Source organism: Microbacterium sp. NPDC058269, from assembly GCF_042881445.1.
GTDB lineage: Bacteria > Actinomycetota > Actinomycetes > Actinomycetales > Microbacteriaceae > Microbacterium.
The window spans coordinates 1-113,795 of the sequence record NZ_JBHVXT010000003.1 but is presented as its reverse complement, the minus strand read 5'-3'; the positions used below and the strand labels follow the sequence as shown (position 1 = coordinate 113,795).

Genomic DNA, 113,795 nt, shown 5'->3' with positions numbered 1-113,795 from the left:
AGGCCGACCAGCTCGAATCGACGAGGGTTGGCACGGATCACATCCAGTGCCTGGGTGCCGATGGAGCCGGTGGAGCCGAGGACGATGACGCGACGCATACCGCCAGCCTAGGTCACGCCCACGGCCTCCCTGCGGTCACTGCTGCGGCTGGACCGGGGTCGTCGCGAGGATGTCGACGACGAACACGAGGCTCTCCTTCTGGAGTTCGTGCCCCTCGCTCGCGCCGTAGCCGTCGGACGGCGGCATCACGACGACGACCTGCGAGCCGACCCGCTGGCCCTCGAGGGCCTTCTGGAAGCCAGCGACGACGCCGGTGGTCTGGAACTGCGCCGGAGCGGCCTCACGGCTCCAGCTGGAGTCGAACTCCTTGCCGTCGGACCACTTGACGCCCAGGTACTGCACGACCACGAGGTCGCCCGAAGCGACAGTCGCGCCGTCGCCCTGCTTGAGGACCGCGACCTTGGTCTCGGTCGGCGCGTCGCCGTCGGGGATCGTCACGGTCGGCGCGCCCTTGTCGTCGAGCTTGACGGTCGGCATACCCGGCGTCGGGTCGACCGGCGTACCCGTCGCCACCTCGGGCAGCTGCTCGACGGCTTCGGCGTAGACGACCACGTTGTTGGCCCCCTCGCCGAGGACCTGGCCCGGGAGCGTGAGCACGATCCGCGAGCCGACAGGCTTGCACTCGAGTGCGGCGACGAAGAGCGACGACTGGTTCGTGTCGAGCAACACGGGCAGCACTCCGCCCTCACCACGGGCCGAAGAATCGAGCACCTGATTGTTCGTCGCATCGACGATCTGGTACTCCACCGATACGAGGTCACTCACCACGACGTCATCCCCGTCTCCCTCGGAGATGACGGTCCTCTCCACACCGGCGAACGGAGCATCGGCGGGAACCGTCACTTTGGTGTCCGCGCCTTCGCCCTCCACGACGACGGAGTCGGACGTGTCTCCCGACTTCGCGTCCAGCTGGCACGCGCTCGACGCCGTCGGCGAAGGGGTGCCGGAACTCTCCGGGGCACCGCCACCAGCACAACCAGCCAGCAGGAGAGTCGCCGCGGCGACGGTGGACAGGACGATGAGCGGACGCTTGCGCACAGTGGGACCTCGGGATCGCAGGGCAGGAAACTCCATCCTGCCTCATACCCCTTTGCCCGCGCTGGGAGGCGCGTCGGAAGTCTTCATTCCCACGGTGGCATGGATCCGGGAGTAACCTGCTCTGATGACCTCTGAGCAGTCCGTCGAGCCCGAATCCTCGTCAGAAGAGGAATCCTCGTCAGAAGAGACTGCGAAGCCTCGTCATGCCGGATTCGCCTACACGCTCGGCCGCAGCCTCATCACGCCGCTCGCGCGTCTCGTCTATCGCCCCCGGATCGAGGGGCGGGAGAACGTGCCGCTGAGCGGTCCGGTCATCTTCGCGAGCAATCACCTGTCGTTCATCGACTCGATCGCGATCCCTGTCGCTGCTCCTCGCCCTGTGCACTTCCTCGCGAAGTCGACGTATTTCGAGGGCACCGGCTTCAAGGGCTGGATGAGCAAGACGTTCTTCGAGTCCATCGGCGCGATTCCGGTGCGGCGCGGCGCGGGCCAGGCCGCCTTGGATGCCCTCGACCTGCAGCGCCAGCTGCTCGATGAGGGCCTCGCCGTCGCGCTCTATCCCGAGGGCACCCGTTCGACCGATGGCCGCCTCTACAAGGGCCGCACGGGCGTCGCGTTCCTCGCGCTGCAGACGGGGGCTCCCGTGGTTCCCGTCGGCCTCATCGCCACGGACAAGGTGATGCCCGTGGGCGCGAAGGTGCCGACCCTCAAGGAGCGCATCACGGTGCGTTTCGGCGAACCGCTCGATCTGTCCCCGCACGGTCCGGCAACGAGCGGACGCGCGCGACGTCTCGCCACGGATCAGATCATGGCCGCGATCCACGGCCTCTCCGGTCAGGAACTTGCCGGAGCCTACAACGAGGCCCCGGCGCAGGGAGCCATCGAGAAGATCAAGCAGGCCCTCCCCCACGAGCGTCGCTGACACCCGAGCCTTTCCCGCTCAGGCGAGGGCGCTGACCGTCGCCTGATGATGCACGGGGAAATTCATCGAGTTCGCGATGAAGCACCACTGGTTCGCCTGCGCGTGGGCGCGTTCTGCGGCGTCGATCATCGAGGCCTCGGCGACCACGACTTCAGGGCGCAGCGTCACCTCGACGAACGCACCACCGCCCCCGCCGTCTTCTCGCATCATTCCGGTCGCCTGGTCGCGGTAGGACACGACGACGACGCCGGCGGTGACGCACGCATGCAGATACGACAGGAGGTGACACTCGGAGAGGGAGGCGAGCAGGAGGTCTTCGGGGTTCCACCGCGAGGGATCGCCCCGGAAGGGCTTGTCCGAGGAGGCGAGGAGATCGGGCTTGCCGGCGACCTCGATCGTCACGTCTCGGCGGTAGTCCCGGTACCCGGTGGTTCCGGTACCCGTGTTGCCGGTCCACGTCGAAGTGAGCGCATAGTGGTGTTCGCCGAGAGTGCGAGAGGTCGTCTCTGCCATGCCATCAGTCTGTCAGGCTCCTCTGACACGACGCGAGCCGCCGCGCACCCCGGGCTAGAGTTGACGGGTGCTGGAGACTCTCACCGTTCAGGATTCCGTGGAACTCGCCGTCGTCGAGCGGAGCGGATTCGTCGAATCCCGCCACGCCGGCGCGGCCGTCGTGCTCTCCCCCGACGGCGAGATCGTAGCCCGTCACGGCAACGCCGATGCGCTGATCCTGCCGCGTTCCAGCCTCAAGCCGCTGCAGGCCATCGCGTGCATCACCGCCGGCGCGATCCTCGAGGGTGAGCAGCTGGCGCTTTCGACAGCGAGCCACGTCGGAACCGACCGGCACGCATCGGTGGTGCGCGACATCCTCACCGAAGGAGGGCTCACGGAGGACGACCTGGGCTGCCCTGCGTCGTGGCCGAGCGACTCCGCGACCCGTGACGAGCTCGTGCGCGAGCACGGTGAACCGACGCGCGTACGCATGAACTGCTCGGGCAAGCACGCCGCGATGCTGCGCGCCTGTGTGGCGACGGGATGGCCGACCGCGGGTTACCTCGATCCGGCCCACCCGCTGCAGCAGCACATTCGCGACGTCATCGAGCGCCTCACGGGCGAGAAGATCGCGCACACCGCGATCGACGGATGCGGTGCGCCGGTCCATGCGATGACGCTGACCGGCTTGGCGCGAGCGATCCATCGCATCGGGACGGCGTCCGACCGCTCTCCCTTCGCGCTTCACCGCGTCGCCGGCTCGCTGGTCCGTGCGGTGCGCGAGAACCCCTGGACGATCGAGGGCCCTGGACGCCCCGACACGATCGCGACGGAGAAGCTCGGCGTGTTCACCAAATACGGAGCAGAAGGCGTCATGGTGATGGTCGCCCCGAACGGCACGACCGTGGCGATGAAGATGCTCGACGGCGCCACCCGTGCCTCCACGATCGTGGCTGCCACGCTTCTCGCGCGCGCGGGAGGCCTGAGCGACGCCGACGTGGCGTCACTCGCCGGTGCTCTCCCGCTCACTGTGCTCGGCGGCGGGGTGGACGTCGGCGCCATCCGTCCGGGAGCGGGCATCTGACGTCCCGACGCGGGCGTCTGGCTTTCGCGGGCGATGCTCCATCTCGATGAGACACTCATCGAGGTGACAACTCGAACAGGCGCACGCGACGCGGTGAACCCGCGCCGATCACCGACCATGCTCGGCCTGCGTGCGGGCGGGCGTATGGGGGAATCTCGCGTGCGCCGACGAGTTGTCGGAGATCGGCGGGACGCTCGCAGCGAATGAGTACCTCACCGGTCGATCTCACCCGCTGCCACAAGGACCAGTTCCGCTGCCATGTCTCTGCATCGGCCACCACGATGCACCGCTTTGCGGGTACCCCCGGTTCTGTGCCTGCGGCCACCACCTCGCACTCGGGATGGGCGTCACGCATTCTGGCGATGACCTCCTCGGCCCCGGCGCTGACGACGGCCGTGACAGCGCACGAGGGCACCCATGCCACTTCCGACGGGCCTGCGGACCGGCGGGCCCCACTCTCCTCGACCCAGGCGAGCTGGACCTCCTGATCGCCGATCCTGGCGCGCCCCGGAGCGCGGTCGCGCACGAAACCGGAAGCTTCGCCCCCTGCCGCCAGATGCTCCAGCTTCGTCGACATACGCAGCAGCACCCGGCACGGCAGTAGATCGAGCACCCGCCCCAGCGATCCGCTGGCCCGCGCCGCGGTCAGAGCGAATGTCGTACCCTCCGCGGCGCGAAGAACCTGCTCCCACCGTTGGACGAGCTGCTGGCTGTACTCCGACGGCAATCCGGCCAGCAGCGCATCCATGTCATCGCTCAGGACGACAGCAGGAGGGCGCTCACTGCCATCCGCCCAGGCAGCGAGAAGGTCCCATGCGGCCTCGGGGTCACGCGGCACCCAGACGGCATCGTCCCGCTGCGATGCCACCGCTCTCAGCACCGACGTCCGACCGGAGCCTGGAGCGCCGAGCACCACGACGCCACGGTCTTCGCCGCATCGCAGCAGGACCGGCGGCTGTGCCTGATGGCCGGGGTCGTCCGCGCGGCCGAGGACGACCGCGTCAGGCGCCGCCTCGGCGTCGTCGACGAGCTCGGCTATCGGGAGAACGGCAGGAAGGGCGGGCAGCCATGGGCTGGGAGGCTGATTCGCTGCCGCCCACCGCATTCCGACATCTCGCAGATCGGCGGGCGAGGTCAAGGCGATCCGCAAGGCGACGGGCTCATGATCGGCCGGCCTCCGCACCAGCCCGAGCCCACGGGATCCGGGGTCTCCCCTCAGCGCGGCTGCGGCATCCGTGCCGATCATGAGCCTGCTGTCTGCGGCGTCGCCCACACGGAGGCTGATGCGGAGGGGGCAGTTCGCAGCCAACGCGTCTCTGACGACGCCGGCGGCACGCTGCGTACCGAGAATCAGATGCATGCCGAGCGCACGGCCGCGGGCCGCGATGTCGGTGAACACCGCGCCCAGGTCGGGGTGTTCGGCCAACAGAGCGGCGAACTCGTCGACGACGATGACGAGACGTGGCATCGCGACGTCGCGCACATCGCGAGCCCCCGCAGCGGCCAACACGGCTTCCCGCCGTCGCAGTTCTGCGGAGAGACTGGAGACACCCCGTCGGGCCCCCTCTTCATCGAGGTCGGTGATGACGGCAGCCACCTGACGCAGGGCACGCAGCGGCTCGAACGCCGTACCGCCTTTGAAGTCGGCGAGCACGAACGTCACCCGGTCGGGTCCGTTCGTCGACGCGATGGCGGTCACCCAGCTGACGAGCAACTCGCTCTTGCCCGTCCCCGTCATCCCGGTCACGAGCGCGTGCGGGCCGTCGGCGACGATATCGACCGTGATGCTCCCGCGCTCACCACGACCGAGTGTCACCGCCAGACCCTCCACGCCCTGAGGTTGCTCCAGTTCGCCGAGCGACACCGCTTCCGGGAGCGCATCGACGTCGTCACCGCGCTGGGCGAGCTCGGTCCCCACCACTTCGGCCTGTGCACGCGACAAGCACTCGACGACGAGTGCGGTCGTACCCGCCGGGGTACGCAGGGTCCCCTGCTGCGGTTCAATGATGTCGACGACCGTCGCTATGCCCTCCGGCACCTCTTCGCCGACGGAGGCCATCCAGATCATCGCATCTGCTTCGGGCCGTCCGCCCCCCGTCGAACCGAGCCCTACCCGGAATCCACCACGACGGACCCTCTGCACATGGGGAAGACCCGCCAATCCGTATGCAGCGAGATCGGCACCGCCCGGATCAGCGCCGACAAGCGACAGCTGCGCGGCACCGAAGCGCAGACACAGCTGCATGATCAGAGCCCTCGCGGCCGCCTCGGTCAGAGGCCGCGCACCTCTGAGGCAGATCCCTCCGCCGATCGGCACGACGATCGGCGCATCCTCGACGACGCGGCACCGTTCGTCGAAGCTCCGGCCACGTGCATCCTCTCCCCCGCTGCAGCGGACCTCGCTCGTCGCACGGCCGGCACCGACGACGACGGGCGTCGTCTCATCGAGCCGTCGGGCGGCACGAAGCGGCGGCTGTGCGATACAGGTCGCGGTGTCGGGTCGTCGCTGCCACAGCGCAGCGCGTTCATCGTGGTGGCGGCGGACGAGCTCTGCCTCTGCTGCGGCCCACGCCACTTCCATCTGCTGCTCCCCCCGTCGACGTTCTCTCCGCCGAGCGCGCGCCGAGTCCACCAGCGAGGCCGCGATCATCAGCGGACCCAACGCAGCGAAGCAGAGCGCGAGGAAGGATCCGGTGACCAACCACAGCACTACTCCCGCGGCGATCGGCACGATGGCCGCTACGAACGGCAGCGGCGGGCGCCGCGACGAGGCGGGCGCCGTCGGAAGTACGATCGGGAGGGAGTCCATGCCTCCAGTGGATCGCACCGCGATCGACTGCTCGGCGCCGTCCACAGCGCGAGATCGTTATTCGGCGGGATTCCCACTTGGGGAGGACGAGTCGTCCTCCGCCGTCACCTGAACGATGATGAGCGTCACGTTGTCCCGGCCACCGTTCTCCAACGCTGCCGCGAGCATCGCGTCGACAGCGGCCCCCGGGTCTTCGTGTTCCCGAAGGAAGTGCTGGATCCCGTAATCGGTGAGTTCTTTGGTGAGGCCGTCCGAGCAGATGACGAATCGGTCACCCGGGCGCACGTCGATGGAGACGTAGTCAGGGGCCGTGAGCTCGCTCGCCCCCACCGCGCGGGTGATCACGTTGCTGTAGGGATGCCCTTCGGCCTCCTCCGGGCTGAGCTTGCCCGCCGTGATCAGTTCCTGCACGACGGAGTGATCGGTCGTGATCTGCACCAGTCGATCGTCGCGGAGAAGATACACCCGGGAATCGCCGATGTTCAGAGCAATCCAGTGCGATTCGTCGCCATCGCTGTCGAAGTACACACCCGTGAGCGTCGTGCCGGTGCCCTCGTCGGTCGTCTCCGGGTGATCCGCGATGTCTCCGACAGCCAGTTCGAGCGCATTCTCGATCGACGGACGATCGACCTTCCCCGACGAGACGACCGCCTGCAGCCGCGTGACGGTGCTCTGGCTGGCGATCTCACCGCCGGCATGACCGCCCATCCCATCGGCCACGATGAACAGCGGATAGTCGGCCAGGAAGGCGTCCTGGTTCGTCTCGCGGCGTCGGCCCTGATCGGTGATCCCGGACCAGGAAAGCAGCAGCGGGCGCTGCGCAACCGTGACTCGGTGCGTCTTCGTCTCAGCCACGTGCTGCCTCCGGTGGGCCTGCGGCAGGTCGGACGGTCGCAGGATACTCACAACACATCGTAGTAGAAGTCACGCGCACCGCGATCACACCGGGGCACCCGGATCCGCCGGAAGCGGAAACAGGGCATCGATGATGGCGAGCTCCTCGGCGTCGGGGCGCCACGCATCCCCTGCCTCCGCATTGGCCACGACCTGCTCTGCCGATGTCGCGCCGGCGATCACGCTGGAGACCGCCGAGTGCGACAGCAACCATCCGAATGAGGCCTGGAGCATCGAGATGCTGCGTTCGTCGCAGAAGCCACGGAACGCATCGAGCGCATCCCACGGCGCGTTCTCCCAGACATGGCGACGCGCCGACATGATGCGACTCGCCGCCGGGCCGCCGTCGCGGGTGAACTTCCCCGTGAGCAGTCCGTTGTGTAGAGGGAAGTACGGGAGCAAGCCGAGCTGATACCGCTCCACCGCCGGCAGCACCTCCCGCTCCGCAGCGCGTGCGAGCAAGGAATAGTGGTTCTGCGCAGAGACGAATCTGCCGGTCGACCGCGTCTTCGTCGTGAACTCCGCTTCGGCGATCTGCCACCCCGTGAAGTTCGAGTGACCGTAGTAGCGGATCTTCCCGTCGCGCACGAGTTCATCGAGTGCATCGGTCGTCTCTTCGATCGGCGTCTCGGGATCGGGCAGGTGCAGTTGATAAAGGTCGATCCAGTCGGTGCGCAGCCGCCGCAGAGACTCCTCCAACGCTCGTCGGATGTAGCGGCGCGAGCCACGTGCAGCGGGGAACGCGTAGCCCATGTCGCGCTCCTGACCGAACTTCGTCGCGAGCACGACGCGGTCACGACGACCTTCGAGGGCTTCCCCCATCAGCGTCTCGCTCGCTCCGGCCACCGCCCCATACATATCGGCGGTGTCGAAGAAGGTGATGCCGCTGGCGAGAGCCGCGTCGATCACCACGCGCGTGCCGGCGAGACTCTCGGTGGCGGTGCCCGCACGTCCGAAGTTGTTGCAACCGAGACCGGTGGAGGAGACGAGAAGACCGGAGGCGCCCACGCGGCGCTGGGACAAGACCATGTCCACCACGTTAGCGGCCACCGCGTATCGACGACCAGCCGGAACAGCACAGGGCCCCCGACCGGAGTCGGGGGCCCTGTGTCAGACGATCACGCCGGGGGCTGCGTCGGATCGGTCGGCGGTGCCGGCGGAGCTGCAGGCGGTGCCGGCGGAGCTGCAGGCGGTGCCGGCGGAGCTGCAGGCGGAGCGGTCGGCGGCGCCGGCGGGGTCGTGGGCGGTGCTGCCGGAGGTGCGGGCGGCGTGGTCGGAGGCACCGGAGGAACAGGAGCTCCCGTTGCCGGCGCTGCAGGTCCGGCAGGCGGCGCGTAGCCGGGCTGAGCCGGAGGGGCGTAGCCGGGTTGTGCGGGTGGAGCGTAGCCCTGGGGCGCCGGCGGTGCATAGCCCTGGGGCGCGCCGTATCCGGCCTGAGGCGCTGCGGCCGATGCCTGAGCGGGAACGCCGTCCCAGACCGTGCGGTCGCCGAGCAGGCCGTTGGCTGCCCAGGAGGCGGGCTGGATCGCCGGATTCCACCGCGACTTGTCGAATGCGTTGATGCCGAGCCACACCGGCGGCAGGAAGAAGTACAGAACGACCCAGACCGCATCCTTCTGCAGCTTCAGTCCGACGCGCCACGCGGCGATCAGATCGACGACGCGGCCGGCGATGCCGACGAGCGGGAGGATAAGGAACCACCCGAGGAACGGGATGATCGAGCCGACGATACCGGCACCGATCAGGTAGAGAACGAGCCAAGGGCTCAGGTCACCGAGCTTGTAGAAGATCATGGTGCTGTAGACGGGCACCCAGGCGCGCCACTTGCCCTGCACTCCCGCCTTCTCGAAGATCTTCATGTAGAACCACGAGTAGAGCGCGTAGATGGCGAGTGGCAGGATCGTGTAGACCAGGATCAACGCGACCAACGCGCCGCCTGACAGGCCGCCATAGCCGTAGTAGTCGTCCATAGTTCCCTCCAGAAAATTCATGATGCGGCATCATGCGCTGAACACACTAGCGCGTCACGGGGTTTCCCCGCAGATCTCTTCGCCATCGGGCGCGTCCACGTCACCACCATCCGCGGACGAAGCGGAGCTCGTCACGCGCAAGCCGAGTCACTCCTCGACGACCAGCTCCAGAACGCCGGGCTGTGCACCGTCGCGGAGGAAGATCCCCCGCTTCTGCGCCCACGCCCGAAGGCCGCGGAGCGAGCTGACACGCGGCCGGTCCTCGGCGATCGCCCGCACGAGCAGGCCCTTCGACTTCTTGTTGAAGTGGTTGAGGGCCCTTCCGTGGGCAGTCACCACCCGGACGTACGCGGAGGAGACGGAACCGGGCACGGGCCCGAGCGCGACGTAGGCCTCGCTGCGCAGGTCCAGGACGAACGACGGAGCGGCCTCGGTGATCGCGGCGGACGTTGCTTCGGCCCAGTGCCGGCGAAGGGCCGGAAGTCCGGGGAGTGAGGTGCCCGCAGCGAGGCGGTAGACGGGAACGGCGTCAAGGGCACCGACAGGACCCAGCGGAGCGCTGTGGATCCACACGTGCTCTCCCAGCCACCGCCGGGAGACCGCGGAGAGGGAACGCGCATCGAGCGCGTCGAACAGCACACCCGTGTACCGGTCGATCGCGGGCATGGTGGGAGCCGATCGAAGCGCCCTGTTGTGCGCGATGTCCCCCCTCTGACGCTCGCTCAGCTTGAGCACGCGTCGTGCGGCCTCTTCATCGGCGGCGAGGTCGATCAGCGCCTCGAGGACCGCCGACCGCCGTTCGTTGAGCGACGGAAGCACCAGCGAGTCGAGATCGAGAGGGGAACCGTCGCCACCCTCGTGTTTGGTCTCCGACGGAGGGAGCAGGATCTTCATGAAACCTCGGTGGATACAGACGCGTCCGCCTCGGAACCCGTGCGGGTGCCGAGGCGGACGCGTGAAACAGGTACTGCTAGGCGATGAGAGCCGCGTTGCCGGCAACGATCGTCAGGGTGTCGCCCTCCATGGAGAGGAACCCGTCCTGCGCGTTGGCCAGCACCTTGGTGCCATCCGACTGGGTGATGCGAACCTGGCCCTCGGCGAGGATGGCCAGCACCGGCTCGTGGCCGGTCATGAAGCCGATCTCACCCTCGACGGTCTTGGCGACCACGAGGCTCGCCTCTCCCGTCCAGACCTCCGCATCAGCGGAGACGAGGCTGACATGCAGCGCCATGGTCAGCCGTTCTCCTTCTGGATCTTCGCCCACTGCTCTTCGACGTCGGAGATGCCACCGACGTTGAAGAAGGCCTGCTCGGCCACGTGGTCGAAGTCACCGCGGGTGATCGCATCGAACGACTCGATGGTCTCCTTCAGCGGGACGGTCGAACCCTCGACGCCCGTGAACTTCTTCGCCATGTACGTGTTCTGCGAGAGGAACTGCTGGATACGACGTGCACGCGACACGACGATCTTGTCTTCCTCGGACAGCTCATCGACACCGAGGATGGCGATGATCTCCTGCAGTTCCTTGTTCTTCTGGAGAATCTGCTTGACCGTCGTGGCGACGCGGTAGTGGTCCTCGCCCAAGTAGCGGGGATCCATGATGCGCGACGTCGAGGTCAGCGGGTCGATGGCGGGGTACAGACCCTTCGAGGCGATCTCACGAGAGAGCTCGGTCGTCGCGTCGAGGTGGGCGAACGTGGTCGCCGGGGCCGGGTCGGTGTAGTCATCGGCCGGCACGTAGATCGCCTGCAGCGAGGTGATCGAGTGGCCGCGCGTCGAGGTGATGCGCTCCTGGAGCACACCCATCTCGTCGGCGAGGTTCGGCTGGTAACCCACGGCGGAGGGCATGCGCCCGAGCAGCGTGGAGACCTCGGAACCGGCCTGCGTGAAGCGGAAGATGTTGTCGATGAAGAGCAGCACGTCCTGCTTCTGCACGTCACGGAAGTACTCCGCCATCGTCAGAGCCGACAGGGCGACGCGCAGACGCGTTCCCGGCGGCTCATCCATCTGGCCGAACACCAGGGCGGTCTTGTCGAAGACGCCCGCCTCTTCCATCTCGTGGATGAGGTCGTTGCCCTCACGGGTGCGCTCACCGACACCGGCGAACACCGACACACCACCGTGGTCCTGGGCGACGCGCTGGATCATCTCCTGGATGAGGACGGTCTTGCCGACACCGGCACCACCGAACAGACCGATCTTTCCGCCCAGCACGTACGGCGTGAGGAGGTCGATCGACTTGATGCCGGTCTCGAACATCTGAGTCTTGGACTCGAGCTGGTCGAAGTTCGGCGCCTTGCGGTGGATCGGCCAGCGCTCGGTGACCTCGATGGTCTCGCCGGGCTCGAGGTTGAGCACCTCGCCGATGACGTTGAACACCTTGCCCTTGGTCACGTCGCCGACGGGGACCGAGATGGCCTCACCGGTGTCGCGGACCTCCTGACCGCGGACGATGCCGTCGGTCGGGTTCAGGGCGATGGCGCGGACGAGGTCGTCGCCGAGGTGCTGAGCGACCTCGAGCGTGATCTCGGTGGACTCTTCGCCCATCGCGATCGTGGTCTTCAGCGCGTTGTAGATGTCGGGGATCGAGTCATGAGGGAACTCGATGTCGACAACCGGACCGTTGACGCGTGCGACGCGCCCGACGACCGCGGTCGCCGGCTGGTCAGCCGGAGCGGTGAGGGTCATTTTCGTCTCTTTCCTGATGGTCTATTTGCTCGAGAGGGCGTCGGCGCCGCCGACGATCTCGGCGATCTGCTGCGTGATCTCCGCCTGGCGCGCGTTGTTGCGCAGACGGGTGTAGTCGGTGATGAGCTTGTCGGCGTTGTCGCTGGCCGACTTCATCGCCTTCTGCGTCGCCGCCTGCTTTGCGGCAGACGACTGCAGGAGAGCGTTGAAGACGCGGCTCTGGATGTACACCGGCAGGATCGCGTCGAGAACTGTCTCGGCGTCCGGCTCGAACTCGTACAGCGGGTAAACGGTGTTACCGGCCTCCGACTCATCGGCTTCCGTGATCTCCAGCGGGAGCAGACGCACGGATTCGGGCGACTGCGTCATCATGCTGACGAAACGGTTGTACACGAGGTGGATCTCGTCGACGCCGCCGTCCTGTCCCCCGCGGGAGAAGGACTCGAGCAGCGTGGCGGATATCTCCTCCGCGGTGTGGAACGACGGGGTGTCGGTGTCGCCGGTCCACTCCGCAGCGGCAGCGAGGCGTCGGAACTGGAAGTATCCGACGGCCTTGCGACCGATGAGGTAGAAGACCGGCTCCTTGCCCTGCTCACGCAGGAGTTCCGCCACCTCGAGACCCTCACGGAGGATCTGCGAGTTGAAGGCTCCGGCGAGACCACGGTCCGAGGAGAAGATCACGACCGCGGAGCGGGTGATGTTCTCGGACTCGCGGGTCAGCGGGTGATCCACGTTCGAGTGCGTCGCGACGGCCGACACGGCCCTCGTCACGGCTCGCGCGAAGGGTGTGGACGCCTTGACGCGTGCCATCGCCTTCTGAATGCGCGAAGCCGCGATGAGTTCCATCGCCTTCGTGATCTTCTTGGTCGTCTGAGCAGAAGAGATCTTCTGCTTGTAGACCCTGAGTTGAGCGCCCATATGTCAGTACCTCACGCGGTTACGCGCGACGACCCTTGACGATCTTCTCCTGGTTGACGTCCTCCGCCTCGGCTGCAGCGTGCTCCTCGTGACCCGGGGCGCCGATGGCGTGTCCCTTGCCACCCTGGAACTCCAGGATGAAGGCATCCGTCTGCTTCCCGAGCTCTTCGACCGTGGCGTCATCGAGGACGTTGGTGTCGCGGAGCGTCTCGAGAACCTTGGTGTTGCGACGCAGGTAGTCCAGGAGCTCGCGCTCGAAGCGCAGGACATCCGAGACCTCGATCGTGTCGAGCTTGCCGTTGGTGCCGGCCCAGATCGAGACGACCTGCTCCTCGACGGGGTACGGCGAGTACTGCGGCTGCTTGAGCAGCTCAGTCAGACGCGCACCACGGGAGAGCTGACGACGCGAAGCCGCGTCGAGGTCGGACGCGAACATCGCGAACGCCTCGAGGGAGCGGTACTGCGCCAGCTCAAGCTTCAGCGTTCCGGAGACCTTCTTGATCGACTTGACCTGAGCGTCACCACCGACTCGGGAGACGGAGATACCCACGTCGACCGCGGGACGCTGGTTGGCGTTGAAGAGATCGGACTGCAGGAAGATCTGGCCGTCGGTGATCGAGATGACGTTGGTCGGGATGTATGCCGAGACGTCGTTCGCCTTGGTCTCGATGATCGGGAGACCCGTCATGGAACCGGCGCCGAGTTCGTCGGACAGCTTCGCGCAACGCTCGAGCAGACGAGAGTGCAGGTAGAAGACGTCACCCGGGTATGCCTCGCGGCCCGGCGGGCGGCGCAGGAGGAGGGACACGGCGCGGTAGGCCTCAGCCTGCTTCGACAGGTCGTCGAAGATGATGAGGACGTGCTTGCCGCCGTACATCCAGTGCTGTCCGATGGCCGAACCCGTGTAAGGAGCCAGGTACTTGAAGCCGGCGGGGTCGGAAGCGGGAGCGGCCACGATCGTGGTGTACTCCAGGGCGCCTGCCTCTTCGAGCGCGCCCTTCACCGAAGCGATGGTCGAGCCCTTCTGTCCGATGGCGACGTAGATGCAACGCACCTGCTTGTTGACGTCGCCCGACTCCCAGTTGGCCTTCTGGTTGATGATCGTGTCGATCGCGATGGCCGTCTTGCCGGTCTGGCGGTCGCCGATGATCAGCTGACGCTGGCCACGGCCGACGGGGATCATCGCGTCGATGGCCTTGATGCCGGTCTGCATCGGCTCGTGCACCGACTTGCGCTGCATGACGCCGGGCGCCTGGAGCTCGAGGGCACGGACGCTCTCGGTCTCGATCGCGCCGAGTCCGTCGATCGGGTTGCCGAGCGGGTCGACCACGCGGCCGAGGTAGCCGTCGCCGACCGGAACGGAGAGGACCTCACCGGTGCGGGTGACTTCCTGACCGGCCTCGACACCGGTGAACTCGCCGAGGACGACGACACCGATCTCGTGCTCGTTCAGGCTCTGTGCGAGACCCTTGGTGCCGTCGGCGAAGATGACGAGCTCGTTCGCCATGACGCCGGGCAGTCCCTCGACGTGCGCGATGCCGTCTGCGGCGTCGATGACGGTTCCGACCTCGGTCGCCCCGGCCCCGGAGGGCTCGTATGCTGCGGCGAAGTCCTTCAGCGCGTCACGGATGACGTCGGGGCTGATCGATAGTTCTGCCATTGTCTTCCCTTTGTATCTGGGTGCGCGGTTCCCCGCGCGAAGTCGTGTTAGCCCGCGAGCTTCTGGCGAAGGTCGGCGAGTCGTGCGGAGATGCTGCCGTCGATGACGTCATCGGCGACCTGCACGCGCAGACCTCCGACGACGGCAGGGTCGATGACGACGTTGAGCGATACCTGGCCGTCATAGCGACGCGAGAGCGAGTCGCTGAGACGGGCGCGCTGCGCGTCTGTGAGGTCGGCAGCGGTGTACACCGTGGCGACCACTCGTCCGCGCTGGCTCGAGACGACGCTCATCGCCCGGTTCAGCAGGCGACGCACTCGTCGCCCGCGCGGCTCGCGCACGAGCGACGTGATGATCAGCGTCGTCGCAGCGCTGGTGGAGCCTTCGGCCAGGAGACGCTCGACGAGCGCACTCTTGGCGTCTTCTCCGCCGACGCGGCTGCCCAGAGCGAGTTCGAGTTCGGGATTGGCCGCGATCACCCGGGAGAAGCCGAAGAGCTCCCCCTCGATGTCCGTGTCCGTCTCGGCGATCGCTGCGGCGCGGATCGCGAGCTCCTCGATACCCTCGACGAGCTCGCCCGCGTTGGACCAGCGCTCGGCGACGACGGTCTTCAGGACGCCCTGGGCGCCTGCGGAGAACCCGCCGAACACCGCGGCGACGACGTTCTGTCGTGCCGCGGCGGGAGCGGAAGGATCAGCAAGCGCGCCGCTCAGCTGGGACGACGCGCTCACGGCATGCGCGGCGGCGAACAGCTCCCGCGCAGTGTCGAGAGTGACGTCCTTCGCTGCGGCAAGCGTCTTGATGGATGCCGCGAGTGCCTGAGTGGTCGCGCTGCCCATTACTGAGCCGCCTTCTCGGATGCCTCGAGCTCGGCGAGGAAGCGATCGACGACTGCCGTCGCACGTGCGTCGTCGGAAAGCGTCTCGCCGACCACGCCACCGGCGAGATCGATCGCGAGCGTTCCGACCTCGCTGCGCAGCGAGACGAGAGCGGTCTGACGCTCGGCCTCGATCTGCGTGTGCGCGGTGGCGGTGATGCGTGCAGCCTCGGTGGATGCGGCATCCTTCGCCTCGGCGACGATCTTCTTGCCGTCCTCGCGGGCGGCCTCACGGATCTCGCCGGCCTCGGTACGCGCCTCAGCGAGCTGACGCGTGTACTCCTCGAGTGCCGCCTCCGCCTGCTTCTGCGCCTCGTCGGCCTTGGCGATGTTGCCCTCGATGGCGGCGGACCGCTCGTCGAGCATCTTCGTCAGTCGGGGAAGGGCGACCTTCCAGACGACGATCAGGATGACGATGAACCACAGGCCCGACCAGATGATGTCGTACCAGGCAGGGATGAGGGGGTTCTTCGGTTCCCCCTCAGCTGCGAGGTTCGTGACAAGAGCGTTCAGCATCCTGTCTCCTTCTGAAGTCGGTGAGAATTACGCGGGGAACGGGATGAATGCGACGGCGATGCCGACGAATGCAAGCGCCTCGGTGAAGGCGATACCGATCCACATGAGGACCTGGAGACGACCGGCCAGCTCGGGCTGACGGGCAACGCCCTCGATGGTCTTGCCGACGACGATGCCGACGCCGATGGCCGGGCCGATGGCTGCGAGGCCGTAGCCGACCGCTCCGATGTGACCGTTGATTTCAGCGAGAACCGTAGTAGCGTCCACGGGTTTTTCCTTTCGTTGGGTGGGTGGGCTGTTGCCCGCCCGCTCAGTGCTCTTCTGCGACCGCGAGCTGGATGTAGACCGCGGTGAGGACGGTGAAGACGTATGCCTGGAGGACGGCGACCAGAATCTCGAAGAGAGTGAAGGCGCCGCCGAAGGCGAGGGTTCCGACACCGAGCGCGGCCCAGCCGCCGCCTGCGGTGAAGAAGAAGAACTGGGTCGCGGAGAACGCGAGGACCAGGATCATGTGCCCCACGACGAGGTTCATGAGAAGACGCAGCGTCAGCGTGACGGGGCGCAGGATGAACGTCGAGATGAGCTCGATGATCGCGACGATCGGCATCGCGGCGGCCGGCACACCCTGCGGGAACAGGGAGTTCTTGAAGAACTTGAAGCCGTGTCGCTTCATACCCGCATAGATGAAGGTCACGTAGCTGACCACGGCGAGCGTGAGCGGCACCGCGACGATCGCCGTTCCCGGCATGTTCAGGAACGGGATAATGCCCGTGATGTTCATGAACAGGACCATGAAGAAGATCGTGGTCAGGATCGGCAGGAAGCGATTGCCGTCCTTGCGCCCGAGCATGTCGTGGGCGATGTTGGTCCGGACGAAGCCGAGCCCCATCTCCACCAGGCTCTGGAAGCGTCCGGGAACGACCTTCATGCGGCGGGTGCCGAGCCAGAGGATCAGGACCACGGCGATCACCGCGAGCAACTGGATCAGGTGGATCCGGTTGACGGGGACTGGGCCTACGTAGAAGAGGATCTCCGGAAAGAAATCGTCGATCGAAGGGCCGTGGAACTCGCCGTCGGAGGCGAGTCGGGGGGTCAGGGTCGCAGCAAGATTAAACAGCGCGGGCTCCAGCTTCGGGGCACCGGTCTAAACCGGGGCGACGATGGTCGGTGTGCAATCAGCGCAAGCGCTCGCGGGCGAGCGGCGGGCACGTGTCAACAGTATCAGAATCTGAGGGTCTCCTAAGACCGCTCGCCGCCCTCGACGGGCCCGTCCTCGATGTGATTCGCCGCGCCGGGAGCGCGATCCTCGGGCACCTCGGTCGGCAGGGTCGTGTCGCTGACGTTGGGCAGCCTCATGCTCGTCAGTACGATCACGTCGATCGCGAGCGACATCAGCACGCCCGCGACGATCGAGAGGAAGAACACCATCGGCTGCAGCCAGGGCTGTCCGGCGAGCAGGATCATCGCGACGACGAACAGTCCGAGCTTGAGCAGCCAGCCGCCGAGGACGATCGCGAAGAACAGCTGCACGTAGATCGGGTCGCCGTACCAGCGGTTCGCGATCAGGATGCTGATACCGGTGATCGCCAGGAACACGGCGGCAAGGAGAACCCCCAGCAGTCCGCTGACGAGCCCCTCCCCCTGGGCCACGAGGTAGCCGATGCCACCGGCGATGATCGCGAGCACGACGGTGGCGATCGCCGACCAGATGAGGGTGCGACGCAGGATCGGCGTGCTGGAAACGGGGCTCGGGCTCATCAGGACTCCACGGGTGTCGGATCGGGTTCGGCGCCCGCTGCGCTCTTCCTGCTGCGGGTGGGACTCAGCGTGACGACGAGGCAGGCGGCGATGCCCACGACCCCGAAGCCGACACCCGGCAGGTACTGGCCGGGCCAGTCCTCCCGTGCACCGACGTACATCAGCAAGACGGCGAGCGAGACGACGGCCGTCCAGGCGTAGAAGATGAGCACGGCGTCGCGGTCGCGGTGACCGAGATCGAGCATGCGGTGATGCAGGTGCTTCCGATCGGGCGAGAACGGCGAGCGGCCGGCGCTCATCCGCCGGAGCACCGCGAGTCCGAAGTCGAGCAGCGGCAGCAGGACGACCAGCAGCGGCAGCAGGATGGGCAGGAACGCTCCGACCAGCTGGGAGCGTCCGAGACGCTCGGGGTCGAGAGCGGACGGATCCATCTGCCCGGTGATCGCGATCGCCGACGTGGCCATCAGCAGACCGATCACCAGTGCACCCGAATCCCCCATGAAGATCTTCGCCGGGCTCCAGTTCAACGGCAGGAAGCCGAGGCAGGCGCCGATGAGCACTGCGGCGATGAAGGTCGAGAGGTTGAAGTAGCTGGACGCGCCGGAGTCACGCGTGAAGATGTAGGAGTAGGCGAAGAACACGCCGTTCGAGATGAGGCACACACCGGCGACGAGCCCGTCGAGTCCGTCGATGAAGTTCACCGCGTTCATCACGATGACGATCGCGAACATCGTGATCGTGATGCTCAGCCAGCTCGACACCACGATGAGGTCACCGAACGGCAGGGACAGGATCTGCAGTCCCCCACCGACCGTGATGACGCCGGCAGCGAGGAACTGCGCGCCGAGCTTGATCATCCAGTCGATGTCCCAGAGGTCGTCGACGACCCCGATGATCGCGATCAGCAAAGACGCGCCGAGGATCGACCACATGGTCTGCGGCGGGATCCAGATGCTCTGGAAGAAGGGGTTCACCGCGGAGAAACCAAACGCCGCGGCGATGGCGAGGAAGATCGCGACGCCACCCAGCCGAGGCTTGGGAGTGGTATGCACGTCGCGGTCGCGGATGGCGGGGTAGAGCTTGAACCGGAGGCTCAGCTTCCACACCGCCCAGGTCAGTGCGAACGTGATCGCGGCGGTGAGGATGACCGTGAAGAGGTACTGCTTCACGAATCCCCGTCCTGCTCCTGCGCGTGTTCGTGCGAGTGTTCGGGCTCGGCCTGCTCCTCGGGCTCGAGGAGATCGCCGAGCACCTCCTGCAGCTGTTCCCGGGTCACCGCGCCGTCGCGGAGGATGCGCACCGTCCCCGGTTCGGAGTCCGCACCGCGGCGCACCAGCGAGGTGGCATCCACGATGGTGGACGCGATGCCGTCCTTGCTCAGGCCGTCTGCGAGATAGACCGCGACGCTGTCGCCCAGCATCTTCTCGGCGTCGTACGCCGAGATGGCCGCGGCTTCGCCCGTGAGGTTCGCGCTGGAGACGGCCAGCGGACCGGTCTCCGCGAGCAGTTCGAGGGCGACCCGGCCCTCCGGCATGCGCACCGCGACCGTGCCGAGAGTCTCTCCCAGATCCCACACCAGCGACGGCTGCGCCGGCAGCACGATCGTCAATCCACCGGGCCAGAATGCCTCGACGAGGCGCTCGACCGGCTCCGGAACGGACTCGGCCAGGGCGGTGAGCGTCTCCTTCGTGCCGATCAGCACGGGCGGCGGCTGATCCCGCCCGCGCCCCTTCGCATCGAGGAGGCGCTGGACGGCGGCCGGGGAGAAGGCATCGGCGGCGACGCCGTACACCGTGTCTGTGGGGATGACGATGAGGTCGCCACGGCCGATCGCCTGGCGCGCGTGGCGCATGCCGGCGAGGAGCTGCGACTCGTCGCTGCAGTCGAAGATGGTTGACATGACGGTTCGATTCTATGCGGCGTGGCCGGTGAGCACGCTCGGAGGTTGCTGATCAGGGTCGGAGCGCGGTGGTGGTGCGATCCCGGAGCGTCAGGTCGCGGTGCGTCGCCGGTGCGCGCCAGCCGTCGACCGTGAGGAGGTCCCTGATCGACTCGCCCTGCAGTTCGCCGTGCTCGATGACGAGGAGACCACCGGGGCGCAGCAGCCGCAAGGCCCGTGAGCTGAGCACACGCACGATGTCGAGACCGTCCTCTCCCCCGTACAGCGCCATGGCCGGATCGAACAGCCGCACCTCCGGATCGCGGGGAATGGCGGCATCGGGCACATACGGTGGATTCGAGATGACCACGGAGGCCGTGCCGTCGAGCTCCGGGAAGGCTTCCCCCAGGTCGGACAGCACCAGCGTGAGGTTCTCGACTCCTGCGACGTTGCGGCTCGCCCAGGCGTGCGCGTCCTCGGAGAGCTCGGCGGCGAAGATGCGCGCGTGCGGCACCTCGGTGGCCATCGCGAGGGCGATCGCCCCGCTGCCGGTGCCGAGGTCGATGCCGACCGGTGCGGACTCCGGGGAGCTCAGCAGGGCGTCGATCGCGTACTGCACGACGGTCTCCGTCTCCGGACGGGGTACGAAGACGCCGGGGCCGACGGCGAGCTCGAGGTGACGGAACGGCGCGGTTCCGGTGATGTGCTGCAGCGGCTCCCTGGCTGCACGACGCGTCACGGCCTCATCGAGCGCCGACACCGCTGCGTCATCGATGCCGTCGCCACGGACGATCGCCGCCTGCACCTCGCCGCGTCGTCGTCCGAGGATGTGGCCGGCGAGAAGCTCTGCGTCGACCAGAGGGTCGGGCACTCCGACATCGGCCAGACGCTGGGCCGCCGTGCGGACGACCGCAGCGAGAGAGGTGTCAGACATGCCTTCCAGCGTAGAGTGCGAGCGGCCGTCACAAAGGCCTCCCCATAGGACCCCTCCCCTAGGCTGGTCCGCAGCGACCCCGCACAGGAAGGTTCATCATGCCCGGCATCCACTCCGACATCACGACCGCGTTCGGCAACACACCGCTCGTCCGCCTGAACCGGGTGACCGAGGGACTGAGTGCGACCGTCCTCGCCAAGCTCGAGTACTACAACCCCGCCTCGAGCGTGAAGGATCGCATCGGGATCGCCATGGTCAACGCCGCCGAGGCGTCGGGTGAGCTGAAGCCGGGTGGGACGATCGTCGAGTCGACGAGCGGCAACACCGGTATCGCCCTCGCGATGGTCGGCGCCGCGCGCGGGTACCGGGTGATCCTCACGATGCCCGCCTCCATGTCGAAGGAGCGCCGGGTGCTGCTGAAGGCGTTCGGTGCGGAGATCATCCTCACCGACCCCACCAAGGGCATGAGCGGTGCGATCGAGGAGACCAAGCGCATCGTCGCCGACACCCCTGGGGCGATCTGGATCCGGCAGTTCGAGAACGCGGCGAACCCCCAGATCCACCGCGAGACCACGGCGCAGGAGATCCTCCGCGACACCGACGGCGCCGTCGACATCCTCGTGGCCGGCGTCGGCACCGGAGGGACCGTCACGGGAACCGGTCAGGCCCTCAAGGCCGCGAAGCCCGGCGTGCAGGTGATCGCCGTCGAGCCGAAGGACTCCCCCGTCCTGACCGAAGGACACCCCGGCCCGCACAAGATCCAGGGCATCGGCCCGAACTTCGTCCCCGACGTGCTCGACCGCGAGGTGCTCGACGAGATCCTCACCGCCGAGTTCGACGAGTCCATCCGCGTCGCGCGCGAGCTCGCGGCCAAGGAGGGCCTGCTCGTCGGCATGTCGTCCGGTGCGGCCGTCGCCGCCGCTCTGAAGGTCGCGGCCCGCCCCGAGAACGCCGGCAAGACGATCGTCGTCATCATCCCCGACACCGGTGAGCGCTACCTCTCCACCGCGCTGTTCGAGGACCTGCGCGAAAGCTGAGACCGTCGATGGGCATGATCGGGCGAATGCGCGAGGACATCGCGGCAGCCCGCCTCCGGGACCCGGCCGCGCGCAGCGCCGTCGAGGTCGCTCTGCTGTACCCCGGACTGCACGCCATCTGGGCCCATCGCGTCTCTCACGCGCTCTGGCGGCGCCGGCTGCGACTGCTGGCGCGCGCCGGCTCCCAGGCGTCGCGCTGGCTGACCGGGATCGAGATCCACCCCGGAGCGAGGATCGGCCGACGTTTCTTCATCGACCATGGAATGGGTGTCGTGATCGGCGAGACCGCCGTGGTGGGCGATGACGTTATGCTCTATCACGGCGTCACGCTCGGCGGACGCACCCGGACATCCGGCAAGCGGCACCCTACGCTCGGGGACGGTGTCGCCGTCGGCGCGGGCGCGAAGATCCTCGGTCCCGTGACGATCGGGGCAGGCTCCGTGGTCGGCGCGAATGCGGTGGTCACGCGCGATGCGCCGGCCGACAGTGTTCTCGTCGGCGTGCCGGCGAAGCCGCGTCATCGCACAGTCGGCGAGGACACCAGGGCCCTGCTCACGGCGCCGGACTACTACGCGATCTGAGCGCCCGCGGGGCGTGCGCTCTAGCGGCGTTCGGCCTTCACCGCCTCGACCTTCTTGCGCAGGAAGATCAGCGGCAGCAGGACGCTGCCGAGTGCCGTGATGAGCCAGACGATGACGGATCCCAGCAGCCAACCTGTCAGATCGGTGATCCGCAGCCCGCCGATCGGGAGCAGCACGACGATGATGAGCGAGATCAGCGTGGAGAAGATCCCGATGCCGCCCATCAGCACCGGCGCGTAGCGATTGGCGATCTTCCCGACCCAGGGCGAGAGAACGCTCTGCAGGATCGCGAAGATCAGGATGCAGATGACGAAGCCCCACCACTTGTCCCACTCGATCGTGAAGCCGTCGAGCAGGAGGTCAGCGGCGATCAGGCCGAGACCGGCGGACACCAGGTAGAGCAGGCCGCGGAAGAGGAATGTGATCACGGGCCGAGCATAGCGCTCTGCTCGCGCGGTGGTGGAGAACGGCATCCGCGCTCCCCACCCTCGCCTCTCACTGCGCGACGAAGAACGGGACCGCCCCGGTCAGGATGCCGACTCCGAGCATGACCAGCGAGACGATCGTCGCGCGCCAGAGCACCTTGCGGTGGTGGTCGCCCAGGTTCACGCTCGCCAGTGACACGAGCAGCAGGATCGCCGGCACCAGCGGGCTCTGCAGATGCACGGGCTGGCCGATGATCGATGCCCTCGCCATCTCCACGGGATCGATGCCGAAGTTCGCCGCGCTCTGGGCGAGAACCGGGAGGATGCCGAAGTAGAACGCGTCGTTCGACATGAAGAACGTGAACGGGATCGACAGGACCCCGGTGATCGGTGCCAGGAACGGGCCGAGCGCCGGCGGGAGCACGTTGGTGATCCAGGTCGCCATCGCATCGACCATCCCGGTGCCGGTGAGCACGCCCACCAGGACTCCGGCCGCGATCACCATGGAGACCACGCCCACGATGCTCGGGGCGTGCGCGACGATCTCCGAGGCCTGCTCCTTGATGCCGCGGAAGTTGATGACGAGCGCGAGCCCGGCTCCCACCATGAACACGTACGGCAGCGGGAGGATGTCGAGCACCAGCAGCACCATCACCGCGACGGTGAGCACGAGGTTGACCCAGATGAGCTTCGGTCGAAGCGTCGGCCGGGCGGGATCCAGCATGGTGTCGGCCATGGCCGTGTCGGAGGGATCGACGCTCGCCGCGGATACCGGAGCGTGGCTGCCGGCGACGACCACCAGATTGCCGGTGCGCAGCGACGCACGCGCGCCCGGTTTCGGCTCCGCCCCGCGGAAGATCCTGGGCACCGTCGAGAGCGTTCCTCCGTCGGCACCGACGAGCAGGCCCTCGGAGTCCAGACGCCCCAGTCGACGGCGCTCCTGCAGGCCCAGGATCCACGCGAAGCCGAGAGTCACGACGATTCCGGCCCCGAGCGCGGGAAGCATCGGAACGAAGATGTCCGTCGGCTGCAGTCCCAGGGCGGTGGCGGCACGCACGGTCGGGCCGCCCCACGGCACGATGTTCAGCGTGCCGTTCATGAGTCCGGCGACGCAGGTGAGCACCACGGGGCTCATCCCCAGACGGAGATAGATGGGGAGCATCGCCGAGGTCGTGATGATGAAGGTCGTCGAACCGTCACCGTCGAGGGACACGGCTCCGGCGAGGATCGCGGTGCCGAGCACGACCTTGGCCGGGTCGTCTCCGAGCAGGCGTGTGATCAGACGGATGAGCGGATCGAACAGACCCACGTCGATCATGATGCCGAAGAACATGATCGCGAACATCAGCAGCGCCGCGGTCGGCGCCATCGCCCCGATCGAGTCGAGGATCATGTCCCCCAGGCCGAGGCCCGCCCCCGCGAAGAGCCCGAACGCGGTCGGGACGAGGATCAGGGCCACCATGGGCGTGAGGCGCTTGGTCATGATCAGCGTCATGAACGCGAGCACCATCGTGAATCCGAGGAGCACCAGCACCCACTCGGGCGGCACGAACGCCACGTCGTAGGTCGGCGCCTCTTCGGCGGCCGCGAACAGGCCGGTGAGTGCGTCGGGCATGCGTTGACTCCTTCGTCGTGGCTCCGTCGGCGGCGACGGATCCCGATGAGACTAGGCAATCCGCGACCGTCGGGTGCGGTATCCCGCATTCCCCGACGTTGTGCGCGTAGCGTGGGTTCTGCGCATATTGCGCGGGAGCAGTACAGGAGAAGCACGGTGCCGAGGACGATGTCGACCAGACCGCGGTTCGCCACACGCGCCCTGCTCCTGCACCTCGCCACGGTGACCCTCGTCGTCGCTCTCTGCACGGGTGTGTACCTGCTCCTCGCCGTCCAGCAGCTGCGCGCCGAGGCCGAGTCGACCGCGCTGGGCATCGCCCGCACGCTGGCGGAGGATCCGCAGGTTCGCGCGGAGGTCACACGTATCTCCCTCGCGGAAGGCCCGCCCGACGCCGTCGATCTGCGCGACGGCGATCTGCAGCGCATCGCGTCCGACGTCACATCCCGCACCGGAGCGCTGTTCGTCGTGCTCACCGATGACAACGGCATCCGTCTCGCGCATCCCACACCATCTCGCATCGGCGAGGAGGTCAGCACACCGTACGAAGAGGTGCTCGCCGGGGCCGAGGTGGTCGACTGGCAGACCGGCACACTCGGCGAATCCGCACGGGCGAAGGTTCCCGTCCGCGATGAGGCCGGGACACCGGTGGGCGAGGTCAGCGTCGGGTTCGAGCGTGCCGGCGTCTTCGACGACCTTCCGCCTCTGCTGGCCATGATCGGGGGTACAGCGGCGGGTGCGCTCGCCCTGGCCGGATTGGCGTTCCTCCTTCTCCGCCGGCGCTGGGAGCGTCTGACGCTGGGGGTCCAGCCGGAAGAGCTCGTGGCCCTCGTGCAGAACCAGACGGCCGTGCTGAACGGAGTGGACGACGGTGTCATCGCCATCGACACCCGAGGAGTGGTGCGCGTGAGCAATGCCGCCGCCGATCGCCTCCTCGGACTCGATGCCCCTGTCGGGCGCTCCATCCACGAACTCGGCCTGGCCACCGCAGTCCTGGATGCCGCGACCGGGGCGCGCGCTCGCTCGAGCGCCATCGTCGGAGACCGGATGCTGTACCTCGACTCACGCCCCGTGGTGCGCGAGGGCCGAGCGCTCGGCGATGTGCTGATCGTGCGCGACCGCACGGATCTCGTCGCCCTGACGGAGCGTCTGGAGACGGTCAGGACGATGACGGCGGCCCTGCGCGTGCAGAGGCACGAGTTCGCCAATCGCATGCACGTGGCCGCCGGACTCATCGACGCGGGCCGAGTGAGCGACGCTCGCGCATTCCTGGGCGAGCTCGTGGAGCGGGGGCCGGTGGCGTTCCCCGTCGTGGGACTGGACCTCCTCGGCGATCCCTTCCTGCACTCGTTCCTCGGCGCCAAGGGTGTGGAGGCCGGAGAGCGCGGGGTCGCCCTCCGGGTCGCGGACGACACCCACCTGATCGGTACGGTGAGCGAGGCCGAAGACGTCGCCGCGGTGCTCGGGAACCTCCTCGACAACGCCGTCACGGCCGCGGTCTCGGGCGAGCGGACGCCGCGCTGGGTCGAGGTGGCCGTGCTGGACGACGGCGAGGCCCTGGTGTTCACCGTCACCGACTCGGGGCCCGGCCTCGGCGACGTCGACCCGTTCTCACCGAAACCGAGGAATCAGAGCGCAGACAAGGTGCACGGACACGGGATCGGGCTCCCCCTGTCCACGGAGATCGCCCGTCGAAGTGGCGGCGATCTCTGGGTCATCGATCCCGGCGGAGACGACCATGGCGCGGTGTTCGCCGCCCGCATCGGCGGAGCCGTCGACCGGACATTCCACGACGAGAAGGAGAACACATGACCGAGCCCCTTCGCGTGCTCATCCTCGACGACGACTTCCGGGTCGCACAGTTGCACCAGGGGATCGTCGAGGAGCACCCCGGCTTCACCGTGACCGAGACCGTGCGGTCACTCGCCGAGGCCCGAGACAGCCTGCGCTCGTCTCCCCCCGACCTCCTCATCGCCGACGTCTTCCTCCCCGACGGAGACGGCATCTCGCTCGTACGGGAATCGGGGATCGACGCGATCCTCATCTCCGCAGCCGACGACGCCCCCACGGTGCGCCGGGCGCTGCGGTCGGGAGCCGTGGGCTACCTCATGAAGCCGTTCGAGCGACGAGCGCTGTCGAGTCTCCTCGACCGCTGCATCCGCTACCGCAACCTGCTCAGCGGCGACCGCGCGCTCCGCCAGGAGGACGTGGACCGCGCTCTGGCGATCCTGCACGGTGCGGGCGAGCCGGTGTCGGTCTCCCGCTCCGCGACGGAGCAGCTCGTGCTCGCCGCCCTCGGCGACGGCGAGGCTTCGGCTGCCGAGATCGGCGAACGTGTCGGGATATCCCGCGCCACCGCACAACGTCATCTCGCGGCGCTGACCGCCAGAACGGTCGTCGAGGTGCGCCTCAACTACGGCACGACGGGACGCCCCGAGCATCGATATGCCGCACGTACCTGATCCGATGCGGTGACCGCAGGTCAGGACTCGGAGCCGACTGCCGCGAGCCGCGCTTCCTCGTCGGCGGTGATGGCGCTCTCGATCAACGGGTCGAGCGCTCCGTCCATGACCTGGTCGAGGTTGTAGGCCTTGAAGCCGGTGCGGTGATCCGCGATCCGGTTCTCGGGAAAGTTGTAGGTGCGGATACGCTCCGACCGGTCCATACCTCGGATCTGCGACCGACGGGCGTCGGATGCCGCAGCGTCGAGCTCTTCCTGCTGCCGCGCGAGCAGACGGGCGCGCAGCACGCGCATGCCGGCCTCGCGGTTCTGCAGCTGGGACTTCTCGTTCTGCATCGAGACGACGATACCGGTCGGCACATGCGTGATGCGCACAGCGGAGTCCGTCGTGTTGACGGACTGACCGCCGGGACCGGAGGACCGGAAGACGTCGATCTTGAGGTCGTTCTGGTCGATGTGGATCTCCTCAGGCTCGTCGACCTCGGGGAAGACGAGCACTCCGGTGGTCGACGTGTGGATGCGACCCTGCGACTCGGTCGCCGGCACACGCTGCACGCGATGCACTCCGCCCTCGTACTTCAGGTGCGCCCAGACGCCCTGCGCGGGATCGGTGGACGACCCCTTGATCGCGACCTGGACGTCTTTGTAGCCGCCGAGGTCGGACTCGTTGCGCTCGAGCAGTTCGGTCTTCCAGCCCTTGGAGGCCGCGTACTGGATGTACATGCGCAGCAGGTCGGCGGCGAACAGCGCGGACTCCGCACCACCCTCCCCCGCCTTGATCTCCATGATCACGTCGCGGGCGTCGTCCGGATCGCGCGGGATCAGCAGGCGCCGCAGACGCTCCTGAGAGGCCTGCAACTCCTCCTCCATCGCCGGGATCTCCGCGGCGATGGACTCGTCCTCTCGGGCGAACTCGCGAGCAGTCTCCAGGTCGTCGGTCGCAGCGACCCAGGCCTCGTACGCGGCGACGATACGCGACAACTCGGCGTAGCGGCGGTTGACGCGCTTGGCCCGGGCGGCGTCGGCGTGCACCGCCGGGTCGGAGAGTTCCTCCTGCACCCGGCGATGCTCGTCGATCAGAGTCTGGACGGACTCGAACACGGCTCAGCCGCTCAGCGGATGTTGTTGTCGTGCCCGTGCGCGCCCGAGGGGAGCGTCGGGATCGACTTCTGCATCTGCACGAGGAACTCGACGTTCGAGTTGGTCTCCTTGAGCTTGCCGAGCACGACCTCGAGGGCCTGCTGCTGGTCGAGGCCGGCGAGGGCGCGACGCAGCTTCCACGTGATCTTGACCTCGTCGGCCGAGAGCAGCATCTCCTCGCGGCGGGTGCTGGACGCGTTCACGTCGACCGCCGGGAAGATGCGCTTGTCGGCGAGGGCGCGGGACAGGCGAAGCTCGCTGTTTCCGGTGCCCTTGAACTCCTCGAAGATGACCTCGTCCATCTTGGAACCGGTCTCGACCAGCGCCGTGGCGAGGATCGTGAGGGATCCGCCGTTCTCGATGTTGCGTGCTGCACCGAAGAAGCGCTTGGGCGGGTACAGCGCCGAAGCGTCGACACCGCCGCTGAGCACACGACCGGATGCCGGAGCCGCCAGGTTGTAGGCACGGCCGAGGCGGGTGATCGAGTCGAGGAGCACGACGACGTCGCGGCCGAGCTCGACCAGGCGCTTCGCGCGCTCGATGGCGAGTTCGGCGACGGTGGTGTGGTCTTCCGCCGGACGGTCGAACGTCGAGGCGATGACCTCGCCCTTGACCGAGCGCTCCATGTCGGTGACCTCTTCGGGGCGCTCGTCGACGAGCACGACCATGAGGTGGACCTCGGGATTGTTCTGGGCGATCGCGTTGGCGATCTGCTGCAGGACGATGGTCTTGCCGGCCTTGGGCGGCGCGACGATCAGGCCGCGCTGACCCTTGCCGACCGGGGCGACCAGGTCGATGATGCGCTGGGTCAGCTTCTCGGGAGCCGTCTCCATGCGCAGGCGCTCCTGCGGATACAGCGGGGTGAGCTTGCCGAACTCCACACGGGTGGCGGCGTCGTCGATCGAGAGGCCGTTGATCGAGTCGACCTTGACCAGGGCGTTGTACTTCTGGCGCCCCTGCTGCTCGCCCTCGCGCGGCTGCTTGATCGAGCCGACGACCGCGTCGCCCTTGCGCAGGTTGTACTTCTTCACCTGACCGAGCGACACGTACACGTCGCTGGGGCCGGCGAGGTAGCCGGTCGTGCGGACGAACGCGTAGTTGTCGAGCACGTCGAGGATGCCGGCGATCGGGATCAGGACGTCGTCCTCGCCGATCTCGGTGTCGAACTCGTCGGTCGGGACTCCGCTGCGGCGCTTGTTGCGCTGACGGTTGCGGTTGTTGCCACCGGCCTGGTCGTCGTCGGCGGCGGCGGGCTGAGCCTGCTGCTCCTGCGCGGCGCCGTTCTGGCCACGTCCGCGGTTGCGGCTGCGGCTGCGGTTGCGACCGCGACCGCCCTGCTCCTCGCCGCCTTCGGAGGAGTCCGAGTCGCCGTTCTGCGAGGTCTCGGCGGGCGACGAGTCGGAGGCGGACTCCGCTGACTGCTCGGCCGCGGGCGCCTCGGCGTCGGCTGCGGGCTTCTGGGCACCGCGGCGTCCACGCCCGGTCGTCTTGGGTGCGGCCTCGGCGGGCGCCTCGGCGGGCGCGGCGTCTGCGGCAGGCGCTTCCGCTGCGGCGGTGTCGGCGGCAGGAGCCTCGGCGTCCGCCTTCTTCGCACGGCTGCGACTCGGGCGCTTCGCCTTCGGCGCGGCCTCGGTCGCCTCTGCTGCGGGGGATGCGGTCTCGGACGCAGCCGCTTCCGGCGCGGCATCCGACTTCGCAGCCTTCTCGGCCTTCGCCGCTTCGGCCTTCTCGGCCTTCGCAGCCGCGGTGGCGGTGCTGGCCCGACGCGGTGCGCGCTTGCGCGCCGGTGCGGACTCGGTCGTCGACTCCGCAGATGCCGCAGGTGCTTCCGCAGTGGGCGTCGACTGGTCGTTCTGGGTCTCGGAGAGGTTCTCCACGAGTACTCCCTTATATGTCATGGGGAATGAGCGTTGAACGCACACAACGGGTGCTGCGCGCGATCGCACGGGCTGACGCTCGGCGCCAGCCAGCCTCGGCAGGCGGCTCTGGAATGAGCTCTGCCACAGGGGTTTGCGTGCGGGTCTTGCAAGATTTGCAATGGGGCCAGATTCACGTAGTTACGTGGAGCCCTCCGCTCGAGTCCCCACTGTACCACCACGGACGTCGACTGCGAGCAGGAGCGCCTCCCACGGGGTGTCGGTGACCCGATCGGCCAGTTCGACCGCATCCTGGCGGCTTCCCGGTCCGTCGGCGAGCACAAGCACGCTGGGGCCCGCACCGGAGACGACGGCGGCGAAGCCCGCGGCACGCAGTGCCTGCACCAGGCGCTGCGTCTCGGGCATAGCCCCGGCGCGGTAGTCCTGGTGAAGGCGATCGGCGGTCGCATCCAGGAGCAGTTCGGGGCTCTGCATCAGAGCGGCGATCAGCAGCGCGGAGCGCGAGACGTTGAACACGGCGTCTGCGGTGGACACCTGCGGGGGCTGCAGCGACCGTGCCTGCGACGTCGACATCGTGTAGGCGGGGACCAGCACCAGTGGGGAGACGCCGCGGTGCACCAGGAGCTTCTTGTGCTGCGGACCGCGCTCCGACATCCACGCGATGGTCAGGCCGCCGAACAGTGCCGGGGCCACGTTGTCCGGGTGCCCTTCGAGCTCAGTCGCGAGGCGGAGGAGGTCCGTGTCGTCGATCTCGACGTCACCCGCGAGCAGGCCCTTCGCGGCAAGCACTCCTGCGGCCACGGCGGCACCGGACGAGCCGAGGCCCCGGCCGTGCGGCACGGCGTTCTCGGCCACGATGCGCAGCCCGGGAACCGGACGCCCGGCGTCGGCGAACACGTACGCGATCGTGCGGACGATCAGGTTCGACTCGTCACGTGGGATCTCGGTCGCGCCGGACCCCGTCACCTCGATCTCGAGCTGCCCCGCGGGCAGAGCCGTCACCTCGAGGGTGTCGTAGATGCTGAGAGCAAGGCCCAGCGTGTCGAAGCCCGGGCCGAGGTTCGCGCTGGTCGCGGGGACGCGCACCTCGACGGTGCGCCCCTCGACAGCGTCGCCCTCGGCGGGCGCGAGGGCTGCCGCCATCGTCACTCGCCTTCCACCCGGAGCACCGAGACCACGCGGGCGACGACCTCGCTGTCGGCGAGAGCATCGACGGTGGCGCTGAGCGCCTGCTCGGTCGCGCGGTGCGTGCCGATGATCAGGCGGGCCGTCGGCTCGTCCTCACCCTCGACGGTCTGCACGACCGTCGCGACCGAGACGTCGCCATCGCTGAGGATGCCCGCGACGGTGGCGAGCACGCCGGGCGCATCCGCGACCTCGAGCGTGATCTGGTAGCGGGTGGTGACGTGGCCGATCGGCACGACGGGAAGGTTCGCGCGGGTGGACTCCCCCACCCCGACACCGCCGGCGATGTGGCGGCGGGCGGCGGAGACGACGTCGCCGAGCACGGCGGATGCGGTCTGCACGCCACCGGCGCCCGCGCCGTAGAACATCAGCGATCCGGCGGCCTCTGCCTCGACGAACACCGCGTTGTTCGCACCGTGCACGGAGGCGAGGGGGTGAGTGGTAGGAACCAGTGCCGGGTATACCCGCACCGAGATCGACTCGGCGCCGTTCGCCTCGATGCGCTCGCACACGGCGAGCAGCTTGATCACGAAGCCCGCGGCGCGTGCCTCTTCGATCATGGACGCGGTGATCGAGGTGATGCCCTCGCGGTAGACGGCCTCGAGCGGGACCGCCGTGTGGAACGCGAGGCTCGCGAGGATCGCCGCCTTCTGCGCCGCGTCGTAACCCTCGACGTCTGCGGTCGGGTCGGCTTCGGCGTAGCCCAGGCGCTGCGCGTCGGCGAGCACATCGGCGAAGTCGGCGCCCTCGGTGTCCATCCGGTCGAGGATGTAGTTCGTGGTGCCGTTCACGATGCCCATGATGCGCACGACGCGGTCGCCGGCGAGCGAGTCGCGCAGCGGGCGGATGATCGGGATGGCCCCGGCGGCTGCGGCCTCGTAGTACACGGAGGCGCCGACGCGGTCTGCCGCCTCGAAGAGCTCGGGCCCGTGCGTCGCCAGCAGCGCCTTGTTGGCGGTGACGACGTCTGCCCCGGAGCCGATCGCCTGCAGGATGCTCGTGCGCGCCGGCTCGATGCCGCCGATGAGCTCGATCACGATGTCGGCGCCCAGGATCAGGGACTCGGCGTCGGTGGTGAAGAGCTCCTTGGGCAGGTCGACGTCACGCGGTGCGTCGACGTCGCGCACGGCGATGCCGGCGAGCTCCAGTTCGGCACCGGCACGGTCGGCGAGCTCGTCGCCGTGGCGGAGCAGGAGCGCGGCCACCTGAGAGCCGACTGCTCCGGCACCCAGCAGTGCCACGCGAAGTCGTCGGTAGTCAGTCATGGTTACTCCTTCGGAGGTAGGTCATTGGTCTCCCTCGGGGGCATTCGCCCCGTCGATACCCGCGTCGCGGGCCAGCACGTCGTCGATGGTCTCGCCACGGACGATGACCGTCGAGCGTCCACCGCGCACAGCGACGACCGGCGGACGCGGAACATGGTTGTAGTTGCTCGACAGCGAGACGCAGTACGCCCCGGTCGCCGGCACCGCGAGCAGATCGCCCGGTACGAGGTCTTCGGGCAGGTACTCGTGGTCGACGACGATGTCTCCGGACTCGCAGTGCTTTCCGACCACCCGGCTGAGACGGGGTGCGCCTCCGCCGACGCGGGATGCGAGTCGCGCGGAGTACTGCGCGCCGTACAGAGCGGGGCGCGCGTTGTCGCTCATGCCGCCGTCGACGCTGATGTAGCGGCGCAGGGCTCCGGAATCGATCGTCACGTCCTTGGTGGTGCCGACCTCGTAGATCGTGACGCCGGCCGTGCCCACGATGGCGCGGCCCGGCTCGAACGACAGGGCGGGAACGGGAATGCCCCGGGCGGCGCAGTCCGCCGCCACCGCCGTGATGATCGCGCCGGCGAGGTCTTCGATCGGAGTCGGATCGTCGACCCGCGTGTAGGCGATACCGAAACCGCCACCGAGGTTGAGCTGCGGCACCGGGCCGCCCTCGAGCAGCGACGCATGGAGGTCGAGCACGCGCGAGGCCGACTCCCGGAAGCCCGCGACCCCGAAGATCTGCGAGCCGATGTGGCAGTGCAGGCCGGCGAACACCAGGCCGGGGATCTCACGGATGCGTGCCACCGCCTTCGCTGCCTCGGGAAGAGGGAACCCGAACTTCTGGTCCTCGTGAGCGGTGGCGAGGAAGTCGTGGGTCTCCGCGTGCACTCCGCTGACCACGCGCACCAGCACGCGCTGCGTGCCTCCCGTACGGGCGGTGATGGCCGCGAGACGTTCGATCTCGATGGCGCTGTCGACGATGATCGTGCCGACGCCCACCTCGACCGCCCGCTCCAACTCGGCGACAGACTTGTTGTTGCCGTGGAATCCGATGGAGGCAGGAGCGACTCCGGCGGCGAGGGCGACGGCGAGCTCTCCCCCGGTGCACACGTCGACACGCAGCCCCTCGTCGACCACCCAGCGCGCGACCGTCGTGCACAGGAACGCCTTGCCCGCGTAGTACACCTGCGCGGTGGTGCCGTTCTCGGCCGCAGCCCTGTCGAACGCCAGACGGAACCGACGCGCACGACCGCGCACCTCGTCCTCGTCGAGCACGAGCAGCGGGGTGCCGTACGTGCGTGCAAGCGTGGTGGCGCTGACGCCGGCGATGTCGAGAGCACCATCGGCGTCGCGCACCGCAGAGGCGGGCCAGACGCCGTCGACGAGATCGTTCGCGTCTTCGGGGACGGCGAGCCATTCCGGAGCGAGCGAATCGGCAGGGAGAAGCACTGATCACCAATCGTGGGAAGGATCTCGGGCAGGGCGCGCACATCGAGGTTGACCCGATTCTAGGGCACCGACCCCGTCACCCTGGTCACGGTGACGCGCGGCGTCAAGCCCCTGCGGTCGACCGTCGTCGCCTCTTAGGGTGGGGGCGTGACGAACAGCGAAACACGAACCGACTCCCCCGCGCAGCCGGGGTTCATCGCGCGCATCACCGCGCCTGTGATCGCCTGGGCACTCGCACGACGCCCGGTGCGCGCCGCGCTGCTCTACACGGAGCGGCGCGGACCGATGCTCGCCGACAGCGTCACGTACCGCGCACTCTTCAGCGTGTTCGCCGGAGTGCTGCTGGGCTTCTCGATCGCTGCGCTGTGGCTCGCCGGGAATCCCGTGGCCTGGCAGGCGATCATCGATGCGGTGCAGGCGGCGGTGCCCGGCCTCATCGGCGAGGACGGTGTGATCAAGACCAAGGATCTCCGAGCTCCGGCCTCGCTGTCGATCGCAGGCATCATCTCCCTCGTCGCCCTCGTGGGCTCCGCCCTCGGCGCCATCGGCTCCCTGCGCGCGGCCGTGCGCGTGCTCGCAGGGACCCTGCAGGATGACATCCTCTGGATCTGGGTCATCCTGCGCAACCTGGCTCTCGCGGTCGGCATCGGTCTCGCCTTCGTCGCCTCGGCCTTCCTCACGTTCGCCGGCCAGCTCGGCATCACCTGGATCGCCGGGCTCCTCGGCCTTCCCGAAGACTCTCCCGCGGCCGCGTGGACGGTGCGGCTGGTGTCGCTCGTGGTCGTCTTCGCTCTCGATACGGTGATCATCATCGGCGTGTTCCGTCTTCTCTCCGGTGTCCGCCCGTCCGCGCGGTCGCTGTGGTCCGGCGCGCTGCTGGGTGCGCTCGGCCTCTTGGCGCTGCAGGAGCTGTCGGGTCTCTTCGTGGGCGGCGCCACGAGCAACCCGCTCCTGGCGTCCTTCGCCTCACTGCTCGCTCTGCTGATCTGGCTGAACTTCTCGGCTCAGGTGATGCTCTTCGCGTGCGCCTACATCGTGACCGCCGAGGAGGAGAACGCTGATCGCGTGCACGCGCGGTTCGCGGCGACCACGTTCCCGCAGCGGCGACTGCAGCGCGCGGAGGTCGAAGTGCAGATCGCGACGACCGAGCTCCGCGCGGCGCAGAAGGCGGCGGCACCCGACACGTCTTCCTGACGGCGCCGCCCTCGTTGTGACCAGATCGGATAGATTGGTCATAACGAGAGGCGCCATGGATCCCCGACGCACGAACTTCAACCTTCCCCACGCCACGGTGTCGGCTCTGGAGTGGCGACCCGTATCCGAGTCCGGGCGGCCCGTCCTGCTTCTGCACGGCGGTGGAGCCGACGATGCCGAGCTCTCCTGGAGCGCCGTCGGACCTGCTCTCGCCGCGGCGGGACACCGGGTGATCGCGCCCGACCACCCGGGTTTCGGACGCAGCGCCCGGGCGGGCTGGCCCCTCACACAGGAGCGGCTCGTCCGGCATGTGGGCGAACTCGTCGACGGGATCGGACTCGACGACTACGCGGTCGCCGGGCTCTCTCTCGGCGGCGGCATGACGGTGGGACATCTCCTGGACCAGCCGGGCCGCGCGCGATCCGCCGTACTGCTCGGATGCTACGGCCTGATGCCCCGCCTGGCCGACGGCTTCTCCGGCCGGGTCACCCAGCTCGGCACTTTCTTCCTGCTGCGCTCAGGGCTGCTCGCCGCGATGACCCGCTCGTACGCACGCAACACCTCCGCGATGGAACGAGGGCTCCGGGAGCTGGTGCGGAACCCGCAGGCGCGCACGCCCGAACTCGTGGACGCGGTGCTCACCGAAGCCGCCACCGGCACGGGCCTGGCGACCTTCGGGGAGTGGCAGCGCGATCAGGTGCTCTGGGATCGACTGCGCACCGTCTACACCTCGCAGCTGTCGTCGGTCACGACACCCACTCTCCTCGTGCACGGCGATGAAGACTCCGGGGTCCCCGTCGCACGCATCCGCACCGCCGCCGAGTTGCTCCCCTTCGGATCCCTGGTGACCGTTCCCGGCGCCGGGCACTGGGTGCAGCGCGACCGTCCAGACATCGTCATCCCCGCGATGCTCGACCACCTGGAAAGGGGTACCGATGCCCAGGCACCGCGTCCCTGACCGTCGAGACCGCATCCTCGATGCTGCCGAGGCGCTCGTGCTCACCCGAGGTTTCGACGCCATGAGCGTGGCATCGATCGCCGGACGCGCCGGTATCGGCAAGGGCGCGGTCTATCTGGAGTTCGCCGGCAAGAGGGAGATCCTCGATGCGCTCCTGCAACGCGGGACGGCGCGCATGAACGACCGTGTCAGGCGTGAGCTGGGAGAGCGACCTCGCCTGAGCTCCGCCTATCGTGCCTCCGCGCGCGCCCTGAGTGAGGATGCGTTGATGACGGCGGCGTTCCTCGACGATCGCGGCATCCTCGGCGCCCACGTTGCGGAGGTCACGGACGGCAGGTATCGCGATCGGCAGGCGCGAGTCGTCGAGTGGCTCCGCGGCCTGCAGAATCAGGGGCAGATCGTCGCGGACGCGGACGTCGAGGCGCTCGCCCTCGCGCTCTCCAGCGCATCGATCGGGCTGCTCTCCGCAGCGCGCCTGCTCGGCCCGTTCGATCCGGCGCAGCTCGAACGCGCGATCGACACGATCGGCCGTATGGCCGAGACCTTCGAGAGGAACTGACCATGCACGTGGAGACCTTCGGCGCACGCGGCGATCACCCGCTGCTGCTGCTTCACGGCGGAGGAGTCGCCGGATGGATGTGGGAACCGCTGCGCGCCCACCTCGGCGGAGGCGTGCGTGTGATCGTCCCCGACCTCCCCGGCCACGGACGCAGCGCGGACGAGACGTACGTGTCCCACGCGACGACGGTCGCCGCCCTCGCTGGAGTGGTGGAAGACGAGGGTGGACCTGCGACCGTCGTCGGGTTCTCCCTCGGCGCACAACTGACCGTGCAACTCGCCGCGCACTTCCCCGAGCGGGTGAGGAACGTCATCGTCGTCAGCGCGCAGGCCGTGCCGATGCGCGCGACCCGCCCCATGCTCGCTCTCCTCGGGGCGACCGCCGGCCTCGCGAAGAACGACCGGTTCGCCCGGCTGCAGGCGCGGCAGCTGTTCGTCCCGGACTATCTCCTGGCAGATTACGTGCGCACGTCGTCCGGCATCTCCCGGGAGACGCTCCTGCACTCCGTCGAGGAGAATCTCCTCTTCACTCCTCCGTCCGCGTGGCGGTCCTATCCCGGAGCCGCGTCGATCCTCGTCGGCGCGAAGGAGAAGTCGCTCATGAAGCGCTCGGCCGCGCTCCTGCATGCCTCACTCCCACACAGCGACCTGCAGGTCGTCGACGGTTGCGGGCACGGCATCCCGCTGCAGCGGCCGGCATGGCTCGCCCAGAACATCCGCGCGACGCTCGACGCCCACCCCGACCCCGCATAGGGCCCGGAGGCTCTCGAGGTCAACTCGGGCAGACGCCCTTGTCCTGCAGCGTCGTGTCGGTGACGATCGCTCCGTTGACATCGATGTCGATCACGGCCGCACCGTCGACGATCTCGAGCCCGGTGAGGGTGAGTCCCGCCGGCAGCTGATCGGCGATGCACACCCGCTGGGGCTGCGTCAGACCTTCGCCGAGGGAGCCGAGAGTGGAGGACACCCGGTCGAGGTCGATGTCGAGTCCGCCGATGCTCGCGGCGACCGGCGTGAGCTCGAGGTCGCCGTCGACCGTGCCGGGCGTGAGCGTCAGCGAGAGGGGCACTGCGGCCCCGAGGACGCTGATCGATCCGCTCACCGTGGCGTTCGGAGCGGCGAACTCGACCGAGTCGACGGGCAGGTCGGTGCCCGTGAGAAGCGATGTGAACTGCTCCTGATCGATGCGGATGGTGCCCGCGGCGCCGCCCAGATCCCCGCCGCGCAGCGGGACGCCGGTCGCGGTCACATCCGCAGCACCCGTGATGCCCTCCAGCGTCACGGAATCCGTGGAGAGGCGCAGAGTGTCGAGCGAGCCGCCGATCAGTTGCGGCAGCAGGAGACCATCCGTCTCCACGTCGAGCTGCTGGTCGGCGGGAAGATCGAGCTGTTCCACGACGATCGACCGCACGACGCCTGGCAGCACCGCGCGGGCGATGAGTTCCGCCGCCACCACGAGCAGCGCGAGGACGACGACCACGATGAGCAGCGCCCAGGGCCACCGGGGCCGCTTGCGCGTCGCGGCGTCCGCGTCCTGGACAGGTGCGGAACCGGGGATCACGAGCGTCGGATGCTCCGCGGCAACGTCCGGGTACGGCAGGGTGTGGTTGTCGTCGCTCATGCCTGCCATCCTGCCGTACCGAAGAGGACGCTTACGTGCACTACATGCGCTCCGGTGCGGAGACTCCGAGAAGGTCGAGGCCGTTGCGCAGCACCTGGCCGGTCGCGTCGTTGAGCCACAGGCGGGTGCGGTGCACGCTCTCGATCGGGTCGTCGCTGAGCGGGATCACGCGGCAGTTGTCGTACCAGCGGTGGTACAGGCCGGCGAGCTCCTCGAGGTACCGGGCGACACGGTGCGGTTCGCGCACCTCGGCGGCGAACGCCACGATGCGTGGGAACTCCTGCAGCGCGCCGAGCAGCGCAGCCTCGGTCTCATGAGTCAGGGTCTCAGGAGCGAACTCCGAGAGCTCCACGCCGGAGTCGATCGAGTTCCGATGCATGCTGTGCGTGCGTGCGTGCGCGTATTGCACGTAGTGAACGGGATTGTCGTTCGTCCGCTTCTGCAGCAGTTCGGGGTCGAGGTCGAGCGGCGAGTCGGCCGGCGAGCGCTCCAGCGAATAGCGCAGCGCATCGGTGCCGAGCCAGTCGAGCAGGTCGTCCATTTCGATGATGTTGCCCGCGCGCTTGCTGAGACGGGCGCCGTTGATCGAGACCATCTGACCGATCAGCACCTCGACGTTCTTCTCCGGGTCTTCTCCCGCCGCGCCGGCGACGGCCTTGAGGCGGTGCACGTAGCCGTGGTGATCGGCGCCGAGCAGGTAGATCTTGTTCTCGAAGCCGCGATCGCCCTTGTTCAGGTAGTAGGCGGCGTCGGCGGCGAAGTACGTGTACTCGCCGTTCGAACGACGGATGACGCGGTCCTTGTCGTCGCCGAAGTCTGTCGTGCGCACCCAGACGGCGCCCTCGTCGTCGAACACGTGGCCCTGCTCGCGGAGGCGGTCGACGGCCTGGTCGATCAGGCTCGTTCCGGAGGCATCCTTCGCGTGCAGCGTGCGCTCGGAGAACCAGACGTCGAACGGCACGTTGAAACGGTCGAGGGAGCTCTTGATCTCGGCGAGCTGGAACGCGTAGGCGAGCTCCATGGCGACGCTCAGCTGCTCGTCGGAGGGAAGCTGCAGCAGGTCGGGACGCGCTTCGAGCACGCGACCGGCGAGCGTCGTGATGTACGCGCCGGGGTAGCCGCCCTCGGGGGTGGGCTCGCCCTTCGCCGCCGCGAGCACCGAGACGGCGAAGCGCTCCATCTGGGCGCCGGCATCGTTGATGTAGTACTCCCGGACGGCGTTCGCTCCGCTCGCGAGGAGCAGGCGGACGATCGAGTCACCGAGAGCGGCCCAGCGCGTGTGGGCGATGTGCAGCGGTCCGGTCGGGTTCGCCGACACGAACTCGACGTTCACGCTCACACCCTCCTGCGACGTGTTCGTGCCGTAGGCGGCGCCGGCATCGACGATGACCTTCGCCAGCGCGCCCGCGGCAGCGGCGTCGAGACGGATGTTGATGAACCCGGGACCGGCGACCTCGGCACTCGCGATGCCGTCGAGGGCGGCGAGGCCGTCGACGATCTGCTGTGCGAGCTCGCGCGGGTTCGTCCCGAACGGCTTGGCCAGGCGCATGGCGATGTTCGAGGACCAGTCGCCGTGATCGCGGTTGCGGGGACGCTCGAGCACGATGTCGGACGCGGCGAGCCCCAGGGGCTCGCCGGGACGTCGTTCCTCGGCGATCGGTGCGAGGACGGCGAGGATGGCGGCGGCGAGGGTTTCGGGGTTCATAGCCTCCTCAGTTTACGGGGCCGGACGCCCCCGGCCGACGGCGCGGACCGCGACGAATTTGCGTTCAGCCTCCGGTGATCTACTCTCATGCCATGAAGCCCACCGTCACCCGTCGTCGTGCGGGGGCTGCCGGCATCGGCGTCGGCCTGATCCTGGCTGTCGCGGCAGTCGTTCTCGGAGTGTGGCGGCCGTGGATCCCGGCACCGTCCACGACCCCGATCAGCGCCGCTGCCGACGGCGCATCGGGAGCCTCGGCGGCCATCGCGCCGGCCCCGCTCGTGCTGCCGGATCACCCCACCGTTCTGGTCTTCGGCGACTCCTGGACCTACGGGTCAGCCGCGACCGTCCCGACCCTCGGCTACGCCTACCTCCTCGGCGAACTGCTCGGCGGCGAGACGATCGTGGACGGGGTGCGCGGGAGCGGATATCTCAAGCCCGGGATCGACGGCCCGACCTTCGGGGAGCGCATCGCCGCGCTCGACCCGTCGCTGTCCCCCGACCTCGTGATCATGCAGGGATCGATCAACGATCGCGCGCAGGGCGTCGCCGGCTACCGCGAGGCCGTGAACGCCGCGTGGGACGCGATGACCTCCACCTACCCGGAGGCCACGATCGTGGTGCTCGGTCCCGCGCCGCACGAGCTGCCCGTGGGCGCGGCCACCGCGCGTATCGACTCCGACCTGTCCGAACTCGCCGCCGCGCGCGGCTGGTGGTACATCTCTCCCCTCGCCCAGGAGTGGGTCACCTCGCAGAACTACCTCGACGTGATCGATGTCGAGGTGGGGCGCAAGCACCCCTCCACGGATGGACACCGCTACCTGGCGGAGAAGCTCGCCGCGGCACTCGACGAACTGCGCACCGCCCCGGTCACAGAGGCCGGTGGGTCGGAGCTCACCCCCGACGAGTGATATTGTCGATCGGTACGCCTCCGTAGCTCAGTGGATAGAGCGCCGGTTTCCGGTACCGTAGGTCGCAGGTTCGACTCCTGTCGGGGGCACGCATCGAAAAACCCCGCCCGAATGGGCGGGTTTTTCTGCATCCGGCGCTCGAGCACGTGGGAAGCGCGCAGCGTGGGCGCGATACACGGGTGGGTCCCCGCGCCCGTCAGTCCGCCTCCGCGTCCCCCTCGGTTCGACTACGTGCTGTGGTCGATCCGAGAGACACAGTGGCGATCAGACCGAGTGCGAGGAACCCAGCGGCCGTCCACGCCGCGTAGCGAGTTCCCTCGGAGAAGGCCGCCTTGGCGTCTTCGGCCGCGTCCGCCGTCGCCGCATTCGACTCGAGGCCACTGATCGCCGCGCCTGCGCTGTCGACCACGGCCGACACGATCTGGTCGCGCTGCGCCGACGGGAGACCGCGCTCATCGAGCGATGTCGCGAGGATCCCGGCGGTGCTGGTGAAGAGCACGGTGCCGAGCACCGCGACCCCGAGAGCGGCACCGATCTGCCGAGACGTCGACTGCGTGCCCGATGCGGCCCCGCTGTCCGCGACGGGCACCTCGGCGAGCACGACACCGGTCAGCTGCGCGGTGGCGAGGCCGACACCGAGTCCGTACACGAAGAGGAAGGGGATGAGCGGGCCCCACGAGGCGTCGGGACCGATGACGAAGCCGACACCCGCGACACCGATGATCTCGGCGATGAGGCCGGCACGCACCACCCAGACCGGGGCGACCTTCCCGCTCGACGCGCCGGCGACACCGCTGGCGAGGAACGACCCGCCCGCCAGCGCGAGCAGGAGCAACCCGGTCTGCACGGCTTCGAATCCGAGAACGAACTGCAGCCAGAGCGGGAGGGCGAGGATGATGCCGAACTCCCCCAACGACACCACTGCTGCCGCGATGTTGCCGTTGCGGAAGGAGGAGATCGAGAACAGCCGCAGCGCCAGAAGCGTCGACCTTCCCGCGCGTTCGCGGTGCCGCCCCCACAGGATGAACGCGATGACGGCCAGAACGGCGACGGCGAAGAACAACGGGATCGGCGACAGATCCCCCGGCCAGACCCAGTCGCCGATCTGCGGCCGCGTGTCGACGAGCCACCAGCCGTAGGTCCGTCCCTCGATGAGGCCGAACACGAGGCTCCCCATCGCCGTGATCGACAACAGCGCCCCGACGACATCGACTCTGGTGATGCGATCACTGCGTGACTCGGCGACCGTCATCAGCACGCCGATCACGATGATGATGCCCAGGGGGATGTTGATACCGAAAGCCCATCGCCACGAGTACGCGGTCGTGAGCCACCCGCCGAGGAGCGGACCGACAGCCGCCATGCCGCCGATGGTCGAGCCCCACACGGCGAAGGCGATCCCGCGCTCCCTTCCTCGGAAGGTCGCATTGATGATCGAGAGCGTGGTGGGGAGGATCATCGCGCCGCCGACGCCCTGTGCGAGGCGAGCGAGGATGAGCATGCCCCCATCCGGTGACAATGCGGCGCACACCGACGAAACGCCGAACACGATGACGCCGATGATCATCACCCGACGCCTTCCGAAGCGATCGGCGAGGCTGCCGAACACCAGCAGCAGGGACGCGAACACGAGAGTGTACGACTCCTGCACCCACTGGACCTCTGTCGAGGTGATGCCGAGATCCTTCACGATCGCGGGGACCGCCACGTTGACGATCGTCGAGTCGACGATGATCAAGGAGACCGCGATGCTGATGAAGACGAGCCCGAGCCAGCGCAGGCGCACGTATCGTTCCATAATCGCTAGCCTAGTTAGCTAAATCCGATCTCGGTAGGCGCTGTCCCAGCGGGACGACGATAGTCTCGATGTGTGCCCCTCCTCTCGATCGCCGGTTCGACGCGTGCCCCGCACCGTCTGCGATCGGCGACCCCGATGAGGGAATGGATGCGGGTCACCATGCACCCGGGCACGAACGGGTGGACCAGCGTGTGGGGCACGCTCTCGCACGGCGAGATCGCCGGCTGCCCGCCGCCACGGAACTAGACCACGCCTCGAACGGGGCGGTGGTCTTCTGCGCCATTCACCCCTTCTCTCGCGTGAGGTCTTTCCGTGTCCCCGAATTCATCCCCTGCCCGTTTCTCCCTCGCCCCGCATGCGCTGTGGCGTGGCATCCGCTCCAACGCCCGCAGCGACGTCCTGGGCGGCTCCCTCCTGCTGGCGGCGACGTTCGCGGCCCTGATCCTGGCCAACAGCCCTGCGGCCCCCTGGTACGAGTCCGTGCGCGACTTCACGTTCGGTATCCCGGAGCTGCATCTCGAGCTCAGCATCGGCGCGTGGGCGTCCGACGGACTGCTGGCGATCTTCTTCTTCGTCGTCGGTCTGGAACTGAAAGAGGAGTTCGTCGCCGGGCGCCTGCGCGACCCGCGTCGAGCTGCACTGCCGATCGCGGCGGCCGTCGGCGGTGTCGTGGTGCCGGCGCTCATCTTCGTGCTGATCAACGCCGGCAGCGGGGCGGATGCGCTGCGTGGCTGGGCGATCCCCACGGCGACCGATATCGCGTTCGCCGTGGCCGTGATCGCCGTGGCCGGCAAGTTCTTGCCTCCCGCTCTGCGTGTGTTCCTGTTGACGCTGGCGATCATCGACGACCTCATCGCGATCACCATCATCGCGACCTTCTACACCGACACCATCAGCTTTCCGTGGCTGATCCTCGCGCTGCTGCCCCTGGCCGGGTTCGCCGCGCTGGTGGCGAAGGGCGTGCGCGCATGGTGGCTGCTCCTCCCCCTCGCCGTCGCGGTCTGGGTGTGCATCCACGCGTCCGGTGTGCACGCCACCGTCGCGGGTGTGCTGCTCGGTTTCGTCGTCCCCGTCACGGCGACCGAACGCGCCAGGGTCCGCACCGGCAGCGACGCTGAGGGCCTCCCCGTCTACGACGGCATGGCCGCCCACTTCGCCGACCGCTGGAGCGTCGTGGCCACGCTGTTCGCCGTTCCCGTCTTCGCCTTCTTCGCCGCCGGCGTCACGGTCGGCGGGTGGGACGGACTCGTCTCCGCGTTCTCCGACCCGATCACGATCGGGATCGTCGTCGGACTCGTCGCCGGCAAGCCGATCGGCATCCTTGTCACGACCTTCCTGCTGAGCCGATTCCCCGCACTGCGGCTCGACGAGACGCTGCGCTGGCCGGATCTGACCGGTATGGCCTTCCTCGCCGGAATCGGCTTCACCGTCTCCCTGCTCGTGGGAGAGCTCGCCTACGGGTCGAGTTCCGTGGCGGACGAGCATGTGAAGATCGGGGTGCTCGTCGGATCCTTCGTCGCCGCGATCCTGGGTGGGATAATCCTGGCGCGACGCAATGCGCGGGGTCGACGCGGGCTTCGCGAGGGCCGGCGAACTTGAGGAGATCACACAGTTGAGGATCAGCGTCGCGTCCGAAGCCGTCGTCGCAATCGACGTCGATTCGCGAGAAGCTGGGGCATGAGGTTTCTCCGCCTGCTGTGGCGCTATCCGGCCATCACCACCACCGTTCTCGTGTTCGTCGGCGTCCTGATCCTCCACGCGGTCGACGCTGCGGTCGCCGGTCGATGGATCGCGACCGGCTACGTGGCGGCGTTCGTCGTCTGGACCCTCGTCGGGATGGTGCGCGATGTGCTCCGCGGTCACGTCGGGCTCGACATCCTCGCAGTGGTGGCGATGGTGGCGACTCTCGCCGTCGGGGAGTACATCGCCTCGCTCATCATCGTGCTGATGCTCTCGGGCGGTGAAGCTCTCGAGGATTTCGCCGGACGCCGTGCGAAGCGTGACCTGTCCGCCCTGCTGGATCGCTCTCCACGCATCGCGCACGTGCTCCTGCACGCGCAGACGTCGGATTCGGACGAGGTCCGCGACCTCCCCGTCGATCAGGTCGCTGTCGGCGACGTCATCCTCGTGCGCCCGTCGGAGATCGTGCCCGTCGACGGTGTGCTCCTCACCGAGACCGGCACTTTCGATGAGTCCTCGCTGACCGGCGAGAGCATGCCCGTGACCCGCGAGTCCGGGGGCGAGGTGCTCTCCGGCGCGATCAACGGAAGTCGGGCCGTGCGGATCAGAGCCGTGCGCACGAGTTCGGACAGTCAGTACCAGCAGATCGTCGCGCTCGTGCATGCGGCGGAAGACTCCCACGCTCCCGTCGTGCGACTCGCTGACCGCTTCGCCATCCCGTTCACCGCGGTCTCGCTCGTGCTGGCCGGAACCGCGTGGGCCCTTTCCGGGGATGCGACGCGCTTCGCCGAGGTGCTCGTGCTCGCCACGCCGTGTCCCCTCCTGATCGCCGCCCCGGTCGCGTTCCTCGGTGGTCTCTCACGTGCGGCGAAGGCCGGTGTGATCATGAAGGGCGGTGCCGTGATCGAACAGATCGCCCGCGTGCGCTCGGCCGCGTTCGACAAGACGGGCACGCTCACGCAGGGACGACCGGAACTCGTCGCCGTCCGCCCGGCGGAGGGCTTCGACGAGGATGAGATCCTGCAGCTCGCCGCCTCTGCGGAGCAGTACTCGACGCACGTGCTCGCCGAAGGCATCCGTCGCGCTGCGCACGCACGCGGACTCGCGCTCCGCAGTGCTTCCGAAGCCCGGGAGGAGGCCACGAACGGCGTCGTCGCCGAGATCGACGGACGATCGGTCGTGGTCGGCAAACCGGCCTACGTGGCCGCACTCGCACCCGACACCGTGCGAGCGACCCTGGAGTTGAGCCAGGCCGCAGCCTACGTCGCCGTCGACGGACGCTTCGCCGGGGTTCTCGTGCTCGCCGACCATCCGAGGCCGGAAGCAGCGGCTGTGATCTCCTGGCTGCGCACGCACGAAGTGGATCGCGTGGTCATGCTCACGGGAGACGTCGGTCCGACGGCAGAGTCGGTGGCTCATCAGGTGGGCATCTCTGAGATCCACGCCGAACTGCTTCCGCCCGAGAAGGTCGCTCTCGCCGCTGACCTGCAACCGCGCCCGGTCATGATGGTCGGCGACGGCGTCAACGACGCCCCCGTGCTCGCCGCTGCCGACATCGGCGTCGCCATGGGAGCGAAGGGCGCGACCGCGGCCGGTGATGCCGCTGACGTCGTGATCCTCGTCGACTCGCTGGCGAAGCTCGTCGATGCCGTCTCGATCGGTCGCCACACGCTGCGGGTCGCGCTCACCGCGATCTGGATCGGCATCGGATTGAGCGTCGGACTCATGATCGTCGCGATGACGGGGCTCATCCCCGCGGTCGCCGGCGCGCTCGTGCAGGAGCTGGTCGATCTTGCCACCATCCTCTACGCGCTCCGCGCCCTGAATGGGCCCTCGACGGTGCTCCCCTCCGCGCCGGCTCGCCCAGGCGCGAAAACGGAGGCATCGGCTTCTCAGCGTGCGGAATGATGCGCATCGCCTGATGACCGCCCCGACGGTCGGTGTCCGACCGTGCGTTCGACCGGAGCATGCACGAGCATCTCGGGTGCGCGGGAGACAAGGAGCCAGGCCGGGAGTATCGCGATGCAGAGCACAGCCAGCACCGTCACGCTGCCCGTCACGGCGACGGCGATGAAGAGCGCGATCCACCCGTCACGGGAGATCGCGAGCACCATTCCGAGCACACCGCCCGCGATCGCGACCACGATCGGGATACCGGGGACCAGGGCGTTGGCGAGCACGCCGATCGCAGTGCCGATGAACACGGCGGGGAAGATCCGACCGCCGCGGAAACCCGCGGAGGCGGCGACGAGGAGCGCGACGATCTTCACGGCGACGATGACGACGAGCTGTCCGGAGTCATACTCGTCACGGTCGATGACGAGGGTCGCGGTCTGCTCCAGCCCCTTGAACAGGGTGATCGGACCCCCGATGATCCCGAGCACTCCGAGCACCATGCCGCCGACGGTGACGTAGAGCACGGGGTGGCGCAGGAGCCGGAACGTTCGGTGCACGAGGGGGAAGACGGCTGCCGCACCGATTCCGAGGAGAGCGGCGAAGACCGCGATGACCGTCGCGCTCAGCAGGTCGATGGCGGCGATGCTGTCGTACGAGGGCATCGGGACGGCGAACGACGGTTGCGTGAGCAGCGACATCGTCACGGCCCCGGCCCCGGCCGCGAGCAGCGGAAGGAAGAGCTTGTCCCAGAGCGCCTGGCCTGCGGCCATCGTCCCCACGACACCCGTGAACACGAGCGCCGCTGCCACGGGCGTGCCGAACAGGGCGCCGATCGTCGCCGCGGCCGTGATGAGGACGATCAGCTGGACCGAGACTCCCGGCCAGAATCTGGCGAAGACGGCGACCAGGATGCCGGTGTTGATCGCGATGATCGGGCTCTCCGGTCCGAGGCTCACTCCTCCGGCGAGCGCGAGGACGGTGACCAGGGCGAGGGACGGCAGCGCACTCAGGGGAAGAGGCGGCGCGATGAGCTCGGTCAGCGCCGAGTCCCGCCCGCCGTGTCCGGGCAGCAACCAGATCGCGAGTCCCACGGCGAGACCCGTGAGCGTGAGGACCGTGAAGATCCACCACGCCGAGTCGGCGTCGAAGCCGGCCACGTTCGGCAGCCCCTCCCACAGTGCGCTCTGGAGGATGGCGGCCAGTTCTTCGACGACGAACAGGACCAGTGCGGAGACGACGCCGATGACGACCGCAGGCAACGAGAGGACGACCAGCCGCCGTACGGTCGTCGCAGAAGTCCGGTGACCGTCGTCGATGCTCATCGCGCTCTCCCCGCTGCCTGTGCTTCACACGCGCAACGGCGCAGTGATCACCGCATTATCTCCACACGCCGGGTGCGGCTTCAATCCGCCACCCGGATCCGTCGGCGACGGGGAAGGCTCCACAGTGGGAAAACCGGGCGAACCAAGCTCCCCCGGGTGAATTCGTGACGATCCCCACGATTCGCCAAGGGCCGTGCTTAGCATGTCCGAAGCGGGGCTCCGCCGCGGAGTGGACCCCCGAGATCATCGGCTGAGGGCGATCGACTCAGCCCGGAGAAGGGACGCATCCATGGCTGAACTCATCGTCATCTCGTTCGACAGCGAACCGCAGGCGGAAGGCGCCTACGACGAGATCCTCTCGCTGCAGAACGACCTCGTCGTCGAGCTCGCGGGCCTGGCGCTCGTGAAGGTCGACGACAAGGGAAAGACCAAGGTCGAGTATCCGGGGGCGGCCGGGAACGTCGGCGTCGGAGCCGCGGGTGGCGCGTTGTTCGGCATGCTCATCGGGCTTCTCTTCTTCGTGCCGTTCGCCGGCCTCCTCTTCGGCGGTCTTTTCGGAGCGCTGTTCGCCGGGTTGGACAAGACCGGCATCGACGCCGAGTTCCGCGACCGGGTGAAGAACACCGTCTCGGCAGGGAAGTCGGCCGTCGTCGTGTACGCGACGAAGATCACGGAGGATAAGTTCGCCGCCGCGCTCGCCCCGTTCAACGGCACCGTCGTGCAGACCTCCCTCTCCGCCGAAGACGAGAAGGAGCTCATCCACGACCTCGGCGGCGAGCAGTAAGCCGCACACGTCGACGCCGGGTACGGACAGAGAGCAATCCGCTCTCCCGTGCCCGGCGTCTCTGTCTTCGCGATCGCCTGAGACGCCGCTCGAAGATTCTCCTCCGCGAGGTCTCCACCCGCGCGGGCCGCGTGCCGCATCGCCCACCCGGGGTGATCGAACGCTGCGAGAACTGCGGGAGGATGCCAGCCTGGGCCTACTGACGACGCTCGACGAGATACGAGGATCAGACATGACCGCTCAGCCCGCCCTACCCTCCTGGCGCGACACCCGTACGCGCAGAGACATCGAGGCGTTCGTCGCCTCCGTCACCGAAGGTCCTGACGCGGTTCCCGTCGAGGAGCGGGTCGCGGTGTTCGACAACGACGGCACCCTGTGGTCGGAGAAGCCGATGATCACGCAACTTCACTACGTCGTCGAGCAGTGGCGGACGGCCGCGGAAGACAGGCCCGAGCTCGCAGACCGGCAGCCTTATCGCGCGGCCGTGAGCGGCGATTTCGGATGGCTCGGCACGGCGATCGACAAGCACTACGGCGGCGACGACTCCGATCTGAAGATCATCATCCAGGCCTTGGTCGGGCTCACGGACGGGATGAGCGTCGAGGACTACGCGCGCTCGGTGGCGGAGTTCTACCGCACCGCGCAGCATCCGACGCTGAAGCGCCCCTATTCCGATGCGGTGTATCAGCCGATGGTCGAGCTGCTGCGGTACCTGGAGCACCACGGTTTCACCTGCTACATCGTCTCGGGCGGAGAGCGGGACTTCATGCGTCCGATGACGCAGGCGAACTACGGCATCCCCCCCGAGCGCGTGGTCGGCTCGGCTTTCGGGCTCACCTGGGACGACACCGATGCGACCGTGCGGTACTCCTCTGCACTGGCGTTCTTCGACGACGGCCCCGAGAAGCCCATCCGCATCTGGACCCGCATCGGCCGGCGCCCCCTGTTCGTCGGCGGCAACTCCAACGGCGACACCGCGATGATGGACTTCGCGCGCCGCGGGCTCCGGCCCGGATTCGCGATCTTGGTCCACCACGATGATCCGTCGCGAGGCGACACCCCCTACGACGCGGGTGCGGAGAAAGCGCTCGCGGATGCGGCGGACAAGGGCTACACCGTGGTGAGCGTGAAGGACGACTGGGGGAAGATCTTCCCCGACGCCGCCCGGGAACAAGACTGAGCTGTCAGCGCGAACGCCCGGGGAGCATCGCTCCCCGGGCGTTCCGCCTATCAGAGATGATCGACGACTCAGGGTGCGGGCGCGGAGAGGCGGGCGTCCGCCTCGACCGTCTCGTCTTCAGGACCAGGCTGGTCGGGCCCTCCGGTCGTCGGATCCTCCGTGGTGATCGCTGCAGCAGAGCCCTGCGGACGCCGCAGCAGCTCGACCACGATCGCGAAGACGATGAGGCCGACGGTGACGCCGACCACCGTGCCGAACGCGACCGGTCTCGTCACGATCAGAATCAGCAGTGCGAACGCCATTCCGACGATGAGGATCGGCCCGTGGAACCGGTCGACCGCGAGTCCGAACCGTCCGGTGGACAGCCCTCTGCGTTCCCAGGTGCTCCGGACCGCGACGAACCCGCTCTCGAGAATCCCACGAGTGGCCACGGCACTGTGGCTCGTTCCGGCGAGCCAGGCCCACACGGCGACCAGCACTCCCACCAGAGCCAGAGCCACGATCGTCGAGCTCAGCAGGGTGGTGACCTCGTCGAACAGCGACTGGGCTGCCGCCGCCGGCATGACCGACGGGCTCACCGCACCGATGAAGAACGTTCTCCCGATCCCCATCCCGGCGGAGAGGAGCAGGAATGCCACGGCGAAGCCGGCACTGGTCCAGAAGAGGGCACGCGCGCTATTCCTCGCCAGCAGAACGCCGGCGACGACGAGACCGAGCACGACCCACGGCAACCAGAACCCCGCCGCGACGGCGATCTGGTAGATCGTGCGCACCAGGACGAGAGCGTCGGCCTGAGCGATCGGGACCGACCTGTCGATCTCCGGGATGAGGTCGGCGAATCCGACACCGCGCTCGGTCAGAACCGCTTTGACCCGATCGACCACCTGTCCGAGGTCGATCGAGAGCACCCCGTCGTCGGCGAGCTGCAGGGCGGCATCGGGGCTGTTCTGCAGGATCGCGACCGCGCGCTCATGGGTGAAGCGCAGCGACTGCGCCCAGATGTCAGCGAACTGGTCGGATGCCACGACGTCGTGGATGACGCCGTCGACGAGGGAGGTGAGTCCGCTGGCTGCCGGCGCCTCCAGCAACGAGAGCGCCGACGAGGCGCGGGGCGGGAGGTCGAGTTCGCGGATGCCGTCGAACACCTCGGCGACGATCGCGTCGAAGTCCACCTGCTCCTGGATCGCCGTGCTGACCTGATCCGCGACGAAGTCCTGCACATCGGGGTCCTCAGCGAGCGGCGCGAACGTCGCGACGAACCTGTCCGCGTCGACGAGCTGCAGGCGTGCCCAGGTCCCCATCGCCGCGATCGGAGCCATCAGCACCGCGAGAGCCAGAACGATGCCCGCGACGATGCTCCGCGCCACAGGGCGGCGGCGCGGCTTCTTGAGCGTCTCGTTCTCCTGCTCGAGGAGCGCGACACGGGCGCGCAGCTCTTCCAGTTCGCTCATTCGTTCTCCTCGTGGGGATGTCGTTCCGACTGCGGGGTACCGGGCACGTCAGCTCAGGAGCTTCTGCTTCGCCGCGGCGAACTCGGCCTCGGAGAGCACACCGGAGTCCTTGAGCGATGCGAGTTGCTGGAGCTTCGCGATCAGGTCGTCCGCTTGGGCGGGTGCGGCCGGAGGCGGAGACGAATACTGGGCGGCGTTCTGCGCCGCGGCGTCGATCTGCGCCTGCTGCTGCGCAGCCTCGTACTGCTGCTGCTCGTACTGACCCTGGGCACGCTCCTGCTGATGCCGAGACATCGCCCCGCCGACAGCGGAAGCAGTCCCCGCGACCACGGCGGTCCTGGCCGCGAGGCCGATGAGTCCCGGCCGACCGAATCTTCTCAAGGGCATGTCATTCACCTTCCTGGTCGAGGATGTCCATCATCGCGTTCACGACGGGAGCCGGCACGCGCTCGCTGCGGAGCACCTGTCCGCCCGCGGCAGCGAGGTTCTGTGCGAGGGTGCGGGCGAAGGCGAGCTCGAGCACGACCAGAGCGGCCGACTGTCCGGGGGCGAGCGCGGAGGCCAGAGCCTCGACGTCCTCCTCACCGGCGAGACCCGCCGCGATGGGCTCGAAGTCATCGAGTTCGAGCACGCCGTCCTCGTCGTCGAGCTCGACGATCTCGACCTCTCCGGTCGCGGACTTCGCCAGCACGACGAAGTCGAGCAGCCGCACCACACCACTGGCGACAAGGTCCGTCAACGCACGGAACGTCGCCGGGTCCGGACGCGCTCCCTCGAACCCGACGAGGTAGAACTCGGCCGGGCCGAAACGGAAGTCATTCATGGATAGTCCCTTCTCACGGCGCACACCGACCGTGACCGGGCTCCATGCTCGCATCGTCACAACGGAAAGAAGCGCTGCCCTCACCCCGAGAGGATGAGCTCTCCGCCACCGCACCGCCCGTCCCAGGGTCGCCCGCTCGGGGTGAGGGGCTCTCCTGCGCGCCGGCCGGCACTGTCACTATCGCCATACGCAGTAACTCAACGAAAGAGGTGCGAAGTGTCCATTTGGGAAAGCTTCTGGGACATCATCTGGTGGTTCTTCTGGGTCTTCGTGTTCGTCTCCTACCTGATGGTGCTCTTCAACATCGTCGCCGACCTGTTCCGGGACCACACCTTGAACGGCTGGTGGAAGGCCGTGTGGATCATCTTCCTCGTCTTCGTCCCCTTCCTCACGGCGCTCGTCTACCTGATCGCACGAGGCAGAGGCATGGGCGAGCGCAGCGCGTCGGCATACCGCGAGCAGCAGCACGCCGCTGACTCCTACATCCGCAGCGTGGCCGGGTCCAGTCCCAGCGACGAGATCGACAAGGCATCGAAGCTGCTCGCCGCGGGGACCATCACCCCCGACGAATTCGCGGCCATCAAGACTCGCGCACTGAGCTGACTTCGTGGCTGAGGTGGTCGATGTGACAGCCCTCCGGGCGCTCGGCGACATCGAATTCGTCGTCGTGCGCCTCGAGGGCGACCGCCTCAGCTCGAACATCCTGGAAGCACTGCTGCGGCAGGTCGAAGACGGTGCCATCCGCCTCCTCGATTTCCTGATGATCCACCGAGTCGGTCGCGAGGACTACCGCCTCATCGAAGTCGACCGGGATGAGTTCACTCTCGCGGGGCTCGCGCTCGACACCCCGGGGCTCGTGTGCGAGGCCGATGCCGGACACTTCGCGGCGGGGATTCCGGTCGGGTCCATCGCGGCCGTCATCCTCGTGGAACCGACGTGGGTGGAGAGGTTCGCCCGCGACGTCGACTGTCGCACGGACCCCATCCTCGCGACACAGCCCATTCCGGCCTCGGTCGCCAACACGATCCTCTCCGCAGCGCTGCGAGAGCCGTGAGAGCGCCGGGGTCTCGGGTCCCGATCAGACGGTGGTCCGCACGGCGTCGCGGCGTGAGGACACCCCGAGTTTGCGGTAGATCGCGCGCTGGTGGGTCTTGACCGTGTTGATCGACACGGCCAGCTCCCGAGCGATCTCCTGCAGCGTGCGTGCGGTCTGCAGCTGTTGGAAGACATCGCGTTCCCGCTCCGACAGGGCGTCCACCAGAGATCCGACCGTGTCCTTCGCGAGACACCTGCCGATGAAGTCCTCGAATTGCGTGCCGAAGTGCACGTGCTCGCCGAGCAGCTTGCGCACGGCGGTCTCACGTGGTCCGAAGGGAAGGCGGATGTTCTCCCCCGACGCGACCGCGACTGCCGCCTCGCACAGTTCATGGGCCTCGTCGTGGTGTCCGCCCTGGCGTCGCAAGAGGGCTGCGGTGAGCAAGGTCGCCGACTTCACATAGGAGACCTCCCCGAAGGCGCGCAGCGAGCGCAGCATCTCCAGGGCGGCGGAGTAGTCGCCGGCGCGACGGAGCACGCCCGCGAGGGCGACGTTGACGACGGGAAGGTCCGGGCAGTGGATGTACTTCCGGGCGATGCGCATCGCCCGGTCCTGTCTGCCGACGGCTTCTTCGAGCAGGCCGACCGCAGACTCGCGGAACGCCGGCCATGAGACCCCGTGGACGACCTCCAGCGGGATGTCCTGGATGCCGATCGCCGCACGGCGGCAGGCGGCGACGTCCCCGGTCTCCGCCGCCGCGTACGCGATCATCATGCGCGCCACACTCGTGAAGGAGCGGTCGGAACTGCCGTTGGCGATCACCGTGCCGAACTCGCGGATCGCATCGTCCAGCTCGCCCGACCAGTACGAGACGTACCCCGCTGCAGCGGCTGCACTCCCTCCGGCGTAAGTGCCCCACGGAAGCCCGACGTCCTCCGCACCCTGGATGGTGGTGAGCGACTGGCGGGCCTCGATGAAGCGCCCGGCCCAGGTCTGCCCGAAGGCGAGGTGCCCCAAGGAGCGCTTAGCCAGTTCGCGATCTCCGGAACTCTGCGCCTCTCTCGCCGCAGCGGAGAAGTACTCGAGCGGGACCATGGGGTTGCCGCGGTGTCGGATCTCGGTCCACCCGAGGAGATAGTTGAGCGCGGCGCGGTCGCCGAGGTCCGTCGAATCCGCGTCGAGGAGCATCTGGCGCACCTTCGCGCTCGCGTTCGCCACCTCTGCGCGCTCGTCCGCGATGAAGAGCCGGGCGATCTGCAGCACTGCGGGCTCGTCTGCGAGGCCGCACCGCGCGACCATCGCCTCCGCGCGCCGGAAAAGCTCGCGGGCCACTCGATGATCACCCAGCACGTCGCTCGCGCACGCGCGCACCAGGAGGACCTGCGCGTCGTCCGGGGACCGTCGCAGGATCTCCGTGGCGGTGCGTTCGACCTCGTCCGCCCTGGCGCCGACCACGAGACCGAGCCAGTGACGGAGGAGTGTCTCGCGCGCGGCGACGGGCTCTCCCGCTCGGAGAGAATGAGCGATGGACGATGACGGGTCCGTCGCCTCGAGCGCGGCGGCAGCACGACGGTGGCACGCGGCGGCGCGATCGGCATCCATCGTCAGGATCTCTGCGCATCGTCTCGCGAAAGCGGAATGCCAGCGGTACACGACGCCATGCGGACCTTCGAACCGATCGAGGAACAGACCGAGCCGCACGCAGGTCTCCAGCAGCGCAGCCGCATCGGAGCGACCGGTGACCGCGACGGCGAGCTCGGGGGTCAGCTCGCTGCAGACGCTCCCCTCGAGGACGAAGTCGGCGACATCGGGCGGAAGCGCTCCGAGCACGTGCTCCCTCACATAGCTGCCGAGGAAGCTCGAGGCGCTCTGCGCACGCGTGTCGGGTCGGGCACCGCCGATCATCATCAGTCTTACGGCGATCGGCCACCCCTGCGTCTCCTCGAAGATCGTCGCCGCGGAGAGGCCGTTCATCTCGCGATCGCGCAACTGCTGCACCTCCGTCCCCGTGAAGCTGAGCGCGTCAGCTCCGACGAACGAATCCGGATGCGTCACCCGGTGCCGGGAGAGCGTCACCTCGAGCAGCGTCGTCCCGACGAGCACGACCCGCAGACCGTCCGGCGGCTGTTCGGCCAGCATCCCGAGGAGTCCCCTGCGCCAGTCCTCCCCTGCACGTTGCGCATCGTCGACGATCAGGTGCATCCACTCGTCCGAGCCTTCCAGCGCCCTGCAGATCTCCTGGTAGGCCCGGTACGGCTCGTCCACGTCGCGGTGCAGGTCGAGAAGGCGCCCGGAGCGTGCGGTGCCCGTGAGCAACGCGTTCACGACGCCCTGCGTCAGCCGTGAGGGATCGGAGTCGAAGGTGTTGAGACCGAGCCACGCGACCACATCGAGACCGGACGCCCAATCGGCCACCGCGGTGGTCTTCCCGAACCCGCTCGGCGCGCTGATCACCGTCAGCGCATCCTCGGCGACGGCCTCCGCTATCGCGGCGCACACCCGATCACGACGGATGGCACCCGGTTGGGGTGCCGGCGGCCGGAATCTCACCGTGGGTCCCGGCTTCGTCGAGCGTACGGGGGGCGACATGGCACCAAAGCTAGCGGCGCGCCCGACGCGCCTTCAAGGGCATCCTCCGGGTGATCTTTACCCGACCGCGCCTCGTGCGGCATCGCGTTTGAGCGCGTCGGCTGTGCGGATGAAGAGGATGATCCAGGTGAACACCACGGTTCCCGCCACGAGCTCGACGGCGGTGAGCGTGTAGTAGCCGACGGCGAAGAACACCGACAGCACCACGATCAGCAGGGTGAACACGTACCCCAGCAGCAGGAACGTGCGTGAGACTCCGGGGACCCACCAGCGCAGCGCGACCACGAGCACGGCATAGGCGACGACCATCCCGGACGCCACCCCGGTGTGGAGCGCGAAGTGCTCGTCGACGGGGAAGACCCCGACCATCCCGAGGAAGATGCCGACGATGATGAGACAGGCTCGGACCGACCCCACTCCGCGGGGATGCGTGGTGGGGATGCCCTTCGTCGCATAGCGGGCGAGGGTCGTCACGAGGATCCCGGCGACGATCAGCGTCAAGTTGAACGCGCGCGCCGAAAGGTCGTCGGTCATTCCGAGCGCGCTGAGATTCTCCTTCCACCATTGCGGGTCGCTCGCCGTGAGCATGCTCGCCAGGATTCCCAGCACCAGGAACACCGCGAGGACGGTGGCCAGCAGCTGCAGATCGAGGTGGGTCGCGGAGTAGTACGTCACGTACGCGGTGAGTCCGGCCGCGGCGCCGGCCAGCATCAGCACAGGCACGGGGAAGACGACCGCTCCGATGAGGCCCGCCTCGACGATCGTCGCGGCCAGGGTCCATCCGAGCAGCGCGATCACGGCATGCACGAAGGCGAAGGCCGCGATGTCGATGATGTCCAGCACGCCGAGTCGCTTCTGCGTGGCAGGGTCTGCGGCGATGACGCGCCCCAGCACGAACACGACGATCGCCGTGACTGCGGATGCCATCGCGGCGAACTGCCCGAGCGAGTCGGGCCCGGCGATCGGTGCCGGATGCAGGCGGAACACCACGACGGCCACGAGCGCTGCGAGGACGAAGGCGAAGATCGAGATCTGGAGGCCGATGGCCTCGCGCGCTCGCTCCCGAGTCGCCCCATGCGAGCGGGCTGCCGTGAGAAGGTCCGGTGTTGGTGGCGTCGACGACATGCCCTCAGTCTCCGCTCCTGCGCGCACGATGGCGACCGCCGTTCATCCCCGCAGGGCGATACCGTTCCGGATGCCTCGTTCTCACCCGCGCAGGATGAGGAACGGGCCCGCGGCGAGCGCGCGCGGAGCATCCTGGTCGGATGATGCGGAGGAGCCTGCGGCCGAACGGTCGACCATCGTGACGCTGGACGCCCTGTTCCCCGAGGGGCTCTCGCCGTGGCAGATCGTGCTGGCGGTGCTCTCGGTCCTCATCGGATGGCTGCTCTCTCGGTTCGCCCGCAAGGGCGTGCTCAAGCTGACGAAACGCACGCCCGGTATCTCCGATTCGGTCGCGCAGCTGGCAGCGAGGTTCACCCAGTACGGCCTGCTCCTGGTCGGCATCGGTGTCGGGCTGGCGTTCCTCGGCGCGAACGTGCAGCCGCTCCTCGCGATGACCGCCATCGCCGTGGTCGTCTTGATCCTCGTACTCCGCGGCGTCGCGGACAACTTCGCAGCCGGGGTGCTCATCCAATCCCGCCAGTCCGTGAAGATCGGCGAGGAGATCGAGATCGAGGGCCCGAACGGGCCGATTCGGGGCATCGTACAAGAACTGAACGGACGCGCCGTCATCCTGTCCACGGTGGACGGCAGGACCGTCCACGTGCCCAACGCCGCCCTGCTCACCGGGGTCCTGGTGAACGACTCCCGCCACGGTGCCCGGCGCAGCGCCGTGGACATCCGCGTCGCGCGGTCGGACGGTGTCGACCTGGATGAGGTGGTCGCGATCGTCTCGCACGCGGCGAGCGAGGTGGAGGGCGTGCACGCACGCGAGCATCCGGGGGTGTCTTTCGCTTCGGTCTCTCCGACCAGATGGATGCTCACGCTGCGGATCTGGCACCATCCGCTCCACGGGACCACGGTGATGTCCGCCACCGTCCGAAGCGTCGCGGACGCTCTGGAATCTGCGGGTGTGAAGGCCGTCGTCACGCCGCGGCAGGGGCCGCCGCCGCTCGTCGCACCGGAGCCCTTCTGACACGTCGACTACGCTGTCCGCGTGACCACCTCACCTGCGCCGGAGCGCTCCCCCGACCGGATGCTCTCCCCCAGTCTGCGGGTGGTGCTCCTGCTCGCCGCCAGCGCGGTGACCCTCGCGGGTGTCTACCTCGCGCGTGATCTCTTCGGGCCCATCGCGCTCGCGATCGTGATCGTGGTCATCTGCGAGCCCCTCCGTCGCCCGCTCGATCGACGCGGGTGGCCGCAGTGGGCCAGTACGACCATGGTCATCGTCGTCGCCTATCTGATCCTGCTGGTGATGGGAGCGTTGCTCTGGCTCGCCGGCACCCAGTTCGCCCGACTGATCGGGGATCTCGTCTCGGAAGGCGGTCTGGCGAAGACCGTCGACGACTTCGTCGGCTGGTTGCAGGCCCTGGGCCTGGACGAGGAGGCATCTGATGCCGCGGCCTCGGTGCTCGATCCCACGACGCTGCTCGGGCTCGCGCGCAGCATCGGCGGCACCGTGGTCAGTGTCGCCACCGCCCTCTTCTTCGTGTGCGCCTACATCATCTTCATGGCGGTCGACGCTGCCCGCTACCGCGAGGCGCCGTCGATCTTCGGGGCGACCAAGAGCGAGGTCATCGCACGGATCTCCCGCCTCAACACCGGCGTCCGCCGGTACTACATCGTCAACGCGAGTTTCGGCGCGATCGTCGCGATCATCGACGGTCTCGCGCTGTGGTGGATGGGCGTCCCCGCTCCGGTCGTCTGGGCCATCCTCGCCTTCGTCACCAACTTCATCCCGAACATCGGCTTCGTCCTCGGGCTCGTTCCGCCGGCGATCCTGGCCTTCGTCGTCGGCGGCTGGCCCCTGCTCATCGGCGTGATCGCTGTGTACTGCGTCGTGAACGTCGTCCTTCAGGTGCTCGTCCAGCCCAAGTTCGTCAGCGATGCGGTCGACCTCAGCCTGACGCTCAGCTTCTTCTCCGTGATCTTCTGGACCTTCATCATCGGCCCCCTCGGCGCGATCCTCTCCATCCCGCTCACGCTGCTCGCGCGCGCTCTCGTCTTCGAAGGCGATCCCGACGCGGTCTGGCTGCGTTGGCTGTCCGGCGACCGCACAGCCGTTCCCCCGGCGCCGGAGCCGGAACCGGAACCAGCCCCGGCGAGGCGGCGAGGTCGACGGCGTCGCGAACTCCGTCGCGGATGACGGTTCGCCTCCGCACGCGAGGCCGCCCGGTAAATCACCAGGGGTGAGGTTGCCGCCGATACGTGGTCCCGAGAAGGCTCCCGGTGGGATCGTGGACGCGAGAGCGCTCGGCGGGGGCGCCGGCGGAGGGAGCCGATGTGCAACGTCCACTCGCGGGCTTGACCAAGCGGAACTTCGTCACGGAGCTCACCGCCGGGGTCACCCTGCTCGCGATCGCGATCCCCTTGAACATCGGGTACGCGCAGATCGCGGGCCTCCCGCCCACTGCCGGCCTGTACGCCCTCATCGTCCCCACGATCGTCTACGCCCTGATCGTCTCCTCCCGACAACTGGTCGCCTCACCGGACGCCGCGGCCGCCGCACTCGTCGCCTCCTCGATCGGTGGCCTCGCCGCTGCCGGCAGCGCCGACTACGCCACGCTCGCGCTCGCGCAGGCCATCATCTGCGGCGTCATGTTCGTCCTGCTCGCGGTCTTCAAACTGGGCTTCCTCGCGAACTTCCTCTCCAAGCCGATCCTCGTGGGATTCGTGGGTGGACTCGCGCTCGACATCATGGTCAGCCAGGTGGCGAAGATGCTCGGCGTCAAGATCGACTCCGGGAAGGACTTCATCGGCAAGGTCGGCGATCTCGTCGGCGGCTTCACGACACTCAACGGGTGGGCGGTCCTGATCTCGGTCTGCTCGGTCGCCGTGCTGCTGCTGGGCCGCGCATTCCTCCGCGCAGTGCCCTGGGCACTGATCGTGCTGGTGGCGACGACGCTCTTCGTGGTCCTGACCGGGCTCGACCAGCGCGGGGTCGACGTGCTCGGCGAGGTGCCGGCAGGCCCGCCGGTGCTCACCTGGCCGATGATCGACTGGTCGCTCTGGCTCATGCTCATCCCGTCCGCGATCGCCTTGACGCTCGTGACGACGGCCGAGGGCCTCCTCGTGTCGCGGTCGTACTCCGAGAAGCACGGCTATCCCTTCGATGCGAACCGGGATCTCCTCGCGTTCGGCGCCTCGAACATCCTCGCCGGAGCCCAGGGCAGTTTCGCGGTCGGCTCGTCGACGTCGCGCACCGCGGCGATGGACCAAGCCGGCTCGCGCACGCAGTTCCCGGCCCTGATCCTCGCGGCGGGGACTCTGCTGCTGCTCCTGTTCGGCACGGCGCTCCTCGCCGATATCCCATCACCCGCGATCGGCGCGATCGTCGGCGTCGCGATCATCCCCCTCCTCGGCGTCCGCGATTTCATCGATCTGTGGCGCAAGGACAGGTTCGAGCTCCTCATCGGGGCGATCTGCTTCCTCGTCACGCTCCTGATCGGCTCGATCCCCGGCATCCTGGTGGCGTTCGTGCTCGCGCTCGTCAACATCGCCAAGCGTGCATCGAACCCCGCCATCGACGTGCTCGAGTCCAGCGGAGATCCCGGAGAATCGCTGCTCGAGGACGCTCCCGCGGGAACGGTCACGGCTCCCGGGGTGATCGTCATCCGTCTGGCGGCGCCGTTGTTCTTCGCGAACGGTGCCGTCTTCTCGACCGCGGTGAAGGACGCCATCCGGTCGGCGGGCGAAGGGAAGGTCCGTCATCTCGTCGTCGACATGGAGGCCGTCACCGACATCGACGTCACGGGCGCGGAGTCGTTCGTCGCCCTCAAACAGTGGCTCACCGGGCAGTCCGTCTCGCTCGCCTTCAGCAGGGTGCGGCCGAACACGCTGCACCGCCTCACCGAACTCGGGCTGCTCGAATCGGAAGACGTCTACGCGACCAACCGCGAGGCGATCATGCAGTTGGCCCCATCCACGCCGGGGTCGGCACCGGAGAAAGGACGATGATGGGCACCGCCATCGGAGAGATGCTCCCCCTCGCGCTCGGAGTCGCGATCAGCCCGATACCCATCATCGCGGCGATCCTCATGCTGCTCTCGCCGAAGGCGCGGGTCACCAGCGTGGGCTTCCTGCTCGGCTGGGTCATCGGGATCGTGGTCGCTGTCACCGTGTTCACCCTCGTGTCGTCGATACTGCCGGAAGACGACCCGGATGCCTCCCGCCCCATCCGCGGCATCGTGCAGCTCGTCCTCGGACTGCTGCTGTTCGTCCTCGCGTTCGGGCAGTGGCGCAAACGCCCCCGAGCGGGCGAGGACGCGGCCCTTCCGAAGTGGATGAAGGCCATCGACACGATCACGTTCCCGATGGCGTTCGGGCTCGGATTCCTCCTGTCCGCGCTGAATCCGAAGAACCTGATCATGGCGGCGGGGGCAGGCACCGACATCGGCGGCGCTGCGCTGGCCGGCGGTTCGACCGTCGTCGTGGTCGTCATCTACACCCTCATCGCCTCGTCGACGGTACTGATCCCCGTCATCGGGTACCTCATCGCCGCCGATCGCCTCCGCGCGCCACTGGATGCCTTGCGCGGCTGGCTGGCCGCGGAGAACGCGGTCATCATGGCCGTTCTGCTGCTGGTGATCGGGGTATCGATGATCGGCAAGGGGATCGGCAGCTTCTAGTACACCGCCGGCCGCGGGGCTCGGCTCGCAGAAGGGGCGCGGAAATGGGTGAACTGATACTCGCTCTGGTCCCGGTCGCGCTCGGTGTGGTCCTGAGTCCTCTGGCGATCATGGCTCTCGTCGCTGTGCTCCTCTCGCACAACGCGCGGATGAACGGCATCACCTACCTCGTCGGATGGTTCGTCGGGCTGGGAGGGCTCATGGCCCTGTGCCTCTGGCTTTTCCCTCTCCTCCAGGTGCACCAGCTGGGCGAACCTCCCCTGTGGGTCCCGCTCGTACGTGTGATCCTCGGTGTGTTCCTGATCGGATCCGCCGTCTGGGTCTACCGCAAGGGCCGCGTTCACATCGCGCGGATGGCCGCGGCCTCGTCACCGCGCGATGTCGTCGCCGCCTCGCCTCAGCTGCCCGGCTGGCTGCACTCGGTGGAATCGTTCCGACCCGGTCGGACCCTGCTCCTCGGACTCGGGCTGTTCGTGCTGAATCCGGTCGACGCGTCCTGCGCGATCCTCGCTGCGCTCGACATCTCCCTGTCCGGCATCGATCAGACCGCCGGGATGTGGGTCGCCCTCGTCTTCGTCATCATCGGCACTCTGCCCGTCGGTCTTCCCGTGCTCTACGTGGTCGTGCGGGGTGCCGCGGCGCAACCGCTCCTCGACCGGGTCCGCACGTGGATCGCCGGGAACACCCACATCCTCAACGCGGCGCTGCTCCTCGTCATCGGCGCCCTCCAGCTCGAGAAGGGAATCGCCGCATTGATCTGAACCGCCTCGACCACTGAGAGATCACCCGGATGAAGGCTGACGAGGCCCGGTGACGGGAAGAACCTGCCGCAGTACTTTGGGCCCGGCGGGAAGCCGCAACGTTCAACGAGATGAAGGAGACCGCAGATGGCTCGGGAATTCCAGGGCAGGATCGAACTCGACGTGCGCGACTCCGTCGCGGACTGGGACGCGTACCGTGCGACGACACCGCCGAAGGATGCACCCAACGTGCTCGTCGTGCTCTACGACGACACGGGCATGGCCGCGTGGTCTCCGTACGGGGGACGTATCAACATGCCCACCATGGATCGGCTTGCTCAGAACGGCCTGACGTACTCGCAGTGGCACACGACCGCCCTGTGTTCGCCCACCCGCTCCACGTTCCTGACGGGGCGCAACCACCATCTGAACGGGTTCGCGACGATCTCTGAATCATCGACAGGGTTCCCCGGTTACAACTCGCACATCCCCGAGTCCAACGCCACGATGGCGCATGTGCTCCGCGACGCCGGATGGTCGACGTTCTGGGTCGGCAAGAACCACAACGTCCCGATCGACGAGTGGACGGCGGGGGCCTCGAAGAAGCACTGGCCGCTGGCCCAGGGCTACGACCGGTTCTACGGGTTCATCGGCGGCGAGACCAACAACTGGTACCCCTCGCTCGCCGAGGACAACCACTACATCGACCAGCCGTACCTTCCCGAACAGGGCTACCACCTATCGAAGGACCTCGCCGATCAGGCCCTCACCATGATCCGCGACGTCAAGCAGACGGAGCCCGGCAAGCCCTGGTACCTGTGGTTCTGCCCCGGCGCCAACCACGCGCCCCACCATGCTCCGCAGGAGTACATCGACAAGTACAAAGGCCAGTTCGACGACGGCTACGAGGCGTACCGCGAGTGGGTGCTCGCACGCATGGTCGAGAAGGGCATCCTTCCGTCCGACACCGATCTCACCGAACTGAACCCGATGACCGACGGCAGGTTCAATCCGACCGACGAGGTGCGCCCATGGGACACACTGAACGCCGAGGAGAAGGCGATGTTCTCGCGGATGGCCGAGGTCTACGCCGGTTTCAGCGAGTACACCGATTCCCAGGTCGGCCGTATCGTCGACTACCTGGAGGAATCGGGGCAGCTCGACAACACGCTCATCCTGTACTGCGCCGACAACGGCGCATCCGGGGAGGGCAGCCCCAACGGATCGGTGAACGAGGGCAAGATCTTCGGCGGGTACCCCGACGACGAGGCGGAGAACCTCCGCCTCGTCGACAAGCTCGGCTCTCCCGACACCTACAACCACTACCCCACCGGGTGGGCGGCGGCGTTCTCGACTCCGTACAAGATGTTCAAGCGATACACCTACCAGGGCGGCGTCTGCGACCCGCTGGTGATCCATTGGCCCGCGGGTATGAAGGCCCGCGGCGAGGTGCGTCACCAGTACCACCACTCGACCGACATCGTTCCGACGATCCTCGAAGCGTGCGGCGTCGAGTTCCCCGATGTGTACAACGGCGTCGAGCAGACGCCGCTGTCCGGTGTGTCGATGGCATACTCGTTCGATGCCGAGCCGGAGGGTCCGACGCGGAAGAAGACGCAGTACTACGAGATGCTCGGCCAGCGCGGCATCTGGCACGAGGGCTGGAAGGCCGTCGCGGTCCACGGACCGATGAGCGGCATCAGCGACTTCGACAAGGACGAGTGGGAGCTCTACCACACCGACGTCGACCGGGCCGAAGCCGAGAACCTTGCGGCCGAACACCCCGACAAGCTCGCCGAGCTCAAGGCGCTGTGGATGGAGGAGGCGAAGACGAACAACGTCCTGCCCCTGAACGATCTGCAGATCATCGGGAACCCGAAGGACTTCGAGACGTTCATCGCCATGGAGTTCCACCAGCCGGCTCCGCCCTCGGGTCGATTCGTCTACTACCCGGGCACGAGTGAGGTTCCGGAGCGCTCTGCGGCGAACACGCACGGTGTCTCCTACAAGATCGCAGCGGAGGTCGAGTTCACCCCCGAGACCGAAGGCGTCATCTTCGCCCACGGCTCGCGGTTCGGCGGCCACGCCCTCGTCGTGAAGGACGGGCAGGTGCACTACGTGTACAACTTCCTCGGCATCCCCCCGGAGGACCGGGTCTCCGCGCCCGTGCCGACCTCAGGGAAGCACATCATCGGAGTCGAATTCACGAAGGAAGGCATGGGCGAGCACCGGGAAGGCGTCGGCCCCGTGAAGCTCTACATCGATGATCAGGTCGTCGGCGAAAAGCAGATCCGCACGGTCCTCGGACATTTCTCCCTCTGCGGTGAAGGGCTGACCATCGGCCGTGACAGCGCCGACCCGGTGTCGTCTCTCTACGGCTACGGATTCGACTTCGCCGACGGCGAGATCACGAAGGTCGTGTTCGACATCGCAGACGACGCCTACCTCGACCTCGAAGCGCATCTGGCCGCGGCCATGGCCCGGGACTGAGGGCAGCCGACCGACGGCGGCTGCGCACGCTCACTCGATACCGAGGGCGTGCGCAGCCGCCGTCACTGCCTCCCGGTCGGAGACTCCGAGCTTCCGATAGATGTTCCGCACGTGCGTCTTCACGGTGTTCGGAGAGATGAACTCCTGCTGGGCGATCTCACGAAGCGTGGCATTGCGACTCAGGGCCGCGAGCACGATCCGTTCGCGCCGAGTGAGCTCTTCGTCGATGAGCATTCCCATCGCGGCAAGACGCTCGCGCACGCGATCAGCGAAACGCCCACGGGCCCCGGGAGTGGCGCGCGCGGCGAGCAGACGGGCCACCACCGGCCCCGCATCGGCGAAGCGCCTGACATGCTCCTCCGGTTCCGCCAGGGCGAGCGCGAAAGCCAGGGACACCTGCGCCTGTTCCGGGTGTCCTGATTGAACGTCGAGGCAGGCCGCGACCAACCACGCATCGACCATCGACGCCGGCAGCAGACACCGCGAGTTCCCCTCGAGCACGGGAGCGAGCGCCTGCCTGGCGAGCGCGAACTCCTGGTCGTGGAGCGCTGCGATCGCCCGGAGTACCGCGACGTCGCCGGTCGAGCCGATCGCGTGCTCCACCTCGACGATGAAGCGGTCTCTGAGGGCCGACTCGCCCAGTCGATCGAAAGCCCGCACCGCAAAAGCACTCATCATCGCGTACCAGTGAACGGGGAGAGGATTCTCCGATCGGGGCGACAGGTTGTCGAGTAGGGCGACCGCCGCCGCATGCGCGTCGACCGCCGAGTCGGCGCCCAGCAACGCGATCATCCCGCGTAACCCGCGTGCGATCGCCGGCTCGGTGCCGGACTCGATGATGTCGGTCGCGACCTGCAGCGTCTCGTCGACGTCGCCGACGAGCATCCGCTCGAAGGGGACCCAGTACCGCCACACCCGCGTGACCTCGTAGAACGAGTCGGCAGGGTGGCCGAGCTCTGCCCAGCGCAGATCGACGCACGCCCCTGAACGGAGCACCTCGTCCATGCGACCCCGAAAGAGCTCAGCGGTGTTCATGATGGCCGCGGCCTGCAGCTCCGCCGCGGCGGTTCCGGCGACGACGGCGTGGTCCGACGCGAACCGGGCGAATCGGGCGGCCCGGTCGAGGTTTCCGACGTACAGCTCGGCCATGGCGGCCTGCAGGAACACATAGGTATCCAGCTGCGATTCACCGGTGACCTCATCGAGCACGAGTTCCAGCCGGTCGAGCGTCTCCGGGAGCCCTCCGCGCCGGACGGCGATGTGCAGGTCCAGTCCCTTTCGCCACTGCCTCACCACCGCGGATTCCCCTCCGACCGACGATGACGAATCGAGCAGAGCCGCCGCCGTGGAGGCGTCGCCTCGCGCAAGGCGTGCCGAGGCGATCAGCATCTGCACGACGGGCTCGGCGAGCACGGAACGCGGAAGCTCGGCGGTCGCGGCGATCACCTCGTCGGCGTGCCCCATGAGGACGAGCTGCATTCCGCATCGGCGCAGGATCAGGGACATGGAGGTGACATCACGGCTGCGCGTCGCATGGGCGAGTGCGAGCCGATGCTCCTGCTCGGCGGCGAACCACTCCGCCGTCGTCTTCTCGAGCGACTCCACCACGTCGCGGTCGCGTTCGTGCAACCGGGAGTAGAGGAATTCCCGCAGCATCGGGTGGTAGTGATACCACGCCGGCTCATCGCGGCTTCTGCTGATGAGCACGTTGAGGCGGATGAGCTGCTCGATCACGATCGCTGCCGGCGCTCCCCCGGTGAGCCGGGAGGCGAGTTCGGGCGTGAACGATTCGGGGACCGACGTCAGCACGAGGAATTCGCTGAGCTCGTGATCGAGGTCGGCGAAGACCTCTTCGACGAAGTAGTCTGTCACGCTCGGCGAGTCGCCTCGCAAGGGGAGCCGGGGTGCGAACGAGTCGTGAAGGGCGGCGAGCTCCAGAAGTCGGAGTCCGGTCGCCCAGCCCTCTGTCCTGCGGAGGACCGACGTGATCTCGCCCTGCGAGAGGCTCATTCCTCTCGCACGGAAGAACGCCTTCACCTCGTCCGGAGTGAAGGCCAGATCTCTGGCGTCGAGCTCGAGAGCGATACCGGCGATGCGTCGCCGTGCGAGGGGAATCCGGGGCGTTCCACGACCGGAGAGCACGACATGCGCATTACCGGGGACGGTGTCGACGAAGGTCGACAGCATGTCGGCGACCTGATCGCTCTCGATGAGGTGGACGTCGTCGATGATGATCACGACGCGTCGTTCGGCGCTTCTCAGGGAACGCGCCAGCGCACGCGCCGTCTCGGTCGACCACGTTCGGGCGACCCTGTCGAGACTCGTCCGGAGCGGTTCGTCATCGAGTCGTTCCAGGGCGACCCGCAACGACTCGAGATCCCGCTCCCCACGCTGGATCGCGAGCCAGACGACCGATGTGCCCTCCCCCTCATCGGAGCCGAGGACGTGCGCCCACTGTGCGAGCAGTCGTGTCTTTCCCGTGCCTGCGGGTGCAGCGAGTACCGTCAAGGTCCACGGCTCGTCCATCGCGGCACTGAGCCTGGTCAGCAGCCGCGGTCTCGCGACGTCCCCCGCCATCGGCGACGGCGCTCCCGTCGTACTCGGGTGTGGTGCATCTGATGTCATCGGAACCCCCCGTAACATGTTAGACGATAGTCACCCTCTCCCACTCGAAGTATCCCACTGTCGGGAACAGCCGTTCAAGGGACTTTCGTCTAGCGAAGACTCACACGGACGAACGCCGTCGGCCCCGGATGAGAATCGAGACCAGGGAAGGCACGACGGCGCCGAAGAACAGGGCGAGCCCGACTCCGATCAGCGTCTCCAGGGCGCGCTCGACGAACCGCTCCCCCGGCGGCTCGGGAGACGTCGTCATGATGAGAGTCAAGGCGAGGAACGTCGTGAATCCGGGGACGATGTACCAACGGCTCTCCTGGACCGCGCAGACCGCGCCGATGACGAGCCCGACGATGATTCCGACGACCACATCCGCGGGGCTGAGCACTGCCAACGCCGCGGCGGCGAGAGCGCCGATCAGCACGGAGAGCGCGCGCCCGATGCTGCGAGCGATGAGCTGTCCCCTGACCGGCCTCATGACGAGGAGTGCCGCGCCCGTCGCCCATCCGACGTGTTCGAGATCGAGCAGGAAGCCGAGCGTCGCCGCTGCAGCCGCGGCGGTACCGAGCAGAACTCCATAGATCAGCATGGCGCGGCCGCGCGGAACCGGGGCTGGCGGACGGGGCTGCTCATCGCGTTCCGGCCAGAGCAGCGTGAGGATCCAGGCATAGATCGAGCCGACGACGATGCACGCCGCGAACGCGACCGTGACCGGCGACCAGGAGAAGCTCAATCCGATGCCGGTCATCGGCAGCGCCAGAGCCAGGATCAGCTGCCCGCCGCGGCTGCGAGTCGCATTCAGGCTTGCGAGGACCGCCAGCCCGAAGAGTGCGATGACCGCGACGGCAGGCCACTCCGACAGCAGCGACCCCACGAGGAGTCCGAGCGCGCTGAGCGCGCCGACGAACGGGATGACGGCACGGCCGCGCCGACGCGGCGGAAGACCGAACGCTGCCGCAGGAACGACCCCGATCCCGAAAGCGAGAGCCAGAGACAGATCGAGCGGGGCGACGACGATCGCCGGGACGGCGAACAGGAGTCCGAGGCCGAATCGAGGCCAGCGCCAGATCAGACCTGCGCGGTCGTCCACCCTGTCCCCCTCGGCCCCGTCGCCACCCGCACCTCAGTCGACACGAAAGCCCCCTCTCGTGGGCGCGGCATGGCCGCTTCCACTTGTGTGGAGCCAGCCTAGAGACGTGACCCCGCGAGCGTCAGGGCGCGTCGTCCACTTCACCCTGGTGAAGGCGGGGGGCCGAGGCCGCGATCGCCGTTTCGGCCGCGGCCATGCCATCACGCACCGAGACGTGAACGCGCCCGGTGGACTCGAGACCCGAGAACCACGGGGTGCGCTCCGCGACGACCGTCGCAGCTTCCGGCAGGGCCGCGAGATGCAGCACGACCCCGAGTTGGGAGAGCTCGCGGTCGAGGTTCTCCAGGGCTTCGAGCACGGTGATCGTCATCACCTCCTGCTGCTTCAACCCCAGCACGAGCGCGCCGACGTGTCCCGCCTGGGAACCCACCGTCTCGAGGAGCATCCGCTCGTTCGCCATCGCGTTCGCGGTGTAGAGCCCCCGTTCCACGTGGACGCCCAGCACGTCTCCGGCACGCCCGACGATCGTCGCCTTGGGGACGTTGACCTCGCGCAGCACCAGGATCAGCGTCACGACGACGCCGATCGCCACGGCGGGGAGCAGTCCAGCCGTGAGACCGAGGATGGCGACGGACAGGGCTATCCAGAAGTCCACGCGACTGATCCGCGCCCACCGCACGAGCTCGGGGACGTTGATGAGTCCCGCGACGGCGACGAACACCATGGCCGCCAGCGTGGCCTCGGGAAGGAGGCTGAGGACGGGCCCGAGGAACAGGGCGACGAGAACGGCGAGCACCACGGTGACGAGGGTCGCGACCTGCGAGCGGGCGCCTGCGCTCTGATTCACTGCGCTCTGCGAGAACCCGCCGGCGGCGGGCATCGTTCCGAAGAAGGCTCCCACGGTGTTCGCCGCTCCGGTCGCGAACAGCTCCTGATTGCTGTCGATCTGCGGCTCGGTCGCCACACGGAGGCTGCGGGCGACAGCCGCAGATTCGAGGAAGGCCATCACGGCGATCGCGAGCGCGCCGGGGACGAGCGTCAGCAACTGGGCGAAGTCCGGGATGCCCGGGACGGGCAGGCCGCTCGGCACCGGTGCGATCAGATCGACTCCGAGCCGATCGATGCCGGCCAGGCCCACCAGAAGGATGCCGCCGACGACCACGATCAGCGTGCCCGGCACCCTCGGGGCGAAGCGCTTGAGCACGAGGATGACCATGATGGACCCGACGGACAGAGCGACCGTGGGCCAGTTCACGCTGCCGAAGGCCTGAGCCACGGCGCCGAGGGACTTGAGGAACCCGTGCCCGGAGAAGTTGTCGCTCTCCCCCAGCAGCTTGGGGAGCTGTCCGACCGCGACTGTGGCGCCGACGCCGATCTTCAGACCGAGGACCGTGGCGCCGCTGATGTTCTCGACGAGCGAACCGAGCCGGCAGAGCCGCGCGATCAGCAGGATCGCTCCGACGAGAAGCGTCAGCATCATCAGCGAGCCGATCGCGTCGTCGGCCCCCGCTGCCACTCCTGCGGAGACGAGAGTCGTCGCCGTCAACGTCGCGATGGTCGACGTCGTCGAGACGCTCATCGCTCGGCTCCCCCCGAGGAACGCGTAGACGAGCATCGGAAGGATGCAGGTGTACAGGCCGACCTGTACGGGCAGATTCGCGATCGTCGCATAGGCCATCGCCTGCGGGATGACCACGGCGCCCGCCGAGAGTCCCGCTACGACGTCGCGAAGGATCCACTTCCGGCGATAGCCCTCGACCGTGCTGAACAGCCATGGCGGTCGTCTCGTCACGCGCCTCCACCTCTCCGTCATCGGTCGTCAGAAGCGTACTGGGCCGGACCCCGCAGGAACACGGGCCGTAAGGGTCGAACGCTCGACTCACCCTGGTGAACTCCCGCCGTGATCAGTGCGGGGACTCCTGCGCACCGAGTAACGTCCGACGAGCCGCCGACTTCGCGCGGAACATCTTTTGAAGGAGTAGTCATGAGTTTTTGGGGATCGTTCTGGGACATCATCTGGTGGTTCCTGCTGGCGTTCGTCTTCATCTCCTATCTGTTCGCCCTGTTCGCGATCGTCGCAGACCTCTTCCGCGACCGGAAGCTCAACGGGTGGTGGAAGGCGGTGTGGATCATCTTCCTGATCTTCGTCCCGTTCCTCACGGTGCTCGTATACCTGATCGCTCGGGGCTCCGGGATGGCCGAGCGCAGCAACGCCGAGGCCGCGAATGCCCGCAGCGCCGCCGACGCGTACATCCAGCAGGTCGCCGGCACGAGTCCGAGCGAGGAGATCGCGAAGGCGAAGGCCCTCCTCGATTCCGGAACGATCACGGCCGAGGAGTACAACACGATCAAGGCCAAGGTTCTTCGCTGAAGACTGCCTGAGGGCGTGCCCGGTCATTCCGGGCACGCCCTCTTCTCGACTATTTAAGTTGTGCACAATCCAAACGCGTGCAATGCTTTATTCATGCCGGTGACCGACGAGATGGTGTGCTTCTCCCTCTATTCCGCTGCGCGCGCCACCACGCAGGCCTACCGGGCTCTGCTCGCTCCTTGGGGGCTGACATACCCGCAGTATCTGGTGCTCGCCGCGCTCTGGCTCGACGGCGAGCAGACGATCGGCTCCCTGGGCGATGTGATGCGCCTGGACTCCGGAACCCTCTCTCCCCTCGTCCGTCGCCTCGAGCAGGCTGGACTCGTGACGAAGTCGCGAAGCCGCGAGGACGAGCGCGTGGTGACCGTGGCGCTCACCGAGAAGGGGCGCGGCCTCCGTGCCGAGGTCGCGCCCATCCATTCCACGATCACCTCGATCTCCGGACTCCATGACGATGATCACCGCCGCCAGCTCATCGCCGAGCTGCACGACATCACCGACCGCCTCCAGAAGGCGACCAACGACCTCGGCAGCGCCCACCCGGGCGACGCCCGCTGACCACACCTCCGACAGAACGGAATCACCATGCGCGCACTCATCCACCCCACCTTCGGCGCTCCGGAAGAGGTCCTCCGCATCGAGGACCGTCCCCTGCCGGAGCCCGCCGCAGGTCAGGTTCGACTGCGGGTGGTGCTCTCGCCCATCCACAACCACGACCTCTGGACGGTCCGTGGCACGTACGGCTTCAAGCCCGAGCTGCCTGCCGCGTCCGGCACCGAGGCTCTGGGCGTCGTCGACGCACTCGGTGCGGGCGTCGAGCACCTGGCCATCGGGCAACGCGTCGCCACCGGGGGCACCTTCGGCGCGTGGGCCGAGTACATCGTGGCGAACGCCGCGGGGCTCATCCCCATCCCGGACGGCCTCCCCGACGAGACGGCCGCGCAGCTCGTTTCGATGCCGTTCAGCGCGATCACCCTGCTGGACTTCCTCGCGGTGAAGGAAGGCGACTGGATCGTCCAGAATGCCGCGAACGGAGCCGTCGGGCGCATGCTCGCGCAGCTCGGCTCTGCGCGCGGCGTGAACGTCGTCGGCCTGGTGCGTCGGAGGGCGGGAATCGAAGAACTCCGCGAACAGGGCATCGACCGGATCGTCTCCACCGATCAGGCCGATTGGAAGGAGCGGGTGGGAGCCCTCACCGGCGGTGCGCCGATCGCCGCCGGTGTCGACTCGGTGGGCGGAGCATCCGCAGGTCAGGTGCTCTCGCTGCTCACCGAAGGCGGAACCCTCGTCGCCTTCGGTGCGATGGACTCCCCCACGATGGAGATCGCGTCCTCCAACGTGATCTTCAAGCAGGCCACGGTGAAGGGATTCTGGGGCAGCAAGGTCATCCCGGGTCTCGATCCGACCACGCGCAGCGCACTGTTCGGCGAGCTCTTCCAGCGACTCTCCGACGGCAGTCTGACCCTGCCGGTCGCCGGCGTCTTCGACGCCGCCGACATCGGTGCAGCCGTCCAGGCGAGCGACACCGCGGGGCGCGTCGGCAAGGTGCTGCTCCGCTTCTGACCCCCCCCTCGCACGGTTGGGCTTTCCGATGTCGGCGTCCAGGGGGAGAGTGTGCGCATGGAGATCACACTCACTCAGCCCGAAGGGCTCGTCGCAAGTCCCGCCTTCAGCCACGTGGCCGTCGTGCCGCCCGGCGCGTCGACCATCTATGTCGGCGGTCAGAACGGCGTCGACAGCACCGGAACCGTCGTCTCTTCCGACGCCGGTGAACAATCCCTGCGCGCCGTCGAGAACGCCAGGATCGCTCTGGAGTCGGTCGGCGCCGGACTCGACGCCGTGATCAGCTGGACCGTTCTGATCCACCAGAACGCGGATCTGCGCGCAGCCTACGGAGCGGTCGCCTCGAAGCTCGCCAGGGAAGGTGCCCCGCCCCTCGTCACGGCTGCGCTGGTGGCAGGGCTCGGGGTGCCCGGAGCACTGATCGAGGTGAGCGCCGTCGCCGCTGTCGTCCGAGACTGATCGATCCCTGCGCTCCTTGACGTGCCCGACGCGGATCAGATCCTGCCACGCACCGGCGTCCGCTCCGCGTCGTCGGCGTCGTCCGACATCGTCATCTCCGCGCGCACGCCCAGAAGGCGAATCTCGCGGTCGGGGTCGAGCGTGGCACCGAGTGCCACTGCCGCCGTGACGAATTCCTCGCGATCCGTGGTCGGCCCTGGAAGCTTGCGACCGATAGTCCTGGTCTCGAACGGGGCGTACCGGACCTTGAGGTGCGCGCGCACGACGGGTCGCTCCTCGGCGGCGCAGTCCTCGAAGGCCTGGGCGGCGAGTTCTCTGATCGCCGCCTCGACCTGATCCGATGTCTTCAGGTTCTGCTGATAGGTGGTCTCGCGGCTGTGGCTGCGTGCAACCCAGGGGGTGTCGTCGACAGTGCGCGGCCCGATCCCTGATCCCAGTCCGTGATACCAGACGCCCATCCGCGGTCCGAACTCCGTCACGAGCGTCCGCTCGTCCGCATCGGCCAGTTCACGCACCGTCGCGATACCGTGCGCCGCCAGACGCTTCTGCACTTTCGGCCCGACGCCCCAGAGGTCGCGCGTCGGCTTCTCCCCCATGATCTCGAACCAGTTGTCCGCGGTGAGGCGGAAGAACCCGCGGGGCTTGCCGAACTCCGTCGCGATCTTGGCGCGCACCTTGTTGTCCCCGATGCCCACCGAGCAGTGCAGCTCGGTCGCATCGAGCACCGCAGCCTGGGCCGACCTCGCCACGGCCTCCGGGTCGTTCGTCGCCACACCGAGGAAGCACTCGTCCCAGCCCACGACCTCGAGCACCACGTCGGGCAGAGCCCGAAGAGCGGCCATCACCTCGCCCGACGCCATCGCGTATGCCTCATGGTCGACCGGGAGGAACACCGCGTCGTCCGGCGCCTTGCGGGCGGCGACCTTCAGCGGCATGCCGGAGCCGATGCCGAACGCACGGGCTTCATACGATGCGGTCGAGACCACGGCGCGCTCCGTGGGATCGCCCCGCCCGCCCACGATCACCGGACGACCGGCGAGTTCGGGCCTGCGCAGCACCTCGACCGCGGCGATGAACTGATCCATGTCCACATGCAGCACCCAGTCGACCATGCATCGAGTGTGGCCGCTGCGGAGATGGATGTCACCCCTCGATCGTCAGCTGACGGCGACGCCGATCGCCGTGCCGACCACCGCGAGGAGCGGCAGGGCGCCCTGCATCGTGGCCGCGCGCACCTTCGTACGATCGGACAGCACGAGCACGAGCGCAGCGGCGAGCATCATCGCGGTGCCGGCGAAGACGAGCGTGAGCCCCACCGTCTCGGCTCCCACGATCACGAGACCGATGCCGAGCAGGGTCGTCAGCGCGAGGAAGAGGTTGTAGAAGCCCTGGTTGAACGCCAGCTGCTTCATCGTGATGGCATCGGCTTCGTTGGCGACGCCGAAGATCTTCCTCGTCTCGGGGTCGGTCCACCGGAGCGATTCCAGCGCGAAGATGAAGACGTGGAACGCAGCAGCGGCTGCGGCAAGGACGAGACCGGCGATGAGCATGCGCTGATTCTCCCGTTCCCACGAGCGCGGAGCAAGCCGAGTGGTCCGGGCATCACACGAGGAAGATCGGCAGCAGCCCCGGATTGTGCGCGTGCACCAGCACCGCGAACACGACAGCGTCGAAGAGCAGGTGCACCGTGACGACGTAGGCGAGCGAATGCGTGCGGAGGAAGATATACCCCTGCAGCAAAGCGAAGGGGATGGTCAGGAGCGGTCCCCACTCGCGGTAGCCCAGCTCCCAGAGGAACGAGACGAAGACGATCGCCTGCAGCAGGTTCGCGACGAGCGCCGGGAAGTGACGTCGCAGCAGCGCGAACACCGTGCAGATGAAGAACAGCTCATCCCAGATGCCGACGGCACCGACGCCGACGAAGAGCCTCGCGATGAGGTCAGGAGTGTCGACCACCGGCCAGTTCTGATACACCCCGCTGGCGATGAAGTAGAAGGGCAGGATCAGCCAGCCGAGCGCCAGTACCGCCACGAGCCAGCCCCACTGGAGCCCACCCCAGCGTTTATGCGTGCGCCAGGGAAAGCTGATCGCGCGATCTCGATAGACGAACCGCGAGATGATGTACGGCACCGCGACCGCCCCGCCCAGCGCGAGGGTGAATCGCAGCATTGCGAGATTGTCGAGCTCCGCGGCCAACGGGATGATGCTCACGATCAGAAGACCGATCGCGATCAGCGAGAGATCTCTCGTGAGAGACGGCGATCTGTGCACGCCGATCACCTTCGCGGTCTCCCGCCGGGCCCCCACGCTCACGACCTGATCCTCAGCCTGCCGGCCCCGCTCGATCAGCCCCGCCACAGCGATGCCCGCCGCGAGCAGCGTCCAGCCGATCCAGGGGATCTCCAGCACGAAGAAAGCCGGAGCCGCGGCACACACGAGAAGTGCCGGCACGAAGGCCCACCGCTGCCTCGTGTCGTGCCGCACGTCGGTCACGTGCGGACCCTGCGCCGATACACGAGGTCCCGGATGTCCCGTCCCTTGGCGATGCCCTTGCGCTCGAACGCCGTCATCACCCGTCCGTCGAAGCGGTCAGCCCACTCCCCGTCGAACGCACGCTCGAATGACGGCTCGGCATCGAGCACCTCGCGCATCTGCAGGGCGTAGTCCTCCCAGTCGGTCGCGAGCCGCAGCAGCCCCCCGTCACGGAGCGCCCGTGCCGCGGTGTCTCCGAATCCGGGTCTCACCAGACGTCGTTTGGTGTGCTTCTTCTTGTGCCAGGGGTCGGGGAAGAAGATCCATACCTCGCGCGCGGCCGCCTCGGGGAGGAACGACGAGAGCACCTCTGGCGCGTTGGCCTCGACGACGCGCAGGTTGCGTGCACCCTCGCGGTCGGCGTCGAGCATCGTCCGTGCGAGTCCGGCGCGGAACACCTCGACGGCGAGGAAGTCGTCATCCGGGCGGGCCGAGGCGGCTGCCACGATCGCGTGCCCCTGCCCTGAGCCGATCTCGACGTAGAGATCCGCCGCGCGTGCGTACTCGACTGCGGGATCCAAGCGGGCCTCGGGGTGCACGGATGTCCACGCGACGTCGCGGGGCACGTCCAGCAGGTAGTGGGGGCCGAGCTCGGCGAAGGCGCGCTCCTGCGCGTCGGACATCCGTCCGCTGCGGCGCACGAACGACACCGGTTCGTCTCGGAAGGTACGGGGTTCGGGCATGTTTCCAGGGTAGCCGTCGGCGCCCCTCGCTCCGGTGCCTCCGACTCCCGGGAACCCCACGCTCAGGCCGGCGGCGCCGTGACGAAGTCGATGAGCTCTTCCACCCGGCCCAGCAGCGCCGGTTCCAGGTCTCGATAGGTCGTGACCTTCGAGAGGATGTGCTGCCACGCCCGCGCGGTGTCGGCCTGCGTCTCGTGCGGCCAGCCGAAGGCGCGGCAGATGCCGACCTTCCACTCGATGCCGCGCGGGATCTCCGGCCACTTCGCGATGCCCAGGGCTCGGGGTGTCACGCACTGCCAGACGTCGACGAAGGGGTGCCCGACGATGCGGAGATGACGTCCGTGCGGGCCGCGGGCCACGGCATCCGCGATACGCGACTCCTTCGAGCCCGGCACGAGGTGATCCACGAGCACGCCGTACCGCCGTGTGGCGCTGGGCGGTTCGGCGGCCAGCAGATCATCGAGCAGGTCGACGCCCTGGAGGAACTCGACGACCACTCCCTCGACCCGCAGGTCGGCACCCCACACCTTCTCGACGAGTTCGGCATCGTGCTTGCCCTCGACGAGGATGCGACTGGGCAGAGCGACGCGGGCGCGCTGATCGGCCACGACGAAGGATCCGGACGCCGTCCGGCGCGGGCCCTGCTCCTTCGCGGCGGGAACGACGAGCCTGACCGGCGCGCCGTCGATCAGGAAGCCTCCGCCGAGGGGGAACAGGCGCCGACGGCCGACGCGGTCCTCCAGTTCGACATTGCCGCCCTGGACCCGGGTGACCGCACCGCAGAAGCCGTCGTCGGCGACCTCCACCACCAGGTCGGCCTCCGCCGCGACCTGCGGCACCTGCTTCGCGCCGCGGTCGCGCCAGCCCGTCGCCAGCACATCCGAACCGTACATGTCGTCCATGCCTCCCAGCGTATGTGCCTCCGCTGACGGCGAACGGCGAACCCGCGCCGAGTGCTGTCGCGTGTCGTGCCCAGTGCATAGACTCATGACATGGGGCTCGGCTGCCGGTCGGAGGGAACACGATGACGAAACGGTGGCTCGCGCTGGCCGCACTCACGCTGGCAGCGGTTGCCGGGGCGTTCACCGCCTCCGCCGCATCCGCCACCGATCCGGTCACCCTCGACGCCGGATACGTCACCGATCAGGCCGATGTGCTCAGCGCCGACGAGGAGTCGACCGTCGAAGCCCGACTCCAGGAGCTGACCGACAACTCCAACGCCGACCTCTTCGTCGTGCTCGTCGACGACTTCACGAACCCGACCGACAACGTGCAGTGGGCCGACACCGTCGCTCAGAACAACAACCTCGGCACGGAGCAGTATCTCCTCGCGATCGCTGTCGACGGGCGCAGCTACTACATCTCGGCCGCGCCCGACGGTCCTGTCAGCTTCAGCCAGCTCGACAGCATCGAAGACAAGATGGTCCCCTTCGCCGCCGACGGCGACTGGGTCGGGGCGATCACTCTCGCCGCCGACGAGATCCAGGGAGACGGCGGAGCCGGTGCTCTCCGCATCGGCTTGATCGTCGTCGCCGTCGTCGCGGTCGCTCTGCTCCTGTGGCTCGTCGTCGCGCTGGTGCGCCGCGCCCGTCGCAGAGCCGAGATCCGCGAACGCGGCGCGATGCCGGAGAAGCCGGACCCTGCTGATCCGTTCTCCACGCTCACCGACCAGCAGGTCGAGACACAGGCCGGACTCGCGCTCGTGCAAGCCGACGATGCCATCACGTCCAGCAGGGAGGAACTCGGCTTCGCCGTCGCCCAGTTCGGCGAAGGCGCGACAGAGGAGTTCAGCCGCGTGGTCGAGACCGCGAAGGCGAAGATCTCCGAAGCCTTCGACCTCAAGCAGAAGCTCGACGACGAGATCGAGGACACGATCCACGACCGCCGCGCCTGGCACATCCGCATCATCCAGCTCGCGGACGAGATCGACGACATCCTGGATGACAACACCGCCGCATTCGACGCGCTCCGCAAACTGGAGCAGAACGCCCCGCAGGAGCTGGAGCGCGTCCGTCGCGAGCGCGCGGCGCTCGACCCGGTTCTCGCCGCGGCCGCACCGGCCCTCGCCTCGCTGACCTCCACCTACGCTCCGGCGGCGCTCGCGATGGTCACGGACAACCCCGCACAGGCTCGCGAACGCGCCGACCTCGCGGATCGGTCGATCGAGGCGGCGGCGCAGGCGATCGCGGCCGGACGCTCGGGCGAGGCCGCGTTCGCGATCCGCACGGCCGAGCAGTCCGTGGCGCAGGCGGCGCAGCTCGCCCAGGCGGTGACGACCCTGGGCACCGAGCTCGCGACGATCGAGGCGCAGTCGCAGGCGCTCGTCACCGAGCTGCAGGGAGACCTCGCGGCAGCGCAGCAGCTGCCCGATCCGTCGGGGACGATCGCCGGCGCCGCCTCCGCGACCGCGCAGCAGATCCAGGTGGCGCAGACCGACCTCACCGGATCCACGCGGAATCCGCAGCGCGTCCTCGAAGCGCTCACCGCCGCCAACGCGCAGATCGATGCCGCGATCGCTCAGGGCCGGGAGAGCATCGAGCGGGCACGCCGCGTACAGCAGATGCTCGAGCAGACCCTCGCGCAGGCGAACTCTGAGATCCGCGCCGCTCGCGAGTTCATCGAGACCCGTCGCGGGACGGTCGGCTCCACTGCGCGCACGCGCCTCGCGAATGCGGAAGCGAGCCTGACGCAGGCTCTGAACCTGCGCGCGACCGCCCCGGACGCTGCGCTGACAGAGGCGAACCGCGCCCTCGCACTCGCGGGGCAGGCCACATCGGCGGCACAGTCCGACGTGCAGTCCTACAATCCTCCCGGCTTCGATCAAGGCGGCTTCGGCGGCCCCTTCGGCGGATCCGGAGCGTCATCAGGCGGTTCGGGAATCGGCGGCGACATCATCGGCGGCATCATCGGCGGCCTGCTCGCCGGCGGAGGCGGTGGCTCCTCCCGCCGCGGAAGCAGCAGCGGCTGGCGCTCCTCCGGCGGCGGAGGCTTCCGAAGCTCCGGTTTCGGCGGCGGGGGTTCCCGCAGCAGCGGCCGCAGCGGCCGATCGGGAGGTAGACGCTTCTGATCCCCTACACAGACACTTACGACAAGCTCTCGAAGACGCCCTCTGAAAGGAATCACGCATGACCAAGCAGTCCATCTTCGGACGTATCTCGACCCTCGTCCGCGCGAACATCAACTCCCTGCTGGATTCTGCGGAGGACCCGCAGAAGATGATCGACCAGCTCGTTCGCGACTACACGAACAGCATCGCCGACGCCGAGTCCGCGATCGCGGAGACCATCGGCAACCTGCGCCTGCTCGAGCGCGACCACGAGGAAGACGTCCAGGCGTCGACCGAATGGGGCAACAAGGCGCTCGCCGCCAGCCGCAAGGCCGATGAGATGCGTTCGAGCGGCAACGCCGCCGATGCCGACAAGTTCGACAACCTGGCCAAGATCGCTCTGCAGCGCCAGATCAGCGCCGAGCGCGAGGCCACCGGTGCCGAGCCTCAGATCGCCGCCCAGACCGAGATCGTCGACAAGCTCAAGAGCGGGCTGAACGGCATGAAGGACAAGCTCGTCGAGCTCAAGAACAAGCGCAGCGAACTCCTCGCGCGTGCCAAGGTCGCCGAGGCGCAGACCAAGGTGCAGGACGCGGTCGGCTCGATCAACGTGCTCGACCCCACCAGCGAGCTGGGCCGTTTCGAGGACAAGGTCCGCCGCCAGGAGGCCATCGCTCAGGGCAAGATCGAGCTCGCGGCGTCGAGCCTCGATGCCCAGTTCGAGAGCCTGGAAGACCTCGGCGAGCTGACCGAGGTCGAGGCGCGTCTCGCCGAACTCAAGGCCGGCGGCAGCGCTCCCCGCCCGGCCATCGAAGGCAACTGACACGACCGGCGGATGCCCCTGGCTGCGTGCCCGGGGCATCCGCCCTCTCTTCTTCGGAGGCACTCATGGTGCGATTCCTCGTCATCCCGCAGTGGCAGGGCTCGCCCGCACCGCGCGCGATGCTTCTCACCGACGGCGCCGCAGCGATCGCGGGTGACCTCCCCCGGGCGGCGACGACCATGCTCGATGTGCCGGTCGAAGCCGGTGAATCCCTGGGAACCGGGGTCCGCCGCCTGAGCGCCCTCCTGCGCACCCGTGAACTGGTCCACGGGCACGTCGACTCCGACACCGTCGTGATCGGCGGGGACTGCAGCGTCACCGTCGCCGCCCTCGACGCGCTCCCCGGTGGCACCGATGATCTCGCCGTGGTGTGGTGTGACGCGCATGCCGATATGCACACCCCGGAGACCTCGCCGTCGGGCGCCTTCTCCGGCATGGCGCTGCGAGCACTGCTCGGCGAGGGCGAGGAGCAGCTCGCGCTCTCCCCCGCGATCCCGGCGGACCGTGTGGTGACCGTCGGTATCCGCAATCTCGATGACGCCGAGGTCGAGCAGATCAGTTCTCTGACCAACCTGTCCGTCGACGACCTCGCACGCCCCGAGGCGCTGCTCGACGCCGTGCGAGCGACAGGGGCAAAGCGGGTGTGGGTGCACATCGACGTCGATGTGCTCGACCCCTCCGACTTCGCCGGTGTGTCGTCTTCCGTTCCGTTCGGACTCTCCCCCGCCGCGCTGAGCACCGCCATCCGCGCACTGCGCGCCGAGGTCCCTCTCGCGGGAGCGACGATCGCCGGGTTCGCTCCCCGGTCTCCGGCCGACGCGGTCGACGACCTCGGTGCGCTGCTGCGGCTGGTCGGAGCGGTGGCGTGACCGCTGCGGCGGACTGGCGGCCGGCAGCGGAAGAGGCGCTCGCCCGCGGACGACGCGTCGACCGACGCATCCCCGCTTTCCTGCTGCGCTCACCGATCAGCCGCCTCGGCTACGCCTGGGGAACAGCGGTCGGCTGGATCTGGGGCTCGTTGTGGAGCACCGGGCCCGTCGAGCGACGCGCAGGCTTGTGGGTCTTCCAGGGTATGCCCCCCTGGACCTTCAACCGCGGTGGGGTGTGCGTCGGCGGCTGCTTCCTGACGGGTGACACCCGGCCCAGTGACGCCGTCCTCCGGCATGAGGCCGTGCACAAGGCACAGTGGCTCCGCTACGGTCTCCTGTTGCCGGTGCTGTACCTGTTCGCCGGGCGGAACCCGCTGCGCAATCGCTTCGAGATCGAAGCAGGACTGGAAGACGGCAACTACGTGCGACGCGCACGCTGACGGACCGGCCATCTCCGCATCGGACGTGGCTCACTGGACGCCCGTCGTATGCCGGGAGCCTCCAACGCGGCCCTCAGCGGTCGGCCGGCAGCAGGCCGAAGCGCTCGGGGGCGTGGATGAGCGCCGGGGAGATCTCCAGCGCACTCGTCGTCAGATGCTCGATGATGTCGGCCGTGCCCAGGTAGCCACCGAGCAAGGTGACGTGAGTCTCGATCTCGTCGTCGCACATCATCTCATCGGCCCACGCGCAGGTCGCGCGTGCCAGAGCCTGACCCGGTGCGCACACTCGACCGCTTCCGGGAGCACCGGAGCGCTGCTCACGAGCGAGCCACGTGACCGTCATCCGACCGGGAGCCTCGATGGCGCCGATGTCGGCGACTTCGGGGACCTCGATGAAGATACGACCCGACGCGCACAGCGGCAACGTGGTCAAGAACACCTCGAGCTCCGTGAGCGAATGCTCGTCTGCCGTCACCAGGTGATGGGAACGCTGACGTGCCGCGCGACGTTCTGCGCGCGTGCCGCGAGTCTCGAGCGAGGTGTCCATGGTGTCTTCATCGTACACCAAGTGAAGGCTTGCCTAACCTTGCATCAGCTGGGTGCCGGCTCGACGAGAGCCGCCACCAGCGCGGCCAACTCGTTCTCGGTCATCCCCTGCGCGCGCAGGTACCCGGCAGCTGACCCCCATCGTTCGTCGACCTGTTCCAGCAGACGACGCATCACAGGTGCGGGAGACTGCGTCGCCAAAGCCACCGCGTGCACGGCTTCCGGGTGCTGGGTCCGCAGGTACTCGGCGATCCGCCGCGTGCGCTGAACAGGAAGTTGGGACTCGGTGAGCGCATAGTCCGCGATCACAGCCTCACGATCCGCCCCCACGGCGGCGAGGGTGAGGGCGACGGTGACGCCCGTCCGATCCTTGCCGACGGTGCAGTGCACCAGCGTGCGCTCCCCCGCGGCGATGATGCGGATGGCGTCGACGAGTCTTTCCCCGCTCTCCTCGAGCAGATGCAGATACAGGTCTTCGAGACTGGTGTCGGCCTCGAAGAAGGATCGGACAGACCCGAGGAACAGAGGAAGATGCGTGGTATCCGGCCCCTCGATCTCCGTGGGCTCCGCCGCGACCTCTTCGCCATCACGCAGATCGACGATGTGTTGAACGCTCGCGCGCAGCACGGCGGCACCGGCAGTGGTCGCACCGGAGAGCTGTCCCGATCTGAGCAGCACGCCGGAACGGATGCGTCCGCCCTCCGCCGGCATGCCTCCGACGTCCCGGACGTTCGAGATCCCCTCGATGTCGAGGATCGTCATGCCTGCGCCTGCGGGGCGCGAGGGGGAACGGGATAACGCCCGGCGATCACGACGCGGTTGAAGGCGTTGATCGATACGCACGCCCAGCTGAGCGCCGCGTACTCCTTCTCGGTGAACACGCTTCCGACCTGGTCGTAGACCTCGTCGGAGACTCCGTCCTCGGAGATGAAGGTGAACGCTTCGGCGAGTTCGAATGCGGCGCGCTCCCGCTCGGTGAACACCCCGCTCTCCCGCCAGGTGGGAATCTGCGTGAGAGTGTCGGCGTCGACCCCGGCCGCGACCGCCCTGTCGACGTGGATCCGCGCGCAGTATGCACAGCCGTTGAGCTGCGAGCAGTGGATCATGACGAGCTCTTTCAGGCGGTCGTCGATGCCGTTGTCCGCGCAGATCTGCCCGACGGTCTTCGAGAACGCGTCAAGTGCCTGGTACGCGGCCGGCTCGGTTTTGGACAGGTGCACGCGCGTCTCGCTCATGACTCCATGATATTCGGCGAACCATGTTCGAGGCCAAGGCAGCGCTGCCGTCCTGAAATGCATATCAACAAGGCAGACATGAAATATGCAGACATTTCGTGAAACACAAGATCACTTTTGCTTGACATCTTGCTCCCGCATTTCCTGCACCTCGGCGCGAGGGAGCAGAATGTGGAGGTGGCGATCGACATCAGCGAGTTCAGCTATCTTCCCGCACAGGCCGAGGCACTCGGGGTCCCGCTTCCGCCGGTGGAGCGTCTCACCCTTCCGCTGCCCGACGGCCGCACCCTGAGCGCCCTTCGTTTCGGAACCGACGCGCCGCGCGTGACGCTGCTGCACGGAGCCGGCCTGAACGCACACACCTGGGACACCACATCGCTCGCTCTGCAGCAGCCGCTCCTCGCGATCGATCTCGCCGGGCACGGCGACTCCTCCTGGCGCGACGACATCGACTACACGCCGCGAACGCTCGCCCGCGACGTGGCCGCAGCTCTCGACGCCTGGACCACGCAGCCACAGGTCGTCGTCGGCCAGTCGCTCGGCGGGCTCACCGGCGCCGCTCTCGCGGCCGCCCGACCCGATCTGGTGTCCGAACTCATCATCGTCGACATCACTCCCGGCATCGACGTGACAGCCGGCCCCGCAGCCCTGCGCGAGTTCTACGCCGGCCCCACCGATTTCGCCACGCGGGACGAGCTCGTCGACAAAGCGATCTCACTCGGTTTCGGCGGGTCCCGCCCCGAGACCGAACGCGGTGTCTTCCTGAACACGCGCGTGCGCGCGGACGGGCGTGTGGAGTGGAAGCACCACTTCGCCCACCTCGCCGCCCAAGCGCTCGCGGCTCACGCCCCCGGATCGGCGACCGCCCCATCCGTTCTGCACGAGACGGGCTGGGACGACCTCGCCACCGTGGAGGTGCCGATCACGCTGGTCCGCGCCGCCCGAGGATTCGTCAGCGAAGCCGACGCCGCCGACCTCCAGCGCCGCGTGCCTGCAGCCCAGCTGGTCGTCCTCGATGCGACACACAACGTCCAGGAGACCGCACCGGTCGCCCTGGCCGGACTCATCGGCTCAGCGACGCCCGACCGCCGAATATGACGTCCCGTTCCACACTCGCCCTTCACCCCGCCGCACATCTCTAGGCTCGATCCCACGGCACACAGCACCTGCCGCACCGAGAGGAAACGCCCATGTTCCGACGCACCCGACGTCTCGCGCTGATATCCGCGCTCGCGGCCACCGCCGTGATCCTGAGCGCATGCTCCGGCTCCACCGACCCCGAGCCCAGCAGCACTCCGGGAACCCCCGACCCGAGCGCCACCCTCCACGTCGGTCTCGTCCTCGAGCCGACCAATCTCGACATCCGCCACACCAGCGGTGCCGCGCTCGAGCAGATCCTGATCGACAACATCTACGAGGGCCTCGTCACCCGCACGCAGGACAACGAGATCGAGGGCCGCCTCGCCTCCGACTACAAAGTCTCCTCCGACGGCCTCACATACACGTTCACCCTCAACGACGGCGTCGTCTTCCACGACGGCACGCCGCTCACATCAGCCGATGTCGTCTCCTCCTACGAGACCGTGCGCACGGACACGACCGCGCAGGGAAACGCCGACTTCGCCGCCGTCACGGCCATCACCGCGCCCGACCCCACGACGGTCGAGATCGTGCTGTCCGCGCCGAACCAGAACTTCCTGTTCGCCCTGACCGGCCCCGCAGGCCTCGTGTTCAAGACCGGAGACACGACCGATCTCAAGACGGCCGAGAACGGCACAGGCCCCTTCACCCTCACGCGCTGGAACAAGGGCAGCACCATCACCTTCGCGCGCAACGACGCCTACTGGGGAGAGCCAGCAGGGGTCGCCCAGGTCGAGTTCCAGTACATCCCCGACTTCACCGCAGGTGTCAACGCGGCTTTGGCGGGCGACGTCGACGTACTCACCGCCGTCGACCCGAACCTCGCGCCGCAGCTCGAGGACTCCGGCGACTTCGGCCTGACGACGGGACGCACCACCGACAAGGCGACGCTCGCGTTCAACAACGAGAAGGCTCCGCTCGACGACGTCCGTGTTCGTGAAGCTCTGCGCCTCGCCATCGACCATGAGGCTCTCATCGAAGCAGTCGGCGCGGGCACTCCCCTGTACGGTCCGATCCCCGAGCTCGACCCCGGTTACGAAGACCTGTCCGACGTCGTCTCGTACGACCCGGAGAAGGCCAAGGACCTGCTCGCCGAGGCCGGCCAGAAGGACCTGGAGCTGACGCTCACGATCCCCTCGTTCTACGGCACGACCGTGCCCAAGGTGCTGATCTCCGACTTCAAGAAGGTCGGTGTGACCCTCGAAGTGAACGCGGTGGAGTTCCCCACCTGGCTCGAAGACGTCTACACGAACCACGACTACGACCTCAGCTTCGTGCTGCACGTCGAACCGCGCGACTTCGGCAACTTCGCCGACCCTGACTACTACTTCGGCTATGACAACGCCGAAGTGCAGTCGCTGTACGCGAAGGCGCTGGCCGAAGTCGACCCGGAGAAGTCCGCCGACCTGCTCGCACAGGCCGCGCGCATCGTATCCGAGGACCACGCCGCCGACTGGCTCTACAACGGTGAGACCATCACGGCAGTGAGCCCGATCGTCACCGGATTCCCCGAAGACTCCATCAACTCGCGCATCAACCTCGCCGGGGTCACCGTCTCCGCTGAGAAGTAGCGAGCGGTCATCTCTTCGTGATCCGTTACGCGCTCGTCCGAGGAGCCCTGCTCATCGCAGGGCTCCTCGTGTCGAGCGTGCTCATATTCCTGACGCTTCGCGTCTTTCCCGGCGACGTCGCCCAGCTCATCGCCGGTACCCAGGCCTCCCCCGCCGAGGTCGATGCGCTTCGCGAATCCCTCGGGCTGAATCGCCCCCTGCTTGCGCAGTACACCGACTGGATCGGCGGGATCTTCCGTGGCGATCTCGGCACCTCGTTGCTGTCGGGCGCGTCTGTCGGCGAAGAGCTCTTCCTGAAGGCCCAGGTCACCGTTCCGCTCGGCATCATGTCGCTCCTGATCGCCGTCCTCATCGCCGTGCCGTTCGGCATCCTGGCGGCGCTCCTGCGCAACCGACGCGGCGGCACCGCCCTCAGCGTCGGCGCCCAGACGCTGGCTGCCGTCCCCGTGGTGTGGGCCGGAATGATGCTCATCGTCGTGTTCTCGGTCTGGCTGGGATGGCTCCCGCCGCAGGGCTTCCCGCGCACCGGCTGGTCGACGCCGGGGAAGGCGATCGAGTCCCTGCTGCTCCCGGCCCTGACGATCGGGATCGTCGAGGGCGCCATGCTCATGCGGTTCGTCCGCAGCGCGACCCTGCAGGCCGCTGGGCAGGATTTCGTCCGCACCGCCGCAGCGAAGGGGCTCACCCGCACCCGAGCCCTCATCCAGCACGGCATCCCCGCCGTCGGCCTCTCCATCATCACGGTGCTCGGCCTTCAAGTGGCCGGCATCATCGTCGGATCGGTCGTGATCGAGCAGTTGTTCACCCTCCCGGGGATCGGACGCATGCTCGTCGCCGATGTCGGCACGCGCGACCTCATCAAGGTGCAGAGCGAGCTCCTGGTGCTCACGGGCTTCGTGCTGGTCGTCGGCTTCCTGGTCGACCTCCTGCACCGTGCCATCGACCCCCGACAGCGGGAGGCCGCATGATCCCGCGCTGGCTCGACCGACTCTGGCGCACCTCGACGGGGCGCTTCGGGGTCATCGTCGTCGCCGTGATCGCCGTCACCGCTCTCGTGTCGCTGTTCTGGACGCCGTTCGACCCGCAGGCCTCGGACATCGGTGATCGGTGGCTCCCGCCGAGCTGGCCACACCTGCTCGGCACCGACGACACGGGACGCGACATCCTGAGCCTGTTGATGGCGGGAGCGCGCACGACGGTGTTCGTGAGCGTGGGAGCGGGGATCGTGGCGACCATCGTCGGCATCGCTCTCGCCGCCCTCGGAGCACTGACCGCCCGCTGGCTGCGGGAGACCGTCGCCGTGCTCGTCGACATCCTGATCGCATTCCCCGTGCTGCTGATCGCCATGATGATCTCCTCCGTCTGGGGTGGATCGCTGTGGGTCGTGATCTGGGCGGTCGGCATCGGCTTCGGCGTCAACATCGCGCGAGTCACCCGACCGGAACTCCGCCGCGTGCAGCAGAGCGACTTCGTCCTCGCCGCGAGAGCAGCGGGTCTCTCCCCATCTCAGAGCCTCGTCCGTCATCTGCTCCCGAACGTGGCTCCGGTGTTCATCGTGCAGCTGTCGTGGTCGATGGCCGTGGCCGTGCTCGCAGAAGCCGGCCTCTCGTACCTGGGCTTCGGCGCTTCCGTGGTCGAGCCGAGCTGGGGCCTTCTGCTCGCTGATCTCCAGCGGTACATCGGGGTGCATCCGCTGTCGGTCATCTGGCCCGGACTCACGATCACGATCACCGTGCTCGCCCTGAACCTGCTGGGCGACGGTCTGCGCGAAGCGACAGACCCCACCCTGCGCCACCGCTCCGCCGAGATCCACACCCCGGGGGTGGTCGCATGACTCTGTCGGTGCACGACCTCGTGATCGAGATCGACGGACGACGCGTGGTCGACGGCGTCTCCTTCGACGTACCCGATGGCGCGCGACTCGGGCTGATCGGCGAGTCCGGCTCCGGCAAGTCGCTTACCGCCCTCGCCGTGCTGGGCCTGCTCCCCGACGGCGCGAACGCGCGCGGCAGCATCCGCTGGAACGGCACAGAACTGATCGGGATGCCGGATCGCGAGCTCGCCCGCCTTCGCGGCGACGACATCGGCATCGTCTTCCAGGAGCCGCGCACTGCCCTGAATCCCATCAGGACAGTCGGTCGGCAGATCGCGGAGTCGATCCGCATCCACGAAGGGCTGGGAAAGCGCGAGGCCAGAGAGCGGGCGATCGCAGAAGCCGCCCGCGTCCGGCTGCCCGACCCCGAGTCGATCGTCGACCGTTACCCGCACCAGCTCTCCGGCGGCCAACGGCAGCGCGTCGCCATCGCGATGGCCCTCGCCTGCCGTCCGCGGCTGCTGATCGCGGACGAGCCCACGACAGCGCTGGATGTCACGATCCAGGCCGAGATCCTGTCCCTGTTGCTGGCGCTCGTCGCCGACGAGGGCATGTCGTTGGTCTTCATCACCCACGACCTCGCCGTGCTCAGCCAGGTCGCGACCGAGGGGGTCGTGCTCGAACACGGGCGGATCGTCGAGGCCGCGCCCGTGTCGACCCTCCTGTCCACTCCCTCCTCTCCGATCACCCAGGGGCTCCTGCGGGATGCGACGGCGACGCTGTGGCGCCCGGACGGGGGCGACGAATGAGCCTGATCGAAGCGCGCGGACTCGGACGGGACTTCTTCGCGCCGAAGCGCTCCGCGTTCGAGCGCGCCCGCACACTGACCGCGCTGTCCCCCACCGACCTCGACATCGTCGAAGGATCGTCCCTCGGCATCATCGGTGAGTCCGGATCGGGTAAATCCACGCTGGTGAGGCTGCTGCTGGGGCTCGATCGTCCGACTTCCGGCACCGTCACGGTCGACGGCCGCCCCGTGGACGCGACGGCATCGGCGAAGTCCCTGCACTGGCTGCGTCGGGAGACCGGGCTCGTGTTCCAGGACCCGCATGCGTCGCTCGACCCCCGGATGACGGCCGGTCAGATCGTCCGCGAACCGCTCTGGGCGCTGGGAATCGAAGGCGACCACCGCGCGCGGGTTCGTGAGGTGCTCGCTCAGGTCGGCCTCGAACCGGAGATGGGCGACCGGTACCCGCATGAGTTCTCGGGTGGGCAGCGGCAGCGGATCGCCCTCGCGCGGGCGATCGTGCATCGCCCGCGCATCCTGGTGGGCGATGAGCCGCTGTCGGCACTCGATGTGACGGTGCGCGCGCAGATCCTGGACCTGCTGATCGAGCTGCGACGGACCAGCGATCTCACTCTCGTGCTCGTGTCGCACGACATCGGCGTGGTGCAGAACCTGTGCGACACGGTGGCCGTGATGAAGGACGGGCACATCGTCGAACGCGGTTCCACGAGCGACGTACTCCTGCGCCCGACGCAGGACTACACGAAGAGGCTGCTCGCGGCGATCCCCGTGATCCCCGATAGCCGTGGGCTCTGACCGAAAGACCCAGCGCTGACCGAAGGCCGACGCTGACCCGAAGCCCGGACGCCGACCACCGGTGTTTCAGCGCCGCGAGCCGAACAGGGTCCCCCGCCGCCTCCCCGTGGGCTTGAGCGCGCGGCGCATGTAGACGGTGCCGAGGTCGCGGCCGAACTTGTACCCGACGCGCCCCATCCGCCCGGCCTCTACGAAACCGAGCTTGTCGTGCAGTCGGATCGATGCCTCTGCACCGTGATCGCTGATGACAGCGACCATCTCCCGCAAGCCGATCTGCTCGCAGGCGTCGATGAGCGCCTGCAGCAGTGCCGCTCCCAGCCCCTTGCCCCCCGCACCGGGACCGAGGTAGATCGAATCCTCGACCGTGTACTTGTAGGCGTTCTTCCCCGCCCAGGGCTGCGCGAGCGCGTAGCCCATCACCTCACCGCCCGGCGAGACCGCGACGAGGAACGGCAGCTGCAGCCGGGTCAGCAACGCGTACTTGTCTCGCCAGTACGGGATGCTGCTGCGCCGCTCATCGAGCGTCACAGCCGAGTTGCTCACGAAGTGGTTGTAGATCTCCCGCACGTGGGGAAGGTCGGCGGGCCGGACAGCGCGGATCGTGTACGAGAAGACCTCGGGCGCCGGCGCCGGCCGCAGATGGCGCGGCAGAACGCGGCGACGGTCCCCGGGCTCGAACTGCATGCGCTCAGCTTAGGGAGAGGACGGCTTCGCCTTCCACCCGCCAGTCCACCGATTCGGCCCCCTGGTGCTCCAGCAGCGCGTTCGCCCGGGAGAACGGGCGCGACCCGAAGAAGCCGCGGCGGGCCGAGAGCGGGGAGGGATGCGCCGAGGCGATCACCGGCGTATCGCCCAGAAGAGGCTGCAGACTGGCCGCGTCCTTCCCCCACAGGATCGCGACGAGCGGCTGATCGCGGGCGACGAGGGTGCGGATCGCGAGTTCCGTGACCTGCTCCCACCCCCAACCCCGATGCGATGCCGCCGCGCCAGGGCGCACCGTGAGCACGCGGTTGAGCAGGAGGACGCCCTGATCGCTCCACGCGGTGAGGTCGCCGTGCGGTGCCGGAGGGATGCCCAGATCGCTCTCGCGCTCCTTGTATATGTTCGACAGGCTGCGGGGCAGCGGGCGCACGTCACGGTCGACGGCGAACGACAGGCCGATGGGATGCCCGGGCGTGGGATACGGATCCTGACCGGTGATGAGCACGCGGACGTCGGAGAGGGGGCGACGGAACGCTCTGAGCACGTTCTCCCCGGATGGCAGGTAGCCGTGGCCCGCCTCGACTTCAGCGCGAAGACGGTCCCCCAGAGAACTGATCGTGTCCTGAACCGGGGCCAGCGCCTCCGCCCATCCGACATCGATCTGCCCGTCCGCCGCGAGCTCGGCGAGGGTCTGCGCCATCGTCAGTCGATGGACCGCACACGCAGCGGACCGCGAGCGAGCAGGTGCTGTGCGGACTGCGCGACCGGTCGCATCGTGATCAGGTCGAGGTTCACGTGTCCGGGTGACTCCAGCGCATACGCGATCACGTCGGCGACGTCATCGGCCAGGAGCGGGGCGTCGACCCCCGCGTACACGGCCTCGGCTGCGACGGAGTCGCCGCCGAGGCGGTTGAGCGTGAACTCCTCGGTGTGCACCATTCCCGGGGCCACCTCCACCACACGGATGGGCTCGCCGTTGAGCTCCTGACGGAGCACCTTCACCAGCATCCCCTCCGCGGCCTTCGCGGCGTTGTACCCCGCGCCCCCGGCATAGGCGGTCTGCGCGGCCGTCGAGGTGACGAAGATCGCGTCGGCGTGACCGTCCGCGGCTGCGGCACGGCGCAAGAGCGGAAGCAGGCCGGCGACGAGACGCTGACTGGCCAGCACGTTGGCGTCGAACATCCACTGCCAGTCCTCGACCGAGGCGTCTTCGATGCGGTCGGTGCCGCGGGCTCCGCCGGCGACCTGCACGAGAGCGTGCACCGGGCCCGACCTCTCGAGCTCCCCTACCAGCGCCTCGACGGCGGCGGAGTCCGTGAGGTCGCAGGCGATGGCCGATGCCCCGGTCTCCGCGGCGAGCGCGGACAGTCGATCCTCGCGCCGAGCGACTCCCACGACCTCCCATCCCCGGGCACGGAGCGCACGCACCGTCGCTGCGCCGATGCCCGAACTCGCACCTGTCACCACTGCACGTCTGTTCACCATGCCTCCACCGTACGGCGTTCTCCACGGATTGCGGACTCCCCCACGGGGCTGCCGCAGATCGACTCAGCCGCGTGATTCCGGGCCTCGGCTCTGTTACGTCACATTTCCCGCGTGTTGTTGACACGGACCGATATTCCGTACTCTCGCTGCAACGGCATCCGCCATCCCACCTTCCGACCACTCCTGGGGGAACACATGTCCGCACCCGAGTCCTGGCGCTTCGAGACCAAGCAGATCCACTCGGGCGCTGCCCCCGACCCTGTCACCAAGGCGCGTGCCACGCCGATCTACCAGACCACCTCCTACGTGTTCGACAGCGCGGACCATGCGGCCAACCTCTTCGCCCTGGCGGAGTTCGGCAACATCTACACCCGCATCCAGAACCCGACGCAGGACGTGCTCGAGCAGCGTCTCGCCGCGCTCGAAGGCGGCACCGGAGCCCTCGTGCTCGCGAGCGGCCAGGCAGCATCGACCTTCGCGGTCCTGAACATCGCCCAGGCCGGCGATCACTTCGTGGCCTCGAGCTCGATCTACGGCGGCACCTACAACCTCTTCAAGTACACACTCGCGAAGCTCGGCATCGAGGTCACGTTCGTCGAGAACCAGGACGACCCCGAGGAGTGGCGTCGCGCGGTCCGCCCGAACACGAAGCTGTTCTTCGCGGAGACGATCGGCAACCCCCAGATCAACATCCTCGACATCCGCACCGTCGCCGATGTGGCCCACGAGAACGGCGTCCCGCTGATCGTCGACAACACGATCGCCACCCCGTACCTGATCCGTCCGTTCGAGTTCGGTGCCGACATCGTCGTGCACTCGGTCACGAAGTTCCTCGGCGGTCACGGCACCACCATCGGCGGTGTCATCATCGACGGCGGCACGTTCGAGTGGTCAAAGAACGTCGACAAGTTCCCCGGCCTCACGGTGCCGGACCCCTCCTACCACGGCGCCAGCTACACCGCCGCGGTCGGAGACCCTCTCGCGTACATTATCAAGGCCCGCGTGCAGCTGCTCCGCGATCTCGGATCGGCGATCGCCCCGCAGAGCGCCTGGAACCTCATCCAGGGCGTCGAGACCCTGTCGCTGCGCATCGAGCGCCACGTGCAGAACGCCCAGGAGATCGCCGAGTGGCTCGACAGCCGCGATGACGTCGCGACCGTCAACTACTCGGGACTGCCCTCGTCGCCGTGGTACGCCAAGGCGAACGAGTACGCCCCCAAGGGCGTCGGCGCCGTGCTGTCGTTCGAGCTGAAGGGCGGTGTCGAGGCCGGACGCGAGTTCGTGAACAGCCTGTCGCTGTTCAGCCACCTCGCCAACATCGGCGACGTGCGCTCGCTCGTCATCCACCCCGCGTCGACCACCCACGCCCAGCTGACGCCCGAGCAGCAGCTGACCGCCGGCGTGACGCCGGGCCTGGTCCGTCTGTCCGTCGGCATCGAGAACGTCGACGACCTCAAGGCCGACCTCGAGCAGGCTCTCGCCGCGGCTCGCGCCGTGTCGGAGGCCGCTCGCGCCTGAAGCGCACACCGCGAGGATGCCCCGGAGCCGTGGGTTCCGGGGCATCGTCGCGTGCGGGTGACGACCTCACCCGGCCGACCCACAGGCAGTTCCATCCAGAATGGGATTCCGCCGTGAGGAGAGCATGATCGACGTCGAACACCGACCACCGCGCGCCCGACGAGGCCCGACCGCCGCCGCGCGATGGCTCGCCGTAGGCAGCGTCGTGATGCTGCTCGTCGTCGCCTGCGGGTGGATCCCCGGGACCGTCGGCACCGCGGTCGCGGCTGCGCTCCCCTGGCTCGGGCTCGTCCTTCTCTCCCTGCTGGTCGCTGCAGTGTTCCTCGCGCGCCGGGTGATCATCCTGATCCTCGTCCCTGCCCTGCTGTGGATCGTCGCGATGGCACCGGCGCTTCCCGCCCTTCCCGGACCGACGGGATCGGAGTCGGCATCCGGGGCCGAGCTGACGGTCGTGAGCCAGAACGTGCGGGCACGATCAGGTGGGGCCACCGCGTCGGCGACCGAACTGGCGCAGAGCGATGCCGACGTGATCGCCCTCGTGGAGCTCGACGGAGACAGCCTTTCCGCGGCGCAGGATGCCCTCGCCACCGAGTACCCGCATTCGTACACGGTGGGGACCGTCGGCGTCTGGAGCCGGTATCCCCTCACGAACGCCGAGCCGCTGACACTGGGGCTCAGCTGGAAGCGGGCGCTCCGCGTCGAGGTGCAGGTTCCGTCGGCTCCGGTCGCCGTCTACGTGCTGCATGCGGCGTCGGTGCGGCCGGGACATCAGCAGGACCGCGACACGATGCTGAGCGGCATCGCGGAAGAGATCGCCGCCGACCCTGCGGAATCGGTCATCGCCGTCGGCGACTTCAACGCGCCGTCGACGGATCCGAGTCTGGCCGCTCTGCGCGCGGAAGCCGACGGGGTGCGTCCGACCGATGGGACGCTCGGGTTCACGTGGCCCGTCGCCTTCCCGCTCGTGCGAATCGACCAGGTCTTCGTGCGCGGACTCGATGTCGTCACGTCGAGCACCATGCGGGCCGGAAACAGCGATCATCTCGCCACGGTCACCCGAGTGCGCTGACTCATATGCGCTGACCCGGGTACGGGGATTCCGCCCTCCCGATCGGCCGGCTCCGCAACGCCGGAGGGACATCGAGTCGTAACCTGCCAGCGACCGGTCCCGGACCAGGCGAGAATGGAGGCATGGACTGGCAGACGACCTCCGAGGACACGGTGCCCTCAGCGCCCGTGGCGGAGGCCGACCTCAGGCTGCTCCGTGCCCGCCCGCCGGCGACGGGCGCGTGGCGCGACGGAGATCCCGTGGGCGGACGCCGTTTCGCCGCGTTCGGCCCTTTCGCCACCGAGAGCGGCGCAGAGCTCCCCGGCATCCGCATCGCGTACGAGTCCTGGGGCGAGCTGAATGCGGCGCGCGACAACGCGGTCCTGGTGTTGCACGCGCTGACCGGGGACAGCCACGTGCGCGGCGCCGCAGGCGCAGGCCACCCCACTGCGGGCTGGTGGGAGGGCATCACGGGCCCCGGCGCTCCGCTCGACACGGACCGCTGGTTCGTGATCGCCCCGAACATGCTGGGCGGCTGCCAGGGCTCGACGGGCCCCGCGAGCGTCGCCCCCGACGGCTACGAGTGGGCCTCCCGCTTCCCGTACCTCACCATCCGCGACCAGGTCGCCGCCCAGGTGCGCCTCGCCGACGCCCTCGGCATCGACAGCTGGGCCGCGGTGATCGGTGGCTCCATGGGAGGGATGCACGCGCTGGAGTGGGCGGCCACGCATCCCGAGCGCGTGCGGCGACTCGCGGTGCTCTCCTCTCACCCGGTGACGACCGCCGACCAGATCGCGCTCAACACCGTGCAACTGGAGACCATCCGGATGGATCCGCGGTTCCAGGGCGGCGAGTACTACGACCTCGGCGACGGCGACGGTCCGCACCGTGGGCTCGCGCTGGCTCGGCGCATGGCCCTGCTGAACTACCGCAGCCCGATCGAGCTCAACCAGCGCTTCCAGCGGTCCTGGCAGTCGGATGTGTCGCCCCTCGGTCACGGCGGGCGCTTCGCCGTGGAGTCGTACCTCGACTTCCACGGCAACAAGTTCACGCGCCGCTTCGACGCGAACAGCTACATCACCCTCGTCGAGGCCATGAACTCGCACGACATCGGTCGCGGTCGGGGCGGCGTCGAAGAGGCTCTGCATGCCGTCACCGCGACCACGCTGGTGCTCGGCATCGACAGCGACCGCCTCTTCCCCGTCGACGGACAGCAGCGCATCGCCCGCAGCATCCCGAACGTCATCGACGACGAGGCCGTGGTCATCGCCAGCGACTTCGGGCATGACGGCTTCCTCATCGAGACCGAGGCCGTGGGCTCGAACCTGCGACGTCTGCTCGACAGCTGAGCCCGACCGCTCAGGTCTCGACGAACCGCCACGGCAGAGCGCGCGCCTCGAGGCGCCCCTGCGCCCAGGCGAAGTCGCGGCCGGATCCTGAGTCGAGCACCCGCGTCTGGAACAGCTGGGCCGCACCACCCGACGAGAGGGCGGCGGCGACGTCGGTGAACACCGACAGCTGATGCAGCGTGATCCACGTCGGCGGGTACAGCGTCCACTCCCCCGCCGCATGCCTCGCGAGCGCCTCCGCCGGCCGCACCCAGGCGATCTCAACGACCTCGTCGGCGGAGGGCGAAGGCTCCGCCTCCTTCGCCTCGGCGAGGAAGAACCAGGTCCGGATGCGCGTGGGGGCCTCGATGGGCGGCTGCCACTCCGAGATCACCACGAGGTCGCCGACGGTGAGTCCCACCTCCTCGCGGGTCTCCCTGATCGCGGCACGGCGTGCGTTCTCGGACTCGTCGTCCCCGTCGTGGACGTCGCTCGGTTCGACCTTGCCTCCGGGAAAGACCCATGCGCCCGCGAACGATCCGCGATCGGGTCGACGCATCAGCAGCACCTCGAACCCTGGGTCCGACGCCCGCAGCACCACGACGGTGCCGGCGACGGGCAGGGACGACTCGAGGGCGCTCATCCCGTCACTCTACGACCCGACCGACGACGACGCGACGAACGACGACGCGACCGACTACGACGCGACGAGCTCCGCTGCCGCGGGCCGACGCCCTTCGACACGATACGACAGCAGTGCGATCAGCAGACCGGCCACGGCGAGCGCGGCACCCGTCCACGCCGGTGCGGTGAATCCCCATCCCGCGGCGATCACGACGCCGCCGAGGAAGGCGCCCAGGCTGTTGCCGATGTTGAGGGCCGAGTGGTTCATGGCCGCCGCGATGGACTGGTTGTCGCCCGCCACGTCCATGAGCCGCGTCTGGATCGTCGGGCTCAGCACGGAGGAAACGAACCCGACCACGAGCACCACTGCGGCCAGGCTGACGATCCAGAACGAGAGGAACGCCAGCAGCGCGAAGACGACGGCCATCGCGGCGAGGCCGAAGAGCAGCGTGCGGCGCAGATCGATGTCGGCGAGGTGACCGCCGACGAGGTTTCCCGCTGTCATCCCGAGCCCCATCAGCACGAGGACGATCGGCACCACCCACTCCGGCGAACCGGACACCTCCGTCACCAACGGGGCGATGTAGCTGTAGACGGCGAAGAAGCCGCCGAAGCCGATCGCGCCGACGCCGAGCGTGAACCACACCTGCGGGATGCGGAACACCCGCAGCTCCTGTCGCATCGTGCGCCCGGGGTCTCCGGGGTGCTCCGGGACGAAGAGCGCGATGCAGAGCGTGGCGAGGGCGAACACGAGCGCCACGACGGCGAAGGCGGAGCGCCAGCCCCACTGCTGCCCGAGGAATGTCCCCAGCGGCACGCCCACGACGTTGGCGACGGTGAGGCCGGTGAGGATGAACGCCACGCCCTTGGCGCGGTTGCCCGGCCCCATCACGTCGGCGGCGACGAGCGCTCCGATGCCGAAGTAGGCGCCGTGCGGGAGCCCGGCGAGGAAGCGTGACGCGGCGACGAGTTCGAACGTCGGCAGCACCACCGTCAGGGCGTTGAACAGCGTCAGGGCGAGCGCCAGCACGATCATCACCCGATGGCGCGGAAAGCGCGCGACGAAGCCGGCGATGGTCGGCGCACCGACCACCACGCCGAGCGCATACAGCGAGATCAGCCAGCCGGCTTGGCTCAGCGCGTCTTCCTGGCTGGTCGCCCACAGCGAGGGCAGCAGGTCGGCGGCGATGTTGGGCAGCAGGCCCATGACGACGAACTCGGTCATGCCGATGCCGAAGCTGCCGATGGCGAGAGAGAGGAGCGCCCACTTCGCCGCACCCCTCGATTCAGTCGAGGGATTCACCGGATCAGCTTAGCGGCCGTCGGACTCGGTGGTCGCCCGCGCGGCACGGTCGAGTGTCATGAAGACATCCACGTCGTCCTGCGTGTCGACGACGAACCCGTGGCGTTCGTAGAGACGGCGCGCAGGGCTGCCCTGGAGCACGTTGAGCCGGTACCGGCCTACGTCGTCGAGGACCATCCCCAGCACGCGGCTGCCGACACCGAGCCCCTGGTGCGATGTCGCGATGTAGAAGTGCTCCACCCAGCGGACGTCGTCGTCTGGACGGACGGCGAGGGAGCCGACGTCGACGGCGTCCACGACGATGATCCGAGTCTGCGCAGGCTCGAAAGCATCGCGGAACCGCTGCCGGACGCGAATCTCGTCGTAGCGCCCGAGACGCTCCAGATCGGCCCGAAGCACCTCGGCGCGCAGCTCGGCGATCCATCCGACATCATCGGCCAGCGCCGGGCGAAGGACGACCGATGCGGATGAAGGGGAATCAGTCACCGCGCTCCTCGACCGCTGCCCCTCGTTGGCTGCATCCAGCCGTGGGATCGTTGCATCCCGCTTTCCCGCTTCCGAACTCCACCTTCACCCTGGTCAGTGCCCATCGCGAGCCATTTCCGCGATGATCCCCACAAACTCGATCGGCACCTGGTACCCCACCGCTTCACCTGGCCCGTTGTAGACGGCTGTCAACGGCGGATTCGATTCGGCCTCAAGTATCCCTTCCGCCACCAGTTCGGCTGCGATTCGATCAGCAGGCATCCGAAATCTCGTGAGATAACGGTTCTCGGCCCCCCAGCCGAGCACCTCACCGATCTCCGGGCGAGAGATGTAACCGTCGCGTTCCGCAGCTCCCTCGATGACGAGCGCTTGACGCTCGTTCCCTTCCGCGCGCAACGCCGCAAGGAGACGGCTCACGGCACCCGGCGACCACTCACCCGCCTTCGGCGCAGCGACGTCCACGAGAGCTCGCAGTTCCTGAAGATCGGGATTCTGAGGCGCGGCAAGTGCGAGAAATGACGATAAGCCCATGAGATACATCGGGCCACCCGTCTGTTCGATGCACTCGCGCTGGATGTCGGGATTCACGCGTCGGAGGCTGCTCGTATTTTGTTTCTCCTCCCAGAAATCTGCTTTGGTTTCCTCCGTGATCAACATGAACCCCTGGTCATACGTATTGTCCACGCAGTGCTGCACCACCTCACGCCACATGAGATAGTCGCCTGCGGCATCCTCGGTGACAGGCTTACCCCTGTCGGTCAAGCCCGGGCCGACCGGATCGTCCCTACTGATACGGGCCTGATACTCCTGGATGCGAGACTCCCGGGTTGCCTCCTCGACTTCCGGCAAGAGGTGACCCGCTGCGAAGATCTCCGAAACAGTTCTTGCGAGAACGTTCTCGCAACGTCCCTGCTTGATGTCCTCCACATTTGGCGATTCACCGAGGAGATCGAGAAGATCGCGTTGGCGGGCCGTGAACCATTCTTCCGTCTCCGCCAGCCTTTGTTCGATTTCAGCAGTAAGCGAGGTGATCCGCTCGTTCACCTCTCCTGCCGGCATATTCATCGGATTCGCCTCGCTGGATTGCTGATTCAACTCCCCGAAGGCTGAACGCATGAGGCCTCGCGCTTTGTCCAGGTTTACTGTCGGTATGCCGTTCAGCACGGAGGGGCCGTTGATCTGCGCCGCAAGCTCGTAGCGAACTTGGAACGGTAGAAACGTTCTGTGCTCGAGCGGCGACAGAATATCAACCACCCGCTGCTTGGGGAGCGTGTGCATGCGCCAGAGGACGCGAAAGACGTTCGTGTCGAAGTAGACCGGAATCCCACTTTGAAAGGCTGCTTCCAGGTCGCCATCCGTGTAAATCCGGAACTCAGGCCGAATCTCATCGAAAACCAAATTCTCCCCCTCGTCGATAGAGATGCGGTCCATGCGCCGGGCGGCATTCACACCACCATATACGTCATGGATGGTGTGACCGGATGCCCGTCGCAGCAGTATCGCGGGGGTCGCACCTTCTGCGATCTCCGCTTCGAGTCACCCTTCGATAGCCGCCTCCAGACGCTCGATCTTCGCGTCCAGCTCTCCGGAGTACCCCGGGCGGATGTCGGCCTTGAGCACGAGCGAGACCCGCGAACCGAAGGGCATGACGGCCTCGGTCGCGCGCTTCACGACGTCCATGACCGTGTCCCAGTCCGGGCCTTCGATCTCGGTGAACATGCTCGTAGTGCGGTGCGCCAGTCCGGACTCGCGCACCACGCGCACGGCTGCGGCCACGGCGTCGTGCACGGAGGCGTCGGTGCGCTCTGCTCCCGCGGCGGGGGTGCCGCTCGGGGCGACGGAGAAGGCGATCAGCATGTTTTCACTCCTGGGTTTTCGGGTGACGGACGGGCACGCGCACGAAAGCGCGGATGCCCAGGACGAGCAGGACGACGAGCAGGACGTTGCGCACCGTGAGCACGGCGACGGACAGGGCATCGGCCCGCAGCAGGGCGTCGTAGCCGATCGGATACACGAGGCAGGTGAGCAGGCAGAGCGCGAGGACGACGACGGCCGGGACGCGCGCCCTGACCCGATCGAGCACCAGCCACAGGATCACGGGCGCGATCAGCCAGGTCTGGAACTGCGGCGAGCCGACCTTGTTGGTGACGATCAGCAGCGCCACCAGGGTGAGGGCGAGCGGAGGGAACAGGCGGGGGAAGGTCGCGCCGCGCACCGCCTTGAGGGCGCCCACCGCGGTGACCGCCAGCACCGCGATCGCCATCAGGGGTGTGAGCACAGCGGCGACGATGTCGACCCCCGGCGCGGCGATCTGGAACGTGAGGATCTCGAAGCTGTACTCGATACGCGCGGCCCCGGCGACCGCGAGCCACAGGAAGGGGGTGGCCGCCACCGCTTCGATCTGCAGCCCTCTTCCGGTCTGCTCGGTCAGGAAGCCGAGGATCTCGGCATCCGCCCCGAGCAGGAACAGCGTCGCGACGACCCCGACCGTGACGAGCGCCGCTGCGAGCAGCACCCGCATACGGGCTCGGAGCGCGATGACCGCAGCGAGGACGAGTGCACCGGGCCAGATCTTGATCCAGGCGCCGACCGCGAGGAGAGCGGCGCCGACGGCCGGGCGAGACACGAGCCAGAGCCCGCCGATCACGGTGATCGGCACGGTGACCGCATCTATCCGGTAGAGCGCGATCGGCCCGAGGAGCAAGAGCGCCGCGCACCAGAACCAGGCCGCGACACGGCGCGCGTGCGAGGGCGTACGACCGACGAGCACACCGAAGGCGACCGCATCGAGGATGACGACCAGAGCGGCCCATCCCACCAGATACGCGCCGGAGACCCCGAGCAGAGGCACGAGCGGCGCGGAGAGTGCGGCGGTGATGAGCATCGGCACGAGCGCGAGCTGGGGATAGACCCACGTCTCGGTGACCCCGACGATCGGTCCCCCGCCGAGCGCGGAGGTCGCCCAGGGCTCGTACACGAGCACGACGTCGCCCATGGGCTGGCTGGGATAGACCCAACCGAGCCACGCGGTGAGCAGGTGCACGGCGAGGAAGACGCTCCACAGCACGACCACCCTGGCCGTCGACGCGCGATTCACGCCAGGACGTCCGCGATCGCGAGCGGGAGGGCTTCCGCGACATCCATCGCGACGATCGGATGACCTGCCCCGCCGTCCCTCATCCCCGCGGCGATCCGGCCGGCGTGACCGTGCACCCATGCCCCTGCTGCGGCGACCTCGGCGATCGGTTTCTCGGGGTTCGCCGCAAGCATCGCGCCCAGCACTCCGGCGAGCACATCGCCCGTTCCCGCGGTCGCCAGCCATCCGGTCCCGGCCTCGACGGCGATGACGGTGCCGTCCGGAGCAGCGATCAGCGTTCGTGCCCCCTTGAGCAGCACGGTGCCGCCGAGCGTGTCGGCCATCTGCCGCGCGGCCTGCGCACGGTCCTCCTCGGTCGACGACACTCCGAGCCGCTTCTGCAGCCGGGCGAACTCCCGTGCATGGGGGGTCACGAGGAACGGTGCCGTCGCCCCTTCGGCGAGATCGAGCGCGCCGGCATCGATCACGACGGCAGCTCTGCCCGAGAGAATCTCCCGCAGTGCCCGGGACTCCGCTTCACCGCGATGCGTCGGGTCCGTCCCCGAACCGATCACCCAGGCGTCGACTCGTGAACGCCCCGCATCCGCCCCGGTGACCGTCTCCGGACGTCGCGCGAGCACCGCATCGGCCACCCGTGCCGCGCCCACGTAACGGACGAATCCCGCCCCGGCTCGCCAGGCAGCCTCGACGCCCAGCACCGCGGCCCCGGGATAGGCGGACGACCCGGTGCGAAGGGCCACCACACCGCGGGCGTATTTGTCGTCGTCGACGGTCGGCGGACGGAAGAACCGTGCCGTGTCACCGCGTGTCCACTCGCGCACCTCGACCATGACTCCACGTTAGTCCGACGGCCCGTCCTGCACCCGCGCGGCGGTACCGTCGAACCGTGAGTCTTCTCTTCTCCCCACTGCGCATCCGTTCCGTCGACTTCCGCAACCGCCTCTGGGTCTCGCCGATGTGCATGTACAGTGCGGCGGATGGTGTGGCGCAGGAGTGGCACCTCACCCACCTCGCCCAGTTCGCATCCGGTGGCGCCGGACTCATCATCGCCGAGGCGACGGCCGTGGTCCCCGAGGGCCGGATCTCGCCGCGCGACCTGGGACTCTGGAACGACGAGCAGCGCGATGCCCTGGCACCCGTCGTCCGGGCGATCCACGACCGCGGGTCGCACGCCGGCATCCAGCTCGCCCATGCCGGTCGCAAAGCTTCGACATGGTGGCCCTGGGCTCCCGAACGAGGATCCGTGCCGGCCGTCGACGGAGGATGGGCGACGACCGCACCGTCGGCGATCGCCTTCGACGGCTTCGAAGCCCCCGTCGCTCTCGACCTCGCAGGGATCGACCGCGTGGTGGAGGCGTTCGCGGCCGCAGCGCGCCGCGCGGTCGACGCCGGGTTCGACGTGCTGGAGATCCACGGCGCGCACGGCTACCTGCTGCACCAGTTCCTGTCTCCGCTGTCCAACCTCCGCGAGGACGAGTACGGCGGCTCGCTCGAGAACCGCGCCCGGCTGCTGCTGCGTGTGGTCGACGCCGTGCGCGACGCCGCGGGCGCCGACGTGCCGCTGTTCGTGCGCATCTCCGCCACCGATCACGCCGAGGGCGGCTTCACGCCCGAGGAAGCGGCGATGGTCGGCGATTGGGTCACGCTGCGGGGTGCGGACCTGATCGACGTCTCGAGCGGCGGTCTCGTCGCGCACCAGCGGATCAGCGTCTTCCCCGGGTACCAGGTGCCGCTCGCCGAGACCGTGCGTCAGGGTGGTCGGATCCCGGTGTCGGCAGTCGGGCTCATCACTGCGGCTGCCCAGGCCGAGCAGGTGCTCGTCGACGGCGCGGCGGATGTGGTCTTCGCCGGACGGGAGTGGCTGCGCGATCCGCACTTCGGGCTCCGCGCCGCGTACGAGCTCGACGCCGAGATCACCTGGCCCCCGCAATACGAGCGCGCACGCCCTCGCTGAGCCTCCTCGCGCCACCCCTCCTCCACACGACGAAGGCCGCCGATCCCCTACGGGTTCGGCGGCCTTCGATGTTCGTGTCGACGATCAGCGTCCGCGGAAGCGACGCGTCGCGTCCTGCACCTCTCCGACCAGCTCCTCCAGGATGTCCTCGAGGAACAGCACCGCGGTGGTGTTCCCCTGCGCGTCGCGCACCTTCGCCAGGTGCCGACCCGCGCGGCGCATGACCGCGAGAGCGTCTTCGAGATCCGTGTCCTCCTGCACCGGCACCATGTGGTGGATGCGCTTGGCAGGAACCGGCTCGATCATCTTGACCTCCGCATCCGGGCCCTCGGACGCGCGGAGGATGTCCTTCAGATGCACGTATCCGATCGGCACGGACTCGTCGTCGACGATCACGTAGCGCGAGAACCCGTAGCGGGCGACGGCCTTCTCGATGTCGTCCGGAGTCGTCGACTGCGGCAGCGTCACCAGATCGCTCAGCGGCACAGCGACATCCCGCGCCTTCTTGTCGGTGAACTCGACCGCCGCAGCAACCGTTCCCGCGGTGTCCATGAGCACACCCTCGCGACGCGACTGGCTGACTATCGTCGCGACCTCGTCGAGGGTGAACGTCGATGCCGCCTCGTTCTTCGGCTCGACGCGGAACAGACGCAGCACGCCGTTCGCCGCCGCGTTCAACACCCAGATCACCGGCATGAACACCTTCGACACCCACACCAGCGGCGGGGCGAGGATCAGCACGGCCCGGTCCGGCACCGAGAACGCGAGGTTCTTCGGGACCATCTCGCCGAACACCACGTGCAGGAACGACACGATCAGCAACGCGATCGTGAACGACACCGCATCGACCGCGCCATCCGGCCACCCGAGCGCGTGCAGCGGGACCGAGAGCAGGTGGTGGATCGCCGGCTCCGACACGTTCAGGATGAGCAGCGAGCAGATCGTGATGCCCAGCTGTGACGTCGCGAGCATGAGCGTCGCGTGCTCCATCGCATACAGGGCCGTCTTGGCGGCGCGCGAACCCTGATCGGCGCGGGGCTCGATCTGCGAACGTCTGGCCGAGATCACCGCGAACTCGGCACCGACGAAGAAAGCGTTCGCGACCAGGAGCACGACGAGCCAGGCGAGTCCTCCCCAATCGTTCATCGGGTGGCCTCCTCTTCGCCGTCGAGCGGTCTCGGAACGTAGCGCACCCGATCCACCCGTCGCCCGTCCATGCGGACCACCTGCAGCACGCCACTGTCGAGCGGAACCTCGTCGCCGACGGACGGGACCCGCTCGAGCACGCTCATGACATAACCGCCCACCGTGTCGTACACGTCGCCCTCCGGCACTTCCACACCGGCACGACGACGCAGCTCATCGGGTCGCAGTTCACCGGGGAATGTGATGCCCTCCCGGTTGCGGATGACTCCGGCCCTGGTGCGATCGTGCTCGTCGGCGACCTCACCGACGAGTTCCTCGACGAGGTCTTCCAGGGTCACGAGACCCGCTGTACCGCCGTACTCGTCCACGACGATCGCGAGCTGGTAGCCGCGGGCGCGCAGCTCCGCGATCAGGGCGTCGACGTGTACCGTCTCCGGCACGCGGAGCGGTTCCGTCGCGAGAGCGCCGACGGGAACCTCGGTACGACGATCGCGCGGCACGGAGATCGCCGCCTTGAGGTGCACGACGCCCATGATGTCGTCGAGGTCGTCGCCGTAGACCGGGAAGCGGCTGTGGCCCGTGCGTCGCGCGAGCTGGATGACGTCATCCACGGAATCGCCCGCGGCGATCGCGTGCATGCTCGGTCGGGCGGTCATCACGTCGTCGGCTGTGAGCCGCGAGAACATGAGGGTGCGATCGAGCAACGACGCGGTGTCGGCCTCCAACAGGCCCGCGTTGGCGGACCGTCGCACGAGCGAGGACAGCTCCTCCGCGCTGCGGGCTCCGGAGAGCTCTTCCTTCGGCTCGATGCCCATCCCGCGCAGCACGCCGTTCGCACTGCCGTTGAGAACCACCACGGCGGGCTTGAACACCGTCGTGAACGCGATCTGGAACGGGATCACGAGCTTCGCGGTGGCCAGAGGGAGGGCGAGGGCGAAGTTCTTGGGGACGAGCTCGCCGAGGATCATCGAGAGCACCGTCGCCACCAGCATGGCGACGATGGTCGCGATCGGCGCGACGGCGGCCTCAGGGATGTTCCAGGCGATGAAGCTCGGGCGCAGGAGGTTCGACAGCGCCGGCTCCATCGTGTAACCGGTGAGCAGCGTCGTCAGCGTGATTCCGAGCTGCGCCGCCGACAGATGCGTCGACGTGTGCTTGAGAGCGCTGATCGTGAGCGAGAGCCGGGATTCGCCGCGCGCCTGCCGGGCCTCGAGCTCGGCGCGGTCGAGGTTCACCAGTGCGAACTCGCTCGCGACGAAGAGGCCGGTGCCGACCGTGAGCAGGAGCCCCACGCCCAACATGATGTAGTCCATCAGAGGTCCCTCTCCGGTGAGAGAGGCGGACAGTGGGGCGATGTTCTACAACTGGGAGGGTCGTCCATTATGCCGACGATTGTACAGAAGACGACTGGGTGCGCGCTCGCTGTCACCAGCTGACCGGGAGCGCCTTGCCCTCTTCATAGCCGGCAGCGGACTGCAGCCCCACGACGGCACGGTCGTGGAACTCCGGTACGGACGAGGCGCCGGCGTAGGTGAACGACGAGCGCACGCCCGAGGTGATCATGTCGAGAAGGTCCTCGATACCCGGGCGAAGCGGATCGAGATAGATCTTCGACGAGGAGATCCCCTCCGCGAACAGTTCCTTGCGAGCCCGCTCGTAGGCATCGAGCCGACCGAAGCGCGCCTGGACGGCCTTGGTCGACGCCATGCCCCAGGACTCCTTGAACAGGCGACCCTCGGCGTCACGCTGCAGCTCCCCCGGCGCCTCGATCGTTCCGGCGAACCAGGAACCGACCATGACGGAGGCCGCGCCCGCGGCGAGGGCGAGGGCGACGTCCCGCGGGTAGCGCACCCCGCCGTCGGCCCAGACATGTGCGCCGAGCTCACGCGCGGCCTGCGCGGTCTCGAGGACGGCGGAGAACTGCGGACGGCCGACCGCGGTCATCATGCGGGTGGTGCACATCGCGCCGGGGCCGACGCCGACCTTGAGGATCGAGGCGCCGGCGTCGACCAGGTCGGCGACGCCGTCGGCGGTGACGATGTTGCCCGCGACGACGGGCAGTCCGAGGTCGAGTTCGGACACAGCGCGCAGAGCCCGCAGCATGCCCTCCTGGTGGCCGTGCGCGGTGTCGACCACCAGCACGTCGACGCCCGCCGCAGCGAGCGCCTTGGCCTTGGCCGCGACGTCGCCGTTGATGCCGACGGCGGCGGCGACCGCGAGGCGTCCGTCGGAATCGACCGCCGGACGATAGAGCGTCGAGCGCAGCGCACTACGGGCGCTCAGCGTGCCGACGAGGTGTCCGTGATGCACGACGGTCACCATCTCGACACCCGCGTCGGTGATGACGTCGAACGCGTGCCGCTCCGAACCGATGTCGTCCGCGTCGATCGACGGCGTGCCGTGATGCACCAGGTCACCCAGCTGCGCGTCGGGCAGCGCGGTGGCGAGTCTTGTGGCGGGAAGGATGCCGAGGATGTGCTCGACGTCGATCGGTGCTGCACCCCTGGCGACGACGATGCCGTGGCCGCTGGTGGCGGGGAGCAGACGCAGCGCATCCGCAGCCGATGCCTCCGGGGGCAGCACGATCGGCGTGTCCCAGAGCACGGGCTGCGACTTGACCTCGCGGATCGCCGCGTCGAGATCCTGCAACGGCAGGTCCTGGGGCAACACGCCGAGAGCGCCGCGCCGCGCGAGCACCGCCGCGATGCGCGGACCGGTCACGGAATTCATGTTCGCGGCGACCAGCGGGAGGGTCGCCGGCGTGCCGTCCTGCGGCGCGAGGTCGACCTGGAGACGGCTGGTGACCGCGGATCTACGCGGCACCAGGAAGACGTCGGAGTAGGTCAGATCGACGGTCGGCTGCGCTCCAGAGAACTTCATGCTTCCACGGTACCCAGATCACGACGCGGTGGGCGCTCGGCTTCGACGATTCCCAGAGCGAAACACGTTAGGCTTGTTGGTCGAGAGTGTGCGGGCCCGAACGCATCCTGCGTCGACGTCCGCACCAGAGAGCTTCAGCGATGAAAGAGGGCGATCGAGAGTGTCGAACCAGGTGACCGGCGTCAACGGCGACGGGGGGTTCGGAGCCAATTCCTGGCTCGTTGAAGAGCTCTACGAGCAGTTCAAGGTGAACCGCGACTCCGTCGACAAGGAGTGGTGGCCCATCCTGGAGAAGTACCACTCCGAAGCGGCATCCGCGGCTCCCCAGGCAGCCTCCGACGCGCCCGCCGCGCCGGCTCATCCCGTCACGGCGCCGATTCCCGTGATCGGCTCGCAGCCGGTGGCGCGCACGACGGCGAAGCCTGCCGCCGCCGCGCCGATCCCCGCCCAGGCTCCGAAGCCTGCGAAGTCCGAGTCGAAAGAGACTCCGGCCCCCGCCGAAGAGGACAAGGTCACGCCGCTGCGCGGTCTGCCCAAGACCCTCGCCGCGAACATGGACGAGTCGCTCACGGTCCCGACCGCCACCAGCGTTCGCACCGTGCCGGCCAAGCTGATGATCGACAACCGCATCGTCATCAACAACCACATGGCGCGCACCCGCGGCGGCAAGGTCAGCTTCACCCACCTCATCGGCTGGGCGCTCATCCGCACGCTCGACGAGTTCCGCAGCCAGAACGTGTTCTACGCAGAGGTCGACGGCAAGCCCTCCGTGGTCGCGCCGGCGCATGTCAACCTCGGCATTGCGATCGACCTGCCCAAGCCCGACGGCACGCGCGCCCTCATGGTGCCCAGCATCAAGCGCGCCGACACCCTCACCTTCACCGAGTACCTCTCCGCCTACGAAGACCTGGTCACCCGCGCCCGCGGCAACAAGCTGACCGCGGCCGACTTCCAGGGCACCACGGTGTCGCTCACGAACCCGGGCGGCATCGGCACCGTGCACTCGGTGCCGCGTCTGATGAAGGGCCAGGGGTGCATCATCGGCGCCGGCGCCCTCGAGTACCCGGCCGAGTTCCAGGGCGCGAGCGAGAAGACGCTCAACGAACTGGCGATCGGCAAGACGATCACGCTCACCAGCACCTACGACCACCGCGTCATCCAGGGAGCGGGCTCCGGCGAGTTCCTCAAGAAGGTGCACGAGCTGCTCATCGGCCAGCGCGGGTTCTACGACGATATCTTCGCCGCCCTGCGCATCCCGTACGCGCCGATCCGTTGGAACCCCGACATCGCCGTCGACCTCGCCGAGCGCGTCGACAAGCAGTCCCGCGTGCAGGAGCTCATCAACTCCTTCCGCGTGCGCGGCCACCTGATGGCCGACATCGATCCGCTGGAGTACGTGCAGCGCTCGCACCCCGACCTCGAGATCGAGAGCCACGGCCTCACGTTCTGGGACCTCGATCGCGAGTTCGTGACCGGCGGCTTCGGCGGTCGGCGCATCGCGAAGCTCCGCGACATCCTCGGTGTGCTCCGCGACTCGTACTGCCGCACGCTCGGCATCGAGTACATGCACATCCAGGACCCGGAGCAGCGTCGCTGGTTCCAGGAGAAGGTCGAGGTCAAGTACCAGAAGCCCGGCCACGACGAGCAGCTGCGGGTCCTCCGCAAGCTCAACGAGGCCGAGGCCTTCGAGACCTTCCTGCAGACGAAGTTCGTCGGTCAGAAGCGCTTCTCGCTCGAGGGCGGCGAATCACTGATCCCGCTGCTCGACGAGATCCTCCAGGGCGCGGCCACCGCCGGCCTCGAAGGTGCCGCGATCGGTATGGCCCACCGCGGCCGTCTGAACGTGCTCACCAACATCGCGGGCAAGACCTACGGTCAAGTGTTCCGCGAGTTCGAGGGAACACAGACCCCGGGGAACCAGCGCGGATCCGGCGACGTCAAGTACCACCTCGGCACCGAGGGCACCTTCGTCGCCGACGACGAGTCCGAGCTCCCGGTCTACCTCGCCGCCAACCCGTCGCACCTCGAGACCGTCGACGGCGTCCTGGAAGGCATCGTCCGCGCCAAGCAGGACCGCAAGCCGATCGGCACCTTCGCCTGGCTGCCGATCCTCGTGCACGGCGACGCCGCGTTCGCAGGTCAGGGCGTCGTGGTCGAGACCCTGCAGATGTCGCAGCTTCGCGGTTACCGCACCGGCGGCACGATCCACGTGGTCGTGAACAACCAGGTCGGATTCACGACGACACCGAACGACGGTCGCACCTCGATCTACTCGACCGACGTCGCCAAGACGATCCAGGCGCCGGTGTTCCACGTGAACGGCGACGACCCCGAGGCCGTCATCCATGTGGCACAGCTCGCGTTCGAGTACCGCGAGCGCTTCCACCGCGACGTCGTGATCGACCTGGTCTGCTACCGCCGACGCGGTCACAACGAGGGTGACGACCCCTCGATGACGCAGCCGCTGATGACCGACCTCATCCAGGCGAAGCGGTCCGTCCGCCGTCTGTACACCGAGTCCCTCGTCGGCCGTGGTGACATCACCGAGCAGGAGTACGACGAAGCCAAGGCCGACTTCCAGAACCGTCTGGAGATCGCCTTCGCCGAGACGCACGCCGCCGAGACCGGTACTCTGCCGGTCACCCCGGAGCAGCCGCCCGTCGAAGACCAGGTCGGTGCCCCCGAAGTCACCGGGGTGCCGAACGAGGTCATCCAGATGATCGGCGACGCATTCGTGAACAAGCCCGAGGGCTTCACGGTGCACCCGAAGATCCAGCAGCTGCTGGAGAAGCGCCTCGACATGAGCCGCAACGGCAGCATCGACTGGGGCTTCGGCGAACTGCTCGCCTTCGGGTCGCTCCTCGTGGAGGGCACACCGGTGCGTCTCGCCGGCCAGGATGCCCGTCGCGGCACGTTCGTCCAGCGCCACGCGACCCTGCACGACCGCGCGAACGGCCAGGAATGGCTGCCGCTGTCGAACCTCTCCGACGCGCAGGGACGCTTCTTCGTCTACGACTCGCTGCTGAGCGAATACGCCGCCCTCGGCTTCGAGTACGGCTACTCGGTGGAGGCTCCCGAAGCCCTCGTGCTCTGGGAGGCGCAGTTCGGCGACTTCGTCAACGGTGCCCAGTCGGTCATCGACGAGTACATCTCGGCGGCCGAGCAGAAGTGGGGCCAGCAGTCCAGCGTGACGCTGCTCCTCCCCCACGGCTACGAAGGCCAGGGACCCGACCACTCGTCGGCGCGGATCGAGCGCTTCCTGCAGATGTGCGCGCAGGACAACATGATCGTGTCGCGCCCGTCGACTCCCGCGTCGTACTTCCACCTGCTGCGCCGCCAGGCATACGCTCGTCCCCGCAAGCCGCTGATCGTCTTCACACCCAAGGCGATGCTGCGACTGCGCGGTGCGACGAGCCCGGTCGAGGCTTTCACTCAGGGCCGGTTCGAGCCGGTCATCGACGACGACCGCGGTCTCGATCGCGCCGCCGTCAAGCGCGTGCTCGTGCACTCGGGCAAGGTGCACTGGGATCTGCGGGCTGAGCTCGAGAAGAACCCGAACCCCGAGGTCGCCCTCGTCCGGCTCGAGCAGCTGTACCCGACACCGATCGACGGGCTCAAGGCCATCACCGACTCCTACCCGAACGCCGAGCTGGTGTGGGTGCAGGAAGAGCCGGAGAACCAGGGCGCCTGGCCGTTCCTGGCGCTCGCCTTCGCCGATGTCCCCGGAGACCGCTCGTTCCGCCCGGTCTCGCGCCCGGCTTCCGCGTCGCCCGCCACCGGCTCGTCGAAGGTCCACGCGGCCGAGCAGGCCGAACTGATCCGCTCGGCCGTCACCCTCGGCTGATCGTCGGATGAGAGAGGGCGCCGCGACTCAGGTCGTGGCGCCCTTTCTCTTCGCCGCAGCCGGACGGCACGTCGCTCAGCCCGTGGCGACGGGCATCCGCGTGAGACGCCGGTCCGAGCTGAGGTGCGCCCGAGCGCGCTCCATCGCCGTCTGGTCGGCCCCGGCGACGCCCAGGACCAGCAGAGCCGCACCCAGCACGGGCGGAGCGTCCACGATCTCCAGGTGCGCCGCCGGAGCGTGCTCCTGCAGACCTGCACGGATGCTCTCGAGCAGGAACGGATCCCGCCCTCTGGCCACCCCGCCGCCGAAGAGCACCGGCACATCGGCACCTCTCAGGTCGAGCCTGGCCGTGCAGGCGCGCACGAAGGCGACGACCTCTTCGGCCTGACGTCGCACGACTCCTCGTGCGACGTCATCGCCCGCGGCCGCGGCCTCGAACAGCACCGGAGCCAAGGCGGCGAATCCTTGATCCGAGCGACGTCCGAGATGGACGTCTTCGATGAGCGACGCGACCGTCGGCGCTCCGGTGGCCCGCAGGAGCAGAGCCACCAGGGCGGTCTCCGGTCCACGCCCGTCCTCGGCACGGGCGGCATGCCAGACCACGGCGTCGCCGAGCTCGGCGCCCCCACCCCAGTCACCGGACAGCGGGCCGAGAGCGGGGAACCGCACCGTGGCACCGTCGGAACGGACGCCGATCGCGTTCATCCCGGTTCCGCAGATGACGGCGATCGCATCCTCCGCGTCGGTGCCTGCCCGAAGGAGCGCATGCAGGTCGTTCTCCACGACGGCTCCTTCCGCCCACGACAGGGGCGAGATAGCCGCGTGGAACGTCTCGATCTCCTCGGCGAGGTCGAGCCCGGACAGATACAGTCCCACGCACGCGAGCTCGCGGGGGTCATGGTTCCCGAGCGCGCGACGCACGAGGTCGTCGATGACGTGCACCGACTGCTCCAGGCCATCGATCTGCGGGCTCGAACCGGAACCACGCTCCCACGCGAGGACGTCGCCGGCGATGTCGAGGAGCACGACGTCGGTCTTGGAACCACCTCCGTCGACCGCGAGGACCAGCGTCGCTCGTTCCGGGGCGCTCACGCCCACTCCAGGAAACGCCCGTTGGCGGCCAGCAGCAGGTCGGTCAGCTTCTCGGCGCGTTCGTGTTGCAGCACCAGCGGATGCGCGCGCATCGCCCGGAGCACCCGATCACGTCCACCGCCGACCGCGGCCTCCAGCGCCAGGCGCTCGTATCCCGCGACCGCGCTGATCAGACCGCTGATGTCGTCGGGGAGGACAGCGACGGGCTCGGCCACGAACCGGCCATCGATGTGACGCGCCGGCACCTCGATCACGTGGTCGTCGGGGAGGAACGGCAGGACGCCGTCGTTGCGCAGGTTGACCACGCGTGGCTGGTCCGTACCACCGCGGATCGCGATCAGCAGCTCGATGGCCGCCTCGGAGTAGAACGCTCCCCCGCGCTTCTCGAGGATCTCCGGCTTGGTGTCGACGCGCGGGTCCGCATAGAGGCCCAGGAGCTCGTTCTCGATCGCGCGCACCTCGGCGGCCCTGGTCGCGTTGTGGCGCTGTTCGTGCAGCACCTCGTCGTGCGCGTAGTAGTAGCGCAGGTAGTACGAGGGGATCACGCCGAGCTGGGCGAGCAGCGCCGGCGCGAGTTCGACCGTGTCCGCCAGCTCGCCGACATTGTTCTCGATCGCCCGCGGGAGCATGTCGACACCGTCGATGAAGACCCCCCGCTCCCAGGTGAGGTGGTTGAGCCCCACGTGCGCGAGCGCCACCCGATCGGGTGCCACTCCCGCCTCCTCGGCGAACCTCCTCTGGAAGCCGATCGCGACGTTGCACAGCCCGACCGCACGATGCCCCGCCTGCAGAAGCGCGCGAGTGACGATGCCGACGGGGTTCGTGAAGTCCACGATCCACGCGTCGGGCCTCGCGTGCCGGCGCACGACGTCGGCGATGCGGAGCACCACCGGGACGGTGCGCAGCGCCTTCGCGAGTCCACCCGGCCCCGTCGTCTCCTGTCCGATGCAGTCGACCTCGTGCGGCCAGCTCTCGTCCTGTTCCCGAGCGTCCTGTCCACCGACGCGCAACTGGATGAGCACCGCATCCGCGTCGGTCACGCCCGCGACGAGGTCATCGGTCGTGAGAAGCCGCGCAGGGTGCCCGGCCTTGGCCAGCATGCGTCGGGACACGGCTCCGACGAGTTCCAGACGGGTCGGATCCGTGTCGACGAGGACCAGCTCCTCGATGGGCAGTTCGCGCTGCAGGCGGATGAATCCGTCGATCAGCTCCGGGGTGTACGTCGATCCTCCGCCGACGATGGCCAGCTTCATCTGGTCTCCTTGTCCTGATGGTCGTACGCCCGCGGATGGGCGTCAGTCTGTGGGGATACGTTCTTCGAGCAGGGTGCGGATCTGCTCGACGAGCAGTCGACGCGCGCCGACGAGGACGGCGCTCTCGCCCGTGCCGCTGACGCGCACCTCCGGAACAGGTCTCTCGTCGTTCGCGGCCTGTTCCGCGACCAGCTCGGCGAGGCGGCGACCTCCGGCAAGGCCGGTGGGCCCGCCCAGCACGATCATGGCGGGGTCGAGCACCACGAGGACCGGTTCGATCGTGAGGGCGACGCGCTCGGCCACGGTCTGCAGCGCCTGCTCGTCGTCGGCGAGAGCACGGATTCCGTCCGCGTAGCTGCGCTCCCGATCGCCGAGGAGGTCGAGGATGATCTGCGAACCGAGCAGGTCGGTGGTCACAGCTCCCGGCTCACCGGTTCCGGCCGCCACCGTCAGATAGCCGATCTCACCCGCACTCCCGTGGGCACCGCGATGGATCGTGCCACCCAGATCGACGCCGACACCGAGCCCCACTCCGACCCAGAGGAAAGCGAAACTGTCGACCTCCTGCGCCACACCGACGGCACGCTCGGCCATCGTGGCGAGGTTGACGTCGTTCTCCAGAGTCACCGAGACGCCGAGTTCCGCTTCGATCCGCGCCCGCGCGCCGAAAGCCGGCCAGCCCGGCAGCGAGTCGGTCAAGGACAGCGTGTCCTGCCCGCGGCTGACCGCAGCCTGCACCGCGACCGTGACGGTCTCGACGGTGCTGCGGTCTGCCCCGGCGGCCGCGCACGCGGCGTCGATGGCGCGGGAGATGTCGCGCTCGGGCGAACGCTCTTCCCCATGCACCGGCAGGTCGACGATCGGGTACGCGGATCCTGCCGCATCGACGAGTGCGGCCTGAATGCTGGCGTCGAGCATGTTCACCGCGACGCCGGCCACCCGGTCGGTCCGCACACCCCAGCTGACAGCGCTCGGACCACGGCTCCCGGCGACCTCGCCGACCGGGAGGACCAGCTCCGCACGCTCGAGTCGCGCGATCATCTGTGTCGCCGTCGGCTTCGACATTCCCGACAGTTCCCCCAGGCGCGTCCGTGTGAGCGGGCCGTGCTCGAGGATCAGCCGAAACGCCTCGCGGTCGTTCCTGGTGCGCAACCAGGCCGAGGTTCCCGGGTCGATCTGTGACATGTGCTGTTCCTTCCAAGCGGCCTGGTCAGGCACTGCCGATTTCGGTGCCGTGGGCACTGCCGATTTCGATGCCGAGTTCGGTGCGGACTTCGTCGCGGAGGCGGCCGAGGTTGTCGGGCTCGGGCGCCGCGCCGAGGAGTGTCTTCGTGTATTCGTGTTGCGGGTTGAGGATGACCTCGTCTGCGGGTCCGCGTTCGACGACATCTCCCTTGTAGAGCACCATGATCTCATCGGAGAAGTGCCGGGCCGTGGCCAGATCATGCGTGATGTACAACACGCCGAGGTTCTCCTCGCGTTGCAGGTCAGCGAGGAGGTTCAACACCCCGAGCCGGATCGACACGTCGAGCATCGACACCGGCTCGTCGGCGACGATGAACCGTGCACCCGGGGCCAACGCCCGGGCGAT

General features: G+C 68.2%; 106 protein-coding genes, 1 tRNA gene and 1 pseudogene (1 of these 108 running past the window's edge). 44 read left to right on the top strand and 64 right to left on the bottom strand.

Going from position 1 to position 113,795, the window contains the following annotated elements; genetic code table 11:
- Both dxr and ACFVWL_RS14150 read right to left on the bottom strand, forming a co-directional pair.
- On the bottom strand, nt 1-98 hold the 5' portion of the coding sequence (gene dxr / locus ACFVWL_RS14155; RefSeq protein WP_387183925.1) for a 1-deoxy-D-xylulose-5-phosphate reductoisomerase. 985 nt of this gene lie to the left of the window's left edge; only the first 98 of its 1,083 coding nucleotides appear in the window; it begins with the start codon at nt 96-98; its stop codon lies off the left edge, out of view.
- A gap of 37 nt (nt 99-135) precedes the next feature.
- Complete coding sequence (locus ACFVWL_RS14150) at nt 136-1,134, bottom strand: FKBP-type peptidyl-prolyl cis-trans isomerase (RefSeq protein ID WP_387183924.1); 999 nt, start codon at nt 1,132-1,134, stop codon at nt 136-138.
- An 88-nt stretch (nt 1,135-1,222) separates the two neighbouring features.
- Here ACFVWL_RS14150 and ACFVWL_RS14145 point away from each other — a divergent pair, with 88 nt between their 5' ends.
- Nucleotides 1,223-2,020 (top strand): lysophospholipid acyltransferase family protein, encoded by a 798-nt coding sequence (locus tag ACFVWL_RS14145; protein WP_387183923.1) that lies wholly within the window; start codon nt 1,223-1,225, stop codon nt 2,018-2,020.
- 18 nt (nt 2,021-2,038) lie between these two features.
- On the opposite strand, the gene ACFVWL_RS14140 is transcribed toward ACFVWL_RS14145, so the two are convergent.
- Complete coding sequence (locus tag ACFVWL_RS14140; RefSeq protein WP_387183920.1) at nt 2,039-2,533, bottom strand: OsmC family protein; 495 nt, start codon at nt 2,531-2,533, stop codon at nt 2,039-2,041.
- 67 nt (nt 2,534-2,600) lie between these two features.
- On the opposite strand from ACFVWL_RS14140, the gene ACFVWL_RS14135 reads away from it, so the two are divergent.
- The gene (locus tag ACFVWL_RS14135; RefSeq protein WP_387183917.1) at nt 2,601-3,596 is read left to right on the top strand and encodes an asparaginase; all 996 of its coding nucleotides are present in this window, start codon (nt 2,601-2,603) and stop codon (nt 3,594-3,596) included.
- Between the two features lie 55 nt (nt 3,597-3,651).
- Here ACFVWL_RS14135 and ACFVWL_RS14130 read toward each other — a convergent pair whose 3' ends face one another.
- From ACFVWL_RS14130 to prmC, 17 genes are all read right to left on the bottom strand, one after another.
- Nucleotides 3,652-6,405 carry an FtsK/SpoIIIE domain-containing protein gene (locus tag ACFVWL_RS14130; protein ID WP_387183915.1) on the bottom strand — a complete coding sequence of 918 codons (2,754 nt, stop codon included), beginning with the start codon at nt 6,403-6,405 and terminating at the stop codon, nt 3,652-3,654.
- 57 nt (nt 6,406-6,462) lie between these two features.
- Entirely contained in the window at nt 6,463-7,260 is a 798-nt protein-coding gene (locus ACFVWL_RS14125) for a PP2C family protein-serine/threonine phosphatase (protein ID WP_387183913.1), read from the bottom strand.
- 84 nt (nt 7,261-7,344) lie between these two features.
- The gene (locus ACFVWL_RS14120) at nt 7,345-8,328 is read right to left on the bottom strand and encodes an aldo/keto reductase (RefSeq protein ID WP_387183910.1); all 984 of its coding nucleotides are present in this window, start codon (nt 8,326-8,328) and stop codon (nt 7,345-7,347) included.
- Nucleotides 8,329-8,417: 89 nt separating this feature from the next.
- Nucleotides 8,418-9,269 (bottom strand): large exoprotein, encoded by an 852-nt coding sequence (locus ACFVWL_RS14115; RefSeq protein ID WP_387183907.1) that lies wholly within the window; start codon nt 9,267-9,269, stop codon nt 8,418-8,420.
- 147 nt (nt 9,270-9,416) lie between these two features.
- Nucleotides 9,417-10,163: a YaaA family protein gene (locus ACFVWL_RS14110; protein ID WP_387183904.1), complete on the bottom strand. Its 747-nt coding sequence runs from the start codon at nt 10,161-10,163 to the stop codon at nt 9,417-9,419.
- Between the two features lie 76 nt (nt 10,164-10,239).
- Nucleotides 10,240-10,500 (bottom strand): F0F1 ATP synthase subunit epsilon, encoded by a 261-nt coding sequence (locus ACFVWL_RS14105; protein ID WP_017830988.1) that lies wholly within the window; start codon nt 10,498-10,500, stop codon nt 10,240-10,242.
- A gap of 2 nt (nt 10,501-10,502) precedes the next feature.
- Nucleotides 10,503-11,957 carry a F0F1 ATP synthase subunit beta gene (gene atpD, locus ACFVWL_RS14100; RefSeq protein WP_017830989.1) on the bottom strand — a complete coding sequence of 485 codons (1,455 nt, stop codon included), beginning with the start codon at nt 11,955-11,957 and terminating at the stop codon, nt 10,503-10,505.
- Nucleotides 11,958-11,978: 21 nt separating this feature from the next.
- On the bottom strand, nt 11,979-12,875 hold the full coding sequence (locus ACFVWL_RS14095) for a F0F1 ATP synthase subunit gamma (RefSeq protein ID WP_017830990.1): 897 nt from the start codon (nt 12,873-12,875) through the stop codon (nt 11,979-11,981).
- Nucleotides 12,876-12,894: 19 nt separating this feature from the next.
- Entirely contained in the window at nt 12,895-14,535 is a 1,641-nt protein-coding gene (gene atpA, locus ACFVWL_RS14090; protein ID WP_387183900.1) for a F0F1 ATP synthase subunit alpha, read from the bottom strand.
- 47 nt (nt 14,536-14,582) lie between these two features.
- Entirely contained in the window at nt 14,583-15,374 is a 792-nt protein-coding gene (locus ACFVWL_RS14085; protein WP_387183897.1) for a F0F1 ATP synthase subunit delta, read from the bottom strand.
- The gene (locus ACFVWL_RS14080) at nt 15,374-15,928 is read right to left on the bottom strand and encodes a F0F1 ATP synthase subunit B (protein ID WP_387183894.1); all 555 of its coding nucleotides are present in this window, start codon (nt 15,926-15,928) and stop codon (nt 15,374-15,376) included. Before ACFVWL_RS14080 ends, ACFVWL_RS14085 begins: the two co-directional genes overlap by 1 nt.
- A 27-nt stretch (nt 15,929-15,955) precedes the next feature.
- Nucleotides 15,956-16,195, bottom strand: a complete 240-nt coding sequence (gene atpE / locus ACFVWL_RS14075; protein ID WP_045265023.1) for an ATP synthase F0 subunit C — start codon at nt 16,193-16,195, stop codon at nt 15,956-15,958.
- 43 nt (nt 16,196-16,238) lie between these two features.
- The gene (atpB, locus tag ACFVWL_RS14070; protein ID WP_387183890.1) at nt 16,239-16,907 is read right to left on the bottom strand and encodes a F0F1 ATP synthase subunit A; all 669 of its coding nucleotides are present in this window, start codon (nt 16,905-16,907) and stop codon (nt 16,239-16,241) included.
- Between the two features lie 260 nt (nt 16,908-17,167).
- Complete coding sequence (locus ACFVWL_RS14065; protein WP_387183888.1) at nt 17,168-17,686, bottom strand: hypothetical protein; 519 nt, start codon at nt 17,684-17,686, stop codon at nt 17,168-17,170.
- The gene (locus ACFVWL_RS14060; protein WP_387183886.1) at nt 17,686-18,855 is read right to left on the bottom strand and encodes an MraY family glycosyltransferase; all 1,170 of its coding nucleotides are present in this window, start codon (nt 18,853-18,855) and stop codon (nt 17,686-17,688) included. Before ACFVWL_RS14060 ends, ACFVWL_RS14065 begins: the two co-directional genes overlap by 1 nt.
- Entirely contained in the window at nt 18,852-19,586 is a 735-nt protein-coding gene (locus ACFVWL_RS14055; RefSeq protein ID WP_387183883.1) for an L-threonylcarbamoyladenylate synthase, read from the bottom strand. Before ACFVWL_RS14055 ends, ACFVWL_RS14060 begins: the two co-directional genes overlap by 4 nt.
- A 52-nt stretch (nt 19,587-19,638) precedes the next feature.
- On the bottom strand, nt 19,639-20,499 hold the full coding sequence (gene prmC, locus ACFVWL_RS14050; RefSeq protein ID WP_387183880.1) for a peptide chain release factor N(5)-glutamine methyltransferase: 861 nt from the start codon (nt 20,497-20,499) through the stop codon (nt 19,639-19,641).
- A 98-nt stretch (nt 20,500-20,597) separates the two neighbouring features.
- Here prmC and cysK point away from each other — a divergent pair, with 98 nt between their 5' ends.
- Nucleotides 20,598-21,536, top strand: a complete 939-nt coding sequence (gene cysK / locus ACFVWL_RS14045) for a cysteine synthase A (protein WP_387183878.1) — start codon at nt 20,598-20,600, stop codon at nt 21,534-21,536.
- An 8-nt stretch (nt 21,537-21,544) separates the two neighbouring features.
- A complete protein-coding gene (gene epsC / locus ACFVWL_RS14040) occupies nt 21,545-22,117 on the top strand; it encodes a serine O-acetyltransferase EpsC (protein ID WP_387183875.1) in 573 nt (190 codons plus the stop codon).
- 20 nt (nt 22,118-22,137) lie between these two features.
- Here epsC and ACFVWL_RS14035 read toward each other — a convergent pair whose 3' ends face one another.
- Nucleotides 22,138-22,545: a hypothetical protein gene (locus tag ACFVWL_RS14035; RefSeq protein ID WP_387183872.1), complete on the bottom strand. Its 408-nt coding sequence runs from the start codon at nt 22,543-22,545 to the stop codon at nt 22,138-22,140.
- A 67-nt stretch (nt 22,546-22,612) separates the two neighbouring features.
- The gene (locus tag ACFVWL_RS14030; RefSeq protein WP_387183870.1) at nt 22,613-24,157 is read right to left on the bottom strand and encodes a CitMHS family transporter; all 1,545 of its coding nucleotides are present in this window, start codon (nt 24,155-24,157) and stop codon (nt 22,613-22,615) included.
- Nucleotides 24,158-24,325: 168 nt separating this feature from the next.
- On the opposite strand from ACFVWL_RS14030, the gene ACFVWL_RS14025 reads away from it, so the two are divergent.
- Both ACFVWL_RS14025 and ACFVWL_RS14020 read left to right on the top strand, forming a co-directional pair.
- Nucleotides 24,326-25,966, top strand: a complete 1,641-nt coding sequence (locus ACFVWL_RS14025) for an ATP-binding protein (protein ID WP_387183868.1) — start codon at nt 24,326-24,328, stop codon at nt 25,964-25,966.
- Nucleotides 25,963-26,616 (top strand): response regulator, encoded by a 654-nt coding sequence (locus tag ACFVWL_RS14020; protein ID WP_387183865.1) that lies wholly within the window; start codon nt 25,963-25,965, stop codon nt 26,614-26,616. Before ACFVWL_RS14025 ends, ACFVWL_RS14020 begins: the two co-directional genes overlap by 4 nt.
- 20 nt (nt 26,617-26,636) lie before the next feature.
- On the opposite strand, the gene prfA is transcribed toward ACFVWL_RS14020, so the two are convergent.
- From prfA to lysA, 5 genes are all read right to left on the bottom strand, one after another.
- The gene (prfA, locus tag ACFVWL_RS14015) at nt 26,637-27,716 is read right to left on the bottom strand and encodes a peptide chain release factor 1 (RefSeq protein ID WP_387183862.1); all 1,080 of its coding nucleotides are present in this window, start codon (nt 27,714-27,716) and stop codon (nt 26,637-26,639) included.
- An 11-nt stretch (nt 27,717-27,727) separates the two neighbouring features.
- Entirely contained in the window at nt 27,728-29,653 is a 1,926-nt protein-coding gene (gene rho, locus ACFVWL_RS14010) for a transcription termination factor Rho (protein WP_387183860.1), read from the bottom strand.
- 159 nt (nt 29,654-29,812) lie between these two features.
- A complete protein-coding gene (gene thrB / locus ACFVWL_RS14005; RefSeq protein WP_387183857.1) occupies nt 29,813-30,775 on the bottom strand; it encodes a homoserine kinase in 963 nt (320 codons plus the stop codon).
- Nucleotides 30,776-30,777: 2 nt separating this feature from the next.
- A complete protein-coding gene (locus tag ACFVWL_RS14000) occupies nt 30,778-32,082 on the bottom strand; it encodes a homoserine dehydrogenase (protein ID WP_387183854.1) in 1,305 nt (434 codons plus the stop codon).
- Nucleotides 32,083-32,103: 21 nt separating this feature from the next.
- A complete protein-coding gene (gene lysA / locus ACFVWL_RS13995) occupies nt 32,104-33,522 on the bottom strand; it encodes a diaminopimelate decarboxylase (RefSeq protein ID WP_387183851.1) in 1,419 nt (472 codons plus the stop codon).
- Nucleotides 33,523-33,669: 147 nt separating this feature from the next.
- Between lysA and ACFVWL_RS13990 the strand changes: the two genes are divergently transcribed.
- The 4 genes from ACFVWL_RS13990 to ACFVWL_RS13975 are packed head-to-tail and all read left to right on the top strand — an operon-like array spanning nt 33,670 to nt 36,985.
- Nucleotides 33,670-34,716 carry a YihY/virulence factor BrkB family protein gene (locus ACFVWL_RS13990; protein ID WP_387183848.1) on the top strand — a complete coding sequence of 349 codons (1,047 nt, stop codon included), beginning with the start codon at nt 33,670-33,672 and terminating at the stop codon, nt 34,714-34,716.
- A gap of 55 nt (nt 34,717-34,771) precedes the next feature.
- Nucleotides 34,772-35,674, top strand: coding sequence for an alpha/beta fold hydrolase (locus ACFVWL_RS13985; protein ID WP_387183846.1), 903 nt, complete (start codon nt 34,772-34,774; stop codon nt 35,672-35,674).
- Nucleotides 35,652-36,233, top strand: coding sequence for a TetR/AcrR family transcriptional regulator (locus tag ACFVWL_RS13980; RefSeq protein ID WP_387183844.1), 582 nt, complete (start codon nt 35,652-35,654; stop codon nt 36,231-36,233). The genes ACFVWL_RS13985 and ACFVWL_RS13980 overlap by 23 nt, the downstream gene beginning before the upstream one ends.
- Nucleotides 36,234-36,235: 2 nt before the next feature.
- Entirely contained in the window at nt 36,236-36,985 is a 750-nt protein-coding gene (locus ACFVWL_RS13975) for an alpha/beta fold hydrolase (RefSeq protein ID WP_387183841.1), read from the top strand.
- 19 nt (nt 36,986-37,004) lie between these two features.
- Here the strand turns inward: ACFVWL_RS13975 and ACFVWL_RS13970 are convergent, their stop codons facing one another.
- On the bottom strand, nt 37,005-37,853 hold the full coding sequence (locus ACFVWL_RS13970) for a DUF2993 domain-containing protein (RefSeq protein ID WP_387183837.1): 849 nt from the start codon (nt 37,851-37,853) through the stop codon (nt 37,005-37,007).
- Between the two features lie 40 nt (nt 37,854-37,893).
- Nucleotides 37,894-39,558: an arginine--tRNA ligase gene (gene argS / locus ACFVWL_RS13965; protein WP_387183834.1), complete on the bottom strand. Its 1,665-nt coding sequence runs from the start codon at nt 39,556-39,558 to the stop codon at nt 37,894-37,896.
- 92 nt (nt 39,559-39,650) lie between these two features.
- Here argS and ACFVWL_RS13960 point away from each other — a divergent pair, with 92 nt between their 5' ends.
- Together ACFVWL_RS13960 and ACFVWL_RS13955 are read left to right on the top strand one after the other, a co-directional pair.
- A complete protein-coding gene (locus ACFVWL_RS13960) occupies nt 39,651-40,466 on the top strand; it encodes an SGNH/GDSL hydrolase family protein (RefSeq protein ID WP_387183831.1) in 816 nt (271 codons plus the stop codon).
- Nucleotides 40,467-40,482: 16 nt separating this feature from the next.
- Nucleotides 40,483-40,555, top strand: a tRNA-Arg gene (locus ACFVWL_RS13955).
- A 107-nt stretch (nt 40,556-40,662) separates the two neighbouring features.
- On the opposite strand, the gene ACFVWL_RS13950 is transcribed toward ACFVWL_RS13955, so the two are convergent.
- Complete coding sequence (locus tag ACFVWL_RS13950) at nt 40,663-42,264, bottom strand: DHA2 family efflux MFS transporter permease subunit (protein WP_387183829.1); 1,602 nt, start codon at nt 42,262-42,264, stop codon at nt 40,663-40,665.
- A gap of 72 nt (nt 42,265-42,336) precedes the next feature.
- Here ACFVWL_RS13950 and ACFVWL_RS13945 point away from each other — a divergent pair, with 72 nt between their 5' ends.
- From ACFVWL_RS13945 to ACFVWL_RS13935, 3 genes are all read left to right on the top strand, one after another.
- Nucleotides 42,337-42,510 carry a hypothetical protein gene (locus tag ACFVWL_RS13945; protein WP_387183826.1) on the top strand — a complete coding sequence of 58 codons (174 nt, stop codon included), beginning with the start codon at nt 42,337-42,339 and terminating at the stop codon, nt 42,508-42,510.
- Nucleotides 42,511-42,576: 66 nt separating this feature from the next.
- Nucleotides 42,577-43,863 (top strand): Na+/H+ antiporter NhaA, encoded by a 1,287-nt coding sequence (gene nhaA, locus ACFVWL_RS13940; protein WP_387183824.1) that lies wholly within the window; start codon nt 42,577-42,579, stop codon nt 43,861-43,863.
- A gap of 78 nt (nt 43,864-43,941) precedes the next feature.
- Entirely contained in the window at nt 43,942-45,852 is a 1,911-nt protein-coding gene (locus ACFVWL_RS13935) for a heavy metal translocating P-type ATPase (protein WP_387183821.1), read from the top strand.
- On the opposite strand, the gene ACFVWL_RS13930 is transcribed toward ACFVWL_RS13935, so the two are convergent.
- Nucleotides 45,837-47,162, bottom strand: coding sequence for an ion channel protein (locus ACFVWL_RS13930; protein WP_387183819.1), 1,326 nt, complete (start codon nt 47,160-47,162; stop codon nt 45,837-45,839). The genes ACFVWL_RS13935 and ACFVWL_RS13930 overlap by 16 nt on opposite strands.
- A 289-nt stretch (nt 47,163-47,451) precedes the next feature.
- Between ACFVWL_RS13930 and ACFVWL_RS13925 the strand changes: the two genes are divergently transcribed.
- Together ACFVWL_RS13925 and ACFVWL_RS13920 are read left to right on the top strand one after the other, a co-directional pair.
- Entirely contained in the window at nt 47,452-47,946 is a 495-nt protein-coding gene (locus ACFVWL_RS13925) for a DUF1269 domain-containing protein (RefSeq protein WP_387183816.1), read from the top strand.
- Between the two features lie 232 nt (nt 47,947-48,178).
- Entirely contained in the window at nt 48,179-49,126 is a 948-nt protein-coding gene (locus tag ACFVWL_RS13920) for an HAD family hydrolase (protein ID WP_387183814.1), read from the top strand.
- Nucleotides 49,127-49,194: 68 nt separating this feature from the next.
- On the opposite strand, the gene ACFVWL_RS13915 is transcribed toward ACFVWL_RS13920, so the two are convergent.
- From ACFVWL_RS13915 to ACFVWL_RS13905, 3 genes are read right to left on the bottom strand one after another with little or no spacing between them, the layout of a single operon-like run.
- Nucleotides 49,195-50,577: a hypothetical protein gene (locus ACFVWL_RS13915; protein WP_387183811.1), complete on the bottom strand. Its 1,383-nt coding sequence runs from the start codon at nt 50,575-50,577 to the stop codon at nt 49,195-49,197.
- 48 nt (nt 50,578-50,625) lie between these two features.
- Nucleotides 50,626-50,964: an SHOCT domain-containing protein gene (locus ACFVWL_RS13910; RefSeq protein ID WP_387183808.1), complete on the bottom strand. Its 339-nt coding sequence runs from the start codon at nt 50,962-50,964 to the stop codon at nt 50,626-50,628.
- A 1-nt stretch (nt 50,965) separates the two neighbouring features.
- The gene (locus ACFVWL_RS13905) at nt 50,966-51,400 is read right to left on the bottom strand and encodes a DUF6325 family protein (protein ID WP_387183805.1); all 435 of its coding nucleotides are present in this window, start codon (nt 51,398-51,400) and stop codon (nt 50,966-50,968) included.
- 216 nt (nt 51,401-51,616) lie between these two features.
- Here ACFVWL_RS13905 and ACFVWL_RS13900 point away from each other — a divergent pair, with 216 nt between their 5' ends.
- Nucleotides 51,617-52,003: a hypothetical protein gene (locus ACFVWL_RS13900; RefSeq protein ID WP_387183803.1), complete on the top strand. Its 387-nt coding sequence runs from the start codon at nt 51,617-51,619 to the stop codon at nt 52,001-52,003.
- 4 nt (nt 52,004-52,007) lie between these two features.
- The gene (locus tag ACFVWL_RS13895; RefSeq protein WP_387183800.1) at nt 52,008-52,454 is read left to right on the top strand and encodes a DUF6325 family protein; all 447 of its coding nucleotides are present in this window, start codon (nt 52,008-52,010) and stop codon (nt 52,452-52,454) included.
- A 24-nt stretch (nt 52,455-52,478) separates the two neighbouring features.
- Here ACFVWL_RS13895 and ACFVWL_RS13890 read toward each other — a convergent pair whose 3' ends face one another.
- Nucleotides 52,479-55,025 (bottom strand): LuxR C-terminal-related transcriptional regulator, encoded by a 2,547-nt coding sequence (locus ACFVWL_RS13890; RefSeq protein WP_387183799.1) that lies wholly within the window; start codon nt 55,023-55,025, stop codon nt 52,479-52,481.
- 57 nt (nt 55,026-55,082) lie between these two features.
- Entirely contained in the window at nt 55,083-56,150 is a 1,068-nt protein-coding gene (locus ACFVWL_RS13885) for a DUF998 domain-containing protein (RefSeq protein WP_387183797.1), read from the bottom strand.
- Between the two features lie 94 nt (nt 56,151-56,244).
- Between ACFVWL_RS13885 and ACFVWL_RS13880 the strand changes: the two genes are divergently transcribed.
- The 6 genes from ACFVWL_RS13880 (at nt 56,245) to ACFVWL_RS13855 (ending at nt 64,044) form a co-directional block, all read left to right on the top strand.
- The gene (locus ACFVWL_RS13880) at nt 56,245-57,162 is read left to right on the top strand and encodes a mechanosensitive ion channel family protein (RefSeq protein ID WP_387183794.1); all 918 of its coding nucleotides are present in this window, start codon (nt 56,245-56,247) and stop codon (nt 57,160-57,162) included.
- A 21-nt stretch (nt 57,163-57,183) separates the two neighbouring features.
- Nucleotides 57,184-58,332: an AI-2E family transporter gene (locus ACFVWL_RS13875; protein ID WP_387183791.1), complete on the top strand. Its 1,149-nt coding sequence runs from the start codon at nt 57,184-57,186 to the stop codon at nt 58,330-58,332.
- A gap of 158 nt (nt 58,333-58,490) precedes the next feature.
- Complete coding sequence (locus ACFVWL_RS13870; RefSeq protein ID WP_387183788.1) at nt 58,491-60,143, top strand: SulP family inorganic anion transporter; 1,653 nt, start codon at nt 58,491-58,493, stop codon at nt 60,141-60,143.
- Nucleotides 60,143-60,814, top strand: coding sequence for a GAP family protein (locus ACFVWL_RS13865; protein ID WP_387183785.1), 672 nt, complete (start codon nt 60,143-60,145; stop codon nt 60,812-60,814). Before ACFVWL_RS13870 ends, ACFVWL_RS13865 begins: the two co-directional genes overlap by 1 nt.
- Nucleotides 60,815-60,858: 44 nt before the next feature.
- A complete protein-coding gene (locus ACFVWL_RS13860) occupies nt 60,859-61,575 on the top strand; it encodes a GAP family protein (protein ID WP_387183782.1) in 717 nt (238 codons plus the stop codon).
- 126 nt (nt 61,576-61,701) lie between these two features.
- Nucleotides 61,702-64,044: an arylsulfatase gene (locus ACFVWL_RS13855; RefSeq protein WP_387183780.1), complete on the top strand. Its 2,343-nt coding sequence runs from the start codon at nt 61,702-61,704 to the stop codon at nt 64,042-64,044.
- Between the two features lie 30 nt (nt 64,045-64,074).
- Here the strand turns inward: ACFVWL_RS13855 and ACFVWL_RS13850 are convergent, their stop codons facing one another.
- The 3 genes from ACFVWL_RS13850 to ACFVWL_RS13840 form a co-directional block, all read right to left on the bottom strand.
- Nucleotides 64,075-66,621: a LuxR C-terminal-related transcriptional regulator gene (locus ACFVWL_RS13850; protein ID WP_387183777.1), complete on the bottom strand. Its 2,547-nt coding sequence runs from the start codon at nt 66,619-66,621 to the stop codon at nt 64,075-64,077.
- Nucleotides 66,622-66,769: 148 nt separating this feature from the next.
- Nucleotides 66,770-67,750, bottom strand: a complete 981-nt coding sequence (locus tag ACFVWL_RS13845; protein ID WP_387183774.1) for an FUSC family protein — start codon at nt 67,748-67,750, stop codon at nt 66,770-66,772.
- Between the two features lie 121 nt (nt 67,751-67,871).
- A complete protein-coding gene (locus tag ACFVWL_RS13840) occupies nt 67,872-69,542 on the bottom strand; it encodes a SulP family inorganic anion transporter (protein WP_387183771.1) in 1,671 nt (556 codons plus the stop codon).
- Nucleotides 69,543-69,734: 192 nt separating this feature from the next.
- On the opposite strand from ACFVWL_RS13840, the gene ACFVWL_RS13835 reads away from it, so the two are divergent.
- From ACFVWL_RS13835 to ACFVWL_RS13820, 4 genes are all read left to right on the top strand, one after another.
- Nucleotides 69,735-70,121, top strand: a complete 387-nt coding sequence (locus ACFVWL_RS13835) for an SHOCT domain-containing protein (RefSeq protein ID WP_387183768.1) — start codon at nt 69,735-69,737, stop codon at nt 70,119-70,121.
- A gap of 93 nt (nt 70,122-70,214) precedes the next feature.
- Nucleotides 70,215-70,679 carry a MarR family winged helix-turn-helix transcriptional regulator gene (locus tag ACFVWL_RS13830; RefSeq protein ID WP_387183765.1) on the top strand — a complete coding sequence of 155 codons (465 nt, stop codon included), beginning with the start codon at nt 70,215-70,217 and terminating at the stop codon, nt 70,677-70,679.
- Nucleotides 70,680-70,706: 27 nt separating this feature from the next.
- On the top strand, nt 70,707-71,684 hold the full coding sequence (locus ACFVWL_RS13825) for a zinc-binding dehydrogenase (protein WP_387183763.1): 978 nt from the start codon (nt 70,707-70,709) through the stop codon (nt 71,682-71,684).
- Nucleotides 71,685-71,741: 57 nt separating this feature from the next.
- The gene (locus ACFVWL_RS13820; RefSeq protein WP_387183760.1) at nt 71,742-72,143 is read left to right on the top strand and encodes a RidA family protein; all 402 of its coding nucleotides are present in this window, start codon (nt 71,742-71,744) and stop codon (nt 72,141-72,143) included.
- 35 nt (nt 72,144-72,178) lie between these two features.
- Here ACFVWL_RS13820 and ACFVWL_RS13815 read toward each other — a convergent pair whose 3' ends face one another.
- From ACFVWL_RS13815 to ACFVWL_RS13795, 5 genes are all read right to left on the bottom strand, one after another.
- Nucleotides 72,179-73,255 (bottom strand): DNA polymerase IV, encoded by a 1,077-nt coding sequence (locus tag ACFVWL_RS13815; protein WP_387183757.1) that lies wholly within the window; start codon nt 73,253-73,255, stop codon nt 72,179-72,181.
- Between the two features lie 45 nt (nt 73,256-73,300).
- Nucleotides 73,301-73,693 carry a DUF1304 domain-containing protein gene (locus ACFVWL_RS13810; RefSeq protein WP_387183754.1) on the bottom strand — a complete coding sequence of 131 codons (393 nt, stop codon included), beginning with the start codon at nt 73,691-73,693 and terminating at the stop codon, nt 73,301-73,303.
- A gap of 52 nt (nt 73,694-73,745) precedes the next feature.
- Entirely contained in the window at nt 73,746-74,636 is an 891-nt protein-coding gene (locus tag ACFVWL_RS13805) for a CPBP family intramembrane glutamic endopeptidase (protein WP_387183751.1), read from the bottom strand.
- Nucleotides 74,633-75,358: a tRNA (guanosine(46)-N7)-methyltransferase TrmB gene (gene trmB, locus ACFVWL_RS13800; RefSeq protein ID WP_387183748.1), complete on the bottom strand. Its 726-nt coding sequence runs from the start codon at nt 75,356-75,358 to the stop codon at nt 74,633-74,635. Before trmB ends, ACFVWL_RS13805 begins: the two co-directional genes overlap by 4 nt.
- Before the next feature lie 62 nt (nt 75,359-75,420).
- Nucleotides 75,421-76,260, bottom strand: a complete 840-nt coding sequence (locus ACFVWL_RS13795) for a DUF3097 domain-containing protein (RefSeq protein WP_387183746.1) — start codon at nt 76,258-76,260, stop codon at nt 75,421-75,423.
- Nucleotides 76,261-76,382: 122 nt separating this feature from the next.
- Between ACFVWL_RS13795 and ACFVWL_RS13790 the strand changes: the two genes are divergently transcribed.
- From ACFVWL_RS13790 to ACFVWL_RS13775, 4 genes are all read left to right on the top strand, one after another.
- Complete coding sequence (locus ACFVWL_RS13790; RefSeq protein ID WP_387183743.1) at nt 76,383-78,425, top strand: TPM domain-containing protein; 2,043 nt, start codon at nt 76,383-76,385, stop codon at nt 78,423-78,425.
- Nucleotides 78,426-78,483: 58 nt separating this feature from the next.
- Nucleotides 78,484-79,227 carry a PspA/IM30 family protein gene (locus ACFVWL_RS13785; RefSeq protein WP_387183740.1) on the top strand — a complete coding sequence of 248 codons (744 nt, stop codon included), beginning with the start codon at nt 78,484-78,486 and terminating at the stop codon, nt 79,225-79,227.
- A gap of 65 nt (nt 79,228-79,292) precedes the next feature.
- On the top strand, nt 79,293-80,096 hold the full coding sequence (locus ACFVWL_RS13780; protein ID WP_387183737.1) for an arginase family protein: 804 nt from the start codon (nt 79,293-79,295) through the stop codon (nt 80,094-80,096).
- Nucleotides 80,093-80,536 (top strand): Fe-S oxidoreductase, encoded by a 444-nt coding sequence (locus ACFVWL_RS13775; RefSeq protein WP_387183734.1) that lies wholly within the window; start codon nt 80,093-80,095, stop codon nt 80,534-80,536. The genes ACFVWL_RS13780 and ACFVWL_RS13775 overlap by 4 nt, the downstream gene beginning before the upstream one ends.
- Before the next feature lie 73 nt (nt 80,537-80,609).
- Here the strand turns inward: ACFVWL_RS13775 and ACFVWL_RS13770 are convergent, their stop codons facing one another.
- The 3 genes from ACFVWL_RS13770 to ACFVWL_RS13760 are packed head-to-tail and all read right to left on the bottom strand — an operon-like array spanning nt 80,610 to nt 82,317.
- Nucleotides 80,610-81,083 (bottom strand): SIP domain-containing protein, encoded by a 474-nt coding sequence (locus tag ACFVWL_RS13770; protein WP_387185310.1) that lies wholly within the window; start codon nt 81,081-81,083, stop codon nt 80,610-80,612.
- 44 nt (nt 81,084-81,127) lie between these two features.
- Complete coding sequence (locus ACFVWL_RS13765; protein WP_387183731.1) at nt 81,128-81,844, bottom strand: tyrosine-protein phosphatase; 717 nt, start codon at nt 81,842-81,844, stop codon at nt 81,128-81,130.
- On the bottom strand, nt 81,841-82,317 hold the full coding sequence (locus ACFVWL_RS13760) for a carboxymuconolactone decarboxylase family protein (protein WP_387183728.1): 477 nt from the start codon (nt 82,315-82,317) through the stop codon (nt 81,841-81,843). Before ACFVWL_RS13760 ends, ACFVWL_RS13765 begins: the two co-directional genes overlap by 4 nt.
- 171 nt (nt 82,318-82,488) lie before the next feature.
- Between ACFVWL_RS13760 and ACFVWL_RS13755 the strand changes: the two genes are divergently transcribed.
- From ACFVWL_RS13755 to ACFVWL_RS13730, 6 genes are all read left to right on the top strand, one after another.
- On the top strand, nt 82,489-83,415 hold the full coding sequence (locus tag ACFVWL_RS13755; protein WP_387185308.1) for an alpha/beta fold hydrolase: 927 nt from the start codon (nt 82,489-82,491) through the stop codon (nt 83,413-83,415).
- 92 nt (nt 83,416-83,507) lie between these two features.
- Nucleotides 83,508-85,028, top strand: a complete 1,521-nt coding sequence (locus ACFVWL_RS13750) for an ABC transporter substrate-binding protein (protein WP_387183726.1) — start codon at nt 83,508-83,510, stop codon at nt 85,026-85,028.
- A 17-nt stretch (nt 85,029-85,045) separates the two neighbouring features.
- The gene (locus ACFVWL_RS13745; RefSeq protein ID WP_387183723.1) at nt 85,046-85,996 is read left to right on the top strand and encodes an ABC transporter permease; all 951 of its coding nucleotides are present in this window, start codon (nt 85,046-85,048) and stop codon (nt 85,994-85,996) included.
- Nucleotides 85,993-86,862, top strand: coding sequence for an ABC transporter permease (locus tag ACFVWL_RS13740; protein WP_387183720.1), 870 nt, complete (start codon nt 85,993-85,995; stop codon nt 86,860-86,862). The genes ACFVWL_RS13745 and ACFVWL_RS13740 overlap by 4 nt, the downstream gene beginning before the upstream one ends.
- On the top strand, nt 86,859-87,650 hold the full coding sequence (locus tag ACFVWL_RS13735) for an ATP-binding cassette domain-containing protein (protein ID WP_387183717.1): 792 nt from the start codon (nt 86,859-86,861) through the stop codon (nt 87,648-87,650). The genes ACFVWL_RS13740 and ACFVWL_RS13735 overlap by 4 nt, the downstream gene beginning before the upstream one ends.
- Nucleotides 87,647-88,444 carry an ABC transporter ATP-binding protein gene (locus ACFVWL_RS13730; RefSeq protein WP_387183714.1) on the top strand — a complete coding sequence of 266 codons (798 nt, stop codon included), beginning with the start codon at nt 87,647-87,649 and terminating at the stop codon, nt 88,442-88,444. The genes ACFVWL_RS13735 and ACFVWL_RS13730 overlap by 4 nt, the downstream gene beginning before the upstream one ends.
- 66 nt (nt 88,445-88,510) lie before the next feature.
- Here ACFVWL_RS13730 and ACFVWL_RS13725 read toward each other — a convergent pair whose 3' ends face one another.
- The 3 genes from ACFVWL_RS13725 to ACFVWL_RS13715 are packed head-to-tail and all read right to left on the bottom strand — an operon-like array spanning nt 88,511 to nt 90,631.
- Nucleotides 88,511-89,128 (bottom strand): GNAT family N-acetyltransferase, encoded by a 618-nt coding sequence (locus ACFVWL_RS13725; protein WP_387183711.1) that lies wholly within the window; start codon nt 89,126-89,128, stop codon nt 88,511-88,513.
- A 4-nt stretch (nt 89,129-89,132) separates the two neighbouring features.
- On the bottom strand, nt 89,133-89,846 hold the full coding sequence (locus ACFVWL_RS13720; RefSeq protein WP_387183708.1) for a uracil-DNA glycosylase: 714 nt from the start codon (nt 89,844-89,846) through the stop codon (nt 89,133-89,135).
- 2 nt (nt 89,847-89,848) lie between these two features.
- Complete coding sequence (locus tag ACFVWL_RS13715; RefSeq protein WP_387183705.1) at nt 89,849-90,631, bottom strand: SDR family oxidoreductase; 783 nt, start codon at nt 90,629-90,631, stop codon at nt 89,849-89,851.
- Nucleotides 90,632-90,826: 195 nt separating this feature from the next.
- Here ACFVWL_RS13715 and ACFVWL_RS13710 point away from each other — a divergent pair, with 195 nt between their 5' ends.
- The 3 genes from ACFVWL_RS13710 to ACFVWL_RS13700 all read left to right on the top strand — a co-directional run bounded on the left by ACFVWL_RS13710 (nt 90,827) and on the right by ACFVWL_RS13700 (nt 94,546).
- On the top strand, nt 90,827-92,149 hold the full coding sequence (locus tag ACFVWL_RS13710) for a bifunctional o-acetylhomoserine/o-acetylserine sulfhydrylase (protein WP_387183702.1): 1,323 nt from the start codon (nt 90,827-90,829) through the stop codon (nt 92,147-92,149).
- A gap of 124 nt (nt 92,150-92,273) precedes the next feature.
- Nucleotides 92,274-93,218, top strand: a complete 945-nt coding sequence (locus ACFVWL_RS13705) for an endonuclease/exonuclease/phosphatase family protein (RefSeq protein WP_387183700.1) — start codon at nt 92,274-92,276, stop codon at nt 93,216-93,218.
- Nucleotides 93,219-93,340: 122 nt separating this feature from the next.
- Nucleotides 93,341-94,546, top strand: coding sequence for a homoserine O-acetyltransferase (locus ACFVWL_RS13700; protein WP_387183697.1), 1,206 nt, complete (start codon nt 93,341-93,343; stop codon nt 94,544-94,546).
- A 10-nt stretch (nt 94,547-94,556) separates the two neighbouring features.
- Here ACFVWL_RS13700 and ACFVWL_RS13695 read toward each other — a convergent pair whose 3' ends face one another.
- From ACFVWL_RS13695 to ACFVWL_RS13665, 7 genes are all read right to left on the bottom strand, one after another.
- Nucleotides 94,557-95,168, bottom strand: coding sequence for an NUDIX domain-containing protein (locus ACFVWL_RS13695; RefSeq protein ID WP_387183695.1), 612 nt, complete (start codon nt 95,166-95,168; stop codon nt 94,557-94,559).
- Nucleotides 95,169-95,222: 54 nt separating this feature from the next.
- Nucleotides 95,223-96,452: an MFS transporter gene (locus ACFVWL_RS13690; RefSeq protein WP_387183692.1), complete on the bottom strand. Its 1,230-nt coding sequence runs from the start codon at nt 96,450-96,452 to the stop codon at nt 95,223-95,225.
- A gap of 9 nt (nt 96,453-96,461) precedes the next feature.
- Nucleotides 96,462-96,938 carry a GNAT family N-acetyltransferase gene (locus ACFVWL_RS13685; protein ID WP_387183689.1) on the bottom strand — a complete coding sequence of 159 codons (477 nt, stop codon included), beginning with the start codon at nt 96,936-96,938 and terminating at the stop codon, nt 96,462-96,464.
- A gap of 93 nt (nt 96,939-97,031) precedes the next feature.
- Entirely contained in the window at nt 97,032-98,369 is a 1,338-nt protein-coding gene (locus ACFVWL_RS13680) for a PIN-like domain-containing protein (protein WP_387183686.1), read from the bottom strand.
- Nucleotides 98,370-98,474: 105 nt separating this feature from the next.
- Nucleotides 98,475-98,795, bottom strand: a complete 321-nt coding sequence (locus tag ACFVWL_RS13675) for an MTH1187 family thiamine-binding protein (protein WP_387183683.1) — start codon at nt 98,793-98,795, stop codon at nt 98,475-98,477.
- A 4-nt stretch (nt 98,796-98,799) separates the two neighbouring features.
- Nucleotides 98,800-100,035, bottom strand: coding sequence for a hypothetical protein (locus tag ACFVWL_RS13670; protein ID WP_387183680.1), 1,236 nt, complete (start codon nt 100,033-100,035; stop codon nt 98,800-98,802).
- On the bottom strand, nt 100,032-100,865 hold the full coding sequence (locus ACFVWL_RS13665; protein WP_387183677.1) for an NAD(P)H-hydrate dehydratase: 834 nt from the start codon (nt 100,863-100,865) through the stop codon (nt 100,032-100,034). The genes ACFVWL_RS13670 and ACFVWL_RS13665 overlap by 4 nt, the downstream gene beginning before the upstream one ends.
- 56 nt (nt 100,866-100,921) lie before the next feature.
- Here ACFVWL_RS13665 and ACFVWL_RS13660 point away from each other — a divergent pair, with 56 nt between their 5' ends.
- Nucleotides 100,922-101,989 carry an NADH:flavin oxidoreductase/NADH oxidase gene (locus tag ACFVWL_RS13660; RefSeq protein ID WP_387183675.1) on the top strand — a complete coding sequence of 356 codons (1,068 nt, stop codon included), beginning with the start codon at nt 100,922-100,924 and terminating at the stop codon, nt 101,987-101,989.
- Nucleotides 101,990-102,073: 84 nt separating this feature from the next.
- Here ACFVWL_RS13660 and ACFVWL_RS13655 read toward each other — a convergent pair whose 3' ends face one another.
- The 3 genes from ACFVWL_RS13655 to ACFVWL_RS13645 form a co-directional block, all read right to left on the bottom strand.
- Nucleotides 102,074-103,135, bottom strand: coding sequence for a hemolysin family protein (locus ACFVWL_RS13655; protein WP_387183672.1), 1,062 nt, complete (start codon nt 103,133-103,135; stop codon nt 102,074-102,076).
- Nucleotides 103,132-104,448 (bottom strand): hemolysin family protein, encoded by a 1,317-nt coding sequence (locus ACFVWL_RS13650; RefSeq protein WP_387183669.1) that lies wholly within the window; start codon nt 104,446-104,448, stop codon nt 103,132-103,134. The genes ACFVWL_RS13655 and ACFVWL_RS13650 overlap by 4 nt, the downstream gene beginning before the upstream one ends.
- A gap of 112 nt (nt 104,449-104,560) precedes the next feature.
- Nucleotides 104,561-106,015 carry a GuaB1 family IMP dehydrogenase-related protein gene (locus ACFVWL_RS13645; RefSeq protein WP_387183666.1) on the bottom strand — a complete coding sequence of 485 codons (1,455 nt, stop codon included), beginning with the start codon at nt 106,013-106,015 and terminating at the stop codon, nt 104,561-104,563.
- A gap of 160 nt (nt 106,016-106,175) precedes the next feature.
- Here ACFVWL_RS13645 and ACFVWL_RS13640 point away from each other — a divergent pair, with 160 nt between their 5' ends.
- A complete protein-coding gene (locus tag ACFVWL_RS13640) occupies nt 106,176-109,859 on the top strand; it encodes a multifunctional oxoglutarate decarboxylase/oxoglutarate dehydrogenase thiamine pyrophosphate-binding subunit/dihydrolipoyllysine-residue succinyltransferase subunit (protein WP_387183664.1) in 3,684 nt (1,227 codons plus the stop codon).
- Nucleotides 109,860-109,934: 75 nt separating this feature from the next.
- On the opposite strand, the gene ACFVWL_RS13635 is transcribed toward ACFVWL_RS13640, so the two are convergent.
- The 4 genes and pseudogenes from ACFVWL_RS13635 to ACFVWL_RS13620 all read right to left on the bottom strand — a co-directional run.
- On the bottom strand, nt 109,935-110,951 hold the full coding sequence (locus ACFVWL_RS13635) for an N-acetylglucosamine kinase (protein ID WP_387183662.1): 1,017 nt from the start codon (nt 110,949-110,951) through the stop codon (nt 109,935-109,937).
- Complete coding sequence (locus tag ACFVWL_RS13630; protein WP_387183659.1) at nt 110,948-112,204, bottom strand: 6-phospho-beta-glucosidase; 1,257 nt, start codon at nt 112,202-112,204, stop codon at nt 110,948-110,950. Before ACFVWL_RS13630 ends, ACFVWL_RS13635 begins: the two co-directional genes overlap by 4 nt.
- 42 nt (nt 112,205-112,246) lie before the next feature.
- A complete protein-coding gene (locus tag ACFVWL_RS13625) occupies nt 112,247-113,389 on the bottom strand; it encodes an ROK family protein (protein WP_387183658.1) in 1,143 nt (380 codons plus the stop codon).
- Between the two features lie 25 nt (nt 113,390-113,414).
- Nucleotides 113,415-113,795 (bottom strand): annotated as a pseudogene (locus ACFVWL_RS13620) (ABC transporter ATP-binding protein); the annotation flags it as partial.

Excerpts from the sequence above, each read along its gene's own strand:
- ACFVWL_RS13790 (WP_387183743.1), top strand. The coding sequence starts at position 76,383 with ATGACGAAACGGTGGCTCGCGCTGGCCGCACTCACGCTGGCAGCGGTT.
- ACFVWL_RS13825 (WP_387183763.1), top strand. The coding sequence starts at position 70,707 with ATGCGCGCACTCATCCACCCCACCTTCGGCGCTCCGGAAGAGGTCCTC.
- ACFVWL_RS13675 (WP_387183683.1), bottom strand. The coding sequence starts at position 98,795 with ATGCTGATCGCCTTCTCCGTCGCCCCGAGCGGCACCCCCGCCGCGGGA.
- ACFVWL_RS13735 (WP_387183717.1), top strand. The coding sequence starts at position 86,859 with ATGACTCTGTCGGTGCACGACCTCGTGATCGAGATCGACGGACGACGC.
- ACFVWL_RS13765 (WP_387183731.1), bottom strand. The coding sequence starts at position 81,844 with ATGACGATCCTCGACATCGAGGGGATCTCGAACGTCCGGGACGTCGGA.
- ACFVWL_RS13820 (WP_387183760.1), top strand. The coding sequence starts at position 71,742 with ATGGAGATCACACTCACTCAGCCCGAAGGGCTCGTCGCAAGTCCCGCC.
- ACFVWL_RS14065 (WP_387183888.1), bottom strand. The coding sequence starts at position 17,686 with ATGAGCCCGAGCCCCGTTTCCAGCACGCCGATCCTGCGTCGCACCCTC.
- ACFVWL_RS13855 (WP_387183780.1), top strand. The coding sequence starts at position 61,702 with ATGGCTCGGGAATTCCAGGGCAGGATCGAACTCGACGTGCGCGACTCC.
- ACFVWL_RS13785 (WP_387183740.1), top strand. The coding sequence starts at position 78,484 with ATGACCAAGCAGTCCATCTTCGGACGTATCTCGACCCTCGTCCGCGCG.
- ACFVWL_RS13680 (WP_387183686.1), bottom strand. The coding sequence starts at position 98,369 with ATGGACCGCATCTCTATCGACGAGGGGGAGAATTTGGTTTTCGATGAG.
- ACFVWL_RS13985 (WP_387183846.1), top strand. The coding sequence starts at position 34,772 with ATGGATCCCCGACGCACGAACTTCAACCTTCCCCACGCCACGGTGTCG.
- ACFVWL_RS13880 (WP_387183794.1), top strand. The coding sequence starts at position 56,245 with ATGAGGAACGGGCCCGCGGCGAGCGCGCGCGGAGCATCCTGGTCGGAT.
- ACFVWL_RS13665 (WP_387183677.1), bottom strand. The coding sequence starts at position 100,865 with ATGGTCGAGGTGCGCGAGTGGACACGCGGTGACACGGCACGGTTCTTC.
- ACFVWL_RS13695 (WP_387183695.1), bottom strand. The coding sequence starts at position 95,168 with ATGAGCGCCCTCGAGTCGTCCCTGCCCGTCGCCGGCACCGTCGTGGTG.
- ACFVWL_RS13835 (WP_387183768.1), top strand. The coding sequence starts at position 69,735 with ATGAGTTTTTGGGGATCGTTCTGGGACATCATCTGGTGGTTCCTGCTG.
- ACFVWL_RS14115 (WP_387183907.1), bottom strand. The coding sequence starts at position 9,269 with ATGGACGACTACTACGGCTATGGCGGCCTGTCAGGCGGCGCGTTGGTC.
- ACFVWL_RS13905 (WP_387183805.1), bottom strand. The coding sequence starts at position 51,400 with ATGAATGACTTCCGTTTCGGCCCGGCCGAGTTCTACCTCGTCGGGTTC.
- ACFVWL_RS13815 (WP_387183757.1), bottom strand. The coding sequence starts at position 73,255 with ATGGTCGACTGGGTGCTGCATGTGGACATGGATCAGTTCATCGCCGCG.
- ACFVWL_RS14095 (WP_017830990.1), bottom strand. The coding sequence starts at position 12,875 with ATGGGCGCTCAACTCAGGGTCTACAAGCAGAAGATCTCTTCTGCTCAG.
- rho (WP_387183860.1), bottom strand. The coding sequence starts at position 29,653 with ATGACATATAAGGGAGTACTCGTGGAGAACCTCTCCGAGACCCAGAAC.
- ACFVWL_RS13740 (WP_387183720.1), top strand. The coding sequence starts at position 85,993 with ATGATCCCGCGCTGGCTCGACCGACTCTGGCGCACCTCGACGGGGCGC.
- ACFVWL_RS13910 (WP_387183808.1), bottom strand. The coding sequence starts at position 50,964 with ATGCCCTTGAGAAGATTCGGTCGGCCGGGACTCATCGGCCTCGCGGCC.
- ACFVWL_RS13810 (WP_387183754.1), bottom strand. The coding sequence starts at position 73,693 with ATGCTCATCGCCGGTCTCGTCCTTGCCGCAGCCGCTGCTGCGTTCCAC.
- ACFVWL_RS13770 (WP_387185310.1), bottom strand. The coding sequence starts at position 81,083 with ATGGACACCTCGCTCGAGACTCGCGGCACGCGCGCAGAACGTCGCGCG.
- ACFVWL_RS13865 (WP_387183785.1), top strand. The coding sequence starts at position 60,143 with ATGGGCACCGCCATCGGAGAGATGCTCCCCCTCGCGCTCGGAGTCGCG.
- ACFVWL_RS13920 (WP_387183814.1), top strand. The coding sequence starts at position 48,179 with ATGACCGCTCAGCCCGCCCTACCCTCCTGGCGCGACACCCGTACGCGC.
- ACFVWL_RS14145 (WP_387183923.1), top strand. The coding sequence starts at position 1,223 with ATGACCTCTGAGCAGTCCGTCGAGCCCGAATCCTCGTCAGAAGAGGAA.
- ACFVWL_RS13975 (WP_387183841.1), top strand. The coding sequence starts at position 36,236 with ATGCACGTGGAGACCTTCGGCGCACGCGGCGATCACCCGCTGCTGCTG.
- atpD (WP_017830989.1), bottom strand. The coding sequence starts at position 11,957 with ATGACCCTCACCGCTCCGGCTGACCAGCCGGCGACCGCGGTCGTCGGG.
- ACFVWL_RS13650 (WP_387183669.1), bottom strand. The coding sequence starts at position 104,448 with ATGGACTACATCATGTTGGGCGTGGGGCTCCTGCTCACGGTCGGCACC.
- epsC (WP_387183875.1), top strand. The coding sequence starts at position 21,545 with ATGGGCATGATCGGGCGAATGCGCGAGGACATCGCGGCAGCCCGCCTC.
- ACFVWL_RS13830 (WP_387183765.1), top strand. The coding sequence starts at position 70,215 with ATGCCGGTGACCGACGAGATGGTGTGCTTCTCCCTCTATTCCGCTGCG.
- ACFVWL_RS13885 (WP_387183797.1), bottom strand. The coding sequence starts at position 56,150 with ATGTCGTCGACGCCACCAACACCGGACCTTCTCACGGCAGCCCGCTCG.
- ACFVWL_RS14080 (WP_387183894.1), bottom strand. The coding sequence starts at position 15,928 with ATGCTGAACGCTCTTGTCACGAACCTCGCAGCTGAGGGGGAACCGAAG.
- ACFVWL_RS13960 (WP_387183831.1), top strand. The coding sequence starts at position 39,651 with ATGAAGCCCACCGTCACCCGTCGTCGTGCGGGGGCTGCCGGCATCGGC.
- ACFVWL_RS13930 (WP_387183819.1), bottom strand. The coding sequence starts at position 47,162 with ATGAGCATCGACGACGGTCACCGGACTTCTGCGACGACCGTACGGCGG.
- ACFVWL_RS13860 (WP_387183782.1), top strand. The coding sequence starts at position 60,859 with ATGGGTGAACTGATACTCGCTCTGGTCCCGGTCGCGCTCGGTGTGGTC.
- ACFVWL_RS14030 (WP_387183870.1), bottom strand. The coding sequence starts at position 24,157 with ATGCCCGACGCACTCACCGGCCTGTTCGCGGCCGCCGAAGAGGCGCCG.
- ACFVWL_RS14150 (WP_387183924.1), bottom strand. The coding sequence starts at position 1,134 with ATGGAGTTTCCTGCCCTGCGATCCCGAGGTCCCACTGTGCGCAAGCGT.
- ACFVWL_RS13645 (WP_387183666.1), bottom strand. The coding sequence starts at position 106,015 with ATGAAGTTCTCTGGAGCGCAGCCGACCGTCGATCTGACCTACTCCGAC.
- ACFVWL_RS14020 (WP_387183865.1), top strand. The coding sequence starts at position 25,963 with ATGACCGAGCCCCTTCGCGTGCTCATCCTCGACGACGACTTCCGGGTC.
- ACFVWL_RS13760 (WP_387183728.1), bottom strand. The coding sequence starts at position 82,317 with ATGAGCGAGACGCGCGTGCACCTGTCCAAAACCGAGCCGGCCGCGTAC.
- thrB (WP_387183857.1), bottom strand. The coding sequence starts at position 30,775 with ATGGCGGCAGCCCTCGCGCCCGCCGAGGGCGACGCTGTCGAGGGGCGC.
- ACFVWL_RS13700 (WP_387183697.1), top strand. The coding sequence starts at position 93,341 with ATGGACTGGCAGACGACCTCCGAGGACACGGTGCCCTCAGCGCCCGTG.
- cysK (WP_387183878.1), top strand. The coding sequence starts at position 20,598 with ATGCCCGGCATCCACTCCGACATCACGACCGCGTTCGGCAACACACCG.
- ACFVWL_RS13970 (WP_387183837.1), bottom strand. The coding sequence starts at position 37,853 with ATGAGCGACGACAACCACACCCTGCCGTACCCGGACGTTGCCGCGGAG.
- ACFVWL_RS14110 (WP_387183904.1), bottom strand. The coding sequence starts at position 10,163 with ATGAAGATCCTGCTCCCTCCGTCGGAGACCAAACACGAGGGTGGCGAC.
- ACFVWL_RS13950 (WP_387183829.1), bottom strand. The coding sequence starts at position 42,264 with ATGGAACGATACGTGCGCCTGCGCTGGCTCGGGCTCGTCTTCATCAGC.
- ACFVWL_RS13890 (WP_387183799.1), bottom strand. The coding sequence starts at position 55,025 with ATGTCGCCCCCCGTACGCTCGACGAAGCCGGGACCCACGGTGAGATTC.
- ACFVWL_RS13725 (WP_387183711.1), bottom strand. The coding sequence starts at position 89,128 with ATGCAGTTCGAGCCCGGGGACCGTCGCCGCGTTCTGCCGCGCCATCTG.
- ACFVWL_RS14085 (WP_387183897.1), bottom strand. The coding sequence starts at position 15,374 with ATGGGCAGCGCGACCACTCAGGCACTCGCGGCATCCATCAAGACGCTT.
- ACFVWL_RS13935 (WP_387183821.1), top strand. The coding sequence starts at position 43,942 with ATGAGGTTTCTCCGCCTGCTGTGGCGCTATCCGGCCATCACCACCACC.
- ACFVWL_RS14120 (WP_387183910.1), bottom strand. The coding sequence starts at position 8,328 with ATGGTCTTGTCCCAGCGCCGCGTGGGCGCCTCCGGTCTTCTCGTCTCC.
- trmB (WP_387183748.1), bottom strand. The coding sequence starts at position 75,358 with ATGCCCGAACCCCGTACCTTCCGAGACGAACCGGTGTCGTTCGTGCGC.
- ACFVWL_RS14105 (WP_017830988.1), bottom strand. The coding sequence starts at position 10,500 with ATGGCGCTGCATGTCAGCCTCGTCTCCGCTGATGCGGAGGTCTGGACG.
- ACFVWL_RS13915 (WP_387183811.1), bottom strand. The coding sequence starts at position 50,577 with ATGAGCGAACTGGAAGAGCTGCGCGCCCGTGTCGCGCTCCTCGAGCAG.
- ACFVWL_RS13850 (WP_387183777.1), bottom strand. The coding sequence starts at position 66,621 with ATGGCGGGGGACGTCGCGAGACCGCGGCTGCTGACCAGGCTCAGTGCC.
- ACFVWL_RS14000 (WP_387183854.1), bottom strand. The coding sequence starts at position 32,082 with ATGACTGACTACCGACGACTTCGCGTGGCACTGCTGGGTGCCGGAGCA.
- ACFVWL_RS14025 (WP_387183868.1), top strand. The coding sequence starts at position 24,326 with ATGTCGACCAGACCGCGGTTCGCCACACGCGCCCTGCTCCTGCACCTC.
- ACFVWL_RS14130 (WP_387183915.1), bottom strand. The coding sequence starts at position 6,405 with ATGGACTCCCTCCCGATCGTACTTCCGACGGCGCCCGCCTCGTCGCGG.
- argS (WP_387183834.1), bottom strand. The coding sequence starts at position 39,558 with ATGAACCCCGAAACCCTCGCCGCCGCCATCCTCGCCGTCCTCGCACCG.
- ACFVWL_RS13705 (WP_387183700.1), top strand. The coding sequence starts at position 92,274 with ATGATCGACGTCGAACACCGACCACCGCGCGCCCGACGAGGCCCGACC.
- ACFVWL_RS13980 (WP_387183844.1), top strand. The coding sequence starts at position 35,652 with ATGCCCAGGCACCGCGTCCCTGACCGTCGAGACCGCATCCTCGATGCT.
- ACFVWL_RS13655 (WP_387183672.1), bottom strand. The coding sequence starts at position 103,135 with ATGAACGATTGGGGAGGACTCGCCTGGCTCGTCGTGCTCCTGGTCGCG.
- ACFVWL_RS13925 (WP_387183816.1), top strand. The coding sequence starts at position 47,452 with ATGGCTGAACTCATCGTCATCTCGTTCGACAGCGAACCGCAGGCGGAA.
- ACFVWL_RS13720 (WP_387183708.1), bottom strand. The coding sequence starts at position 89,846 with ATGGCGCAGACCCTCGCCGAGCTCGCGGCGGACGGGCAGATCGATGTC.
- ACFVWL_RS13795 (WP_387183746.1), bottom strand. The coding sequence starts at position 76,260 with ATGGACGACATGTACGGTTCGGATGTGCTGGCGACGGGCTGGCGCGAC.
- ACFVWL_RS13730 (WP_387183714.1), top strand. The coding sequence starts at position 87,647 with ATGAGCCTGATCGAAGCGCGCGGACTCGGACGGGACTTCTTCGCGCCG.
- ACFVWL_RS13750 (WP_387183726.1), top strand. The coding sequence starts at position 83,508 with ATGTTCCGACGCACCCGACGTCTCGCGCTGATATCCGCGCTCGCGGCC.
- ACFVWL_RS13780 (WP_387183737.1), top strand. The coding sequence starts at position 79,293 with ATGGTGCGATTCCTCGTCATCCCGCAGTGGCAGGGCTCGCCCGCACCG.
- ACFVWL_RS13625 (WP_387183658.1), bottom strand. The coding sequence starts at position 113,389 with ATGTCACAGATCGACCCGGGAACCTCGGCCTGGTTGCGCACCAGGAAC.
- ACFVWL_RS14055 (WP_387183883.1), bottom strand. The coding sequence starts at position 19,586 with ATGTCAACCATCTTCGACTGCAGCGACGAGTCGCAGCTCCTCGCCGGC.
- prmC (WP_387183880.1), bottom strand. The coding sequence starts at position 20,499 with ATGTCTGACACCTCTCTCGCTGCGGTCGTCCGCACGGCGGCCCAGCGT.
- ACFVWL_RS14140 (WP_387183920.1), bottom strand. The coding sequence starts at position 2,533 with ATGGCAGAGACGACCTCTCGCACTCTCGGCGAACACCACTATGCGCTC.
- ACFVWL_RS13630 (WP_387183659.1), bottom strand. The coding sequence starts at position 112,204 with ATGAAGCTGGCCATCGTCGGCGGAGGATCGACGTACACCCCGGAGCTG.
- atpA (WP_387183900.1), bottom strand. The coding sequence starts at position 14,535 with ATGGCAGAACTATCGATCAGCCCCGACGTCATCCGTGACGCGCTGAAG.
- ACFVWL_RS13710 (WP_387183702.1), top strand. The coding sequence starts at position 90,827 with ATGTCCGCACCCGAGTCCTGGCGCTTCGAGACCAAGCAGATCCACTCG.
- ACFVWL_RS13715 (WP_387183705.1), bottom strand. The coding sequence starts at position 90,631 with ATGGTGAACAGACGTGCAGTGGTGACAGGTGCGAGTTCGGGCATCGGC.